The sequence below is a fragment of the Fimbriimonadia bacterium genome (assembly GCA_039961735.1).
Taxonomy (GTDB): Bacteria; Armatimonadota; Fimbriimonadia; order Fimbriimonadales; family JABRVX01; genus JABRVX01.
The window spans coordinates 1-115,343 of sequence record JABRVX010000003.1 but is presented as its reverse complement, the minus strand read 5'-3'; the positions used below and the strand labels follow the sequence as shown (position 1 = coordinate 115,343).

98 protein-coding genes, 1 tRNA gene and 1 pseudogene (1 of these 100 running past the window's edge) are annotated in these 115,343 nt (G+C 61.9%); 59 read left to right on the top strand and 41 right to left on the bottom strand.

The window, feature by feature from the left end; translation table 11 throughout:
- On the bottom strand, positions 1 to 84 hold the 5' portion of the coding sequence (locus HRF45_01240) for a D-lyxose/D-mannose family sugar isomerase (GenBank protein ID MEP0765154.1). Its footprint begins 447 nt before the window's first position; only the first 84 of its 531 coding nucleotides appear in the window; it begins with the start codon at positions 82 to 84; the stop codon falls past the left edge of the window.
- A 58-nt stretch (positions 85 to 142) separates the two neighbouring features.
- Between HRF45_01240 and folK the strand changes: the two genes are divergently transcribed.
- The 11 genes from folK to HRF45_01185 all read left to right on the top strand — a co-directional run bounded on the left by folK (position 143) and on the right by HRF45_01185 (position 14,305).
- Positions 143 to 733, top strand: coding sequence for a 2-amino-4-hydroxy-6-hydroxymethyldihydropteridine diphosphokinase (folK, locus tag HRF45_01235; protein MEP0765153.1), 591 nt, complete (start codon positions 143 to 145; stop codon positions 731 to 733).
- A 24-nt stretch (positions 734 to 757) separates the two neighbouring features.
- Complete coding sequence (locus tag HRF45_01230; GenBank protein MEP0765152.1) at positions 758 to 1,930, top strand: type II secretion system F family protein; 1,173 nt, start codon at positions 758 to 760, stop codon at positions 1,928 to 1,930.
- Positions 1,930 to 3,045 carry a J domain-containing protein gene (locus HRF45_01225; protein MEP0765151.1) on the top strand — a complete coding sequence of 372 codons (1,116 nt, stop codon included), beginning with the start codon at positions 1,930 to 1,932 and terminating at the stop codon, positions 3,043 to 3,045. The genes HRF45_01230 and HRF45_01225 overlap by 1 nt, the downstream gene beginning before the upstream one ends.
- A 79-nt stretch (positions 3,046 to 3,124) precedes the next feature.
- Positions 3,125 to 4,390, top strand: coding sequence for a type II/IV secretion system protein (locus HRF45_01220; protein MEP0765150.1), 1,266 nt, complete (start codon positions 3,125 to 3,127; stop codon positions 4,388 to 4,390).
- A gap of 125 nt (positions 4,391 to 4,515) precedes the next feature.
- On the top strand, positions 4,516 to 5,151 hold the full coding sequence (locus HRF45_01215) for a corrinoid protein (GenBank protein ID MEP0765149.1): 636 nt from the start codon (positions 4,516 to 4,518) through the stop codon (positions 5,149 to 5,151).
- A gap of 4 nt (positions 5,152 to 5,155) precedes the next feature.
- Positions 5,156 to 6,556: a methanol--corrinoid methyltransferase gene (locus tag HRF45_01210; GenBank protein MEP0765148.1), complete on the top strand. Its 1,401-nt coding sequence runs from the start codon at positions 5,156 to 5,158 to the stop codon at positions 6,554 to 6,556.
- Positions 6,553 to 7,623 (top strand): hypothetical protein, encoded by a 1,071-nt coding sequence (locus HRF45_01205; GenBank protein ID MEP0765147.1) that lies wholly within the window; start codon positions 6,553 to 6,555, stop codon positions 7,621 to 7,623. The genes HRF45_01210 and HRF45_01205 overlap by 4 nt, the downstream gene beginning before the upstream one ends.
- A gap of 560 nt (positions 7,624 to 8,183) precedes the next feature.
- Positions 8,184 to 9,857: a S8 family serine peptidase gene (locus HRF45_01200; GenBank protein ID MEP0765146.1), complete on the top strand. Its 1,674-nt coding sequence runs from the start codon at positions 8,184 to 8,186 to the stop codon at positions 9,855 to 9,857.
- A 19-nt stretch (positions 9,858 to 9,876) separates the two neighbouring features.
- Entirely contained in the window at positions 9,877 to 11,511 is a 1,635-nt protein-coding gene (locus HRF45_01195) for a S8 family serine peptidase (GenBank protein ID MEP0765145.1), read from the top strand.
- 212 nt (positions 11,512 to 11,723) lie between these two features.
- Positions 11,724 to 13,028, top strand: coding sequence for a replication-associated recombination protein A (locus tag HRF45_01190; protein MEP0765144.1), 1,305 nt, complete (start codon positions 11,724 to 11,726; stop codon positions 13,026 to 13,028).
- A gap of 416 nt (positions 13,029 to 13,444) precedes the next feature.
- Positions 13,445 to 14,305, top strand: a complete 861-nt coding sequence (locus tag HRF45_01185) for a hypothetical protein (protein MEP0765143.1) — start codon at positions 13,445 to 13,447, stop codon at positions 14,303 to 14,305.
- 103 nt (positions 14,306 to 14,408) lie between these two features.
- On the opposite strand, the gene HRF45_01180 is transcribed toward HRF45_01185, so the two are convergent.
- Complete coding sequence (locus HRF45_01180; protein MEP0765142.1) at positions 14,409 to 15,851, bottom strand: hypothetical protein; 1,443 nt, start codon at positions 15,849 to 15,851, stop codon at positions 14,409 to 14,411.
- A gap of 119 nt (positions 15,852 to 15,970) precedes the next feature.
- Here HRF45_01180 and HRF45_01175 point away from each other — a divergent pair, with 119 nt between their 5' ends.
- The 6 genes from HRF45_01175 to HRF45_01150 all read left to right on the top strand — a co-directional run bounded on the left by HRF45_01175 (position 15,971) and on the right by HRF45_01150 (position 26,339).
- Entirely contained in the window at positions 15,971 to 16,789 is an 819-nt protein-coding gene (locus HRF45_01175) for a fructose-bisphosphate aldolase (GenBank protein MEP0765141.1), read from the top strand.
- Positions 16,786 to 17,757 carry a carbohydrate kinase family protein gene (locus HRF45_01170; GenBank protein MEP0765140.1) on the top strand — a complete coding sequence of 324 codons (972 nt, stop codon included), beginning with the start codon at positions 16,786 to 16,788 and terminating at the stop codon, positions 17,755 to 17,757. The genes HRF45_01175 and HRF45_01170 overlap by 4 nt, the downstream gene beginning before the upstream one ends.
- Before the next feature lie 12 nt (positions 17,758 to 17,769).
- Positions 17,770 to 20,175: a hypothetical protein gene (locus HRF45_01165; GenBank protein MEP0765139.1), complete on the top strand. Its 2,406-nt coding sequence runs from the start codon at positions 17,770 to 17,772 to the stop codon at positions 20,173 to 20,175.
- 89 nt (positions 20,176 to 20,264) lie between these two features.
- Entirely contained in the window at positions 20,265 to 22,064 is a 1,800-nt protein-coding gene (locus tag HRF45_01160; GenBank protein MEP0765138.1) for a carboxypeptidase regulatory-like domain-containing protein, read from the top strand.
- Between the two features lie 310 nt (positions 22,065 to 22,374).
- Complete coding sequence (locus tag HRF45_01155) at positions 22,375 to 24,237, top strand: hypothetical protein (protein ID MEP0765137.1); 1,863 nt, start codon at positions 22,375 to 22,377, stop codon at positions 24,235 to 24,237.
- A 221-nt stretch (positions 24,238 to 24,458) separates the two neighbouring features.
- Positions 24,459 to 26,339, top strand: a complete 1,881-nt coding sequence (locus HRF45_01150) for a hypothetical protein (protein MEP0765136.1) — start codon at positions 24,459 to 24,461, stop codon at positions 26,337 to 26,339.
- Between the two features lie 102 nt (positions 26,340 to 26,441).
- Here HRF45_01150 and HRF45_01145 read toward each other — a convergent pair whose 3' ends face one another.
- The 3 genes from HRF45_01145 to HRF45_01135 form a co-directional block, all read right to left on the bottom strand.
- Entirely contained in the window at positions 26,442 to 27,791 is a 1,350-nt protein-coding gene (locus HRF45_01145) for an NAD(P)/FAD-dependent oxidoreductase (GenBank protein ID MEP0765135.1), read from the bottom strand.
- Positions 27,788 to 28,561, bottom strand: a complete 774-nt coding sequence (locus HRF45_01140) for a glycosyltransferase family 2 protein (protein MEP0765134.1) — start codon at positions 28,559 to 28,561, stop codon at positions 27,788 to 27,790. Before HRF45_01140 ends, HRF45_01145 begins: the two co-directional genes overlap by 4 nt.
- 86 nt (positions 28,562 to 28,647) lie before the next feature.
- Positions 28,648 to 29,400, bottom strand: coding sequence for a hypothetical protein (locus HRF45_01135; GenBank protein MEP0765133.1), 753 nt, complete (start codon positions 29,398 to 29,400; stop codon positions 28,648 to 28,650).
- Between the two features lie 452 nt (positions 29,401 to 29,852).
- Between HRF45_01135 and HRF45_01130 the strand changes: the two genes are divergently transcribed.
- From HRF45_01130 to HRF45_01120, 3 genes are all read left to right on the top strand, one after another.
- Positions 29,853 to 31,277: a hypothetical protein gene (locus tag HRF45_01130; GenBank protein ID MEP0765132.1), complete on the top strand. Its 1,425-nt coding sequence runs from the start codon at positions 29,853 to 29,855 to the stop codon at positions 31,275 to 31,277.
- Positions 31,278 to 31,547: 270 nt separating this feature from the next.
- A complete protein-coding gene (locus HRF45_01125; protein MEP0765131.1) occupies positions 31,548 to 33,005 on the top strand; it encodes a hypothetical protein in 1,458 nt (485 codons plus the stop codon).
- 103 nt (positions 33,006 to 33,108) lie between these two features.
- Positions 33,109 to 34,221: a redoxin family protein gene (locus HRF45_01120; protein ID MEP0765130.1), complete on the top strand. Its 1,113-nt coding sequence runs from the start codon at positions 33,109 to 33,111 to the stop codon at positions 34,219 to 34,221.
- Here HRF45_01120 and HRF45_01115 read toward each other — a convergent pair.
- From HRF45_01115 to HRF45_01105, 3 genes are all read right to left on the bottom strand, one after another.
- Entirely contained in the window at positions 34,218 to 35,087 is an 870-nt protein-coding gene (locus tag HRF45_01115) for a pseudouridine-5'-phosphate glycosidase (protein MEP0765129.1), read from the bottom strand. The two genes, HRF45_01120 and HRF45_01115, sit on opposite strands and share 4 nt — an antisense overlap.
- 7 nt (positions 35,088 to 35,094) lie before the next feature.
- Positions 35,095 to 35,967: a nucleoside hydrolase gene (locus HRF45_01110; GenBank protein ID MEP0765128.1), complete on the bottom strand. Its 873-nt coding sequence runs from the start codon at positions 35,965 to 35,967 to the stop codon at positions 35,095 to 35,097.
- Between the two features lie 96 nt (positions 35,968 to 36,063).
- On the bottom strand, positions 36,064 to 39,531 hold the full coding sequence (locus HRF45_01105; protein MEP0765127.1) for a HEAT repeat domain-containing protein: 3,468 nt from the start codon (positions 39,529 to 39,531) through the stop codon (positions 36,064 to 36,066).
- A gap of 176 nt (positions 39,532 to 39,707) precedes the next feature.
- Between HRF45_01105 and HRF45_01100 the strand changes: the two genes are divergently transcribed.
- On the top strand, positions 39,708 to 40,859 hold the full coding sequence (locus HRF45_01100) for a hypothetical protein (GenBank protein MEP0765126.1): 1,152 nt from the start codon (positions 39,708 to 39,710) through the stop codon (positions 40,857 to 40,859).
- A 384-nt stretch (positions 40,860 to 41,243) separates the two neighbouring features.
- Positions 41,244 to 41,822, top strand: coding sequence for a hypothetical protein (locus HRF45_01095; GenBank protein MEP0765125.1), 579 nt, complete (start codon positions 41,244 to 41,246; stop codon positions 41,820 to 41,822).
- Here the strand turns inward: HRF45_01095 and HRF45_01090 are convergent.
- The 10 genes from HRF45_01090 to HRF45_01045 form a co-directional block, all read right to left on the bottom strand.
- Positions 41,819 to 42,622 carry an ABC transporter substrate-binding protein gene (locus HRF45_01090; protein MEP0765124.1) on the bottom strand — a complete coding sequence of 268 codons (804 nt, stop codon included), beginning with the start codon at positions 42,620 to 42,622 and terminating at the stop codon, positions 41,819 to 41,821. The two genes, HRF45_01095 and HRF45_01090, sit on opposite strands and share 4 nt — an antisense overlap.
- The gene (locus HRF45_01085; protein MEP0765123.1) at positions 42,619 to 43,344 is read right to left on the bottom strand and encodes an rRNA pseudouridine synthase; all 726 of its coding nucleotides are present in this window, start codon (positions 43,342 to 43,344) and stop codon (positions 42,619 to 42,621) included. The genes HRF45_01090 and HRF45_01085 overlap by 4 nt, the downstream gene beginning before the upstream one ends.
- Positions 43,337 to 44,488 carry a D-alanyl-D-alanine carboxypeptidase gene (locus tag HRF45_01080; GenBank protein MEP0765122.1) on the bottom strand — a complete coding sequence of 384 codons (1,152 nt, stop codon included), beginning with the start codon at positions 44,486 to 44,488 and terminating at the stop codon, positions 43,337 to 43,339. The genes HRF45_01085 and HRF45_01080 overlap by 8 nt, the downstream gene beginning before the upstream one ends.
- Complete coding sequence (gene scpB, locus HRF45_01075) at positions 44,485 to 45,087, bottom strand: SMC-Scp complex subunit ScpB (protein ID MEP0765121.1); 603 nt, start codon at positions 45,085 to 45,087, stop codon at positions 44,485 to 44,487. The genes HRF45_01080 and scpB overlap by 4 nt, the downstream gene beginning before the upstream one ends.
- A complete protein-coding gene (locus tag HRF45_01070) occupies positions 44,985 to 45,632 on the bottom strand; it encodes a hypothetical protein (GenBank protein ID MEP0765120.1) in 648 nt (215 codons plus the stop codon). The genes scpB and HRF45_01070 overlap by 103 nt, the downstream gene beginning before the upstream one ends.
- A gap of 129 nt (positions 45,633 to 45,761) precedes the next feature.
- Positions 45,762 to 45,837, bottom strand: a tRNA-Cys gene (locus HRF45_01065).
- Between the two features lie 46 nt (positions 45,838 to 45,883).
- Entirely contained in the window at positions 45,884 to 46,276 is a 393-nt protein-coding gene (locus tag HRF45_01060) for a hypothetical protein (GenBank protein ID MEP0765119.1), read from the bottom strand.
- A gap of 290 nt (positions 46,277 to 46,566) precedes the next feature.
- Positions 46,567 to 47,826, bottom strand: a complete 1,260-nt coding sequence (locus HRF45_01055; GenBank protein MEP0765118.1) for an ABC transporter permease — start codon at positions 47,824 to 47,826, stop codon at positions 46,567 to 46,569.
- 2 nt (positions 47,827 to 47,828) lie between these two features.
- Positions 47,829 to 49,022, bottom strand: a complete 1,194-nt coding sequence (locus tag HRF45_01050; GenBank protein MEP0765117.1) for an ABC transporter permease — start codon at positions 49,020 to 49,022, stop codon at positions 47,829 to 47,831.
- Complete coding sequence (locus HRF45_01045; protein MEP0765116.1) at positions 49,019 to 49,771, bottom strand: ATP-binding cassette domain-containing protein; 753 nt, start codon at positions 49,769 to 49,771, stop codon at positions 49,019 to 49,021. Before HRF45_01045 ends, HRF45_01050 begins: the two co-directional genes overlap by 4 nt.
- Positions 49,772 to 50,016: 245 nt before the next feature.
- Here HRF45_01045 and HRF45_01040 point away from each other — a divergent pair, with 245 nt between their 5' ends.
- Positions 50,017 to 50,304 (top strand): hypothetical protein, encoded by a 288-nt coding sequence (locus HRF45_01040; protein MEP0765115.1) that lies wholly within the window; start codon positions 50,017 to 50,019, stop codon positions 50,302 to 50,304.
- A 1-nt stretch (position 50,305) separates the two neighbouring features.
- Here the strand turns inward: HRF45_01040 and HRF45_01035 are convergent, their stop codons facing one another.
- A complete protein-coding gene (locus HRF45_01035) occupies positions 50,306 to 50,707 on the bottom strand; it encodes a DUF2752 domain-containing protein (protein MEP0765114.1) in 402 nt (133 codons plus the stop codon).
- 109 nt (positions 50,708 to 50,816) lie between these two features.
- Here HRF45_01035 and HRF45_01030 point away from each other — a divergent pair, with 109 nt between their 5' ends.
- From HRF45_01030 to HRF45_00990, 9 genes are all read left to right on the top strand, one after another.
- Positions 50,817 to 52,580 (top strand): M61 family metallopeptidase, encoded by a 1,764-nt coding sequence (locus HRF45_01030; GenBank protein ID MEP0765113.1) that lies wholly within the window; start codon positions 50,817 to 50,819, stop codon positions 52,578 to 52,580.
- Between the two features lie 148 nt (positions 52,581 to 52,728).
- The gene (locus HRF45_01025) at positions 52,729 to 52,944 is read left to right on the top strand and encodes a hypothetical protein (protein ID MEP0765112.1); all 216 of its coding nucleotides are present in this window, start codon (positions 52,729 to 52,731) and stop codon (positions 52,942 to 52,944) included.
- Between the two features lie 283 nt (positions 52,945 to 53,227).
- Complete coding sequence (locus HRF45_01020) at positions 53,228 to 54,421, top strand: 4Fe-4S dicluster domain-containing protein (GenBank protein ID MEP0765111.1); 1,194 nt, start codon at positions 53,228 to 53,230, stop codon at positions 54,419 to 54,421.
- A gap of 8 nt (positions 54,422 to 54,429) precedes the next feature.
- A complete protein-coding gene (locus HRF45_01015; protein MEP0765110.1) occupies positions 54,430 to 54,891 on the top strand; it encodes a cyclic nucleotide-binding domain-containing protein in 462 nt (153 codons plus the stop codon).
- A gap of 10 nt (positions 54,892 to 54,901) precedes the next feature.
- Entirely contained in the window at positions 54,902 to 55,747 is an 846-nt protein-coding gene (locus HRF45_01010; GenBank protein ID MEP0765109.1) for an FAD/NAD(P)-binding protein, read from the top strand.
- Positions 55,744 to 56,523, top strand: a complete 780-nt coding sequence (locus HRF45_01005; GenBank protein MEP0765108.1) for an oxidoreductase — start codon at positions 55,744 to 55,746, stop codon at positions 56,521 to 56,523. Before HRF45_01010 ends, HRF45_01005 begins: the two co-directional genes overlap by 4 nt.
- Positions 56,513 to 57,802, top strand: a complete 1,290-nt coding sequence (locus HRF45_01000) for a Ni/Fe hydrogenase subunit alpha (protein ID MEP0765107.1) — start codon at positions 56,513 to 56,515, stop codon at positions 57,800 to 57,802. Before HRF45_01005 ends, HRF45_01000 begins: the two co-directional genes overlap by 11 nt.
- Positions 57,803 to 57,814: 12 nt before the next feature.
- Positions 57,815 to 58,168 carry a DsrE family protein gene (locus HRF45_00995; GenBank protein ID MEP0765106.1) on the top strand — a complete coding sequence of 118 codons (354 nt, stop codon included), beginning with the start codon at positions 57,815 to 57,817 and terminating at the stop codon, positions 58,166 to 58,168.
- Between the two features lie 35 nt (positions 58,169 to 58,203).
- Positions 58,204 to 58,644: a hydrogenase maturation protease gene (locus HRF45_00990; protein ID MEP0765105.1), complete on the top strand. Its 441-nt coding sequence runs from the start codon at positions 58,204 to 58,206 to the stop codon at positions 58,642 to 58,644.
- A gap of 175 nt (positions 58,645 to 58,819) precedes the next feature.
- Here HRF45_00990 and HRF45_00985 read toward each other — a convergent pair whose 3' ends face one another.
- Positions 58,820 to 60,502, bottom strand: a complete 1,683-nt coding sequence (locus HRF45_00985) for an AAA family ATPase (GenBank protein ID MEP0765104.1) — start codon at positions 60,500 to 60,502, stop codon at positions 58,820 to 58,822.
- A 72-nt stretch (positions 60,503 to 60,574) separates the two neighbouring features.
- Here HRF45_00985 and HRF45_00980 point away from each other — a divergent pair, with 72 nt between their 5' ends.
- From HRF45_00980 to HRF45_00970, 3 genes are all read left to right on the top strand, one after another.
- A complete protein-coding gene (locus tag HRF45_00980; protein MEP0765103.1) occupies positions 60,575 to 61,282 on the top strand; it encodes a RibD family protein in 708 nt (235 codons plus the stop codon).
- 25 nt (positions 61,283 to 61,307) lie between these two features.
- Entirely contained in the window at positions 61,308 to 61,811 is a 504-nt protein-coding gene (locus HRF45_00975; GenBank protein ID MEP0765102.1) for a hypothetical protein, read from the top strand.
- Between the two features lie 382 nt (positions 61,812 to 62,193).
- A complete protein-coding gene (locus tag HRF45_00970; protein ID MEP0765101.1) occupies positions 62,194 to 64,053 on the top strand; it encodes a multicopper oxidase domain-containing protein in 1,860 nt (619 codons plus the stop codon).
- A 702-nt stretch (positions 64,054 to 64,755) separates the two neighbouring features.
- Here HRF45_00970 and HRF45_00965 read toward each other — a convergent pair.
- From HRF45_00965 to HRF45_00945, 5 genes are all read right to left on the bottom strand, one after another.
- Positions 64,756 to 65,733 carry an alpha-ketoacid dehydrogenase subunit beta gene (locus HRF45_00965; GenBank protein MEP0765100.1) on the bottom strand — a complete coding sequence of 326 codons (978 nt, stop codon included), beginning with the start codon at positions 65,731 to 65,733 and terminating at the stop codon, positions 64,756 to 64,758.
- Entirely contained in the window at positions 65,733 to 66,749 is a 1,017-nt protein-coding gene (gene pdhA, locus HRF45_00960; protein ID MEP0765099.1) for a pyruvate dehydrogenase (acetyl-transferring) E1 component subunit alpha, read from the bottom strand. Before pdhA ends, HRF45_00965 begins: the two co-directional genes overlap by 1 nt.
- A gap of 9 nt (positions 66,750 to 66,758) precedes the next feature.
- A complete protein-coding gene (gene mfd, locus HRF45_00955) occupies positions 66,759 to 70,253 on the bottom strand; it encodes a transcription-repair coupling factor (protein ID MEP0765098.1) in 3,495 nt (1,164 codons plus the stop codon).
- A 139-nt stretch (positions 70,254 to 70,392) separates the two neighbouring features.
- A complete protein-coding gene (locus HRF45_00950) occupies positions 70,393 to 71,217 on the bottom strand; it encodes a hypothetical protein (GenBank protein ID MEP0765097.1) in 825 nt (274 codons plus the stop codon).
- Positions 71,214 to 72,155, bottom strand: coding sequence for a hypothetical protein (locus HRF45_00945; GenBank protein MEP0765096.1), 942 nt, complete (start codon positions 72,153 to 72,155; stop codon positions 71,214 to 71,216). Before HRF45_00945 ends, HRF45_00950 begins: the two co-directional genes overlap by 4 nt.
- A 208-nt stretch (positions 72,156 to 72,363) precedes the next feature.
- On the opposite strand from HRF45_00945, the pseudogene rpoZ reads away from it, so the two are divergent.
- Both rpoZ and dnaJ read left to right on the top strand, forming a co-directional pair.
- Positions 72,364 to 72,537, top strand: a pseudogene (gene rpoZ / locus HRF45_00940) (DNA-directed RNA polymerase subunit omega).
- 382 nt (positions 72,538 to 72,919) lie between these two features.
- Positions 72,920 to 74,047, top strand: coding sequence for a molecular chaperone DnaJ (dnaJ, locus tag HRF45_00935; protein MEP0765095.1), 1,128 nt, complete (start codon positions 72,920 to 72,922; stop codon positions 74,045 to 74,047).
- A gap of 45 nt (positions 74,048 to 74,092) precedes the next feature.
- On the opposite strand, the gene HRF45_00930 is transcribed toward dnaJ, so the two are convergent.
- Positions 74,093 to 74,338: a hypothetical protein gene (locus HRF45_00930; GenBank protein MEP0765094.1), complete on the bottom strand. Its 246-nt coding sequence runs from the start codon at positions 74,336 to 74,338 to the stop codon at positions 74,093 to 74,095.
- A 144-nt stretch (positions 74,339 to 74,482) separates the two neighbouring features.
- Here HRF45_00930 and prmA point away from each other — a divergent pair, with 144 nt between their 5' ends.
- The 3 genes from prmA to HRF45_00915 are packed head-to-tail and all read left to right on the top strand — an operon-like array spanning position 74,483 to position 77,618.
- Positions 74,483 to 75,106 carry a 50S ribosomal protein L11 methyltransferase gene (gene prmA, locus HRF45_00925; protein ID MEP0765093.1) on the top strand — a complete coding sequence of 208 codons (624 nt, stop codon included), beginning with the start codon at positions 74,483 to 74,485 and terminating at the stop codon, positions 75,104 to 75,106.
- Positions 75,079 to 75,837: a 16S rRNA (uracil(1498)-N(3))-methyltransferase gene (locus HRF45_00920; GenBank protein MEP0765092.1), complete on the top strand. Its 759-nt coding sequence runs from the start codon at positions 75,079 to 75,081 to the stop codon at positions 75,835 to 75,837. Before prmA ends, HRF45_00920 begins: the two co-directional genes overlap by 28 nt.
- Before the next feature lie 50 nt (positions 75,838 to 75,887).
- Positions 75,888 to 77,618: a carbohydrate ABC transporter permease gene (locus HRF45_00915; GenBank protein ID MEP0765091.1), complete on the top strand. Its 1,731-nt coding sequence runs from the start codon at positions 75,888 to 75,890 to the stop codon at positions 77,616 to 77,618.
- Positions 77,619 to 77,626: 8 nt separating this feature from the next.
- Here HRF45_00915 and HRF45_00910 read toward each other — a convergent pair whose 3' ends face one another.
- From HRF45_00910 to HRF45_00880, 7 genes are all read right to left on the bottom strand, one after another.
- Positions 77,627 to 78,202 carry a carbonic anhydrase gene (locus HRF45_00910; protein ID MEP0765090.1) on the bottom strand — a complete coding sequence of 192 codons (576 nt, stop codon included), beginning with the start codon at positions 78,200 to 78,202 and terminating at the stop codon, positions 77,627 to 77,629.
- A 3-nt stretch (positions 78,203 to 78,205) separates the two neighbouring features.
- Positions 78,206 to 78,616, bottom strand: coding sequence for a ribonuclease HI family protein (locus HRF45_00905; GenBank protein MEP0765089.1), 411 nt, complete (start codon positions 78,614 to 78,616; stop codon positions 78,206 to 78,208).
- Complete coding sequence (locus tag HRF45_00900; protein MEP0765088.1) at positions 78,613 to 79,323, bottom strand: hypothetical protein; 711 nt, start codon at positions 79,321 to 79,323, stop codon at positions 78,613 to 78,615. Before HRF45_00900 ends, HRF45_00905 begins: the two co-directional genes overlap by 4 nt.
- Positions 79,324 to 79,347: 24 nt before the next feature.
- Positions 79,348 to 80,043: a ribonuclease III gene (gene rnc / locus HRF45_00895; protein ID MEP0765087.1), complete on the bottom strand. Its 696-nt coding sequence runs from the start codon at positions 80,041 to 80,043 to the stop codon at positions 79,348 to 79,350.
- Positions 80,040 to 81,149 carry a pyridoxal phosphate-dependent aminotransferase gene (locus HRF45_00890; GenBank protein MEP0765086.1) on the bottom strand — a complete coding sequence of 370 codons (1,110 nt, stop codon included), beginning with the start codon at positions 81,147 to 81,149 and terminating at the stop codon, positions 80,040 to 80,042. Before HRF45_00890 ends, rnc begins: the two co-directional genes overlap by 4 nt.
- 116 nt (positions 81,150 to 81,265) lie before the next feature.
- On the bottom strand, positions 81,266 to 81,679 hold the full coding sequence (locus HRF45_00885) for a YjbQ family protein (protein MEP0765085.1): 414 nt from the start codon (positions 81,677 to 81,679) through the stop codon (positions 81,266 to 81,268).
- Complete coding sequence (locus HRF45_00880) at positions 81,676 to 82,524, bottom strand: pantoate--beta-alanine ligase (GenBank protein MEP0765084.1); 849 nt, start codon at positions 82,522 to 82,524, stop codon at positions 81,676 to 81,678. The genes HRF45_00885 and HRF45_00880 overlap by 4 nt, the downstream gene beginning before the upstream one ends.
- A 63-nt stretch (positions 82,525 to 82,587) precedes the next feature.
- On the opposite strand from HRF45_00880, the gene folB reads away from it, so the two are divergent.
- From folB to HRF45_00860, 4 genes are all read left to right on the top strand, one after another.
- Positions 82,588 to 82,980, top strand: a complete 393-nt coding sequence (gene folB / locus HRF45_00875; GenBank protein MEP0765083.1) for a dihydroneopterin aldolase — start codon at positions 82,588 to 82,590, stop codon at positions 82,978 to 82,980.
- Positions 82,981 to 82,982: 2 nt separating this feature from the next.
- Entirely contained in the window at positions 82,983 to 83,504 is a 522-nt protein-coding gene (locus HRF45_00870; GenBank protein MEP0765082.1) for an NUDIX hydrolase, read from the top strand.
- A gap of 147 nt (positions 83,505 to 83,651) precedes the next feature.
- On the top strand, positions 83,652 to 85,112 hold the full coding sequence (locus HRF45_00865; GenBank protein MEP0765081.1) for a hypothetical protein: 1,461 nt from the start codon (positions 83,652 to 83,654) through the stop codon (positions 85,110 to 85,112).
- On the top strand, positions 85,113 to 86,402 hold the full coding sequence (locus HRF45_00860; GenBank protein ID MEP0765080.1) for a S41 family peptidase: 1,290 nt from the start codon (positions 85,113 to 85,115) through the stop codon (positions 86,400 to 86,402).
- A 6-nt stretch (positions 86,403 to 86,408) separates the two neighbouring features.
- Here HRF45_00860 and HRF45_00855 read toward each other — a convergent pair whose 3' ends face one another.
- Positions 86,409 to 87,506 carry a rhomboid family intramembrane serine protease gene (locus tag HRF45_00855; protein MEP0765079.1) on the bottom strand — a complete coding sequence of 366 codons (1,098 nt, stop codon included), beginning with the start codon at positions 87,504 to 87,506 and terminating at the stop codon, positions 86,409 to 86,411.
- 6 nt (positions 87,507 to 87,512) lie between these two features.
- Positions 87,513 to 88,259, bottom strand: a complete 747-nt coding sequence (locus HRF45_00850) for a YebC/PmpR family DNA-binding transcriptional regulator (protein ID MEP0765078.1) — start codon at positions 88,257 to 88,259, stop codon at positions 87,513 to 87,515.
- A gap of 243 nt (positions 88,260 to 88,502) precedes the next feature.
- Here HRF45_00850 and HRF45_00845 point away from each other — a divergent pair, with 243 nt between their 5' ends.
- The 7 genes from HRF45_00845 (at position 88,503) to HRF45_00815 (ending at position 95,521) form a co-directional block, all read left to right on the top strand.
- Positions 88,503 to 88,934, top strand: coding sequence for an STAS domain-containing protein (locus HRF45_00845; protein ID MEP0765077.1), 432 nt, complete (start codon positions 88,503 to 88,505; stop codon positions 88,932 to 88,934).
- A gap of 249 nt (positions 88,935 to 89,183) precedes the next feature.
- Complete coding sequence (locus HRF45_00840) at positions 89,184 to 90,401, top strand: vitamin K epoxide reductase family protein (GenBank protein ID MEP0765076.1); 1,218 nt, start codon at positions 89,184 to 89,186, stop codon at positions 90,399 to 90,401.
- Positions 90,402 to 90,416: 15 nt separating this feature from the next.
- Positions 90,417 to 91,700: an O-acetylhomoserine aminocarboxypropyltransferase/cysteine synthase gene (locus HRF45_00835; GenBank protein MEP0765075.1), complete on the top strand. Its 1,284-nt coding sequence runs from the start codon at positions 90,417 to 90,419 to the stop codon at positions 91,698 to 91,700.
- 22 nt (positions 91,701 to 91,722) lie between these two features.
- A complete protein-coding gene (gene mnmA, locus HRF45_00830; GenBank protein MEP0765074.1) occupies positions 91,723 to 92,823 on the top strand; it encodes a tRNA 2-thiouridine(34) synthase MnmA in 1,101 nt (366 codons plus the stop codon).
- A gap of 142 nt (positions 92,824 to 92,965) precedes the next feature.
- A complete protein-coding gene (locus HRF45_00825) occupies positions 92,966 to 93,214 on the top strand; it encodes a YtxH domain-containing protein (GenBank protein MEP0765073.1) in 249 nt (82 codons plus the stop codon).
- A 16-nt stretch (positions 93,215 to 93,230) separates the two neighbouring features.
- The gene (locus tag HRF45_00820; GenBank protein ID MEP0765072.1) at positions 93,231 to 94,412 is read left to right on the top strand and encodes an AI-2E family transporter; all 1,182 of its coding nucleotides are present in this window, start codon (positions 93,231 to 93,233) and stop codon (positions 94,410 to 94,412) included.
- Positions 94,413 to 94,588: 176 nt separating this feature from the next.
- A complete protein-coding gene (locus HRF45_00815) occupies positions 94,589 to 95,521 on the top strand; it encodes a hypothetical protein (protein ID MEP0765071.1) in 933 nt (310 codons plus the stop codon).
- A gap of 142 nt (positions 95,522 to 95,663) precedes the next feature.
- Here HRF45_00815 and HRF45_00810 read toward each other — a convergent pair whose 3' ends face one another.
- Positions 95,664 to 96,272 carry a PilZ domain-containing protein gene (locus HRF45_00810; protein MEP0765070.1) on the bottom strand — a complete coding sequence of 203 codons (609 nt, stop codon included), beginning with the start codon at positions 96,270 to 96,272 and terminating at the stop codon, positions 95,664 to 95,666.
- A gap of 218 nt (positions 96,273 to 96,490) precedes the next feature.
- On the opposite strand from HRF45_00810, the gene HRF45_00805 reads away from it, so the two are divergent.
- Complete coding sequence (locus tag HRF45_00805; GenBank protein MEP0765069.1) at positions 96,491 to 97,132, top strand: threonylcarbamoyl-AMP synthase; 642 nt, start codon at positions 96,491 to 96,493, stop codon at positions 97,130 to 97,132.
- Positions 97,108 to 97,914 (top strand): tetratricopeptide repeat protein, encoded by an 807-nt coding sequence (locus tag HRF45_00800; protein ID MEP0765068.1) that lies wholly within the window; start codon positions 97,108 to 97,110, stop codon positions 97,912 to 97,914. Before HRF45_00805 ends, HRF45_00800 begins: the two co-directional genes overlap by 25 nt.
- Positions 97,915 to 97,919: 5 nt before the next feature.
- Here the strand turns inward: HRF45_00800 and HRF45_00795 are convergent, their stop codons facing one another.
- Positions 97,920 to 100,574 (bottom strand): hypothetical protein, encoded by a 2,655-nt coding sequence (locus tag HRF45_00795; GenBank protein ID MEP0765067.1) that lies wholly within the window; start codon positions 100,572 to 100,574, stop codon positions 97,920 to 97,922.
- Between the two features lie 86 nt (positions 100,575 to 100,660).
- Here HRF45_00795 and HRF45_00790 point away from each other — a divergent pair, with 86 nt between their 5' ends.
- Entirely contained in the window at positions 100,661 to 101,740 is a 1,080-nt protein-coding gene (locus tag HRF45_00790; protein MEP0765066.1) for a hypothetical protein, read from the top strand.
- Here HRF45_00790 and HRF45_00785 read toward each other — a convergent pair.
- The gene (locus HRF45_00785; protein MEP0765065.1) at positions 101,734 to 102,528 is read right to left on the bottom strand and encodes an NTP transferase domain-containing protein; all 795 of its coding nucleotides are present in this window, start codon (positions 102,526 to 102,528) and stop codon (positions 101,734 to 101,736) included. The genes HRF45_00790 and HRF45_00785 overlap by 7 nt on opposite strands.
- Positions 102,492 to 103,649: an amidohydrolase gene (locus HRF45_00780; GenBank protein ID MEP0765064.1), complete on the bottom strand. Its 1,158-nt coding sequence runs from the start codon at positions 103,647 to 103,649 to the stop codon at positions 102,492 to 102,494. Before HRF45_00780 ends, HRF45_00785 begins: the two co-directional genes overlap by 37 nt.
- A gap of 112 nt (positions 103,650 to 103,761) precedes the next feature.
- Between HRF45_00780 and hemW the strand changes: the two genes are divergently transcribed.
- Positions 103,762 to 104,889: a radical SAM family heme chaperone HemW gene (gene hemW / locus HRF45_00775; protein MEP0765063.1), complete on the top strand. Its 1,128-nt coding sequence runs from the start codon at positions 103,762 to 103,764 to the stop codon at positions 104,887 to 104,889.
- A gap of 428 nt (positions 104,890 to 105,317) precedes the next feature.
- Here hemW and HRF45_00770 read toward each other — a convergent pair whose 3' ends face one another.
- Both HRF45_00770 and HRF45_00765 read right to left on the bottom strand, forming a co-directional pair.
- Positions 105,318 to 105,767 carry a hypothetical protein gene (locus HRF45_00770; protein ID MEP0765062.1) on the bottom strand — a complete coding sequence of 150 codons (450 nt, stop codon included), beginning with the start codon at positions 105,765 to 105,767 and terminating at the stop codon, positions 105,318 to 105,320.
- Entirely contained in the window at positions 105,755 to 106,147 is a 393-nt protein-coding gene (locus HRF45_00765; GenBank protein MEP0765061.1) for a hypothetical protein, read from the bottom strand. The genes HRF45_00770 and HRF45_00765 overlap by 13 nt, the downstream gene beginning before the upstream one ends.
- 245 nt (positions 106,148 to 106,392) lie before the next feature.
- Between HRF45_00765 and HRF45_00760 the strand changes: the two genes are divergently transcribed.
- The 4 genes from HRF45_00760 to HRF45_00745 form a co-directional block, all read left to right on the top strand.
- Positions 106,393 to 108,228 carry a hypothetical protein gene (locus HRF45_00760; protein MEP0765060.1) on the top strand — a complete coding sequence of 612 codons (1,836 nt, stop codon included), beginning with the start codon at positions 106,393 to 106,395 and terminating at the stop codon, positions 108,226 to 108,228.
- Between the two features lie 339 nt (positions 108,229 to 108,567).
- On the top strand, positions 108,568 to 110,679 hold the full coding sequence (locus tag HRF45_00755) for a hypothetical protein (protein ID MEP0765059.1): 2,112 nt from the start codon (positions 108,568 to 108,570) through the stop codon (positions 110,677 to 110,679).
- 746 nt (positions 110,680 to 111,425) lie between these two features.
- On the top strand, positions 111,426 to 113,360 hold the full coding sequence (locus HRF45_00750; protein MEP0765058.1) for a hypothetical protein: 1,935 nt from the start codon (positions 111,426 to 111,428) through the stop codon (positions 113,358 to 113,360).
- Between the two features lie 566 nt (positions 113,361 to 113,926).
- Positions 113,927 to 115,343: hypothetical protein (locus tag HRF45_00745; protein MEP0765057.1), on the top strand; the 1,417-nt coding region annotated here is incomplete at its 3' end.

The window sequence follows — 115,343 nt, the reverse complement described above, 5'->3', positions numbered from 1 at the left end:
CTCCTCTTCGGTCACGGCGATCCCGGCCCCACGGAGTTTGTCCACGGTCAGGCGGGCATATTTGGCTCTCTCTTCGGCTGTCATAGACGCTCCCTTCGGTCACGGCCACGAGCATCCTGGGCCCCTGGAGTAGAATCCGCCCGTGGCCAGGGTGTTTTTCAGTCTCGGCTCGAACCTCGGGGACAGCCCAGCGCATCTAAGATACGCGATTGAGCGGATTGCCCGCGAGATCGGTCCTATCTTGCACGTGTCGTCGTTGTACCGCACTGCCCCACAGGGTGTCAGCCACCAGCCTGACTATCTGAATGCCGTGGTGGGCTGTGACACTTCACTCGGACCCGAGGAGGTGCTGGGGCGCTGTCTGGCCATAGAAGCCGCTCGGGGCCGCATTCGAGAGTTCATGCCTCCGTCGCTTGCGGTGGAGGCTGACGCGTGCGTGGGGACTGGGACCAGCGATGCCTCCACCGCAAGCGGTGGAGGCATCGCTCCCCGCACCCTGGACATTGACCTTCTCCTGTACGACGACCTGCAGATCGAGACGGACTCGCTATGCATCCCCCACCCGCGGATGGAACAGCGTTCGTTCGTACTGACCCCGCTGGCCGAGATCGAGCCGAACCTAATCCTCCCGTCTGGCGCTTCCGTGTGCGAGCTCCTTGCCCGTGATGAGATTCGTGCGCAGCGCGTGGAGCGACTGGGCGAACTCGCGGCATCCTTCCATCCGACTTATTGATAGGGGGTCATCGAAATGCCCGCGATGAAATTCCGCTATACGGCGCGCGATGCGATGGGACACGAGGTCTCCGGGCTCGTGACCGCCGATACCTCGGCGGCGGTGCAGCAGCAGCTTCGGTCACGCGGATACGATCCGCTCGCCGTCGAGCCGGTCGGCCACGTGCCCGGGCAGGCGGCTCTGCGCGCGGTTCGGGGCGGAATCAGCCCGTACGCGCTGGCTCCCTTCTACTCCCAACTTGCCATGATGTTGAAGGCGGGCATGGCGATGCCGAGCGCACTCGAGAGCCTCTCGCGGCAGACCGCGAACCCACGCTTACGTGCAGCCATCATTCGGCTCTCGCAGGAGACCGATGCGGGTTCGTCACTGAGGGAAGCCATGCAGCGATGCGCACCGACATTCTCGCCACTAGAGGTGGCGATTGTTGGGGCAGGTGAGAAGGGAGGCTTCCTGGACAACGCATTGCGCCATCTCTCGGACTACCTCGAAAGCGATATCGAGATTCGACGACTGCTTCGGGTGCAGCTTGCTTATCCCGTTCTTCTGTTAGTGTTCGCTATCGTCTTGCCATTCGGGGTCAACGCCTTCATTCGGGGGGTGGTAGGTAGTTCTGGCATGACGATCAAGGCGCCGCTTAGTGATGCGGGCGTACTGCTCACGGTAGCCGCTGCTGTTATCGTGGTCACGGTGTTGTTTCGGCTGGCAATGCGCTCCGAACGCTTCCGCCTTTGGTGGGACGCGTTTCGTCTCAACTTCCCAGTAGTAGGCAAGACGGCACGCATCGCTGCCATGGGACGATTCGGACGCGCACTGGGTGCACTCCATGCATCCGGCGTGCCGTTGGGAGACGCGCTTCGACTAGCCGGCGACAGCTCGGGCAGCGTGGTCATTGCGTCGAAGGCACATGACGCTGCACCCCGAATCGAGGCTGGCGCCCCCATCGCGCAGACGCTCGCTGACACGCAGGTTTTCTCTCCAATGCTGATCGACATGCTCCGGACGGGAGAGCAGACCGGTGAGTTGAATGCCATGATGACCAGTGTCGCGCAGGCCTGCGAGGCAGAGTCGAAGGTACGAGCCAAGCAGTCGGCTATGGGGTTCTCCGTCCTCGTGTATGTCGGGATCATGATCTACATCGCATACATGATCTTGTCGTTCTATGCCGGATATGCGACTGGATTGCTCAAGGAGTTCTAGTGCCGGCGATTGACCACTACCGCATCTTGGGTTTGGATCGGCATGCGACGCAGGAAGAGATCAAGGCCCGGTACCGGCAGTTAGTTCGGGAGCTGCACCCAGACGTGAGCTGCTCTCCGGAGACCACCGCCCGCTTTGTTCAGGTCACCGAGAGCTATCGAGTTCTGTCCGACCCTGTACGCAGGTCTAACTTCGATGCGATTCTGGACATCGAGAGTAGGCGATCGGGCAATAAAGCTGGTACGGCCCCGAGTTCCGGTGAGCGGCGACAGGCATCGAGCGAACAAGCCCCGAAGGCAGGGCCTTCGCCGACTAGTGCGTCGAGAGAGGTCAGAGAGCGACTGGACGCTGCGCACATCCACTTTGCTACCGGGCGCCTGCGCCTTGCCGAGCAGGAAGCCAAGACGCTTATCGGACGCTACCCCCGCCTTGCGCCGGCTTATGCACTATTGGGGGACGTGTACCGAACACAGCAGAAGTGGGACGTCGCGGCACGGATGTACTCCTTGGCCATCCAGTACGCCCCGCACGATCGCAGTTTCGAGCGACGCTATCAGCAGGTGCTGGACAAGCTCGAGGAGATTCGCCTCGCCAAGCAGGGGCCTCTCGCGAGGAGCATCCGCAACCGCAACGTCGCACTAGGTGTGTCCCTCATCGTGCAACCTGTGCTGATGGGTTTCGTATGCGTGTCCAACGACGCACCGCTCGCACTGCTTCCGATGATCCTACACTGGACCCCCAGTCTGCTCCTCATGATGTTCGTGAGCGGGGCGATCACAGGAGTGCTGCTGTCTGCGTCCGAACAGTTGGATCGGTGGGAGTCGCTCGGCTCGCTCGGCGGAAGGTTCTCGCGTGCGGGCGTGTATGGCGTAGTGGCCGCCATCCAGTTCTGGGTGGCACTAGTTGCGTACGGCGTGTCGGCCCTGCTGCAGGAAGCCGGCTCGCCGAGCCTCACACGCCTGTTCGGATGGACCACTATTCTCACCGCTTGTTTCGCCGTGGCATTTTCACTACCCCAACCCCACGGCTGGGCCGAGGTTGCGATCTGGGGCGGCAACGTGCTCTTCCTCGGAGCCCTCGCAGGCTGGCGCGTGATGGACGCGTTCAAGGGGTAGGGCGCATGGCTCAGGCAACACGGAGACGCAAGCGACACGTCGAACGTAGCGACAGCAGCGGGCGAATGGGAGGACAGAGATGACAACGAACCAGGGCGGATGGCAGTCGAAGCGCAGGTTTCGCCTCATTTTGAGAGACACCGGGATGATGCGCGAGATGGGCGGCGACGAGCTCTCCGAAGCCGTTCTGATGGTGGACAACCTGTTCATCCGCGCACTGGAGCAGAACGCTTCCGACATCCACCTCCAACCGGAGAGGCAGCAGCTCAAGGTGCGTTACCGCATAGACGGCGTGCTACACGACTTCGGGCAGTTTCCGCCCGAGATCGCTCAGAACATCGTCGCACGCATCAAGCTGGCCGCCAACATGCAGATTGATGAGCGCCGTGAACCGCAGGACGGGCGTATCGACATGGAGTTCGAAGAGCGACGGCTCAGTTCTCGTGTCTCCTGCCTTCCCTCCCTGAACGGCGAGAAGGTGGTGATGCGCATCCTCGACCCAGGAGCGATGAAGGTGGACCTGGACAAGCTGGGGATGAACGCAGACGTTCGCGAGAAGTGGGAACGCGCGATCTCCCAACCGTACGGCCTGATCTGCGTGACAGGACCGACCGGTTCGGGCAAGACATCCACCCTCTACGCCTCGCTGATCAAGCTGAACCGCCCGGAGACCAACATCGTCACGGTAGAGGATCCCATCGAGTACGAGTTCGAGAGCCGGGTGTGCCAGGTGCAGGTCACCGAGAAGATGCCCTTTGCTAGGGTCATCCGCACCTTCCTGAGGCAGGACCCTGACATCATGATGGTCGGCGAGATGCGAGACACCGAGTCGCTCGCCATCGGCATCCACGCGGCGCTCACCGGCCATCTCGTGCTTACCACCATTCACACCAACAACGCAGTAGAGACTGTGCAGCGCATGTTCGACATGGGTGCAGAGCCCTACCTCGTCGCGAGTACGACCGTAGCAATCATGGCGCAGCGTCTCGTCCGTCTCAACTGCCCGAAGTGCCGCGAGCCTTTCGTGCCGCCCGAGAACGAGTTGATCGCGCTCGGCCTCGGGCCCGAGCGGATCGGGAACGCTCAGTTCTTCCGAGGCAAGGGCTGCGAGGCATGCCGTAAAACGGGCTACAAGGGTCGCATCGGCGTCTTCGAATTGGTCACTGCAACGCCAGAGTTTCGCACCGCCATCGCACGAGGAGGGGCCTCACCCGACCTTCTGCATGCGGCTCGGCAGCAGGGCATGCGAACCATGATGGAGGACGGCCTGCAGAAGATCCTGCAGGGCTGGACGACGCCTGCGGAGGTTCTTCGGGCCGTATACACGGGTGTGGCCGATGCGTAGGTCGGCCTTCCGGCCCACGTTGGGAAGGTGCCCCGGCGGTTTGGTAGAATAGGCCGTTCCAATCCGAGGCCCATCGGCGCGACGATGGCCGAACTTGGGACCTCAACCCGGAGATGAATGCGCAAATGGTCGAACTGGGCCCCTTGTACACCGCAGTGCTCGAAGGTAAGGCGAACACGGCGAGAAGCATCGTCGAAGAAGCCCTTGCGGAAGGTATCGACCCCAACACATTGCTCACCCAATACATGATCCCCGCGATGGACGAGGTCGGCAAGCGCTATGAGGCGAACGAGTACTTCGTACCCGAGCTGCTGATCTCCGCCCGCGCGATGAAGGCTGCGATGGAGCTGATCCGGCCCGCTCTGGTGGCCGGCGGCAGCAGCTTTTCCGGCAGGGTCGTGATCGGGACCGTGAAGGGCGACCTGCACGATATCGGCAAGAACCTCGTTGCGGCGATGCTGGAAGGCGGCGGGTTCGAAGTGGTGGACCTCGGCGTGGACGTGAGTCCCGAGAAGTTCGTGCAGGCAGCACAGGACAACGACGCTCAGATAGTGGCAATGTCGGCCCTATTGACAACCACCATGCCGGGGATGAAGGCAACGGTGGATGCCATCAAGGAAGCCGGCCTGCATGGCAAGGTAAAGGTGATGATAGGCGGCGCACCCGTGACGCAAGCGTACGCCGACGAGATCGGCGCTCACGGGTTCAGCGACAACGCCAGCGGTGCAGTACGCGTCGCGCGCTCGCTGACGGCCGCCTAACGCCATGCCACCAGAAGCCACCTGGAAAGACGGCACGCTTGCCATCGCCTCGCTGAACGACTTCATCTTCGGGCGCGCCCCCAAGCCCGTCACCTGCGGTCGAGGCGTCGAGATCGGAACCGGGACGGTCATCCCCGAAGTCAACTTCACGCTGCCCCCGATTGACATCGGCGAGGCGACCTGGCCGGAAATCCGTGACCAGTATTCGGACATGATCCGCCGCGTCTGCGAGCGTGCCGTCGCGCTCGAAGCCCCTGCCCTGCTCGTCGAGTTCGAGACACTACCACCCATGACCATGCGGCCTGCCTGGGGTGCAGATGTCACTCGCATTCTGGCCGACACCCTCCAGGAGTATCACGACAGGCACGGCCAGAAGAACGCGCTCCGACTGACACCGAACGACAATCGGGACATGGAACGACCGACCCGCATGAAGACCAGTCAGTATTGGGAAGGCATGATGGGTCTCTTCAGCCAGGCTGCCGGCGCTGGAGCCGATCTGCTAGCCATCGAATCTACTGGCGGCAAGGAGATCTCCGACGAAGCGCTCATGACGGGCGACCTGCGGGCGCTGGTATTCGCGCTAGGGGTGTTGGCGTGTAGGGACATGGAGTTCCTGTGGGACCGCATCGTAGGCGTGTGCAAGGAAAACGGTGTCATCCCCTCGGGCGACACGGCGTGTGGATTCGCGAACACTGCGATGGCTCTGGCGGAGCAGAAGATGATCCCGCGAGTGTTTGCTGCCGTGGCGCGTGTCGCGGCGGTGCCGAGAAGTCTTGTCGCCTACGAGCGCGGCGCGGTGGGCCCGAGCAAGGACTGCGCATACGAGGGCCCCTACATGAAGGCAATCGCCGGGGTGCCGATCTCCATGGAGGGTCGAAGTGCCGCATGTGCGCACCTTAGCACCATGGGCAACATCGCGCAAGCCGTGTGCGACTGCTGGTCTAACGAGAGCGTGCAGAACGTGCGGCTGCTGAGCGACTACGCGCCGACGGTCTCGGTGGAGCAGCTCATCTACGACTGCAGACTGCTGAACTCCGCCTCCAAGCGCTCGCACGAGGACGCCGTACGACTGCGGGATTGGCTCTCCGACTCGGATTCCGCCCTGGATCCGCAGGCCTACGTGCTACGGCCGGATGTCGTACTCCGTATCTCGCAGCACATCGTCAAGGAGCCGACGCACTTTCTGCAGACTCGGCGGGCAGCATTGGTCGCGCTGGAGGAGATACGGAACGCCTGGTCGGCGGGACATCTTCGCATAACCGAGACCGAAGCACGCTGGCTCGACCGGATGTCGAGAGAGGCAGAGGTCATCCCGGAGGACGAGGACGCCTTCATCCGGGAGATGCTCGGCGAGATGAGCCACGTGAACTATGTGCCCGAGGAGTACGGCCTCACGCCGTGAGCGAGTCGCGGCTCTGGAAGGACGATTGGCCGAAGGCGCGGCAGGCTCTCACGGATTGGTGGGCGGGCAAGGGCCTGGCCGTGCACATCACCGCACCCAAGGACGAGCCGTGGGAGGACGTGCATCCACCGTCTGACGCGCCAGAGCAGGACCTATGGCTGGATCCAGACCTTAGACTGCAGCGGGAGCTGTATCGAATGTCCCGGACCTTCTTCGGCGGCGTGGCCTTCCCGCTGTTCGATGGGGACGTCGGGGGGCCGGGCAGTCTCGGGCTGTTTCTGGGCGCGGAGGGACACGTGGCGGAGAACACGGTCTGGTATGAGCCATGCATCGCCGACCCCGAGAGTCACCCGCCCTTGCGCTTCGACCCTGACAACCGATGGTGGAAGCTGCATCTCGAGGTGCTGGACAAAGCAGCTGAGCACGCAGATGGTAGGTACCTTTTAGGCTTCCCTGATCTGATCGAGAACATAGACACGCTCGCACAGCTACGGGGTGCAGACAACACACTGATGGACCTGCTCGAGCGGCCTGAGTGGGTGAAGGAGCGTCTGACGGAAATCAACGTAGCCTACTTCGAAGCCTACGACCGACTGTTGGAGCGGGTGCGAGACCCGTGGGGTGGGAGTGCCTTCACCGCGTTCCAACTCTGGGGCCCCGGCAAGACCGTGAAAGTGCAGTGCGACTTCTCTTGCATGATCAGCCCGGCGATGTTCCGTGAGTTCGTGGTGCCTGCGCTGGACGAGCAGTGCCGCAAGATGGACTTCGTGCTGTATCATCTGGACGGGACCCAGGCGCTGCCTCATCTCGATGCGCTGCTCGCCATAAAGTCCATTCACGCAATCGAGTGGACACCCCAGGCGGGATTGCCGCGTGGCGGAGACCCACAGTGGTACGATCTCTACCGGCGTATTCGGGATGCAGGCAAGTGCGTGCAGGCCGTGGAGGTGGCTCCAGAGGACCTGCTGCCGCTCGTGGATGCGATAGGCCCCGAGGGGCTGTTCACGATCACACGGGCGGAGAACGAAGGGCAGGCGCGGGAGTTACTCAGCCGGCTGGGGTGGTAGCGGATTCCCCATGCCTCCACTGCTCCAGCGGTGGGGTGCGAAGGGATCAGCAGGCCTAACTGCCACCTTAGCGGTATCAGCAGTCATGCTTCGACGGGCTCAGCATGACGCGTGTTATTGAGACACTTCCTTTTGAACGGGCGCTACGACGACGATTGAACCGGTGCGCAATCCGAGAAAGCCCGTCGGTCGGAGGGTCGGAACTGCCAACGCAATCGTCCAAGACAGCCACCAGCACCGGCCACTAGAACGTGTCTCCCGCAACCTTCTGCAGGTGAGTTACCGCCTCGCGTCCGAGGTGGAAACCGGGCGGCGGTTTCTGCGCGATGACGTCTGCTTTGTCGCAGTCCGCAGCCAAAGCGTCGAGGCATCTGGCTCGGTCTGCCTGGGCGCTACGGCCAGGTGGAATACCGGGCTTGGGGAACGCAGCGCACGGAACGGAACTTCGGAGCCGCTTACCCAGTTCAATATAGTTATATTGGCTCAGGATTTGCGGCAGAACTCATGCACGGACCAGCTTGCCTGAGCCCATTGTGATTCTTGCCGAGAGGAAAGGTGCCATGAATTCGACCAGGATTGCCCTAGCGGCGCTGCGTCGCGGCGCCGCCACGACCGCCGCTGTGGCACTGCTCTGCCTCGCGCATGCCCAGTTCAACGCGCGAGCGCAGACACCAACGTTCGAGTACGTCCCTGGAGAGATGCTGATCAAGTTCCGGCAGGGCACTACACCAGAACGTATGCAGTGCCTTGCTGGGCGGCTCGGCGGCTCTCTGCTTCCTTCCATCCCGGACCTCGGCATCTACAAGATCAAGCTGGCTCCGACCGCCAATGTGGTCGGCCTTTCCTCGTGGCTCCGCTTCGACCCGAGTGTGGAGTTCGCCGAGCCGAACGGTATCGTTCGGATCGCTTGGCCAGACGATGAGTTCTACGGTCTTCAGTGGGGCCTGCCCAAGGTCGGGTGGCCTGCAGCGATGGACACCTACCAGGGTAAGTCCTCGGTCATCATTGCCATCTGCGACACCGGCATCGCCCTCAGCCATCCCGACCTGCAGTCTAAGATCATCAACTCCGGCTGGGACTTCGTGAACAACGACGCCGTCGCCGAAGACGACCACAAGCATGGGACACACGTGGCAGGCATTGCGGCTGCAGCAACGAACAACGCTACCGGAATCGCCGGCATGAACCCCACCGCCATGCTACTACCGGTGAAGATCCTGAATGCCAGCGGCAATGGCACGTGGGAGAACGTTGCGAACGGCATCAACTACTCCGTGAACAACGGCGCCCACGTGATCAACATGAGCCTAGCGGGCACCGCCGTCCCGCCAGCAAGCGTGCTCACCGCCGTTCAGTATGCCGTGGCAAGCGGCGTACTCGTCGTGGTGGCAGCGGGCAACAACAACTCCTACTTCCCGACCTACCCTGCATCGTTCGTCGAGTGCATCGCCGTGGCGTCCTCGACATCGGGGGACTTTCGCGCGGGATCATCTAACTTCAACCAGGGTGACTACCAGTGGGTGGATGTCGCGGCACCCGGAACTAGCATCTACTCGTGCTTCCTGGGCGGGACCTATGGATATGACAGCGGGACGTCTATGGCCACACCACATGTCTCCGCGGAGGCAGCACTGCTCTACTCTGTGTTGACGGAGCCCAGAACAGATACTCCACGCAGCCCGGAGGCCGCATCGCTGGTACGACAACTCATCGAGTCCAATTGCCACAACGTTGGCTCGTGGGTCACGTATGGGCGCATCAAACTCGATGCGGCACTGAATGCCGCTCTTAACCTGCCTGCAGCTATCTCGGGCACACTAACACTACAGGGACACGTCGCACCGCAGACCGTGCCAATCACGATCCAACTCTTCGAGCCCGGCACCTCGAACCTGGTGGCATCCAAGCCGATTGCCCTGGACGAGGACGGCTCGTACTCCGCCACCTTCACGGTTCCGGGCACGTACGACGTGCGGTTCTCGGCGTCGAGCAAGTTCCTCGCTCGACGCGTTCCGAACGTGGGCTTGTCTCGCGTTGCCGCGGCGTCTACGGTAGATGCCACGCTCTTGAACGGCGACGCGGATGGCACTGGCGCCGTGGATATCGCCGATCTGAACATCATCCTGCTGCAGTTCGCGGGCGCAGGCAGTGGCGATCTGAATGGCGACGGGGTAGTGGACCTGCTCGACCTCTCGATTGCGCTCGTCAACTTCACTAAGACATCCGACCCGTAGTGGAGTAGCATTGCCGGGGATGATGCTGCTTGTGCGATTGGCGCTTCCGACCTACGCAGCCGCCTTCGCGACTGCTGCGCTCGCATCCCAGATGCCGATGCCACCATCCGGCGAGTGGGAGCCGGGCGCCGTGCTCGTTCGATTCTCTGCCGTGCAGCCTGCCGTCATCGCCGAGGTCGAGCGGCACGTCGGAGTCACCCACGAAAGAACTCTCAGCGATGGGCGGTTCGCGCTCTTTAAAGCACCTACGGATGCTGACGTGGAACTCCTGGTCAGGGCAGCGAAGTCACTCCCGTTCGTGCAGGACGCTCAACCTAATTATATCTATCGAGCGCTCTGGCAACCCAACGACCCGAGTTATCCGTTCCAGTGGGGTCTCCCTGCCATCCGCTGGGAACAGGCGATGGACCTCTACCGTGGCAGAACCGACGTGCGCGTAGCCATCGTGGACACGGGGGTGCGATCGGATCATCCGGACCTGTGGCTCAACGTCGGCCCAGGCTGGAACACCATCGAGAACAACACCAACATCGCCGACGACAACGGGCACGGCACCATGGTTGCAGGCATCGTCGGGGCCATGACCGACAATGGGATTGGCATTGCAGGCACCGCACCTAACGTAAGGTTGATACCTCTGAAGGCCCTCGACCAATTCGCGCAAGGTACGACTGCAGACGTGCGCGAAGCGATCCAGTGGGCCACCACCAACGGCTGTCACGTCATCAACCTGAGCCTCGGTGGGCCGGTACACGACCCCGCGGTGGAGGAAACTTGTCTCGCTGCATGGGATGCCGGAGCAGTACTCGTAGGGGCTGCTGGCAACAGCGCAGCCACCTGGCCTGTCTACCCCGCAGCGTATGAAGTAGTGATTGACGTAGGAGCTACCTCGCCGGGTGATTTGCGCTGGCCATGGTCGCAGTACAACTGGGGACCGGACCAATACGTAGATGTTGCGGCTCCGGGAGATGACATCCTATCTACCCTGTCGGATGGCGCCTACGGCATCGACTCGGGGACTTCCTATGCAGCACCCTTCGCTTCCGGACTGGCCGCGCTGCTGTACGGGGCCCGGGCCCGCGACTTGCCCGACGTGCCCCGCACGAAGGCGCATGCCCTAGCAGTGCGCAACTACATCGAGCAGAACGCGGACGCCATCGGCGAGTGGGTGCGCTTCGGTCGGATCAACGCCTTTCGGGCTCTTCTGCGCGCCACACGGGCCACTGTTCGCGGCAGCCTGTTCCTGCCTGGCCACCTCGACCCCCGCACCATCTTGGTGATCGCTTCTCTGATGAACGGCACACAACACATCGAGAGCCAGGCATTCAACCCAGGCGAGGGTGGCGCGTTCGACCTGATGTTCCAGTCCAGCGGGCAGTACGATATCCGCTTTCAGACGCCGGGGAAGCCCTTCCTCGCCCGCAGGCTCGTCGGGCAGAACGTGGAGGTGGGCGAGGCGCTCGATGGTCTGAGCGTGAGTCTGCCGGGCGGGGACGCCAACCGGGACGCCATCGTGGACCTCGCAGACCTCACGCTCCTGCTGGTCAACTTCGACAAAGCCTTCGCCTCCCTCGACCTGGACGGCTCGGGCCGGGTGGACATCGGAGACTTGACGATGGTCCTCGTGAACTTTGCTAAGACCGCCGATCCGTAGCTGGTACACTGTAGATAGAGAACCACCCTGCGACACGCGTGCTTGCCCAAGGTGTTCGGAGCCGATAGCGTGTTCTAGGGCGTCGGACTCGTGTCGTTCTAAGGAGCGTACCTCGTTCCGGCGGCGGCTCGGCTGCGCCCACCCTGTGTTCGGGGTTCCAGAACATCGCCGGCACACGGTGATTGCGGGGTGGTTCGCGGAAGAAGGTGTGCATGACCCTCTTCGAAGAGCCCTCCGAAATCGGGCTCGACCAGCCGCTAGCGGCCCGCATGCGGCCGCGCACTCTGGAGGAGTACGTCGGCCAGGTTCATATTCTCGCGCCCGGAGCGCCGCTGCACCGACTTATCCGCGAGGGCAAGTTGGGTTCGGTGATCCTTTGGGGGCCGGCGGGCTGCGGCAAGACCACGCTCGCGTGCATCATCGCGGCACACTCCAACGCTCACTTCGAGCCGCACAGCGCGGTGTCGGTGGGGATTGCCGATATCCGCAAGCTGGCACAGGCGGCCCGCAACCGCAAGGCGAGCACAGGCAAGCGAACGGTGCTGTTCTTGGACGAGGTGCACCACTTCACCCGGACACAACAGGACGCGCTCCTGGGCTACGTGGAGGACGGCACGCTGGAGATGGTTGCCGCAACCACCGAGAACCCATCGTTCGCACTCGCATCCCCACTGCTGTCGCGGTGCCGAGTGCTGATTCTGAAGCCGCTGACCGATGACGAGGTGCGCGTCATCGTCGAGCGAGCGCTCGCCGACACGGAGCGCGGGATAGGGCGTGAGTGCGAACCAGATGCTCTGGCGCACGTGGTGCGATTGGCAGGTGGTGATGCACGAATCGCGCTCAATCTCCTAGAGGCCGCCGCAAACCTCGCCCCTACCGAAGGTTCCATCAATCTCGCACATGTGGAGGCGGCGCAGCAGGCACCCGCACCGAAGTACGACCGCGCTGGCGATGCGCACTATGACACCATCTCCGCATTCATCAAATCGGTGAGAGGCTCCGACCCAGACGCCGCGCTGCACTACCTGGCGCGGATGATCGAAGCGGGTGAAGACCCTCGCTTTATCGCACGCAGGCTCGTGATCCTGGCCAGCGAGGACATCGGGAATGCCGACCCGATGGCGTTGGTGCTTGCTATGGCGGCGTTTCACGTCGTGGAGCGAATCGGTTGGCCAGAAGCCCAGCTCTCGCTCGCACAGGCCGTCACCTATCTGGCCTGTGCACCGAAGTCGAACGCGGCCATGGTGGCGATCACGCGCGCGACAGCCGACGTGCGCAAGCGGCAGCCGCCTCCGGTGCCGAAGCATCTACGGTCTAGCGGGGCCTCCTTCGCGCCGAAACTCGAGGGGGGCGAGGGGTACGTGTATCCTCACGACTTCCCCGGCCACTACGTGGAGCAGCAGTACCTGCCCGAGGGAGACTGGGAACTTCCCTACTACGAGCCGAGCGATCAGGGCATCGAACCCAAGCTGCGCGCGCGGATGGAGGAACGGCGACGTGGAAAGGCGGATGGCTAGGTGGTTGTCTCAGCCGCGGTCACACCCAATCGTCATGCCGAGTCTGTCGAACCATGCGACCGATGATGGCATGGTAACACCCGAAGACGCAGGCGTCGCGTCCAGCGATCGCATGCTTCGACGGGCTCGGCATGACGGGTCAGACAGCCCTTACCTTCTTCTCGCCCCACCACCGGGTCGAGAGATGGGGTGGTGACCGAGGTACTGTGTACCTGCCTCCATCCGAGGAAGGATGGAGGCATGAGCGGAAGGCGTCCACTGAAAGGGCGGTGGAGGCACGGGAAGAGGAGAACAGGAGGGGGACAGCAGTGAGAGTCTTGACCACTGTTGGGCTGGCAGTTGTAGCTTCGCTGGGCACGCACGCACCGGTGCAAGAGAGGCAGGAGCCTTCGAGACTCGCATCCACCGTCACCGTCATGCACCCACCGATCAACGAGATGAGTGGCATCGTCAAGAGCCGGACCTACGAAGACGTGTATTGGGTGCACAATGACAGTGGAGACGAGGCACGCATCTTCGCCGTTCGTGCCGATGGATCGGTGGTTATGCCTAGCTGGGTCGGGGACAGGTACTACGCGAACCAACCCATGGATGGCAAGGAGCCGTATCCAGGGATCAAACTAGATGCGGCACACAACCTCGATTGGGAGGATATCGCCATCGAGGGCGACACTCTATACATCGGGGACATGGGTAACAACGGCAACGCGCGACGCGATCTCGGAGTGTACGTGCTGAAGGAGCCCAACCCGGCCGCAACGTCGAGGACCAGGGTTCTGAAGTGGCTGCCGGTCGCGTATCCCGATCAAGACGCGTTCCCCGGCGATAGGTGGCACTTCGACTGCGAAGCTCTCTTCGTACACGAGGGCAAGCTGCACTTCCTAACCAAACATCGCGCGGGTGCGTCCGGCGACCTGCCGGAGAACGGCACGAAGCTGTACCGTCTCGACACGGAGCACACGGATCGAGTGAATGTGCTGACGCTGCTGGACTCCAAGCAAGACCTGGGTGGGTGGGTGACGGCTGCCGATATCTCCCCGGACGGAAAGCTGCTAGCTGTGTTGACGCACTTTCCCATCTCCTCGGTGTGGCTCTTCGACGTTCCGGCTCAGGATAACAAGCTGCTATCCGGCAAGGCCAGGCGCTTCGTTTTCTCGGGTGGCAAGCAGTGCGAAGGCGTTTGCTTCGTAGACGACCGCACGCTGCTGGTGACCAACGAACAGCGCGAGATCTTCCGCCTCAGCGTAGATCGCTTCTCCCCTGCAGAGGCGAGGTAGTGATAGGTGTAGGTCGTAATTGTCACACCATAGAATCGCGCCTTCTGCTTGCTCACCCACACACGAAACGGTCGAGCGCTCCTTCCGGATGGCAGGGGCGCACCTACGGCTCCACGTACTCGACCTCCAGGAACTTGCACAGCAGCCGCAGATCTTCGCGGATGTCCCCGAACGCGACGGCGAGGTGATGCGGAAATCCACCTTCCAGGATCAGCCGATGCAGCTCGCGATACTTCGGGAAGCGAACGTCCGCAGCCACGTACTTCATCCCACGGTCCGTCTCCGGTCCGCTCTCGCCGGTGAACGCCAGCATTCGAAATCGGCGGTCCACGTCCTGCATCATGCAGATTCCGGTCTTCGGCCCGTACTCGTACTGCCCGATGTGCACGGGGCCCATGTGCCGTCCTCCCTGCCGCAGCACGGGATGCGCTGTAACCACCTCGCACTGGCAGCCCGCTGCCATGTGACCCATTAGCCCGACGCCGCAGTGCCCGAGCTGCACGATGTCCGATCCACCAGTGTAGTTCACCCAGTCCAGGCAGACAGCCGGCTGTCCTGTTAGCAGAGTGCCTAACAACTGCACCACTGCTGCCGGCCAGTCGGCTTCGCACGCAGCGGCCCGCACATCGGCGTTCCCTAACAGCAGACTGATGCATAGGCACAGGCTTACTCCGATGTGTGGTTCGTTCACCTCGGGCCAGCAGCGCAGAGCGAGCGACGTGTGACCATTGGCACGCGCCATGCAGCGGAGGGCATGGTACATCCGGCAGCCCCTCTCCAGCATCTGGTCGTCCACGCTCACTTCCCTGCCCTCGCGCACCGACTGCATGGTTGCTCTTACGTCGTCGTCGGTGAAGCTCTCGTCGGCCAGGTACCCACTGGTCTTGCCTGTCGTGAAGCACTCGCGGACCGCGCTAAGGTCCACCGTGTCCACCCTGGTCCCGAACTTCGCGGCATACGCGAGCTGGTCTCCCGTCGCCGAGTGGAAACCACCGGGCGCGTCGCCATAGCGCCCAATGAACTCGTGTCGCATCGCCTTGATCGTGGCGGCCACCCGCAACAGCCTTTCGAACTCATCGCGGAATGACCGGGCATCCGATGGTCCAGGGATAGCAGCGATCGGCCGCCCCAGACGATGCGCCGCGAAGTTGTTCATGATCGCGCCGCACCAAGCGTTGGTCGCCCACTCGTCCCCCTTGGGCTCCGGATCGGCGATCACGGCCAGAGGTAGACGGGACAGATGGGGATTAGTGGCCAGCGCGAGGAAAACCTGTCCATTGGGAAAGGCGACGTTCGCGATGGCAACCACGTCCACGCACGCCTGTGCGAACTCCTCCGCCGCGGCTACCGCTTCGTGTGGCCGCTCGATCCGCCCCACCACGACCGAGCCCGCGTCCACCTTACCGCTCGCCACCAGTTCGTCGAAGTAGGCCCGGATGCCGGCTTCCGAGCGCTCCTTCGCTTCCGGGTTGAACACGTCAATCGAGGTTATCAGCAGTCCGAGCCTCGGACCGGGTCGCGGGCCGTTCGCAGAAGTCGCCATCATGTCACCTCGGCGGGATGTCGTGCCGTAGGGCCGATTGTACCGGCGCGCGCGTGACGTGCAGGCGAAGACGCCTCGCCCTCGAATCCCGTGGCAGGCAGGTCGCAGGAGACGAACCCCACATGAGTGCGAAGCAGATAAGGATGCGCAGGTTGTTCCCGAAGGGTCGGTGCGTGATCCTCCCCATGGACCACCCGTTGTTCTTCGGCCCGATGGAGGGCGTGGAGGACCCGGTAGTTCTGGTGCGGGACACCGCCGAGACCCCCGCGGACGGGCTGCTGCTCACTCTCGCGACACTGCGGAGGGTTTCAGGAGTCATCGGGCAATTGGGGGTCATTGCCCGGCTAGACGGTACGGCGACGCGATTGGGTTCGCATCTCACTCGGTTCCAGCGCTTCTCGAGTGTGGAGGCCGCGCTGGCCGGGGGCGCCGACGCGTGCGTCCTGAACGTGTACGTGGGGGTGGAGAATGAGGACGATCTGCTCCGAAAGCTCGGGGAGACAGCGGAGGAGTGCGAGCGCTGGGGCCTGCCGCTGTTCGCCGAGATGATCCCTGCCGCAGCCTTGGCGGGGCACTTCGGGCCTGCCGACACGCCGCCAAGCGAGGCAGAGCTGACCGAACAGGTTGCGCTGGCCGCCCGAGTTGGTGCCGAGCACGGTGCCGACGCCATCAAAACCGTGTACACGGGCTCCGCCGAGAGCTTCCGTCAGGTGACCGCCACCGCCACGGTTCCCGTGGTGATCGCGGGCGGCCCGTGCGCGGATACGCCCGTCGGCCTGCTCGAGATGACAGAGGCGGGGCTGGAGGCTGGAGCCAAGGGCGTGATCTACGGTCGGAACGTGTGGCAGCGACCAAACCGCAAGGAAATCCTCCGTGCCCTCTGCGCAGTGGTGCACGAAGGCACCCATGCAGAGGATGCCGCGAAGAGGTACGCACTGTGAACGAGCGCATCCTGTGCGTTGGCCTGCTGGTTGCCGACGTGGTGGTGCGCCCCGCAGATTCGATGCCCATGCCTGGGACTTCGATCCTCGTCGAGGACCTGGCGTTGGTTGCCGGTGGCTGCGCGGCAAACTGCGCGTCGGTGCTAGCCAAACTCGGGATGTCGGTGGCAGTGGCGGGACAAATCGGTACGGATCGTCTCGGAGACTCCGTGCTGGCAGACCTAAAGGCCGTAGGTGTGGATGTGAGCACGGTAAGACGGACGGAGAAGTACCTAACTTCGGCTGTAATCGGGCTGATAGAATCCTCCGGCGAAAGGTCATTCTTGTGCCGCCCGGGAGCCAACGAACAGCTAACGGATGACGTGATCCCCGATTCGCTGTTCGACGGCGTGCGCATCGTGCACATCGGCGGTGCGATGAAGCTAGTGAACCTGGACATAGCATCCGTGCTACGGCGTGCTAGCGAGGCCGGGTGCATCACCACGCTAGACACCGACTGGGACGCACGAGGTGTTTGGATCGAGCACCTGAGACCCGCGCTCCCGCACGTTCGCGTTCTGATGACGAACGAGATGGAAGGACGTATGTTGACCGGCGAGGAGGATACCCAGGCGATTGGACGGTCACTGTTAGCTTTCGGCCCACAGGTGGTGGTGGTGAAACAGGGAGCTGGAGGCTCGACGGCGGTGACAGCGCAGGGTTCGCTTCACGTCGCGGCATTCCGGGTGCCTGTGATTGACACGACTTGTGCGGGAGACTCTTTCGCGGCGGGCTTTCTGTACGGACTGGCCCACGAGTGGCCACTGCGTGCGAACTTGGCCTTTGCCAACGCAGTGGGCGCGCTGTGCACCACTCGACTGAGCCACCACGGCGTAACGTCACTCTCGGCGGTTATGCAGTTGTTGGAGGACCAGCTCGGCGAGGGTAGCTTCGAGCAGTTGCTGACGAATCAGCGCAGCACAGACTGAGGGAGGTTCGGCATGATATTCCTTTGCGCTCTGAGCGTAGCAACGTCTCTAATCGCAGAGCCTATCCAGATCATGATACCGTCGGGTTGCGAGCCGGCGGCCTTTGCCGCAGGTGAGTTGCGTGATGCCTTGGCCGAGCGTCGCACAGAGGTCAACGTGCACACGTGGGCCGATGGCGACAAGAAGATGATAGCGGTTGTCGCACGCCGCTACCCACTTCCCGCGATGGCCGTGTCTGAGATGAATGCCGAGGATTATGTCTTCGAGCCCTACTCGGCAGGAGTCGTCTGCAAGGGGGGCGGCGAGATCGGCCTCATGTACGCCCTGCTCGATCTGGCGGAGCGAGTGCGCATGAAGGGCATCGCAGGCGCCTTCCCTAACAAGGCTGAAACACACACACCGGCCATAGAGGTGCGCGCCGTCAACCCGTTCCTCTCCATCCCACGCGCGGACGCGGAAGGCAAGCGCGATTGGGAGCACTGGTGGTTCACCGACGAGGAGTTCTGGCGCGGATATCTCGACCTGTTGGCGCGCGCACGCATCAACCTGTTGGATCTGCACGGCATGTACGACCTGCAGACCACGCGCTTCCCAAACATGTGGCCATACTTCGTGGTGAGCAAAAAGTACCCGGACGTGGGCATGGAGCCGGCTCAGGCCGAGAAGAACATGCAGATGCTGGCCAAAGTGTGCACCATGGCGAAGCAACGTGGCATCCGGGTCGGGATCATGAACTACACCGGCGGTTGGAACTGGCCGGGCTGCCGCCAAGCGCCAGAACGCTCCGTGGACGACTTCATCTCCTATACCAAAGAGGGGCTGAAGCAGATCATCGAGCGCTGCCCGGACCTTGCGATGATAGGGTTCCGCATCGGCGAGTCGGGCTATGGCGAGGACTTCTATGCCAAGAGCTACGTGGCCGCACTCGAGGAAATGGGCAGGCCGCTACCGCTCTACACACGTACGTGGGGAGCAAAGAAAGAGAAGCTGATGGAGCTGGGGGCGATGTATCCCGACAAGTTCCTGATCGAGATCAAATACAACGGGGAGCAGATGGGTCCGCCATGGCACCTGGCAGGCGGGCGTATGGCAGGATGGCGAGACTACTCGTATCAGGACTACCTGTTCTATCCGCGTCAGTACAAAGTGATCTGGCAGATCCGCGCGAACGGTACGAACCGAGTGTTTCAATGGGCGGACTACGAGCATATACGGGCGTGTGTCAAGACGACGAACTTGGCCGGCTCGGTAGGTTTCACGGTGGAGCCTTTCTGCACCTACTACCCGATGGACGATTTCCTGCACCCCGAGCCGATGTTCCGTTGGGAGTACGAGCGGAACCCGCTGTGGTATCTGATGTGGGGTCGCCTGGGTTACGATCCAGGGACTACAGAAGACCTGTTCCGCATGGAGGCCAAGCGGCAGTGGGGCGGCAAACACGGGGACGCGGCGTACCGACTGCTGCAGAGCATGAGTCGCATCCTACCCACCATCAAGACGCAGTTCTCACTGGGCCCGGACCACAGGGATCACGCTCCGGAGCTGGAGTGGGGCGGGTCCATTCGTCAGTGGGCGCGCGCCCTCCCGTTCGACACGTACTTCGCGATGGGATGCGCTGAGTACGCGCGCGAGGTGACCACAGGCAACTTCACGGGTCGCCGCACTCCGGTGCAGGCTGCGGAGATGCTGGAGCGCATGGCAGCGGAGACTGAAGGTAGGCAACGAGCGATTCCGTCCGGAGCGAGCAAATCGCTGGACGACCTCAAGACCGATGCGAGGATGCTCGTGCTGCTCGCGCGCTACTATGCCACGCGGCTCCGCGCAGCTACCGAGTACGCGCTGGCCGAGGTCACTTCCGACCGGAAGCGCGTCGAGGCGGCGCGGGAGCTGACAGCAAAATCGAAAGCTGCCTGGGTTGCTCTAGCCGAGGAGGGGGACAGGCACTTCCGCCCGATCATAGACCGCCTTCGTATGCACACGGAGACCTATCAGTGGTCGCAGTCCGTGAAGCTGTTCGATCAGGACGAGAAGGACTTCGTGGCGATGCCGGTGTCGGACAAGCCACCGGGCGTGCAGAACAGGCCGATGGGGGATGGTGCAAACATCCGTGTTTCGGTCGAGGTCACTGCCGTGGACAGGTTGCGCGGAGAGCAGACGGTGGAGGTGGCGGCCCGGATCAGCGGCCTTGGGCGGGACGAGCGCATCATGGCCGTGCGCTTGCTGTCCAAGCCATTTCGGTCGGAGGCCGATTGGACGCGCGACGCGATGCAGCTTTCGGGCGATGCCTGGCGCGCGTCTCTCCACGTCGCCCCCCAAGGGGTGTTGTATGGGGTCGAAGTGATCACCAACCGGAGCATGTTCTTTGCTCGGATTGACGGCGCCTACCCCTACGGAGCGATCGACCCCTGGGCGCCATAGGAGGGCAGCAAACTCGCCGGATCACGTTATAATGCACAGGGTCGCCGCGAGTGGCGGTGGCCTCGATTTGGAAAGGAGTCCGCATCGCCATGACAGCTCGCATCATCTGGCTTGGCATCTGCATCGTATCGGTCTGCGCCACCGCAGTTGCGCAGTGGACCGCCCTGCCCCCGGACCCCTGCATCTGGCCCTACGCCGATAGCATCTCGCAACCTGCGAACAGCCAGCAGATCAGCCTCAGCCGCTCTTTCTCGGTGTTCGCCAACGGCAAGTTCTACGTGTTCGGCGGCCGCTCGGGGTTCGACTACGAAGAGGGCCTCATCGTCTGGCCCAACTCGAACCGGCACTCTCATGCGAGTGTTCTCGACCCCGTCTCCGGCACGTGGGAAGGTGGTGGGGTGCAGTCGCAGCTCGCCTACACCGGTGAAGTCGTGCGTCTGGATGCGAGCAGCTTCCTGGTGCAGGGCGATGTCACCGACGACCTCGCAGTGGACGACCAGATTCGTGTCGAGTCGGGCGATGGCATAGTGCCGGGCGAGGTGAAGTCGTTCGTAGGGAGAGTAGCTAGCCTCTCGTTCGACGGCATGGCGACGACCGTAACCCTCTCTCGAGGCACGGTGCCACCTACATGGAGCCCGAAACCCGGCGACAAAGTGTTTATTGTGACGGTCGTGGGCCCGACGCCCATCAACAACGGTAACGAGCTGGACGTGGCACGCGCGGGAGAGGGTTATCAGGCAGGCAACCACACGATGGTCGCGGCGCACGATAGGGATGGCGACGGCGAGAAGGAGATTTACCTTTTCTCCGGCTACCCGCACTGGACCCCCAACAACGTGGACGTGTACGACCCAGCCACCAACTCCTGGTCTAGAGCGAGCGGTAACCTTCCAGGGTCGGTCAACGAACAGCGTGCTGCCGGAGCGCAGGTGGGCGATTTGTTCTGCTGGATGGGGCGGGACGAAGGCGGCCAGGTACAGGTGTACGACCTGCTCTCCGACACATGGACACTCGACCTCGTGCCGGGCCTAACGCTCGACTTCCTGTGCACCGGCCAGGGCTTCCCCGAGATAGGTCCGAGCGGCGCAGTTTACTACTTCGGAGGCGACTCCTCTTCGAAGAAAACGGTGCGCTACGATGTGTTGCAGGGGAGCTTCGCGACCCTCGCGCCTCCACCGATTACTGCTAACCAGGGTGCGTCCGTACGCTACGGCGATTATGTGATACTGTTTGGCGGACGATCCGGCAGTGGCGCGTCTACCGCAGTAGATGCCATCCAGGTATACGACACGACCCGCGACACGTGGTTCGTGTCGCCGTACCGGTTGCCCTACCGTGCGAGCGGCGTTGCTGCAGGCATTTCGCCAGAGGGAATCGTCTACGTAACCGGCGGACTCGATCACAATGTCTTATGGCGGAACGATGCCTATTCCATCCAGGCTTCATCACTCCTCACGAGTGGGATTTCCGGCGTGCTCGACCTCGAGTTCCACCTGGACCCTTCGGGCGTGCCGGCCGCAGTTCAGGTTTTCGCTCCGGGGGGTACGGAGCCCATAGCTGCCGCGTCTGTGGAGCTCAGCGCTACCGGAGGATTCGTCGCCCCGCTAGGGATCTCGCCCGGCGTCTATGATCTGCGCTTTCTCGCCCAGAACTTCCTGGCCAAGCGCTTGAGCAGCGTGACCCTGTCGCGCGGAGACAACGCAGTCGGCACCATCGCATTGTTGAACGGCGACGGAAGCGGCAACAACCAGGTGGATCTGGCCGATCTCAACATCGTCCTCATCAACTTCGCGAAGTCAGGAATCGGCGACTACGACGGCGACGGGCACGTCGGCCTTGCCGATCTCAACATCGTTCTCGTCAACTTCAGTAAGCAGGGTGACAACTAGTGAGCGGTTCGTTCTGAGGTCGTGCGCGACAGAGCACCATCTCTGCGGCTTCCCACTCTGCTTTGGACTCCTACAAGCCGCTGTGCCGGTAAACCGCTTAAGTCCTTTGGTCCTAATCATCGTTCGTATTCGGTCATCAACGCGGGTTAATAGCGTGAGTGGCTGCGGCCCTTTAGAATTGTTAACTTTCATTCTCCGGCGGTTTTCAGGGAAGAAAGTCAAATGTTTAGTATAACTAAACGATAAACTTGCTGTATAATGGGTATGCAGCCTTCCGGCTTCAAACTAGAAAAGGAGCACCTATCTGAGGATGATACGACGCAGTATCGCATCCATCGTTCTCTCCCTCGGTCTGGTGGGCCTCGCAGCCGCCCAGTGGACGGCGATCCCGAATGATCCGTCCGTTTGGCCATACGGGGACAGCATCTTCACACCCACCAATTCGCAGGTGCTGAACGTTTACCGCACCTTCACCGTTTTCGCGAACGGCAAGTTCAACATCCTGGGCGGTCGCTCGGGCACGGACTACACGGAGGACGGTTGGCGGGACACGCCTAAGAACTGGGCAACCACCAACCGCCATTCCAAGATGAGCCTGTACGACCCGGTCACCAACACTTGGGAGACCGCAAGCACGCAGTCGCAGTTAGTAGCCACTTCCGACACCGGCCAGCTCGACGAAGATACCATGCTGACGCTCAGCGACCTTACCGGCGTCATCTTTCCGGGCGACTGGATCAAGGTGATCGCTGCAGACGATTCGGCCGCTTGCTACGGCGAAGTCGAATCCGTCACCTTCGCGGACGGTATCGGAGAGGTCAAGTTCGTGCGACGTGGCGCCAATGGCGTCTGCTACTGGTGGCTCGGTGGCTCTGGTGATCGCTTCTTCAAGGTCACGGTCTCCGGGCTCAACGGACTGATCCAGTGGCCTGCGAGAGGCAGCATGCCGCCCTTCGAGTCTCACGGCTACCAGTCCTACACCAACATGTGCGCAGCTTGGGACACCGACGCGGACGGCATCCAGGAGATCTTTATCTTCGGCGGCTATCCGCACTGGGTACCGCACAGCGTTGACGTATACAACTACGCGACCAACGACTGGCGCGATGCTGGCGACAACGACTACTTGAGCGCATTCCCCGGCATCGATGCTCCGGCTCCCGGCGGCGTCCAGAGCGGTAACAAGTTCTACTGGATCACGCAGCAGAGCGGTGCAACGCCGACCTGGTTCAAGCTGTTCACCTACGACCTGTCCACCGAGACCTGGTCCGACATGGACATCCTGAACCCCGGTGACGCTACCGCCGGTATGCCGCTGATGAAGCACTGCGAAGTGGTCGGCGACAAGCTCTACGTGTTCTGGGGCTGGGACGGCGCGAGCCCGCCCGCGTGGCTTCACACCACGCTGGTGGTTGACCTCAACGACGGCACTTGGGTCAAGAAGACCCCGCCGCCCGTGACCGCCAACCAGGGCGCAATCGTAAAGTACGGACAGTACATTATCCTGCTGGCCGGCCGCACGGGGGGTGGCGCAGGTTCTGCTACGGACGCGATCCAGATCTACGACACCGTGAACGACACCTGGACCGTTTCGTCCATCAAGACTCCCTACAAGGCGAGCACGGCCTCGGCGGCCATCGCTCCGGACGGAACGATCTACTTCGCGAACGGTCTCAATGAGTCCGTCGTCTGGGTCAACGATGCGTACAAGATCCATGTGTCGCAGCTCATCCCGACCACCGTCACGGTAACGGGTAAGCTCGGTCTCGAGTTCCATGTCAACGTTGGCAGCGTGACCGGCACCCTGCAGGTCTACGGCGCTGGCGGTGGCGGGCTACTCGAGACGAAGTCGCTCACTCTGGACGGGTCGGGCAACTTCAGCGTGGACTTGGGCGTCGCTCCCGGAACCTACGACCTGCGCTTCGGCGCGCCGAACTACCTGTGGAAGAGGCTGAGCAACGTCAGCCTCTCTGGTGGCACCAACAACGTTGGCACCGTCAACCTGATCTGCGGTGACGGCAACGCTAACAACCAGATCGAGCTTGGCGACCTCAACCAGGTACTCATCAACTTCGGTGGCACTGGTTCGGGCGACTACGACGGCAGTGGTTCGGTGGGTCTCGCCGACCTGAATATCGTTCTCGTGAACTTCGGCAAAGCCGGCGACAGCTAGTCGCTGACGTTTGTCACTAAGTTAGCTCACGGTCCAGCGCCCGTTGGGCGCTGGACCGACGCTTTGCGACACTTCCGTACCAGGGTCTTTCGACCCTTCGACCTCTTAACCAGCAGATTTCCGCAACTTTGCTCTGTTCAACGGATGCTTCGTGAACGAAGGTGCGATATAATGACTGCAAAGCCAACAGGCCTCCATTTAGAAAGGAGCATCGAACTTCGATGGTACGACGAGGGATTTCAACCCTGCTCGTCGCATCGGCCCTTTGTGGCGCCGCTGTGGCGCAGTGGACTCAGATCGCCGACGACCCCTGCGTCTGGTCCTACGGCGACTCTATCGGCAACTATGCGGTGCCGACCATGGGCTCGGCCAGCACGTTTGCCAACGGTAAGTTCTGGGTAATTGGCGGGTACGGCATGTTTGACCTGAGCTGGGGCGTAGGTTCGGACCGCGTTCAGCTTAAGGAAGGTACCCGCGCATGGGACTGGAACCGGCAGTCCAAGGTCAGCGCATACACAGGCGCTGCTTGGGAGACTGCGGGCACTCAGGACCTGCTCGTCAACACTGGGGACGTCGTATACAACGACGCTCTGTCCGTCTACATGCTCGGCGACCTGAGCACCACCATATTTCCCGGCGACTTCGTGAAGATCGTTTCGGGCCGCGGCATTCAGGCCGGCGAGAACAACTCGTTCGGTCTGGTCGTGAACCAGGTCGTGTACGATGCCGGAGTAACCTATCTGGTATTCGAGGGAACGTGCTGCAGTTGGATGCACGTGCCGGACACCTGGATCAACGACCCAGACGACAAGATCTACATCACCACGTCGCTCGGGCACACCGGCATGAACAACTGGGATACGGAACCCGGCGGCGTTGCCGATGGCTACAACGCGGGCGCCTACCCGCCGCTACTGTCGAACGGTAACTTCAGCTACGCCCAGACCAACTGCGGCGCATACGACAAGGACAACGACGGGACGAAGGAGATCTATGTCTTCGGCGGCTATCCGAACTGGAAGCCAGGAGACGTGGACATCTACAACCCCGCGACCGGCGAGTGGTCGAGTGGCGCTTCCGTAACCTACGGTGGCGAGGCACGAGGCGCCGGTGGTCAGGTCGGCGATAAGTTCGTCTGGAACACCCTAGACAACAACATGGAAGTCTACGACTTCGCCACGGACACTTGGACCGAGGACCCGATCGGTGCCGGTTACACCGTGAACCGTCGCGCCAACATAGTGGGAATCGGCGGTACTGCCTACATCCTTAGCGGGCCGAACCGGCTCGATGCCTATGTGCCGCTATCCGGCGTGGTCACCCCGAAGGCGGCTCCTCCGGTAACCGGATGGCGAGCCTCCGCGATCAGCTACCTCGACCGCTATCTGATTGCCTTTGGCGGCACGATGGCTGAAAACGACTTCGCAACGCTCGTAGACGACATCCAGATCTACGATACGACGACTGATACCTGGACTGTCTCTAGCGTAAAGATGCCGTATAAGGGTGCCAACGTGGCTGTCGGCCTGGACCCCGTTAGCGGTACCGTGTACCTAACTGGTGGTGTCGTGGGCTATAACCCCGACGCCGATCCGCCTAACAACGCGAGTCATCCGGCTAACACCAAGGAAGCCTACAAGATCCACATATCCCAGCTCATCCCGACCACCGTCTCGGTCAGCGGCAAGCTCGGGCTCGAGTTCCATGTCAACGTCGGTAGCGTGACGGGTACCCTGGAGGTGTACGCTGTCGGCGGCGGTACCGTGCTGGAGACCAAGTCCCTCACTCTGGACGGGTCGGGCAACTTCACCACCACGTTGACCCTCGGCCCCGGCAACTACGACCTGCGCTTCGGTGCGCCGAACTACCTGTGGAAGAGGCTCGGCAATGTGGTGCTGTCCGGCGGATCGAACAACGTCGGCACCGTCAACCTGATCTGCGGTGACGGCAATGCCAACAACCAGATCGAGCTTGGCGACCTGAACCAGGTACTCATCAACTTCGGCGGCACCGGCTCGGGCGACTACGACGGCAGCGGCTCGGTGGGTCTCGCCGACCTCAACATCGTTCTCGTGAACTTCGGCAAGACGGGCGACAACTAGTCACCGTCTTCGAGACCTGTTACTAGAGTAATGTAACCTCCGAATGGAGAGGCCCCGGCGTCCAACTTCGGGGCCTCTTCCCTTAGGTCTCTCGGGTCGGGCTCAAGCCACCTCGATAGCTTCACCCACACGCTGAGTTGCTTGTGCCCGCAGCATCTGCTCGGCGCACTCCAAGCCGTGCTTCAGGGCGTAGTTGGTACCCCTGTCCTCCGGATACACCTGGGCCATGTTGCACAGCCACAGTCCTTCTACCTCGGTCCGCCTCGGAGGGATACGACCGCCGTAGTCGGTCAGCACCACGGGTTGAGCGTAGCGGGCTCGCCACAGGCTCGTGCGTAGCAGCCAGCCTTCCCGAATGGACGGGAACATACGCGTCAGGTGTTCCACGTACCTCTCGGTAACCGCCTGCTCGGAGGCCAGGTAGTCCGGGTGTTCCGCCGGGAGGTACTTGGACAGGTACACGATGTGCCTGCCTGCATACTTATCAGGAGGTTCGAAGTTGGTGTGCTCGATGACGCCCACGAACGGGGCTTCGGTGTCCGTCACATTCAGCCAATAAGCTTCGGACAGGCTGCGGTCAAGCTCTAGGACAAGGCACTGCGCAGCGAGGTACGGGATGCCGTCGAGCAGGGCGGATAGTCGCTCGGGGACCTGGGGCAACAAGGCCAAGGCCTGCTCGGGTGCGAGCGTTAGCACCACGGCATCTGCACTCAGTTCTCTGCTGTCGGCCAAGCGCACTCCCTCGGCTCTGCCGCTCTTCACCAGGACCTGAGTCACCGGCGCGTCGAGACGCACTTCCCCGCCCCGCGCCACGACATGCTCGGCCATGGCTTCGGCGAGGCGTCCGAAGCCGCCCCGGAGGTACAGTAGCTCCTCCTGCCGCTTACGGCCTCGTGAGCCACCTCTCAACCGCAGCTTTCCCCATATCCACACGGCGGCGATGTCGTCGGCGTACGCGCCGAACTTCCCACGCAGCAGGGGTTCCCACACCACTCGGTACACTCGCTCTCCGCCAAGGCGAATCAGCCACTCGCGAGCGGTGATGTGCTCTAGCTCTCGCCAGTCTTCAGCGGCCCGCGCCCTAAGGACCAGGCGCGCGAGACGCAGGCGATCGACGAGTGGCAGGGGGCTGAAGCGAAGCAGGTCGAGAGGCGTAGACAGCCGGTGCACACGGCCGCTGTACCACGAGCCAGTGAACGTGGGTTTACGAACCAGGTTCTCACCTAGGCCCAGGCGGTGGACCATCTCCAGTGCCACGGTGTCGGACGTAAACCAGTGGTGGTAGAACTTTTCGAGGCGCACCTCGCCGACGGGGAAGGTGCCTGCGAGCCCGCCGAGTTCGAGGTCCGCCTCGCACAACGTTACTTCGACGCCTCGCTCGGCCAAGCCGTACGCAACGCCCAGGCCAGAGAAACCACCCCCCACCACGATGACGTGCTCAGGCTTGCTCAAGCCACCTTCTCCGCACCGATGTCTGCCGGTTCGACTGCAGCACGAGCCTCGAACGACCGTATCTTTCCATGGAGCGCACGGACCTCACGGAACATTTTTAGGATGACTCCTAGGTTGGCGCCCGATTGCTTGCCTGCGGTCCGCGGATAGTGGTGGACGCCGAGTTCGACGATACGGCACCCCATTCGCAGAGCCTTGACCAGGAGCTCCGCGCTTATCAGCGCCCCCTCGGACTCCAACCTCGCTGCATCGAGCACCGAGCGACGGATCAGCTTGTACGCACAGTCTATGTCGCGCACACGAAGGCCGAACAGGGAACGGACGAATCTCTTATACAACCACGCGTTCAGCAAGCGGTGCGGCGGGTCGCTGCGTCGAAGACGATAGCCGATGACGAGGTCGGCTTGCGAGGAGGCGGCCACGAACTGGGGTAGTTCGTCGAGCCGAAACTGCCGGTCACCGTCGGTGAAGAACACCCACTCACCAGTTGCTGCTGCGAAGCCGGCCTTCAGTGCCCCACCGTACCCGCGGTTGGGCCAGTTGCGCACTACGCGAACGCCCGCGTAATCGTGAGCCAGTTCGCCTGCCAGATCACCCGTGCCGTCGGTGGAGCCGTCGTCCACCACGATAATCTCATGTCGCTCGGCCAGTCGCGGCGCGACATGTGAGGCCTCTGCAACCAGGGGTTCGATGTTGTCCACCTCGTTGTGCGCTGGGAACACGATGCTGAGCGACGACAGGCGAAGTGCGGGCGTGACTTCCGTACGCATGGACCGATCCTTTCCCTTCGATGTTCTCCAAAGGGATCATCGGACCGGAGGTGGGCAAATCGGAGGCCTTGTCTTAGCTTTTTGGGCTAGGAAGCTGAAGTGGCTTGCGCAGGTTGGGATTGTGCGCCGCCGCGGGCGGCCGTTCGCACCTCCGAGAGCCACTGCACATAGCTCCAGTGCTCCGGGATGAACACGCGGACGGTTCGTAGCGAGCGTCTGTGTCGCCGCACGGCGTCCAACACGATGCGTGCCACGAACCCACCGTCGTGCCTATCACGTGAATAGGCGAACGCGGGAGAAACGTCCATGAAGATCAGTTCGCGTGCACCGAGGCCTTCGGCGGTCGAGAACGCCGCGTCCAGCGCAGTCGCGGCGAGGCTCGGCGTGACTCGGTTTTCAATGTCGTACATGCGGTAGGCGATCACGTGCTTAGCCTTCAGCTTCCCTCCCGTGACCGCACGGGCCTCACCCTGCTGGAACGGCCCCGAAGCGTGGAGCTGCTCTTGGACGACGTCACCGCCTTGGTCTCTAACAATCTTGGTCATGCAGCGCCCGAGCCAGGCGTCGGCTGCCACGGGTACCAGTAAGGCATCGCCGGGGATCTTCTTGAGATAGGTGCCAGGGCTATTAAAAAGCTCGATTTTGACCCCGTCGAGACTAGCTACCCACGACACCCTGAGGCGCAGGTAACGCCACCAGAAGCCTACGGCGGCCAGGATAACCACCAGTGGCAGGACCAGCACCAGGAATAGGAGCATGACCGCGGAGCTCGGGTCCCCCGATGCCCCCAGCGCGGCAAGCGGCGTCTGTTCGGGCTGCCATTGGAGTACGTTAGGCATCTTCGGTGTGACCCTGGGCGCTGACGCCTCCACCGCAACCGGCGAAGGCGTAGTGTTCGGTCTGACGGCGCATTGACAGTCCCCTCTCTTTGCGCATTATGGTGCGGGAATGGGTAACTGGTCAAATCTCCCCCGATGACGTGCGGGCTTTCGGCCCTGCAGGCAAACACCCGCAGCCATGCGGGTGCCCATTCCACCTCGCCCGTGGAATGCCCTGTACGAATAGCCCGGCATTAGGCCGACGAGCTTGCGCGATGGGGGAAGCCTCCAACGCAACGGGTAGAGGCATGATCCCTCAGGGGCTCGGGCGCGGACATAGGACGTCGAGCGCTGCAGTGCCCGTAAGAGCCCTGAGTGGGCTCGCGTGAACCGCAAAGCTCGACGGTTGGGCACAAAGAAACCTATCACGGAGGAGACCATTGGGTTTCAGGATCAATACGAATACCTCTGCCATGAACGCACTGCGCAACTTGGGCCTCGCAGAGACCGAGTTTGCGAAGAGTGTCACAAGACTCTCGACCGGCCTGCGCATCTCCAATGCGGCGGACGACCCCGCGGGATTGATCATCTCGGAGAACCTGCGTGCCCAGATTGGCAGCATTGACCAGGCTGTACGAAACGCTCAGGACGCGACCAGCTTTGCCAAGACCGCTGAAGGAGCGTTGGACGAGGTCAGCCGACTGCTGCGCGACGCTCGCGCCCTAGCGGTCGCAGCTTCCAACACCGGTGTTCTGGACTCAGCAGCCCTGCAGGCTAACCAGAACCAGATCATGTCTATCCTGGCGAGTATCGACCGAATCTCGTCTACCACCCAGTTCGGCGGGAAGAAACTTCTCGACGGTTCATCGGGCATCAGCGCGAACGTGACGGACACCGGGACGCTGGCCGGAATCAGCCTCGGCGGCACGTTCAATGGAAACTCCATTCAGTCCGATGGCGTCGTGTCGGTCGCGTTGGTGACCAGCGCCACACGTGCTTCGACAACGCTCGACATCACGTACGGCGCACTGACGAGCGTGGTGGCTGCAGGCACGTTCGTGTTGAACGGCGTGTCCATCAGTTCGAACGGGACCGAGACGCTCCAGGAGATCATCAACAAGATCAACCTGAAGAGCGGGGTGACTGGTGTAACGGCGGAAGCGTCGTTTGCCACCTCGACGCAGATCTTCGTAAAGCTGAACCAGACCAACTACGGCAGCAACTACAGTATCACGCTGTACGATAAGTCAGATCTGATCGCATCTGCCGATTCAGTGACGGCCACGGCACGCGACGCGGTGGTGAGCGTGACCGTGACGACTTCGGCGGGAGCCGAGACGGTAGCGTTCACCGGCGGGCGGAACTCTGGTGACAGCGGGTTGCGGCTAACAGACCGCTATGGCAACGCGATGCTCCTTACCGAGCAAGGCAATGCATCGCTATCAACGACGGCCGCGGTGGTTGCACAGATCTCGGCTGGCAGCGCGCAGTTCCAGATCGGCGCGAACGCGAACAACACGACGGCACTGTCGCTGGCCAACGTCAACACGTCTCAGCTCGGAACGACGGTGGTGTCCGGCAAGAACCTGAGCACTATCGACGTGACGACCTCGGCAGGGGCAACGGAGGCGTTGTCCATCATCGATGCCGCCATCGAGAAGGTATCCTCGCTACGCTCGGACATCGGCTCGTTCCAGCGCAACGTGTTGGAATCCTCGATTCGGTCCCTGGGTGTCGCCAAGGAGAACCTGTCGGCGACGGAGTCGCAGATCCGCGACCTGGACGTGGCCCAGGAGATCACCAACTTTACTAAGCTGCAGATTCTCCAGCAGTCCGGCCTATCGGTGCTGGCGCAGGCCAACGCTGCGCCGCAGACGGTGTTGCTGCTGCTTCGGTAGGTCCAGTCACGGCAGTCGGCAACTCGGCGCCTCGGCTCGGTCGGGCCGGGGCGCCCTCTTGTTTTTGAAGAACTGACGATCCCGGCATCTTTGCATGGTAGCAGCTTTGACAGCCGTGGAAAGAACCTGCCAGCAAACAGCCGTGGCCCCCCAGAAGGAGCCAGAGCGCCGAAGGGCCTGAGGGTGTATCGGCGCAATCCCGAAGGGCGTGCAGCCGCCCGGAGGAGGCCCGCGAAGGAGCGAGGGGCACGGCATCATGGAGGATAAGCAGTGGGGTTCCGAATCAACACCAATACATCGGCGCTCAATGCGTTGCGCAACCTGAACATGATCGAGAGTGAGTTCTCGAAGAGTGTGACGCGTCTGTCCACGGGCCTCCGCATCTCTACGGCGGCCGACGACCCAGCAGGACTGATCATCTCGGAGAGCCTCCGCGCGCAGATCGGAGGCATCGACCAGGCGATTCGCAACGCCCAGGACGCCACGAACTTCGCAAAGACGGCGGAAGGGGCGCTAGACGAGGTGAATCGGCTGCTGCGCGACGCCCGCTCCCTCGCCGTGGCTTCGGCTAACACCGGTGTGCTGGACCAAGCAGCGCTACAGGCCAACCAAAATCAGATCAACTCTATCATCGCTACGATTGACCGCATCGCCTCGACGACACAGTTCGGTGGTAAGCGGCTGCTGGACGGCTCGTCGGGCATCTCGTCGAGCGTGACGGACACCTCGATACTGGCGGCCATCAACATCGGCGGCACGTTCAACGGCAACTCGGTACAGTCGGACGGGCTGGTGTCGGTGGCCATCGTGACCAGCGCGACGCGAGCCTCCACCACGCTGGACGTGACCTACGGCGCGCTGTCCAGCATCGTGTCGGCGGGCACGTTCGTCATCAATGGCGTGTCCATCACCTCCAGCGGGACGGAGACCCTGCAGGAGATCATCACCAAGATCAACCTGCAGAGCAAGAGCACGGGCGTTACTGCCGAGGCCTCGTTCGCATCGGCTACCCAGGTGTTCGTGCGCCTCAGCCAAACCAACTACGGCAGCCGCTACGGCATTACCTTGTACGACAAGACGGACATGATCGCGAGCGCCGATTCGGTGACAGTGACTGCCCGGGACGCGCAGGTCAGCGTATCGGTAACTACTGCCTCGGGTGTCGAGACGGTGCTTTTTACAGGCGGCCGCAACGCCGGGGACACTGGACTGCGCCTTACCGACCGCTACGGTAACGTACTGCTGCTCACCGAACAGGGCAACAGCTCCCTGGGAACAACCGCGGTCGCCGTGGCGCAGATCACCGCCGGCATGGCGCAGTTCCAAATTGGCGCCAACGCCAACAACACCACTGCCCTTTCGCTTATGAACATCGCGACCGCCAATCTTGGCGACACGGTGTTCAGTGGAAAGAACTTAAGTACTGTAGACGTGACTACCTCGGCAGGTGCGACGGAGGCGCTCGCTATCGTGGACGCCGCCATCGAAGAGGTGTCGTCGCTTCGAGCGTCGATCGGCTCGTTCACCCGCAACGTACTGGAGTCCAACATCCGGTCACTAGGCGTTGCCAGGGAGAACCTATCGGCGACCGAGTCGCAGATTCGCGACCTCGATTTAGCCAACGAGATCACCAGCTTCACCAAGCTGCAAATCCTCCAGCAGTCCGGCCTATCGGTGCTAGCGCAGGCCAACGCTGCTCCTCAATCGGTCCTCGCGCTGCTCCGATAGGCCCGGACGTTCGGGTCGGCACTAGGGAACGCGCCCCGGAGCACTAGCTCCGGGGCGCCCATTCATAGGCAACCCTTACCGGCGGGAACTCGTTTGAAGCTGCATGTATATCTGCTCCGCTCGCGTGCTCGGGTTCCTGCCTCTCCTCGCCGTGTTGTGTATGCTTCCGACCGGGTGCGGTAGAGCCGAAGGAGACAGCAAACTGGCATCCATTAGCTACCCCGTTGTGAACGCGCCAGAGTTCGTCGGAGGTACGGACGACTGGCTGAACAGTAAGCCCCTGAGCATCAAGGACCTTCGCGGCAAGGTCGTGCTGGTGGACTTCTGGGAGTACACCTGCGTGAACTGCATTCGCACCTTTCCCTACCTGACCGAATGGTATCGCAGATATGCTGACAAGGGGCTCGTCATAGTCGGGATACACACTCCCGAGTTCGAGTTCGCGAAGTCGAAGGAGAGGGTTTCGGCTGCCGCGCAGCGGTTTGGTCTCGCCTTCCCGATACTCCTCGACAACGAGTACGAGAACTGGTCCGCCTACGCCAACCGCTATTGGCCACGCAAGTACCTGATTGACAAGAATGGCAAGATCGTGTACGACCACATCGGGGAGGGTGGCTACGGGACGACAGAGAAACGCATCCAGGCGCTGTTGCGCGACGCGGGCTATTCGGGCGAACTGCCTCCGATTATGGAGTCGGTCCGTGAGACTGATAGGCCGGGCGCGGTGTGCTACCCGACTACCCCCGAGCTCTACGCGGGCAGCCGCGGGTACCAGAGCGGCCACTTCGGGCAGGATGCGTTCTACCGTCAAGGGCAGGTGGTGGTGTTTTCAAAGGAACAGCCGCGCGACGCTGGGCGCATATACCTGTCGGGCAAGTGGTACTGCGGGCCCGAGAGCGTTCGGGCGGAAGGGATGCCTGCTGCAATCGAGCTGAGCTATAAGGCGACCGAGGTGAATGCAGTGCTGAAGTCTGGTGGGGCACAGCCGATTCGATTGCTCGTCACGCAAGACGGCAAACCACTGAACAAGGCCAGTGCGGGGCAAGATGCGCGCTTCGACGAGCAGAGCAACTGCTACGTGGAAGTGGCCGAAGGGCGGATGTACAGCCTCGTCGTGAACCCGAAGCACGGAGAGCACGTGCTCACCCTCACGCCACAGGCGGCGGGAGTGGAGTTATACTCGTTCACCTTTAGTAGCTCGTGCGTCGAGCCCTAGCGGGCCAAGGCGCAGGCGACCTGAGCGGCCAGCCGAGCATTGGCGACGAGGAGCGCCGCGTTCGTTCGCAGGTTTTCGCCGTGCAGGGCGAGCGTGACGGCTTCCAACAGCCGCGGTGTTACCTCTCTGCCCTCCACTCCTTCTCGTGCGCAGGCGTCCTCTGCCTGATCCACCGCACGTTGCACCACATGCCAGGGCAAAGCAGCGTCCTGGGGCGGCGGCTGGCAGAGCAGCACCGCGCTGCGCACGGCCAGATCCATCTGCTCACGGAAGACCGAGGCCGCAGCTTCCGGGGAGTCCACCCTTCCCGTGGCAGCGTAGCCGCTATTAGCACAGTAGAACGCCGGAATCCTGTCAGTGCGGTACCCGACCACCGGCACACCGCTCGCCTCCAGGCGCTCTAGTGTCGTCGGGACGTCCAGCACCGCCTTCGGCCCGCTGCACACCACGACCATGGGGATGGAAGCCAATGCCATGAGGTCGGTGGACACGTCCTGCCCGCCACGATGCACGCCCCCGATTCCACCAGTTGCCATCACTTTGATTCCGACGCGGTGGGCAAGATGCATCGTGGCCGAGACGGTCGTGCCCCCGCACGCCCCGGCGTGACACGCGACGGACAGGTTCTGCAGGTTTACCTTCTGCGGTTCGTCCTGCTCCCTTAGCCGCAGCAACTCGTCGTTCGTCAGCCCAACCTTCGCCTTACCGTCCAGCAGGCCCACAACCGCCGCTACCGCGTGCTCCTGCTCGATAGCGGCGACCTGTTGCAGTACCGTTTCTATGCCGAGCGGCTTCGGCAGTCCATGGGTGAGCACCGCGGTCTCCAGTGCGACCACCGGACGCCTTGCGGCAACCGCGTCGCGCACGCACTCGCTAACGGTCGCGCTCACGCTTCGCCCATGCCTTCAGAGCGTTCTCGAAGTCGTGCAGCACCGGCTCCACACGCACGCGAGTGAACACCACCACGTCCTTGCCACGCTTGCGCTCTACGAGCCGGAAGTCTTCCGTGATCTCCGGAGCAGGTTTGGTCTCCGTGATTCCCAGCCCCGGCCGGACGTACACCCCTGCCAGGCTGAGGTCCCATAGCGAGGCAGGCGATCGGCCCATGGTCGCAGCCACTTCTTTCAGCAACTTGCCGGGCGTGCCATAGTCCGCGAAGCGCTCGCGGACCTCGGTGCCGGTCAGCTTGATGGCATCAGCCACGCCTACCGCGGGCATCCAATAGAGCGTCACCGGCGATTCGAACAGCATCTGTGCCGCCCTCACGTCGTTCGCCAGGTTGAAGTCGCCGCGTCCGCCCTTCGGCAGCGGTCCTCCGCCAACCCAATACACCTGTGCCTTCGCTGCGGCGCCCTCTTTCAGAGCTTGGGCCACATCCGTGGCGGCCGAGAAGCAGAGCACGTCCAGTCGGCCCTGCTTGGCGAGCGTGGCGATCTGGAGTGCCCCCTCCGAGGCAGGTTGATCCGGCTTTTCGGCGAGCGACACCTCCGCACCTTGCCACACGGGCACCTGTGAACCGAGGTCGGCGAGCAGCTTGGTGACCGCTTCCTTCGCCAACTTCGCAGTGCCGGGCGCACCGTAGTGCGAGGCCACGATGCCTTTGACCTCGACCGATGGCGAGGCCAGCAAGTACACGATGGCCAATTGGTCGTCCACCCAGTTGCCGCAGTCGGTGACGACCACGACCGGCTTGGCTGACCAGGCCGATACCGCCACACACATCAGGGCCATCCAAAGCGACTTCATCTCACCCTCCCGAGGAGTGGATTGGCACTGCGCGAGTCTCTCGCGCTTCCTTCCATTGCAAGCACGCGATGCGCCGGCTCATCAGTTCCCTAGCCCCTACTCGCCCTGCAGCCGACGAAGCGCACGGCGAGCCGCTTCACGAACCTCCGGGTTGGCATCCTCCGCGAGCGGACGCACTCTCTCGGCCCACTCCTTTCGACCGATCTGCCCCACTCGGGACACCACCAGCTCGCGGATGTCCGGGTTGGGGTGTTTCAGCAACGAAATGCCGACTTCCACCATGGCGGGCTTGTTGGAGAGCAAGAGCGCCGCGCCTGCTTCAGCCCGCACCAGATCCGAGGTCTCGTGCTGCACTGCATCGGCCAGGCGGACGTCCAGCCCCACGAGCGATGGGTCGGATACGGCACGTGCCGCCGCCGCGCGCACGTTCGGGTCTGGGTCGTTCAAGAAGCCGAGTAGGAACACGTGGCCGCCCTGACCACCCATCTTGCCGAGCGCGCGACAGGCTGCCACCCGGCCGGCGATGTCAGACGAGTTCATGAGCGAGCCGATTCCTGCCAGCGCCTTCGTGTCGTTTTTTTCGGCAAGCAGCTCGGCAATGACCCCGCGCGTGTAGCCTGACAATGCCTTCGCAACACCCTCTCGCAGGGCCACCTTCGCCCTCTCCGTGTCCTGGAACGCGAGTGCGCGCGCGGCATACTCGGCCACCCGCGCGTCCGTATCCATGATCTCCTGAATCAGCGCAGGCTCGACTTCGGGATGCCTAACACGCGTGAAGACGGCGGCGGCGTTCAGCCGCACCGTCGCGTTGACGTCGGATAGCAGCTTTGCCGCAGTCTGGATATCCGAGAGCGGGGAATCGGCTTTGATGCGCGCGCAGGCGGCAGCGCGCAGGAGCGCATCTGCGGACTCGAAACTCGGCGCCGCTTCGAGCAGCGGGGCCTCCTCGCCAACCTCAGCCTGCTGCAAGATGCGAAAGTCGTCCACGTAGTAGGTGATGCGATCGGACGAGAACCACTGGTTGCTACAGAACTTCCGCGGGTCGCCGAATCCGATGTCCGTCACGATGTGCGGTCCGGGACTACCGATGGCCTTCTCGAGCGCGCCGCCCAGATCGTACACCACCCGCTGCCACGTACCATCGGCGACGAAGCGTGCCCGAGGCAACTCCATACTCTCGCCCCACTGCTCGCGGTGGCGGCCGGTGAGCATCACGGCGTAGCGTTTTTGGTCCGCAAGGGTCACGATCAGCCCGCACGACTCGCGGCTCGTGGTCTTCAGATACAACTCCACGAAGCGGTAGACGCTCGCATCGTAGCCGGGCCCGGCAGGGTCGGGTTGTGCGTTGGGCAGGTATTTGCCGAAGGCATTCACCCGCCCCCAGTGGGTCCCACCCTGGTCCGTGATGGACAGGACGTTACCGCCACGCTCTGCATCGGTTACGGCCTCGACTGTCCAGCCCGCAAGATCGTGTCTAAGGGTGCCCCAGCCCCCGAGGTCCGTCTCGAAATCGTCATGCTGCAGCACTGGCTGTCGGAAGACTTCGAGAGCCACCTCCGCCGGGAACACCCTGCCGCCGACCTCCACCATGGCACGCACCGTGGTGGGTCCCTCGGGAGCTCCCGTCACGTCGAAGGCATACTCCACTGTGGTTAGTGCATTCACCTGCAATCTCACGATCGAAGGCGTATCCCCGATGGGTCGCCAACCTGTCGGGAGGTCCCACTGCACCCGTGCATCTCCGGCCTCCTTGCTCCGCAGCTCCAGCTTTAGTCTGTGCTCTCTGCCGGACACCCTGGATGTCCCGACGGGTAGAAGGCGTACGTGCAAGGCGTCGAGTACATGCACGGTGATGGGACGCGAGACGACCTCGCCCGTGGCGCGAGCCGCCCTCGCCTCGTACACCGCAGCGGACACGTTGGCTGGCGGCGTGAAGCGGAACCCCGACGCCGTTCGCTCCATGGGTCGGTCCGTGCCCCACTCGTACAGTGCCCACGGCGACAGGCCGGGAACGTCGCACTCGATGCGGGGTGCGATCTCCTGGCCCGCTGCAGCTGCCCCGGAGAACTGCACGTCCACCGGCACTCCGGCCGTGCCGACTCGGAGCAGGCCGGTCTCCGCGAGGGTGTCGCGGTCCATCGCGGTGTCCAGCACTACCATCATCTTGGCATCCACCGTCAGGTATCCGAGTACGTTCGCTGGCGGCTGAGTGCCAACGGGGTGGTCGGCCAGCGCCGCCACAACCATGTCTATCAGGTCCCAGCGCACGAACAGCATCTGCCGAACCTGATCACCGGCACGATAGCGGAACGTTGCCATGCCCTCGCGCAAGAAGTTGAGCTGGTTATCCAGGATAGAGTTCTCGGGGTCCGGCTCTTGGCGCACGACTGAGAGGATGCTCCCCGTCTCCGAGGGCACGAAGCACACGTCGGTTTGGGTGTGCTTAATCTCGATGCCCGACACACCTAGACGCTTCGCAATGGTGTCAGGTGTTAGATAGGGCAGCTTTGCCCAAGGGTCATCGCGGACGTCGCCCCAAGAGACAGGTACCGGTTCGTCCGTAGTATATGTCTGCTTGGCCACCGCCACGTAGTCCGGCTCGCGACGGTTGCTCATCTTCAGCCACATACCCGGGCGCACGGAGTAGCGGAACAGATCTCGCATCCACGAGTACCACCCCGTGTGGCCTGCTTGGTCCACCGCGTACCCGTTTTGTTCGGCAGAATGCAGGTGTGGTAGCCAGCTATACTCCGGTCCGCCGTATCCCCAAAGCCCGTAGGTACCCTCGATCTGGTGGTACCACTCGTGTAGCATAGCTTCCGTGTGGCCTATGCGTGGCCCCAACTCGCGTCCATGCGAGAGCAGTACGTAGGCCTGCGTGGCCCCGTTCGTCCGGCCGGCCGTGCCTCCGAACGAGAAGGCCGTGGAAGGGCCCGGGTACCAAAAGAACAGGATGCAGTCGAAGTCCCCGCGGTTGATGAGGCCTCGGTAGTACACCTCGCCCGCAACCCGCGGGTCGAACGACCACGACTCGTTGCCGCGATACTGCCCCCTTACCGGCTGGTCCTCGATGTTGAAGTCTATCTCGACCTTCAGGTTTCCGCCTGAGAACACCTCGACGAGTGTCTTCCATCGGGCGAAGGTTTCACGGCACAGGTCGAGGTCTTCGGGATCCATCTTCACCCACTGACGGTGGAGCACCCCGTCGGCGTCTTCGTACAGGAGGTCTAGGGTGGTGAAGACGGTGCATTTGGCGCGCCACACGTTCGGTGTTCCCGTGCGGATGTGCTCCATCGCCGTCTCGTACTCCTTGGCAAACTCATCCCATCCGCCGCGACCCAGATAGGCGCGCCCCAGATTGCCCCATTGGTTGATCTCGTACGTCCAGCCCCCGTGCCCGAAGCGCGGGCCCTGTGCGTTCACCGGGACCACGGCGTCCGCCGGGAAACGGATGGGTACGTCGGCTTCGCCGAGGCGCATCGTGCCAAAGGTTTTCCATTCCACGTCCGCCCACGAGAACGTGCAGATGCCGAGGACCACCCCGAGAACCGGGAACATCAACATATAAAGCAACCTCCTGTTGCCTGCCGGATTCGGCCTCGACCTAGCCGTCCCTGCGCCCGGAACTCCGCCGGAGACCTTAGCCGTACTGCAGATAGAACCTTAGGGTCAATTGATGCCTCGTGCCGCGTCGGTCGACCCTAGGCCGTCGTGGCATGTCAGAACGCAGGAGGATAGACATGAGCGTTTCAGCAGCTCGCCTGCTTGTGCCCGCGGGAATCCTTGCGGCCTCGCTAGGGCTGGTGTTCGCGATTTCGCAGCAGGATGCATCGAAAACCGATAGTGGGAAGTCCGGAGTGCAAATTGCCAAGACGGTAAAAGCGGTAGTGCAGGCCCCTGCAGCCCTTGACCGCAAGCTTGGCACGACACTGTCGCTGGACAATGCCGACCTCAAAACCGCCATTGAGATTCTGACGGGCCTCGATGCGTGCCGGGACTTGGACATCGTGGTCGCGGATCCGGGCGAGGCCGGACGGCGCGTGACGCTGCGCATCGGGCCGGAGAAGACCGTGCGCGAAGCGCTCGAGATCCTGGCGTCCGCCTACAACCGTCAGTTCGCCGTGGAGAAAGGCGTTGTTCATTTGAAGCGGCGAGGCCTGCTGATCCAGACCCCACAGGCCGGCACCCTGTTCGATCTTGCCCCCAAATTCCGGACGGACGACTCGGGACGGGTCCAATTCGATCTCCCGAAATCGGACAGTATTGCGGAGGCACTACGCGAAACCGCCAAAGCGCTTCGCGAGTCGGCCAAGGAACGAGACGGTGACGGCGGGGACTGGGCAAAGCTAGGTGATGAACTACGCAAAAGCGCCGAACAGCTCGAGAAACTCGCCAAGGAACTGGAGAGACGAGGCGATGTTCCGGGCTTCGAGTTCAAAGAGGCTCCGCGTCTCTTTACGCCGGACCGTGTGCGCGAGTTCGAATGGCGGAAGGACCTCACCCCCGAGAAACGCAAGCAGATGGAGGAGTGGCTCCGCGAACGCGGCTACCTGGACCGAGAGTTGAAGCTGGAGATACCTCGCATTCGTGAGAGGGTCGGCGAGGTGCCCGCGCTGAAGGAACTGTTCAAGGACATGCCCGACCTCCGCGAGATGCTGAAGGACGTGCCCTCCTTCCGAGACTCGTTCGAGTTTCGAGGCGGAGACGTTCGGCAGTTGATGGACAGCATCACGCCAAAGCAGTGGGCACTCCACGAAAAGCAGGGGTATCTCAAGCTGAGCGACCTGACACCTAAGCAGCGGAACATGGTTGGCATTCGCGGCGGGCCCGGCAGCCAGATCACGATGTCTTTCATGTTGGACGGAAAGAAGCTAACGATCAAGAGCGACTAGAACTCGGTAGGGGAGGCCGAACCGCCGCCCCTACCGGACCACGGTTTGGGGGAGTGCGGGCTCCGAAATGGGGTGCCGGGCATGCCGCGGTCCCGACAATGTGCGAGAGGGCCTTTCGACTGGGAATCTGCGGCACCGATAGGGCGAACAGTGAGCAAAGGGTAGGTACAGCGGACTTCCAACCGTCAAGATGTTGGAGACTGCGTGGAGGTGAAGGCCACATTTTGTGTTATGACCAGATGCGCAATCCTGGAGTCGGGGGTACAATAGGAACTGGAGGATTGGTCCTTCATTTGTCCGCGCCGACAGGAAGTCGCCGGGCGGTCGAGCGGCGGGAACCGGATGAGTTTGGATATCGTCGTCTGGGCATGAAGGACTCTTCGGATGCAATCTGATACGCAAGCATGGTCTCAGGCCGACGCGGAAGGCAGAGCCCTCTACGAGAAGGCGGACTACCAGGGCGCCATCACTCGTTGGCTTGACGCTCTCGTCAGCCTGGAGGAGTCAGGTGCCAACGCTCGGTCGCGAGCCGAAGCCCTCTACAACATCGGTATCTGCCATGGCCACATAGGCGACTGGGAAGCGTTGATTCGCTATCTCGAGCGTGGGCTCGAGGAGCACTTCACCCTTCTGCCCCCTACCCTACAAGCCGACCACGAGTTTCGTGCTCGCTGCCTGTGTCGCCTCGGGGAGGCCTATCGCTTGCTCGAGGCATACGATTTCTCGGCAGACTGCCTCTCCGCCGCCGTGGAGATCGCAACCCGATCGAACAACGAGGTGCTCGCCGCGGAGTACCTCATCGCATGGGGGCAAACCGCAGAGGCTGCCGGGGACCTGATCACTGCGCTGAACATCCTGAACCGGGCGAGAGAGATCGCTCGTCGTCACGCGGTACTGGCAGACCTCGAGGCTAGAGCCGACGAAGCCATCCAGCAGATGCTACTCGCTGCATCCGAGCTCTAGCGGCTCGCCAGTTTCGACAGAACTTCCGACATCACACGAATCGCTTCTGCCAACCGTGGTCCAGGGCGTGTGGCCAGCGATGCATCCACATGATACACGGACCTGTTGGCTACAGCCTTGCAAGACTGCCACAGTGGGTCCTCCAGGAATTCCTTGGGGTCTCCGGTAGTGAAAATGACGTCGGGGTCGGAGAAGAGCACCGACTCGCGGCTGGCGGGATAGAACTTCGCCTGATGATCGGCAGTGACCTCGCCGCCTGCCCGGCGCACGCAATCCGCGGTAAGCGAATCGGAGCCCGCCACGTACAGACCATCTTTCCCCAAAGTGAACACTACCTTCGGTGGCGAAGCGAGCCTTTGCCCTGCGGACTCCAGCTCACGCGCAACCTCCGCGCCCTTCTCCGAGGCACCGAGAAGCCGTCCTACGGTGCGGATCATCTCAGCCGTAGCTGCGACGGACGTCGGTGTAAAGCGTTCCACCCGCACTCCGAGCGACTCCAACCGCGATACCTCGTCAGGGTTGTTCACCGTCATGTCCGCGAGCACCAGCGATGGGCCCGCAGCGACCACGGCCTCCACATTCAAGCGGTAGTCGGTTACTCGCGGGATACGTTCGACCTCCGGGGGATAGTCGCACGCAGTCGTGATGCCTACGAGACGGTCGCCTCTGCCGACGGCGAACACCACCTCGGTCAGAGCGGGTGAGAGCGTCACCACTCCTTCCGTCTTCCCCGAGCGCTGACGCTCCGCACATCCGGCGAGCAATAGCACCATGACAACGAGGCAAAAAAGGGATCTCATCGGCTCACGATCTTTTGCAGTCGTTCTACTTCCGCCTTGGAGAGCATCCGGCAAGCCCCCTTGGGTAGCCGGTAGGCCGAGAGCGGCCCAAATCGGGTACGCACGAGCTCTTCGACTGGGTGCCCCACTGCCTCCAACATACGTCGCACTTGTCGCTTCCGGCCCTCCTTGAGGACTAGCTCTAGCGTGCAGCGGCCCGACTTCCGGTCCTGGCCAAGCACTCTGACCTCGGCCGGTGCCGTCATCCCGTCCTCCAGTCGCACTCCTTTGCGAAGGCGTTCGAGTGCGGCATCGGAGGGCGTACTGCCCACGACGGCTCGGTAAGTCTTGCGCACACCGTGGCTGGGATGCATCAATCGGTTCGCCAGCGCGCCGTCGTTCGTAAATAGCAGCACCCCGGCGGTATCTTTGTCCAGCCTACCGACGGGAAAGACACGTGCGGGCAACTCTGGAAGTAGCTGCATCACCGAGCGACTTGCGTGGGGGTCCTTTACGGTCGTAACGTAGCCTGGTGGCTTGTTCATCAGTACGTACAGCAGTCTCGGACGATGTATCGGCTTTCCATCTACCTCGATGACGTCTGAGGAGAGGTCGGCCTTCGTTCCTAGCTCTGTGACTACTTTGCCGTTCACGCTGACTCGCCCTTCGAGGATCAGCACCTCGCAGGCGCGTCGCGAGCCGAATCCTGCAGCAGCCAACAGCTTCTGGAGACGCTCAGCCACCTGGGTTCCAGCGCAGCAGGCGCCACGCGGCCACCGCGAACACCCCGAAGAGCAACGTCCACGCAGACCATCCGGAGATGGAAGACTGCATCGACACGCCCACCCGTTCGGCAGCAATCAGCGGTACCGCGTCCACCACCTGTCCGGCATGAACGACCTGTAGTTCTCCCAACTTCTGCCCAGGTGCTACGGGAGCCCGAACCTCGTTGAGGTTCACCTTGATCTCGGGCTTGGACGGCGATGAACGCGGGACAAGCGCGTAGGCCTCGCGCGCGGTGAGTGCCGCAACCGTCGGTGCAGTACCTCCGCGCACGAGCGCCCTACCGGAGACGTGACGACTGGGCAGAACCTCGGTCCGGTCGTACGACGCAAAGCACCGGTCTATCAGTGCCAGGGTGTCGGCCCGCCAATCGGGGCTGTCGAGAACCACCGTGATAACGCGAAAGCCCCCCTGCTCCGCGCTGCCCACGAAGCAGTGCCCCGACTTGGCCGTGTAGCCGGTCTTGATTCCGTCGACCTTCGAGCCCGGGCCGAGAAGGCGGTTGCGGTTGATCATCCACAAGTCCTCGCCGTTCACGCTACGGTCGACTCGGTGCTTGCGCGTCGCGACCACGTGTCGGAAGAAAGGCGAGCGCATCGCCTCCCGGGCGATTAGTGCGAGGTCTCGGGCCGTGCTGTAGTGGCGGTCGTCGTGCAGGCCGTGCGGGTTCACGAAGTTGGTGTTGACTGCACCAAGGCGTCGCGCGCGCTGGTTCATCTTGGCGCAGAAAGCTTCTTCCGAACCTGAGACGTGAAGGGCAGCAAGCTGGCAGCCGTCGTTGGCCGACCGCAGGAGAATGCAGTAAAGAAGATCTCGGACAGAGATGCGTTCGCCGGGCTGAAGGTTCATCGAGCTCTCGCCGACGAAAGTGAAGTCCGGTGGAGCCGTCACGATGGAGTCGAGGTCGCACGACTCCAGCACGAGCAGCGCCGTCATGATCTTTGTCGTACTCGCCGGGTATCGCCGAACGTCGGCTGCTTTCTCGAAGAGGACCGCTCCGCTTGCAGCGTCGATTGCGATGTAGGACGCCGCTTGGATTTCCGCGCCCTTCTGCCCGTGGCAGAGAGCACAGGCGCACAACAGCAGGACGACGGCGAGCCTCACGTCTCCGCTTCGATGGGCGGCAGATGCTCGAGCGACACCAGGTTGAACTGGTGGAGGAACTGGTCGGTGGTACCGTAGGTGTACGGCCTTCCGACGGTGTCCTTTCGCCCTGTCGCTTCCACGAGTCCCATCTCCATCAGGATCTTGACCGAGTGATCGCTATTGACGCCGCGGACCGCCTCCAGTTCTGCAAGCGTGATGGGTTGACGGTAGGCGATCACGGCCAACGTCTCGAGCGCTGCTCGCGACAACTTGCGCTTACGAGGGTTCAGGTAGGCCGCCACCGTGTCGGCGAATTCTGGCTTAGTGGCTAGCTGGAAGCCCCCCGCGATCTCGACCAGGTGCAGCCCACTCGTACCGTCGAGCCTCTTTCGCAATGCGTCGAGCGCGGCCTGCACCTCGGACTGCGGCGCACCACACAGGTCAGCGAGTGCCTTCAGAGGAACAGGCTCACCCGCGACGAAGAGCACGCACTCCACCGTCGCAGTCAGCTTGGCTAGGCCGTCTTCTCGGGGCTCAGGAGAAAGATCCTCTCGTCCCGAACCGTTACTCGACAGAAGCCCAGTCTCACGCTCTCCAAAACCGCCAGAAAGTGCCATACAACGTCCATTCGTGTGTAGTCTTCAGGAAGTAGCCTCTCGAACTCGACCGGTGATTCCGCAGTCACTGCCGCCAGTACGCGCTGGGTCAGTTCGGCCATCGAGAAGCGTGGCCGCGCTGGGAGTCCTTCCGGTTCTTCCGCCGCGCGCTCCAGCAGCCGCTTCAGCGCCCTCGCCAGGTCTTCGGTCTTCACGCTGGAGAGGTCCAGTGGCAGCTCGTAGGTTCCGTCCGCCGCAACTTGCTGCCGGAAGAAAAGCAGGTCCCGCATCTCCTTCGCTGCTGCCAACGCTTCGATGGCGGGAGCGAAGATGGAGGCGGTAGGCTCGATGCCGATTTCAGACTCGAGTTCGTCCGGCTCTGCATCCTCAGGGATCATGCCCCACGCCTTGCGCTCGACCAAGTACGCAAGGCCGAACATGCCTGCAGAAGCCCTGTCAATCTCGCTGCAGCCGGTCTCCTCGAGGTAGCGCACGTACTCGAGGCAGATGGGAGCGAGCGGAATGCCTGCAAGCTGGATTCGGCACTCCCGGACCAGTTGGATCAAACGCTCTAGTGGACCCTCGAACTCCTCCGAGCGGACCGTGACGGGTGGAGCGGTCCCGGGTCCGAGATAGCCTACCGAGGGTGCATCCTTGCTGCGTGCGGGTGCTGGTATCGCCGGCCTCCAATGCACTGGAGGCGCCGAGCGGAATCGAACCGCTGAATGAGGGTTTTGCAGACCCTTCCCTTAGCCACTTGGGTACGGCGCCCCGTCTGAGCCAATTATACCTAGAAGGCCGGCGAGGCGAGGTCGGATCACTTCGCGTCTCGGGTGGTGTGCTTGACCTCTGTCACGGTCAGATCGTCGTTCAGGCGGTATACGTAGATGTGGTACTTCGAGCCGCTTAAGTTGGGTTGCCGCTCTGCGTTCTTCCGGAGGTCGCAGAAACACGACCTGCTGCTCGTGAACAGCGGATCGTGCATCGAGCTTCGTACCACCACGAGCACGCCGTCAGCCTGCTTCGGCTTGGCTTCCGACCAACCTGACTGGCGCATCACCTGCCTGGCAACGTCTCGGGTGGCGGTCGAAGGCGCGATGACGGTCATTCGGCTGCCGCGCATCACTTGGGCATCGAGCGATGTTGCGACCAACACAAGGACGAGTGCGAGCGCGATAGCGCCCGCTACCATTCTGCGGTTGTAATGCATGGCTTGCCTCCCTGTTAGGATGGACGCCGTCGTCCGCGCCGGCGTCAGGCAGAGTGTGCCGACAAGTCCGTGTACGGTGCGGTTCACTATGCGGCGGGGCAGTGCACTGGATTCCCGCTCTCGCGGGAATGAAACTTACTATGCGAAGGCTGATACCATTTGTCATTCCCGCGGAGCCGGGAATCCAGTTGCGTAGCGCAGACGTCCTAGGCAGCTACCGAGCAAGCGCCTGCACAACGTCGGCCCCAGCGTAGGCCGCCCGAGCGACCGGGGCATGGCGCCCACTCCACCTACATCCGCAGCAGAACCGACTCGCGCCGAAAAATGCGCTCGGCCACCGCCACACCAACGACGGCATACACCGAGCACGACCCCAGAGCAAGCGCTACGAACTCGAGCGGCGTGCCGCCCTCGATCTGCATCCGCACCAGTGCCGTGCAGTTGTACACCGGAACCAGCGCCGCCACAAGACCGTCCGGCAACTCCCCGAACCCTCCGAAGATGCTGTACATCGCAGGAAGCATCACGGCTAGGCTGAGGGGCATAAGGTAGGTCTGCGCCTCGCGCTGATTGCGTGCGTAGCTCGAGACGATCAGCAACATCGCAGAGAAGAACACTCCCAACGGCACCATCACACCCAGGGAAAGGAACACGGGTGACCAGGAGAAACTGGACCCTATCACCGGGCGCAGTGGGGGAATGCCGCTGTTGGACGCAAGCACCACACCTGCAAGCGCACTCACTCCTGCCATGATGCACGCCGTCAGCACGGCCAGGAACTTGCCCCACACTAGGTCGCCGCGCCCGACCGGACTTACGAGAGCCGTCTCGAGCGTTCCGCGCTCCTTTTCTCCGGCCACGGCGTCGAAGGCCGTGGGCACCCCCCCGAAGAAGGTGGCGAGGACGAGAAGGTACGGCAGAAACAGCGCGAGGACCGAAGGCTCCGCTGGAGCGCTTGTCGGCGCCGCTTCTAGGCTCTCCAACCCAATGGCGACTGCGCGAGCCGCCTCCGGGCTCACCCCGTGCGCTTGGAGCCTACGCCCGACTACCAAGCTGTCCACCGACCCGAGCGCGTTCATGATCACCCGAGAAGCCCGCACAGAGTTCGGCGAGCCGGACTTGGTGATAACGGTCGCCTGCGCAGTACGCTCCAGGTACAGGTCTTCGTCCGGGTTACCGCTCAGTACCAACACGACGTCGCATTGCCCGGCTGCCATCGCGCACTCCGCTTCCGGTCTCTCAGTGAAACGGTAGTAGGTGAGCTGCGCCGTGGAATCAGCGGCAACCTGCTCTCGCACCAGATCGAGGAACACCGGCGCACTCGGGCCGACCAAGCCGACGCGAACACGCTCCGGACCACCGACCTTGGCATGCCGTGGAGGCTGGGTACCAGTCTGGCTCGCCTCCTGGATGTCGGAGGCCAAGAGGGCGAAACCCGCGAACGCCACGATGACCGCGGCAAACGGGCTAACCAGCGATGTCAGAATCACTCGCTTGTCGCGCAGCGCCTCGCGCATTTCCTTGCGATACACCTTCAGCGCGTTGGGCATGCTCACACCCGGAACAACACCGATTCCCGACGGAACATCAGTACGACCGCCAGGAACGCGGCGCCTGCGAGCACGCACGAGGTCAACATCGTGAGAGCGAACATCGTCCAGTTCAACTCGCCCATCAGGATTTGGCGGATGACCATCGCGGAGTTGAGCACGGGCACGAAGCCTATCCAGAGCTTCGAGGCGAGGTCCGTGAAGCCGATGAACTGGCTGGCAATCGCGGGGACCATCACGACGAAGCTGATGGCCGAGGTGTATGTGTTCGCCTCGCGCTGGTTTCTTGAAAAGGCGGACACCGCGGTGAGCACCGCCGCGAACATCACGACCAGCGGCAGCATCGTCAGGAGCGAGGTCAACGTGCCACCCAGCGACACGTGGATGCCCCCCTTGAGCAGAGGCTTCGACAGTTCGAACCCCGGCAGTACGACGATGAGCAACCCCACGAGCCCCGAGATGGAACTGGCGAGGCATACCAATGCCATTGAGAGGAGCTTGCCCAGCGCGATCTGCACACGGCCCGCAGGCGAGACCAGTAGCGTCTCCAGCGTGCCGCGCTCCTTTTCGCCGGCTACCGAGTCTGCGGCGAGGCTCATTCCACCGAAGAACGCGAACACCACCAGGAGATAGGGTAGCAGCGTGGACACGATGTCACCGCCGAACTCCTTGGCTTCGGTGGTAGCCACCGTCTCTACTCGAATGGGTTCCAGGTCTTGCTCTCGAAGTCGCTTATTCGCAAGCACCTCTGCACGGCGCTTAGCGTTCAGCGTCTGGGCTGCGGCCTCCAGCCTGGCCAGAGCAAGCTGCGCGGGCAGGCTCTTCTTGTCTAGGTAGGCCTTTACCTCCACGGGCTTGCCGCCGCCGATCGCACTCGCAACGTCCCCCTCGAACGCCACAAGCATCCGCACATCCTTCTCGCGGACCAACACCAAACCTTCCTCCAGGGTCGGCACGCTCCGCGTTCGGAAGGCTTGCTTGGCGACGTCCATCTCCAGAAGGGGTTTGCCGAGGGAGGCGTTGAGCACCGCGATCTCGGACTCGCCCGGCTTGTCCAGAAACCCATGCAGGGCGCCAAGGAACAGCGAGATCACCACCACCAAGCCCACCGGCAGCAGGATCGCACCGACCAGCACGCGGCGGTCGCGTACGAACTCGTGCAGTTCCTTGGCCAGCAGCAGAAGGGTGGTTCTCACGCGAGGTCCTCTTCGTCGCGAATGCCGATGAGGGCGAGGAACACCTTCTCCATCTGAGTCTCGCCTGTGGTTGCGCGCAGTTGCTCTAGCGGGCCGCAGGCGGTGATGCGGCCCTCGTGGATGACCGCGATGCGGTCGCACAAGCGCTCGGCCTCGCTCATGATGTGCGTGGAGAAGATGACGGTCTTGCCCTGCGCGCGGCACTCCTCGATGAAGCGAATGATGGTGCGGGAGGTGACCACGTCCAAGCCGACGGTGGGCTCGTCGAAGAAGATGACAGGCGGGTCGTGCACGATGGTGCGGGCGATGGAAACACGCTGCTTCTGACCCGTGGACAGCTTGTCGCACAGACGGTCCGCGAAGTCGGCGATGCCCAGGCGGTGGATGACGCTGTTTGTGCGCTCCTCTAGGTTGCGTCCCTGCAGGCCGTAGAGGCCGGCGATGTAGCGGATCATCTCGCGGGGAGTGAGGCGGCCGTAGAGCGCGGTTGTGGTGGAGAGAAAGCCGATGCTCTGGCGGACCTGTTGGGCTTGGCTGCGAATGTCGTAGCCGGCGACCGTGGCACTACCTGCCGTCGGTTCGATGATGGTGGCGAGGATGCGGAGGAGGGTGGTCTTCCCCGCCCCGTTTACACCCAGAACGCCGAATATCTCGCCGGGATGGCACTCGAACGATGCATCTTCGAGAGCGTGCACATCGCCCCTCCTTTTGTCGAAGAAGGTCTTGACGAGGCCCTCGGCGCGCACCATTTCGTGCGTAGTGTACCAGGCAGTGGGGCTGGTCCGTTTCTGCGATCCTCGGCGCCGTTCGCGTAATCAATCCCGATGCCTCCGCTGCTGGAGCGGTTCCTACTTCGGCATTGCTGCTGCACTCTGATGCCAAAGCATGGGGGGCGGGAGTCTTTGCCAGGGGGAAAGACTGGGGCCAACGGCACGGGGATTGCAGCGACCCGGTCGGGATGAAAGCCTTCACGAGACCACTTCCGGAGACCTTGGTGTTGCTGGCCATCGGCCTTGCAGACATGGTGGTCACCATCCTGCTTGTCGGCTCCGGGCTGTGTCGCGAGCTAAACCCTCTGATGGCTCCGCTGCTTAATCACCACTGGGCAACGTTTGCGGGGGTCAAGGTGCTCACGCTGCTGGGTGCAGCCGTGGGCTGCGAATGGTACCGGCGGCGCGACGAGGAGTTCGTCCGAAAATGGGTGCGTGTGGGGATCGTGAGCTACCTCGTTCTCTGGGCAGCCTGGTTCGCCACCGGATGGGACCCGTTCGCCGCCGCATAGGCTAGAGGAAGAGCCGCACCGCCCCCACCACCATTACCCCACCCGCTACGATGACGAACGACTTCACCGCCCATTCATCCCGGATGACCACCCGTCGCCCCGTTGCCACCGAATAGAGGCTGACGAGGCCGCAGCCCAAGGCGTACAGAAAGGCCATCGGCCCAGCCGGATGCGCCCGAAACGCGGCGCTGACGTTTCCTCTCGCCATGTTGCTGAACGCGGTCGTCAGCCCGCACGATGGGCAAGGCTTGTGGTAAACGACCAAAAACCCGCAGGGCGGCATGCCAAGCTGAGTGTGCGTCCCAGTCCCGGTTGGCGAGGGCGTCAGGAGCGCCGCGACGAGCACCATGCCCCCGCAGAGAACCAGCAGGGCCACCTCGGCCACCAGGCGCTTGCGGGGCATGGGAACCGTTCGAACGAGAGGCCGTTGACGGGACGACTCGACCGCGTTCACGTTCGTAGTGTAGCATGAGGTGCAACCACTCCCACCGTGGAACACCTTAGGAGTCTCAATGATCCCGCTTCGCCGGACCGTCGTCTCGATCGCTCTCGCTCTGCTCACGCTCTGCGCCACGCTCGCGGGGCAGCAGCCGGCCATCACGTACGTCGTGACGCCGGACTTGGGTGCAAAGAGCTATCACGTTTCGATGAGCGTTCGCGACGTGCACAACTCGCCTTTGGATGTGCGCATCCCGGCGTGGTGCCCCGGCTGGTATGTGCTGACCGAGTACCACAAGAACATCCGGCGCGTTTCGGCCAAGACGACCTCGGGCGTGAGGCTGGAGGTGGCCGAAGCAGGCGACAGGGTTTGGAGGATCGAGAACCGAGGTGCGGCGGGAGTGGTAGTGGAGTACCAGGTGCGGGGGAACGATGCCGGTTTCGGCTTCTTCGGCTCCCACCTCAGCGAGCGCAACGGTTTCATCAACCCCGCCTCGCTGTGCATGTACCCCACGGGGCGTACCCAGGAGCCGGTCGCTATTCGATTCGACCTGCCCAGTGGCTGGAATATTGCGACTGCCCTAGACCCCGGTGGCCGCGAGAGCGAGTTCGTGGCGCAGGACTACGACGAGCTGGTGGACAGTCCGTTCGAACTGGGCTACTTCAAGCGTGTGGACTTCCAGGCGGCGGGGGTGCCGATGTTCGCGACGTTCACGTATCGCGGCGAGATGCGGCCCAACGCCGACAAGATCGTCTCCGACCTGAAGCTGATTGCCGAGACCCAGATCGCGATGTTCGGTGGGGCGCCCATGAAGCGGTACTTCTGGAACATCCATTTGGATACTGGGAGCTTCGGCGGAGGGCTGGAACACCGCGCCTCCACCACGCTCAACGTGCAGAACAACGCCGACTTGGACTTGCGGTGGCTTGCTTCGCACGAGTTTTTCCACCTGTGGAACGTAAAGCGGATTCGGCCCAAGCTTCTCGGCCCGTTCGACTACACGGGGCCGCAGCGGACGGGCAACCTATGGTTCGCCGAGGGGGTGACCAGCTACTACGGCGATCTGACTCTCTACCGATCCGGCATGATTGACCGCGATCAGTGGCTGCGGACCATCACGAACCAAATAGAGACACTGCAGGGCAGCAGCGATAGGCTGAAATACACCGCCGAGGAGGCTAGCCGTCGGGCTTGGGAGGGCGGAAGCCAGGGCTACGGCAACCTGAGCTACTACAACAAGGGCTTTCTGATGGGTCTGCTGCTCGATTTGTCCATCCGCACTCGGACCGGCGGCGAGAAATCGCTGGACGACGTGATGCGGCACATGATGAAGAAGCACAATCCTCCCAAACCCGGTTATGACGAAGACGGCATCCTTGTCGCAATCAACGAAGTGACGGGGCTCGACTTCACCCCCCTCTATACGCGCCTGGCGCGCACGACGGAGGAACTGCCCTATGGCGAGGTGTTCACGGCCGCGGGGTTGCAATATGGAAGTGGCGAGCAAGGCGAATCGGGGCTGACGCTGGTGCTGGCCAACGCTCAGGCCTACCCGCGGGTGCAGGAGGTGAGCCCGAACTCGATGGCAGAGGTGATGGGGCTTCAGCCGGGGGACTTCATCGTCTCGGTGAACGGCACCGACGCACGCGGGCGTGTGGACCCGTTGGCAGGCATCGCTGCAGGTACGGACGTGGCCATCTCGGCGCTGCGTCGGAGCGAGAAGCTGTCGCTGGCCGGCACAATGGGCTCGCGGACCTACTCCGGCGCTTCCCTATCGCTCGCACCCAACCCAACGCCGCTGCAACAGCGTGTCCTCGACGGCTGGCTGAAGCGGTAGGTTCATCGAACCCGATCTTGTACCCAAAAAACGCACAGGTGCAGGAAGGAATCTGGCAGGAGGGTGCGGAAGGAACGGAAGGTCAAATTCATCCTGACCCGGGCTCCACGGATCGGGGCCGTCCCTGACCGCCGGAAGAGCCAAATTGGTGGAGAGTGAGGATACAATGCAGTTCTACAATGTGAAGACACGACAGCCCGTCGAGGTGGCCGAGAAGGACATCAAGAAGCAGAAGATGGAACGCAAGACCTCCAAGGGCAAGCAGGTCCGCTATGCCGTAACTGCGACGGTGGACGGGACCAAGCTGTTCAAGTTCATCAACGAGGAGACGTTCAAGTCGCTCAAGGTCCCCGAGGTCAAGTAGAGCGGGCTTGTGCGCTGGTCGGGGCCTCACGGAGGCCCGCGGCCAAAGTCACAACACCGATGTGAACGGCAGATTGCGCCGGTCGGAGGCTGCCGACCCGGTCTAGGGGACGGTCCGACGTGTGGGTGGACTTACGTTTTTGTGCCCGCATTAGGTACCGGGTCGGACGCCCCGTCCGGTTTGCGTATTATTGCGCAAATACGGTAACTTATCACCGGGCGATCCCGGAGCCGACCGAAACCACCGGTTATTGCGACGGTTCAGGAGTCCGCCCGGGAGTGTCATGAGCAAAGACGCGAGCCGTACATCTCAACCAGAGAGCAGTACCCCATCGCAAGAGTCCGTACACCGGCACGCTCATGATGCCGTGGTGCTGCCGCGCTCGGCCTTCCACACGCTGCTTGACGCACTGGAGAGACGTGACTATCGGATTCTAGGGCCGGTACTGCGCGAAGGAACCATCACCATCGATCGCATTACCGGCGAAAACGACCTCCCCATCGGCTGGACGGACGTTCATGCACCAGGCAGCTACCGCATCGAGAAGCGAAGCGATCAGCGTTTGTTCGGCTACGTGGTCGGACAGCACTCGTGGAAGCGCTTCCTGAACCCGCCGGTGACGACCTTGATGCGGGTTCGCAGGGAGAACGGCCGGATCGCCATCACCTCTGAGCCGCTGCCGACTGAGAAGTATGCGTTCCTCGGCGTCCGCTCGTGCGACGTCGCTGGCATCCGCATCATGGATCGCGTGATGCTGGAAGGGCCCTATGCAGACGAGCGCTACCGGGCGCGCCGTAGGAATGCCCTGATCATAGCGGTGAACTGCAGTGAGGCGAAAGGTTGCTGCTTCTGCGTGTCCATGGACACGGGGCCCAAGGCAGCGAGCGGCTTCGATCTGGCCCTGACCGAAGTTCTCGATGGTGATGAGCACTATTTCGTGCTCGAAGCCGGGAGCGACTCGGGGCACGAGATTCTTGCCGAGTTGTCCACTCGGCCGGTGAAAGAGGCCGAGCGTAAGGCCGCCGATGCGGAGGTTGCCAGGGCCGCTTACCAGATGGGTCGTGCGCTGAACACGCGTGGACTTGCCGAGAAGCTTGCGGGGAGCCACGAGCATCCCCGCTGGGCGCAGGTTGCCAAGCGATGCCTCTCGTGCGGCAACTGCACGATGGTGTGCCCAACCTGCTTCTGCATGACGATCGAAGATCACAGCGATTTGACGAACGAGAATGCGGAGCGCAGACGTCTGTGGGACTCGTGCTTCAGCCAGGAGTTCTCGTATATTCATGGAGGGCACGTGCGCGATTCCGTTGCATCCCGCTATCGGCAGTGGCTGATGCACAAGCTCTCGACATGGCAAGATCAGTTCGGTTCATTCGGGTGCGTGGGATGCGGGCGATGCATCGTGTGGTGCCCGGTCGGCATTGACATCACAGAGGAGGCCGCGGCGATCGTCGGAGGCGTTGATCGCCCGGGATAGGGAGCAAGATGGAGACGCTGGAGAGGATTCTTAGGGAGCACAAGTTCTTTCGCGATTTGGAACCGCAGCACATCGAGCTGCTGGTCGGGTGCGCCTCGAACGTCCGGTTCAGTGAGGGGGAGTTCATTTGCCGTGAGGGCGACGAGGCGACGCAGTTCTTCCTGATTCGTGCAGGTAGCGTCGCGCTGGAGATCAACACGCATGATCGCGGGCCCCTCGTCGTGCAGACGCTCGGCGAAGGCGATATCCTAGGTTGGTCTTGGCTTATTTGGCCCTACAAGTGGCATTTCGACGCACGGTGTTTGGACTTGGTGCGAGCTATTGCACTCGATGCGACGTGCCTTCGCACGAAGTGCGAAGCAGATCACCATCTGGGCTACGAGATCCTCAAACGCTTCGGGCATGTGGTGGTGGAGCGATTGGAGGCGACTCGACTGCAGCTCCTCGACGTGTACAGGGTGACGCCGTGAGGTCTTTGGTATGGCGCTAGCCGCAGTCGCCCCTGACGTTCTCCTGCCCCGTCCGTTCGCCATCACCCGATACGTCAGGGACACACACGACACTTTCACCATCGAGTTGGAGCCCGCGGATGGCGGCGGCCCGATCACCTTCGAGCCGGGGCAGTTCAACATGCTGTATGCCATGGGAGTGGGCGAGGTACCCATCTCTATCAGTGGTGACCCGGCGAAGCCCGAGAAGTTGGTGCACACCATACGCGCTGTCGGACCTGTCACCAAGGCGATGCAAGCGATGGGCAAGGGTGACATGATCGGTGTGCGTGGCCCCTATGGCAGCGCGTGGCCCATGGAGACAGCTAGGGGTAACGACCTGCTAGTAATTGCAGGAGGGATCGGTCTTGCCCCTCTTCGTCCCGCCATCTATTGGGGACTTGCGCATCGCCAGGAACTTGGGCGTCTAGTGATCCTTTACGGTACCCGGACGCCGCACGACATGTTGTTTCGCAAAGAGCTCGAAAAGTGGAGGGGCCGCCTGGATGTATCGGTGCGTGTCACCGTTGACCGAGCGGAGCCAGGATGGAAGGGCAACGTGGGTGTGGTGACTACGCTAATTCCACGGGCAGGTTTCGACCCGGTAGACGTAGTCGCGCTCGTGTGCGGGCCGGAAGTCATGATGCGCTTCTGTGCTCGCGAACTGGTGAACCACGGCGTCTCTCCCGACCGTATCTTCCTATCACAGGAGCGAAACATGAAGTGCGGGGTCGGCCTGTGTGGGAGATGTCAGTACGGTCCCACTTTCGTGTGCAAGGACGGGCCTGTGTTCTCGTATGAGCGCGTGAGTCCGCTACTCGGAAAGCGTGAGCTATGAGTGACGGTAAGAAACCAAAACTGGCGGTGTGGAAGTTCGCGTCCTGCGACGGGTGTCAGCTGTCGCTATTGGACTGCGAGGACGAGCTGCTCGCGGTCGCCGAGGCGGTGCAGATATGCTACTTCCCGGAGGCTACCGACACGTTCGTGAAAGGACCGTACGACGTGTCGCTGGTGGAGGGCTCGATTACTACTCCGCACGATGCCGAGCGGATACACGGGATACGGCGATCCTCCAAGACGCTGATTACGATAGGAGCGTGTGCGACTGCTGGTGGTATTCAGGCACTCCGTAATTTCCGCGACGTGAAGGACTTCACGCGGATCGTCTACGCTTCGCCGGAGTACATAGACACGCTCGGAAAGTCCACACCGATTGCGGACCACGTGAAGGTGGACTTCGAGCTCCGCGGATGCCCGATCAACAAGAGCCAACTCATCGAGGTCATCGCCGCGTTCCTGGCGGGGCGCAAGCCGAATGTGCCCGCATACAGCGTGTGCATGGAGTGCAAGCGTCGCGGGACTGTCTGCGTGATGGTCGCGCACGGCACTGCCTGTCTCGGGCCCGTCACGCAGGCGGGTTGCGGGGCGATCTGTCCCGCGTACGACCGCGGCTGCTACGGTTGCTTCGGGCCCAAGGAGACGCCTAACACCAGTTCCCTTGCCCACTGGTTCGGGGAACACGGCAAGCATAACCGCGAGCTGGTACGCATGTTCCGAAGCTACAACGCCTATGCGGAGCCCTTCCGTGCGGAGAGCGAGGCCCATGAGCAATAGACGGATCAAGGTGGACTACATGACGCGCGTCGAGGGGGAGGGCGCGCTGACTGTTCGAATCAAGAACGGCCAGGTACAGGACGTCAAGTTCCGCATCTTCGAGCCGCCTCGCTTCTTCGAAGCGTTCCTTCGCGGACGGGATCATCGGGAAGCGCCGGACATCACGGCGCGCATCTGTGGCATCTGTCCCATCGCTTACCAGATGAGCGCAGTTCACGCGATGGAGGATGCCTTTGGTGTAGAGGTCGGAGGGCAGCTTCGAGCCCTGCGACGACTGATCTACTGCGGTGAGTGGATCGAAAGCCATGTCCTGCACATCTTCATGTTGCACGCCCCGGACTTCCTCGGCTATCCCGACGTGATTGCCGTCTCCAAGGATCACCCCGAGCTCGTGCAGAAGGCGCTGCAACTCAAGAAGGCTGGCAACGAGATCGTGGCGCTTCTCGGTGGCAGGGAGATTCATCCGGTGAATGTGAGAGTGGGTGGGTTCTATCGCACCCCCTCTCGCCGAGAACTGGACGAACTGGCAGAGAAGCTGAAACCTGCCAGAGACATTGCGCTGGATGCTGTCAGCTGGACTGCTTCCCTTCCCTTCCCGGATGTCGAGCGTGATTACGAGTTCGTCGCCCTCAGCCACCCGGACGAGTACCCGTTCTGCGAGGGCCGATTGGTCTCGAACAAGGGGCTGAACATCGCGATACGCGAATACGACGCACACTTTGCCGAGCAGCATGTCGCCCATTCGAATGCGCTTCAGTCCAGGAACAAGGACGGTGGGGCGTACAAGGTCGGACCGCTTGCCCGCTACAACCTCAACTTCGACAAGCTGCGACCCATCGCCCGACAGGCGGCGTTGGAGGCCGGGCTGAAGAAGGACTGCCGCAATCCCTTTATGAGTATCGCGGTCCGGGCCGTAGAGACGCTCCACGCGTGCGACGAGGCACTGGCAATCATAGAGCAGTACGAGCCACCGGAAGCGCCGTGCGTGGAATATGAAGTGAGTGCTGCGACGGGCTATGGCTGCACGGAAGCACCCCGTGGTATCTGCTACCACCGATACAGCGTGGACAACGAAGGTCTTATAGTGGACGCACAGATCGTACCGCCCACCTCTCAGAACCAGCCTACGATCGAGGCGGACCTCGAACATGTTGTGCGTCAGTTTATGAATCTGCCCGATGACGAGCTGACCAAACGCTGTGAGATGACAGTCCGCAACTACGATCCATGCATTTCGTGTGCAACGCACTTCTTGAAGCTGAACATCATCCGAGATTAGGAGTAGCATGCTTTGAAGGTGTTGTTCGTTATCAACGATAGCCCCTACGGCAACGAGAAGGCGTTCAACGCCTTCAGGCTGCATTCCGCACTCCGCACTGCAGATCCGACTGCGGAGCTGAGAGTGTTCCTGCTATCCGACGGAGTGTACTGCGCGATACCCCAGCATCAGCGGCCAGAGGGAAGCTATGACATCGAGGCCATGCTCACCGATGCAATTGCCGGTGGGACTAAGGTGCTCGCCTGTGCGACGTGTCTCGATCATCGTGGGCTGTGGGGCCACAAGCTGATCGCCGGCGTCGAACATGCGACTATGAAGGAGCTATCCGAGTGGACGCTGACATCGGACCGGGTGGTGACCTTCTGAGCGCTCGCGCGCTCATTGTGGGCATCGGCAACGACATGCGGGGGGATGACGCAGCAGGCTTGCTCGTGGTTCGGCGCCTTCGCGAGTTGGGCGTGGATGCCGATCTCCGTGAGTGCGACGGCGACGGGGCTGAGATGATGGAGCTTTGGCGCGATGCGGAAGAGGTTGTCCTGATAGACTCGGTCCACTCCGGATCACCTCCTGGTACCATCCATCGGTTCGACGCATGTGAGCAGCCCATTCCCGCTGCCTTTCGCCACAACCCCTCCACCCACCTATTCAGCGTTGCAGAGGCGATAGAGCTGGCCCGATCTCTACTAAGACTACCACCGCGCCTGACCGTGTATGGCATAGAGGGGGCGCAGTTCGGCGTGGGGGCAGATGCGTCTCCCAGGGTTGCCGCAGCCGTAGACACCGTGGCAGCCGAGATCGCCCTATTCGTAGCGCAGGGTGGCGAGAACCGACCATCACGGTAATGCTGAGGTAACAGCATACCACGCCACCCCAACCCCGTCATGCTTCGACAGGCTCAGCATGACGGGTCTTGTCACTTAGCCCCGAGACGAAGTGCAGTGCTCATATCGAGACAGACGCCGAATGGCGAGACCAAACGAGCAAGGTCATGATAGCCGCCCAGTAACCCGGGTCCCGTCAGACGATCTGGCCCTGGAGCGCGTCGTAGTCGTCCTCGCGGACCGGCTTCAGGCCCGCAACGTCCTCTGCCTCATAGTCCAGCAGCTTCAGCCAGTCCTCTTGCGTATCCGTCTTTGGGAAGATCTCGTTCTCGCGGAACTCGGTGCGGATGGCGGTTGTCAGGTCTTCCACGGACACACCCCCATCCTGCTCCCCCTGCTCGATAGCGCGACGGATGGCATAGTCTTTCGCTCGATCCACCGACGACTTGAGAAGCGCACCACTCACCAAGTCCGACCAGTGCAGAACGTCGCGGCTACCGTTGCGCAGGAACACGGTGAGGAACTGCGTCTCGGTGGTGCGGCGCCACAGGTACTCGGCCGCCCGATGGATGGCGCACTCTCGGGCAGCATCGGAGTCCCCGTCGAACTCCGCGCGAAGCGCGGGGTCGAGCGGCACGCCGGAGTGAAGGTAGATACGTAGGATGTCCTCGGTCGCGAGTCGGTCCGGACGACCTATTTTCACCTTGCGGTCGATTCGCTCGGGCCGCAGCACCGCCGGGTCTATGTAGTCGGGTCGGTTGGAAGTGAGCATCACCACCACGTTCTGCAGCTCTACCAACCCATCCATCTCCGCACAGAACTGCGGTACGACGGTGTTGGAGATGTTCAGCCATCGGCCCGAACTGCGTGTGCGCAGGATCGACTCGCACTCGTCAATAAAGATGAACACCAGCTTCCCATCGCTCGCCTTCTCGCGTGCGGTGGTGAAGATCTCGCGCACCATGCGTTCGGTCTCGCCCAGCCACATGTTCAGGATGCGCGGGCCGCTAATGAACATGAAGTACTCCTCCACCTTCTCTCCGCGGACTTTGGAGTACTCCTGTGTCAGGTTGTAAGCGGTCGCCTTCCCTATCAGCGTCTTCCCGCAGCCGGGCGGGCCATAAAGCAGGATGCCTTTGATTGGCTTCTTGTCGAACCTCCGGTACACCTCGGGGTGGAGCAGCGGGTATTCGATCGTGTCCTTGATTAGGCGGATTGCTTCTTCTTGGCCTCCCACCTTGCTCCACGGAAGCTCGGGGACATCCTCCAAGTAGTAGTCACGCACTTCGTTACGCCCATAGTGCTCCACCGCGAGGCGGAAGGTCGGGTCCATTCGCACCTCATCGCCTGGCTCGATCTTGGCGTCCATAATGGGCGCACCGCGCCGCACTATGCGTCCACCCGAGCCCTGCACGTCGGTGGCTACACGAAGGCGACCCTCGTCGTACACATCGGTAACCTTGACAATCTGCCCACCCGAATGCACGCCGAGGTCTTCCAACACGGTGTACGCCTCGTTCACACGTACCTGCGTGCCGGGCTGAAGGTTTGCCAAGTCTGCCTTCGGATCGAGATTGGCCACGAACTCGGTGTCACCGAGCGCGATCAGTGCGTAATCGTCCTTCTTGCCCAAATACACGCAGACCCGATTGGCGGGCGAGGTCAGTTTCTCGTACGCTTCCTCGAACTCGGCCAGCGCCTGCTGCATCTTCTCGCGGTCTTCGGCGTCCATCTGGAGCCGCACCTGAAGGCTCCGGAGGTAGTTCAGCAGTCGCGGGTTGTCGCGCGGCACCATGCGGATTAGCTCCTCCAGGATGGCCAGAGCGTTGCTCCCCCGTTGCTCTTCGTCTCTTGTGCCGTCGAAAACGCTGTCGCTCATGTTCTCCCTAGTCCCGTCCACTCGGGATGACTTGATTAATAGTGTACGTCGTCCGGTACGTTGACCATCGAGATGAGAGCCCTTCTTCCGCCCAATGAACGCGAAACCGAGCCCTACCTGTCCTTAACGTTCCCAGACCCGCCGGATGCGCGCCCCCATACCGTGATCAACATGGTTTGCACGCTTGACGGCCGTATCGTCAACGTTCAGAACGCCAAAGGCCTCGGTTCTGCGACAGACAAGCGCCTGATGGAGAGGATAAGGACCCAGGTGGACGCCGTGCTGATTGGGGCGGGGACTCTGCGGGCCGACCCGAGGATGGGGTATCCGCTGGGGCTTACGCGGGCCGTTCTATCTCAGAGTGGGCAGCTGCCGAAGGACCTCAGCTTCTTCGAGGAGGCACCGGAGAGGGCGATTCTGTACCTGGCCAGCGGCGATGTCCCTGCTCTGCCCTCCGGCGCCGAGGTCGTGCGGGTGGCCGACGCCACGGATGCTGTCCGGCACCTGAGACGTGCGAGAGGGGTTCGGACGTTGCTCGTGGAGGGTGGATCCATCTTGAACGGGCACCTGATTCGGGCTGGTTACGTGGACGAATTGTTCCTTACGCTCGCTCCGAAGCTGCGCGGCGGCGACGGGCCGACCGTCATTACCGCGCCTGCATTCCCGTCAGACGCCCTGCCCCGTCTGAGGCTTCTCTCGGTGTTCGAGGAGGAGGGCGAGCTGTTCCTGCGGTATGCGTTTCGACACGGGACGCAACCCGGCGCCGGGCCGATGACGTAAGAGCGGTAGCGAGGAGGCGAAGCGAGTGGAGGAACCCGTAGTCTATTCACCGCCCGCGTGCATCCAGTGGTTCGAGGTCGGTGCGGGCGGAATCAAGCAGGACGCGAGGGCCAAGGCTAAGGCAGCGAAGGTCGGGCTGCAGGAAAAGGACCTGGGCACGGCGCTGAAGGAGGGTCTCTCGGCGGCGATGCGCGCGGGTCGGGCAGCGATGGCGAACCTGGCGGGAAAGCGCAGCGAGGCCACCGAGGTCCGGCTGTACGAAGACCACTTCGAGCTGGTCTCGCTGCTGAAGACGGTCTCCATCCCCTACAAGGAGGTGCGCTCCATCGCGCCTTCGCCGGGTGGCAAGCACCGGTATACGCTCACCCTGCGCTCGGGCGAGCACACTCTGTCGCCAGTGGCCTACTTAGTCTCCGGCAGCGCACGCGTGCCGGTCGGCTGGCAAAGGAACGGGATGGAGGTTCCGTACCTGCTGCTGATCGAAGAGCTTGCAGCCCGGTGTGGGGTGGAGGTCACCGGGCTGGGCTGACGCAGCCCAGCCCGCCCCGGGTGGCTTGCGGGTAGCTCCGGGGCTCGTCACGTCGCTCGCATGTTGGCACAGATCCCACTCCGTGATACAATTCTTAGAGCAGACATGCTAAACAGTGCTGCGCGCATCCGCAGGCGAGGCTGCGGCAATGCGTTCCCGGTGCGAAGTGCACCCAGGAGCGGGTCCCGAGCAGGTCATACTGTGCCGCGTAGTCCCACAACGCTGGTTCACGCAGCAACAGAAAGGGAGATGACCGGTGACAAGTTCTTTTTGGCGACTGCTCGCCGGCGCGGTCATAGCCGGCCCGTTGGCGACACCCGCTGACATCCTCGATCCGAATCTTATTCCCAAGTATGGCCAGTCACTCGTGATTCCGCCCGCAATGCCCAAAACCACCAAAGCGTTGCAGAAGGGGTCGCCGAGCGTAGACTACTATGAGATTGCGGTGAGGCAGTTCGAGCAACAGATATTGCCTTCACCCTACCCGGCCACGACCGTCTGGGGCTACGGTTCCGTCAACCACCCTGGTTCTTTCAACTACCCATCGTTCACCATCGAGGCAAGGGTAAACCGGCCTGTGCGAGTGAAGTGGATCAACGATCTAGTGGACGCGAACGGGGACTTCCTTCCTCACCTGCTGCCGATCGATCAGACATTGCACTGGGCCAACCCCCCAGGTGGCCTCATGGGTCGTGACATGCACGGGTACGATCCGACGCCCTATACGGGCCCCGTTCCAATCGTGACGCACGTGCACGGAGCCCACGTCGGACCGGAGAGCGATGGCTATCCCGAGGCGTGGTATCTCCCCAACGCGCGGAACATTCCACCAGGCTATGCCACCGTCGGCACTCACTTCGGTCAGTTCGACCAGTCGAACACCGATCCTGGGACCGCTGTGTTCCAGTATCCGAACGACCAGCCTGCCGCGACCCTGTGGTATCACGACCACACACTAGGTATGACCCGGGCCAACGTCTATGCCGGACCGGCAGGCTTCTACATCCTGCGTGGCGGGCCGACCGACGTTCAAGGTAACCGGCTTCCGGGTCCAGCCCCCGCCTGGGGTGACAGACCGGGCACGCGGTACTACGAGATTCCGATCGCCATTCAAGACCGCACATTCAATGAGGACGGCTCGCTCTTCTACCCTGCCAACCGCGCATACTTCGAGGGCTTGCTACCCAGTCAGTTGCAGATTCCGTTCATCCCGGACTACGGCTGCACGGGTCCCAGCGATGTCTCACCCATCTGGAACCCCGAGTTCTTCGGGAATACCATGGTTGTGAACGGGCGCACGTGGCCTACACTGGACGTCGAGCCCAGAAGGTACCGCTTCCGGCTTCTCAACGGCTGCAACTCGCGATTCCTGATTCTGAAGCTGGTGGCCGGCAATCCGACGGTCCGCCCTGCCTCGGCTGCATTGCCGTTCTGGCAGATCGGAGCTGAAGGCGGCTTCCTCCCTGCGCCCGTGCAACGGGATGCGCTTCTGATGGGTCCTGCCGAGCGTGCCGATGTGATAGTGGACTTCACCGGGCTACCCGAAGGTACCGACCTGTATCTGATCAACGAAGGACCGGACGAGCCGTTTTCGGGAGGAGTTCCGGGACAGGACTTCGACTACGCAGACCCGTTTACCACGGGCCAAGTGCTGAAGTTTGCAGTGGGGTCACTCGTGAGCAGAGACCTCAGCACTCCACCTGCACAGCTCAAGCTGCCCAAGCAGAAAAGACTGGGTACGGAGGTGCGCTCGCGGCGGTTGGCCCTCGGCGAAGTGGACTCCGCGACGGTGATGGTGAGCGAGGACAACGACGGCAACATCGTGTTGGACTGCGGGGACGGCGAGCCCTTCGGACCGACGGCTGCGCTACTGGGTACGCTTAACCCCGACGGCTCCCCGAACCTGCTGCGCTGGATGGATCCGATCACCGAGAACCCTGGCGTCGGAGACACAGAGATCTGGGAGATCCATAACTTCACCATGGACGCGCATCCGATTCACCTCCACTTGGTCATGTTCGAGGTCGTGGATCGCACGCCGATGGGTGACGTGATCGGGAGCGCAATGACCCGGGGGCCCGAGTTATGGGAGACCGGCTTCAAGGACACAGTGATTGCGTATCCTGGCGAAATCACCCGCGTGAAGGCGCGCTTCGACATCCCAGGCCTGTACGTGTGGCACTGCCACATCGTGGAGCACGAAGACAACGAGATGATGCGACCCTATCGAGTGGGTCCGTAGAAGACTCGGGAACCGGCCATCTACCGAGGGCCCTGAAAGCGGCCCTCGGTAGATTACGGACACCCACGAGTTGCTCGTAAGCCTGGCGGGCATCCCTAGGAGTACTTAGGGGTCGCGCTGAGCGTGCCGTAGCGCCGTCCGGCAGCGCACGCGTGCCGGTCGGCTGGCAAAGGAACGGGATGGAGGTTCCGTACCTGCTGCTGATCGAAGAGCTTGCAGCTCGGTGCGGGGTGGATGTGGGGACTGAATAGGCATCGAGCCTGCGAGGCCGTTCACTGCGGACCGATCCAGGTGGGATGTGAGGGTCTGTCATAGATGGGGCCTTCGGTCGTGGTGGGGCTTGGATGAGAGTGGCCAGGTCGTCTCGCCATTCCCTCGTGATAGCGGCGATGGAGATTGCGCCTCTCACCTGTGCCTCATACGCGAGCGAACGAGTGTTACCCTGATGCCGAGCTTGGGCTGCGAGCGCGGGTTATCGTCATGCTGAGCCTGTCGAAGCATGACGATGCCCGACTATCCAGAGTGGAGATACCACCATGCGGACCACGAGCGCATGCTTCGACGGGCTCAGCATGACGGGTGCTTCGACGGGCTCAGCATGACGGGTGCTTCGACGGGCTCAGCATGACGCCACAACAGATGACACGGTGTTAGGGCGGGACGAGCACGAACAGCATGACAGTGCTCGGTACAGAGCAGTACCTACCCCACCAGTTCCCGACAGCGGGAGGCGATGCGGGAAGCGTTGGGCACCACCTCGAGCTCCAGGTTCGCGGCGTAGGGCATCGGCACGTTGAGGCCTCCCACGCGCATCACGGGGGCGTCCAAGTCGTCGAAGCAGGACTCCCCGATCCGCGCAGCAATCTCAGCTCCGAAAGCGCCAGACCTCCATGCCTCATACGCAACCAGCGCTCTGTGTGTCTTCCTGACCGATGCGAAGATGGTGTTCGTGTCGAGTGGTAGCAGGCTGCGCACGTCCACGACCTCTGCGGAAATGCCGTCCTTCTCCAACATCTCCGCGGCTTTGAGAGATTCCACCCGCATCCGCGACCAGGTGATGATGCTCAGGTCCGTACCCTGGCGCACCACCTCCGCCTCACCGAATGGTGTCATGAACTCGGAGTCTTCCGGCACCTCGCCCTTCGCTGCGTACAGGCCAGGCGCCTCGATCAAGATGACGGGGTTCTCATCGCGTACCGCAGTCTTCAGCATTCCCTTCGCATCCGCCGGAGTGGACGGGCACACCACCTTCAGGCCTGGCACATGTGCATAGATGCCTTCCAGCGACTGGGAGTGCTGGGCGGAGAGCTGACGCCCCGCGCCCCCGGGCCCACGCACTACCATCGGTACTTTCGCCTGACCACCCGTCATGTAATGGATCTTGGCCGCATGGTTGATGATCTGATCCATGGCGAGGATGGAGAAGGACATCGTCATCATCTCGACGACCGGCCGCAATCCTGCCATCGCCGCGCCGATTGCGATGCCCACGATACCGGGCTCGGAGATGGGAGTGTCCCAGACTCGTGCTTCCCGAAACTGCTCGAACAACCCCGCAGTTACCCGAAACGTGCCTTGGTAGCGACCGATGTCTTCGCCCATGATGAACACATTGTCATCGCGTTCGATCTCCTCGATCAGAGCTGTTCGAAGGGCGTCACGATAGGTCATCGTTGCCATCAGTGCCCCACCTCCGGCATCATGTCGGTGTAAACGTGCTGGTACACCTCTTCGATAGGTGGTTCGGGGGATGTATCCGCGAACGCATACGCCTCCTCCACCACCCTTTGTATCTCGATGTCCCACAATTCCATGTCGGCTTCGGTAGCTATCTCCTCCCGGATCAATCGGTCACCATGGATACGAAGTGGGTCACGGTTGCGCCACTCGGCGACCTCTTCATCCGTGCGGTAGAGATTCTGGCTCACATCGGCGGCGCCGTGTCCCACGAAACGGTAGTTCATCACTTCGACGCAGTACGGACGGGAGGTCTCGCGCACCTGCGCGATGATACGATCGGCATCACGGCGTACCTGTACCACGTCCATGCCATCCAGTCTCTCGTGACCCATTGCGAAGGGAGCGGCCCGCTTGTGCAGTTCTGTGTCTGCAGCATGGTATTCCAAGCGCGTTCCCATGGCAAACTGATTGTTTTCGATGATGAACACGATGGGCAGGTCCCATAGCGAAGCCATGTTCATCACCTCGGGCACGACTCCGGCATTCACGGCGCCGTCGCCCATGAAGCAGAGCACCACCTGGCCCGTGTTATGGTACTTGGCTGCGAACGCCAGCCCGACCCCCAACGGCACGTGTCCGCCTACGATCCCCCATCCCCCATAGAAGCCCCGCGGGATGTCGTAGAGATGCATGGACCCGCCCTTTCCACGCGCACAGCCGGTCACCCGCCCTAACAGCTCCGCCATCACCACTTTGGGGTCGGTACCCATCTGCAGCGCAAAGCCGTGCACTCGGTACGCACCTATCACCGAGTCCCCGGGATGCAGCGCCGAAAGCCAGCCGACACCTGTTGCTTCCTGCCCGATGTACAGGTGAAGGTATCCGCCGATCTTGCCTGCACGATAGGCGAACTCGCACTTTTCCTCGAAGCGACGGATCAGCAGCATGTCCTTATAAAACTGCTTCAGTTGTTCGGCATCCGCCACTGCGGGCCTATTCCTTGCCGGTGTACTCACGTGCACCTCCTAAGCGGGCGATGCCGCCCTCCGCGCCACTTCCGGCGCCTTCTCGATCGCTCCGAGTATCTTCCGGATGGAACCGAGGATGTCCGACCTCGGATGCCACCTCACTCCCTCTGGCTTGAACGTAGCCGTACCGACAGCCTGCGTCAGCAGCGTACATACTTTGGGGCTCAGCTTCGCGCCAGGACCCAGCACGAGGTCGGCGACCCCTTCGCGCATCTCGAGTTTGGCTACGCCCACACGATACGCGCGCATCCTCAGGCGCATAACCTCGGCCGCGGCCTCCACGTCGGCGGGGAGGGGACCGTATCGGTCTTTCAGCTCCGATAGTACCTCGGCAAGGTCTTCCTCGGTCCTAGAACTGGTCAGTCGGCGGTAGAAGAACAGGCGTTGTGCCTGGTCGGTAACGTAGCTGGCGGGAATCTGCGCGGTGATGGGCAGGTCGAAGGTGGGGAGCGTCGCAAACGCTTCCTCTAACGGCACGCCGCGAAGGTCGTTCACCGCTTCGCGAATCATTTCCACGAACAGGTCATATCCGACGCTCACCACGAACCCGTGCTGCTTGGAGCCGAGCAGCTCCCCGGCGCCGCGAATCTGTAGGTCCCGAAAGGCGAGCGAGTAGCCCGATCCCAAATCGGAGAACTCCTCCAGCGCCTTGAGGCGTTGCAGCGCAGTCTCCGTCAGCACCTTCTCCTTGCGATAGAGCAGGTATGCGTATGCCTGGCGGTCTGAGCGACCGACGCGGCCGCGCAATTGATAGAGCTGGGCGAGGCCCAGTCGGTCAGCCCCGTCCACGATGATCGTGTTGCACCGTGGTACGTCCAAGCCGTTCTCGATGATCGTGGTGCACACGAGCACGTCGAACTCTCCGCGATAGAATGCGAGCATAACTGCTTCTAGCTCGCGCTCATCCATCTGACCGTGGCCGACAGCTATCCTCGCAGAGGGGACCATGCGTGCTATGTGATCCGCGATGTGATGGATGTGCTGGACGCGGTTGTACACATAATACACCTGTCCATTCCTCGCCAACTCACGCAGAATCGCCTCTCGCACTACGCTATCATGATACGCCCTGAGGCAGGTCCGGATCGGCAGTCTTCCGGGCGGCGGGTCTGTGATGACTGACATCGAGCGAATGTCCATCATGGCCATGCTGAGCGTACGCGGGATTGGCGTAGCAGTAAGTGTCAGCACATCCACTTGTGCTCGCAACTTCTTGATCTGCTCCTTCTGCATCACCCCGAAGCGCTGCTCTTCGTCTACGATAAGCAATCCGAGGTTGTGAAACACGACGTCCTTAGATAGCAGTCGGTGCGTGCCGATCACTACGTCCAGCTCGCCCGTTTTCAGCTTGGCCAGTATCTCCTTCTGCTGCTTCGGGGACTTGAAGCGCGAGATGAAGTCCAGGCACACGGGATAGGGGGCGAGTCGTTCACGAAAGGTTTCGTAGTGCTGTGTGGCCAGGATGGTCGTCGGGCAGAGCACACCTACCTGTCTGCCCTCCTGTGCCACCTTGAAGGCTGCCCTAACAGCCACCTCGGTCTTGCCGAAGCCGACGTCACCGCATACCAATCGGTCCATCGGGTGGGGCTGTTCCAGGTCTCTCTTCACCTCGTTGATCGCCCTCAGCTGCGTCCTCGTCTCCACCCACGGAAACGTCGCTTCCATCTCCGCCTGCCACGGGCTGTCCGGCGGAAAAGGGTCTTTGGTCACCTTAGCGCGTGCGGCGTAGATCTTGAGCAGATCTTCGGCCATCTCACGAGCGCCCTGCTTGGCGGACTTGACGGTGCGTTGCCACTCTCCGCTGTGCAGCCGGTTAACCTTCGGAGGCTCATCGGTGGGAGCCAGGTACTTCTGGATGCGGTCGAGTTGATCCACCGGCACGAACAGCTTGTCCGGCGGCGCATACTCGATGTGCAGGAACTCCTTTTCCACCCCTTCGAATCGCCGCGTCACCAAGCCACGGTAGATCCCGATTCCAAAGTAGATGTGTACGACGTAATCGCCGGGCTTGAGATCGAGCACCGTGGCAATCGGCGCCCCCTCGCGATACCTCTTCTGCGGGAGTCGTAGCCGGCCCACGCCGAACAGCTCTGCGTCCGTCAACACCGCAAATCGTTCCGATGGAATCGCGAACCCGCCCGCAGGGTTCCCCGATGCGAGATGGAATCCCCCTAGTCTGATCTCCCCTTCCAGCCAGGGTACGTCAATCCCAGTGAGAGTCTGGCGAGCGCGAGTGGGTTGGTCCGTGCCTACTACGACGGTGAAGCCAGACCCCAACCAGTTGCGGATCGTGTCCACCAACGACTGCGGGTTCGTTCGGTAGGGTGCCATGCTCGCGACACCCGCCGAGCGAACGACGGTATCGTGCAGCCAGTCGGCCGTCGAATCCCCCAGCGACATCGAGATAAGACGCTTCACTTCACCTAATCGCGCGGGAGGGGCGAGGAACCAGTCGGCCTCTGCGCTCAGCATCTCGCCGCGTCCCATGCGGGTCTCCAGTGCCTGCTGCATCTCCTGGTGGGCTCGTTCGACGTGCACGCTTATCTCCAAGGGTTCGTCCACGATGAGAAGGCCATCGTCACCGAGGTAGTCCAGCGCACACGTCGTAGCGTCGTTGACGAGCGGGCGGTAGAGGGTCTCCCGGTCGAAGCAGAGGCCAGACTGAAGTGCAGCGATGTCGGCCTGAATCGCCTCCTCCAGCGTTTCCCTGGCCTCTCCGGTCAAGGTGCTTGCCTCGCGCTCGAGGCGGGCGGCAAGGTGCCTGGCCACTTCAGCACCACGGTCTCCGACGAGGGTCTCCCGTGCGGGGGGGATAGCAACCTCCTCGACCTCGCGTACGGACCGCTGCGATTGCGGGTCGAACTCCCTCATACTCTCGATCTCGTCACCAAAGAACTCCAGGCGAACGGGAAGGCCCCGGCCCATGGGGTAGATGTCTACGATGCCGCCGCGTCGCGAGAAGCCGCTCGGCATGCGAACGGGTTCCTGGGCCTCGTATCCCTTTCGTACGAGCCGCCGCAAAAGGAGCTCGAGGTCGCATTCTTGCCCGACCTTGAGCAACATGGTCTCCTTGATCATCCGAGCCGGAGGCAGGGTGTATTCCAGTGCGGCGGTAGGGGATGCGATCACGATGACACCACCGCCGGAAGCCAGGCGAAGCAGCGATCCGACCCGCTCCGAGAGGGCGTTTAGCTCTGGAGAGGTGTCCTCGAATAGGGTGGAAGAGCCGTTCGGGAGTTGGAGTAAGCATCGCTCTGGCACGCCGTACAGTGCTAAGCGAGCTTGCCATTGCAGGGCACTTTCGTACGTGGACGTGACGATGAGAGCGCGAAAGGCGTCCTGCTCTAGGCGCGGTCGAGCCATCGCCGCAACGAAGGGCGCCCGCGCCTCGACCGCAAGGTCACGCCACTCGGCCCGCCCTTCGGCGTCGTCCCAGAACGAGGACAGCCCCCCCAGCCTACGAAGCTGGAGAGCCCAATCGCTTATATGCATGTGGTGTGCGATTGTACCTATGGGTATGCAACACCCAAGATGCATCCCAGGCGTTTGGGACCCCGACCAGCCGGATGCAGTTGGACACTTACCTTAACGAGCGTAGACCATCTACTGCACCACTAGTTTCGGCAAGTCCTCAGGGAAGCCGGAGATTGGACGACGTTACGACTCTGACGAAGCCGCTCGCTCCCGCCATTGCAATCTCGGCGGTCACCGTAGCGGACTCCTCGTTGAAAGATACTCGCGACCCGTCTCGGGTGAGTTTCGTGAACCCGTGCACTTGGAGTCTGCCGACTGCACGTTCGGCGGCGTGCTCGTAACTGAAGTCCGCGTTGCCAGAGTAGCGCAGCACTCGACCTAGTTCCTTGGGTGTTTCGATGGTGTAGTGGATGGTGACTGGGATCACGTGTTCTTCAGGCACGACCCGCCCGAGCAGTCTACCGACGGGGAACGAGAGTTGGGCGTCCCATCGATCGAACGGCTGCAGCCTGCGGTCAGGCAAAGCGACGCCGAGGTAGGCTACCGAGGCCGGTGCGCCGGGACCCTTGCCAGGTTCCGAATGGCGGGCCTCGGCGATTCCAGTCGGTGCAACCCGCAGTGTGGCTACCTGACCGGCGATCCGTCGTGCCAAGGCGTCGTCGCCATTGGCCAACTTCACATCTTCCAGCCGGACCTCGAGCCTCGCTCGAAAACCCTCGATGTCTGCAACTGTGTGAACCTGCATAGCCGTGAAGGAGATATGCATCTCGACGGGCGAGGGGGCTATCTCGCCTGTCAGGCTGTACTTGGTATCGTGGGTCAACGAGTAGCGTAGTACCTCACCATCTTGGAAGGTAAGCCTCGGCTGACTTGACACTGGACCATTGTCCGGAAGCGCGGCCGAGTTGTCGTTCGGCCCGCGAACCGATCCGCATCCGGCCACAAGAAGGGCGAGAAGCAGCAGGCCGGGGCGCGAGATCACGGCTTTCGTATCGTCGTCTGCTCGGCTGTTCGCACAAAAGTGTGAAGGATGCCGCCTTGGAGCTTGCTTACCTGCACGTCTATCTTGCTCTCTGCGCTCTGAATGATGCCCGTCTTGACCTCGACCCAGGCATCCTCGCTTAGCTTGACCGTGCCTGTGTAACGAATGGTCTTGTCATCAGGCGAGTCGTCGGCGACGGCCGAATCCACTGCCATTCGGACTTTGGCGTGGTACGAGCCGTTGCGCTCTGCAATCTCCAGCAGTCGGAACTTGGCGGTCACCGGGATGATGGGCGCCCCTGCGTCCACGATTTTCGCTAGGTTCAGCTTGCACGAGTGTTCCCAAGTGGCGCCGACTCCAACGGGTTCCTCAGGAAATACCAGTCCATTCAGTCCAACCTCGAACGGGACCTCGCCCCCTTCGCCGAGATACAGCCGCCCCAGTTTATCGAATCGGTAAGACTGGACCTGCGAGCGCAGCCGCTCCTCGAGCAGGCGTGCGTGGTCGGCATCGGCCTGCCCTCCTCTCTCGACGGTGACTTTGGGAGACTGGAGCCGAGTCTCCACCGAAAACACACCTGCCTTGTCAGCGTGCTTTGCCGTCTGCACCGCCACAGCGGTACTAGTCATCTGTAGTTTCGACGCATCGCTTGCCCCGACACTTTCTGACACGTACATGCGCGAGGCCAAGTCGTAGCGGATCGGCTTGTCGGTAGGAAGCTCGACTCGGAGACGAACGACCTGGCCCGTCTGGGCACTCTCTGGGTTCTGGCCCTTCGGGATTTCGTGCGACTGGGGCGTCCCTGCATGTTCGACTTCGGGCGTAGTCGGGGGGCTCGGTGATGAGCTGCGGCAGCTGGGCACGAGCAAACAGGCGGCGACCGTCACGATGAGTGTCAGTCGGCTGTTCAGCCAGAGCAGCGCTGAGGATAGCTTCATGATCCACGATTATGGCACCGGTCGGGCCTAGTGCCGGAAAGGAGCGGACCTGGGAAAACTGACCGTTGCGCAGGTTCACGGAACGCGGGTAGACTTTTTCGCTTGCGGGGGGAGCGTGCTTTCCCGTGAGGTGCGCGCCGCCCGTCACTTGCCGCAATCTGAAGCATACGCGCACGCGAGGTCCGCGAACTAGGAGGTTCAGTAGTTCATGTTCCAATCCACATCAGACTTGGTGGAACGAATCGGAAGCAGCTACGTGTTGGCGCTGATGGCCGCCAAGCGCGCGAAGCAGCTGAAGGAAGGCGCTCCACCCTTGGTGGACTCGGACTCGAATCACAGCCTCACGATCGCTCTTGCGGAGATAGCCCAAAACAAGGTTAGGCCGATCCTGGAGGTCAAGACCGAGGAAGTGGAGCAAGAACCGACACCGGAGGAGACACTGCTGGCTCTCGAGGCTACGGTGGCGCTCCCTGCTCTCGACATCGAGGAAGAGACACTGGCCGCGACTGCGGATATCCGCTCTCTATTGGAGGAGGACGAGGAAACCGAGGAGGCCGTCAGTGACGAAGAAGCTGCCGACATGTCGGTGCTGCTCAACGACGAGGAGGCGGTTGATAGCGAAGACGAAGACGAGGAACCTCTGATCGAAATCGATCCCGACGACCTGCCGGGAGACGTGGTGATCGAGGATGACGCCGACAGCAGCGACGAGGAAACGCCGCTCGACGCAACCGAAGAGCCACTCGACTAGCTTCTCCTGCAGAATGCCCACTCGCGACTACTACGAGGTTCTCGGGGTCCCACGCGACGCCTCGCGCTCTGCCATTCAGAGTGCCTACCGGCGGCTTGCCAGAGAGCACCATCCCGACGTGAACTCGGGTGACCGAGAAGCCGAAGAGCGCTTCAAGGAGATCAACGAGGCGTATCGGGTGCTGTCCGACGACGAGCAGCGAGCTCGGTACGACCGCTTCGGCATCGCGGGCGACGACATGGGCGGGATGACGGTGGAGGACCCGTTCACCGGCCTGGGCGACATCTTCGAGATGTTTTTCGGTGGCGGTGGCCGGGCACGAGGTCGCCGATCCAGTGCTCAGGCGGGCGAACCCGTCGAGATAGACCTGCAGATCACGCTCAAGGAGGCCCTCACGGGCGTCCGTAAGGACCTCTCGTTCTCCAGGCTAACCACGTGCGACACCTGCAACGGGTCCGGGGCGCGGCCCGGCAGCTCGCCGGTCGGCTGCCCGCACTGTGGCGGGCTCGGCCAGGTGAATGAGCAGCGTAGGACCTTGTTCGGCACAACGGTTATCAGCACACCCTGCTACGCCTGCAGAGGCGAAGGCATGGTGATTCAGGACCCGTGCCCGACGTGTCGTGGTGCCGGACGCATAAAGAAAACGGTCAAGCAGAGTGTCGAGATTCCTCGCGGTGTCGAGAACGGGGCCACGCTTCAGGTGTCTGGCGGAGGGCACGATGGTATCAAGGGCGGCCCGCCGGGAGACATGTTCATCAACGTCTCGGTGGCGGCAGACAAACGGCTCCAGCGTCGCGGCACCGAGCTGTACACCGTTCTAGAGACCTCGTTCGCCCAACTAGCCCTCGGCGACACCGTGACTGTCGAGGGAGTAGATGGCCCTGTCGAAGTGGAGATCATGCCCGGCTCCCAGCCGGGATCAGAGATCACCGTTCGAGGCAAAGGCATGCCTGCGCTGGGGCAGGAGGGGCGCGGGGATCTACATGTCGGTTTACGGCTGACGGTTCCCACGGACCTCACGGAGCGCCAAAAAGAGCTTCTGGTGGAGTTCGAGCGCGAATCCGGTCGCCAGCCCTCAAGGCGCAAGAAGGGGAAAAGCTTCCTGGACCAGTTCAAAGACACGTTGCGCGGCGAAGGGTAGATGAGCCCTGCCCGCTGGCGCGAGCTGTCGGTAGCCCTGCCGATGTCAGCCACTCCAGACATGGTCGAGGCCCTCTTCTCGATGTTCGATCAGGTCGGTGCCCCAGGCTCCGTTCTGTACGATGACCCGCCCCGGGTAGCCGCGTACCTGCCGGATGACGACCGCGCCGACGAGGCAGCGGCCCAGGCTGAAAGGCATCTGATGACTCTTCGTCACGCTGAGCACGAGCGACACCCTGTTCACCACCATAGTCATGCCGAGTCTCCTCGTCATGCCCAGCCACCTCGTCATGCTCAGCCGTCTCCGCATCCTGAGGCACTTCGTCATGCCCAGCCGTCTCCGCATGCCCAGCCACCTCGTCATGCTCAGCCGTCTCGCTATGCCCAGCCACCTCGTCATGCTGAGCCTGTCGAAGCATGGCTCCTCTCGTCGCGCGTGATCGAGGAGACGGACTGGTCCGAGGCGTGGAAAGCATTCTTCCGACCCAGGCGGATCGGACGGCGGCTCGTGGTGTGTCCATCCTGGGAGCAAGCCGAGGCGGGACCAGACGACATCGTTCTCGACCTCGATCCTGGGCAGGCTTTCGGTACGGGAGAGCATCCAACCACGCAGATGTGCCTCGAGCTGCTAGAGCAGCACATACGACCTGGCGACAAGGTACTGGACATCGGCGTGGGATCGGGCATTCTCTCGATCGCGGCCCTCAAGCTCGGTGCCGACCGCGCCGTATGTTGCGACGTGGACCCGGTCAGCGTGGCAGCCGCCCGGGAAAACTTGCAGCGGAACGGGTGTGGCGACAAGGCCGATGTGGTGCTCGCGGAGGGTATACGCTGGTGTCGTGCAATGTTCGACCTCGTCGTGTCCAACATCGTCTCGGCTACTCTAGTGCGCCTCGCAGGCGATGTGGCAGCGCGCTCGAGGCCGGGGGGAGCGTGGATTCTCTCGGGAGTCTCCCGTGACAACGAGAACGGTGTACTAGCGGCCTGCGGAGAGGCCGGATTCGCGCCTGTAGAGCGCCGGGAGGAGGGGGAGTGGGTGGCACTGCTCGTGAGGCGATAAGGGCACTTCCCCGCTTTCATGTGCTGCCCGAGCAGATCACGGGAGGGCGCGTGAACCTGGACGGGGACCAGGCGCATAAGGCGAGTCGCGTCCTTAGGTTGCGGGTAGGGGACCCTCTGGCGGCGATGGACGGGTCGGGAGACTGCTTCGTGTGCCGCGTGGTGTGGGTCGAGCGAGGCAACCTCTCGGCGGAGGTGTTAGAGCGCCATTCGCTGGATACCGAGCCTGCGATTCGCATTCACGTTTGCCAGGCCATTGCCAAGGGCGATAAGTTGGAGGCCGTCGTTCGCTCCTGCACAGAGGTGGGCGCGTCCGGGTTCACGCTATTCGGGGCCGAGCGATGCGTCGCGCGGTGGCCCGAGGCGCGGGTCGCAAGCCGGTTGGAAAGGCTACGGGTCATCGCGCGCGATTCGGCCGAGGTGAGCCTTCGCGCGTGCGTCCCTGCGGTGGGGTGGGCGAGCGGCCTAGCGACCGCACCACCTGCCGGCATGCCGACCGTGTTTTTGTACGAAGGGGCCGATTGCCCTTTTCTCGCGGAGGTCGTCCCGGGCGGCAACGAAATCGCCCTCGTCATCGGGCCCGAAGGGGGTTTCACGAATGCCGAGGTTTCGCTCGCGCGCTCGTGCGGATGGCTCGTCGCTTCGCTCGGCCCACGCGTGCTGCGCACCGAGCATGCTGCCTTTGCTGCAATCTGTGGGCTATCGGCGTTGCGCTTCTCGGCAGGGGGCTAGCTTTCTTCGTCGAAGTCGCATTCCGTTCGGGTGGGCAAAGGATCGCCGATATGCCAATCGTTCCTAGGGTCGGTCGTGGGTCGTGGAGGGTTCGGCTCGTTTTCGTCGGGCTATATTCGGTGCTGAGTATCGGTGCCCTTTCCATGGTCTATCCGTTTTTGGTTATGGTGGGCAAAGGGATGACGAGCGCGGTGGACCAGCACGAGCAGGCCGTATTGCCAAAGTATCTGACCGATGCGGAGCGTGTATTCGTAAAGTTTGTGGAGGATAAGTATGCCGACAGTGCGGAGGAGGCCGGCTACGCCCACGGGGTCACGATTTTTAAGGTGGGGGAGCTGGGGGTGCCCGTTTCTCCGCCCGCGCCCGATTTGGTGCGACGGTGGCGGGAGTTCGTCGCCGCGCTGCCGCCGGAGGACTACAACATCGGCTATCGCATCACACAGCAGCGGCTCATCAGTTTATTGAACGAGAAGTATCAGGAGTACTGTCGCGTCAAGTTCGGGGGCGACCTCGAACGCCTCAATCGTGAGTACGCAGAGGAGAACACGGTTCTTCAGACCATCGAGCCGCCCTTCGAGAAACTGCAGCGGCGCGACTTTCAGCACCGAAACGACAGGAAAACCAAGGATTGGCTCGAGTTCAAACAAACGCTGCCCACCCACTTTCGCATCCCGATTTGCGGAGATCGCGTGTGGCAAGAGATGCTAAACGGCGAGTACAAGAGCAGTGTCGAGAAGCTCAACGCAGCATGGGGCACGAACTACGCATCGATCCAACAGATTCCGTTCGGCGACCACCCTCCCTCGTCGCCAGTCGCAGCAAAGCTCTGGGAACGGTGCCTTCGGGAGCGGCTTCCCTATCGGTATGTGTTGATGGCAGGCCCGGACGGCGTCTTCCGACGCTGCGATCAGGGTCTGGACCTAACCGACCCACTGCAACGTGACGAGTTGGAGAGGCGCATCAAGCAGGCACCGCTCGCGGCCCTGCGCCCCGACACGTTGGAGCATCGCTTCGCCGCGCAAGTGGGGACGAAGCTCGACATGCCCGTGGGGAACCTGATTGCGCACAACGAGTGGGACTATGTACAGAGTCATCTCGGCGCACTGCGATGGGACTTCGCCACGCGCAACTACCGCTATGTGTTGAACTACATCCTTTTGCACGGGCGAGCGGTATGGGTCACACTTTTCTTCTGCATCGCCGTAGTGGTCACACATCTGATCGTGAACCCCCTGTGCGCCTATGCGCTGTCACGCTTTCCCATGCGTGCCACTGGGCGCATCCTGCTCTTTCTGCTCGCTACGATGGCATTCCCTGCCGAGGTCGCGATGATCCCCAACTTCCTACTCCTAAAGTCGTTGGGAATGCTGAACACCTACTGGGCGCTGGTGTTGCCAGGCATGGCCAGCGGCTTTGCAATCTTCCTGCTAAAGGGCTTCTTCGACAGTCTTCCCCGCGAGTTGTACGAAGCGGGCACGATCGACGGAGCGGGGGAATTGACGCTGTTTCGTCGGGTTACGATGCCCCTTAGCAAGCCGATCTTCGCAGTGATAGCACTGCAGAGTTTTCTGGCTGCCTATGGCGCATTCATGTATGCGTTTCTGGTGTGTCAGGACCAGCGCATGTGGACAGTTATGGTATGGCTCTACCAACTACAGGTGCGCGCACCGAAGTTCCTCACGATGGCGGCCCTGACGCTCGCGGCAATCCCTACACTGGTCGTGTTCATGTTCGCTCAGAACGTGATCATGCGAGGCATCATCCTGCCCAGCGAGAAGTGAGCCACACACTACTCCAAAATGGCCACGCGGCCGCTCTCGAGGTCGTACATGGCACCCAGCAGTTTCGCCCCGCCGGAGCGAACGGCGTCCCGCAGCGCCATGCTCTGCATCTGGAGGGTCTCGATGGTGGCCCGGACGTTTTGCTCCGCAACTGCCGTGATGCGGTTCGGAGCATCTGCCGGTATGCGATATACGGCAGGCTGAATTCGGAGTAGGATGCTTCCAATCGCCCCGGTCGCGGCCAGGCCCTCTACCGCCAAAGTCACCGCGCCACAGTGTGTGTGACCCAGCACCACGAACAGGTTGACACCCACAGACTGTAGTGCGAACTCGAAGCCCGCAAGTGCCTCGGGGCTCGAGGTGTTGCCCGGGCTCCGAACGACGAACAACCGACCCAGTGGTTGGTCGAATAGCACCTCGGGTGTCACGCGGGAGTCCGAGCAGCAGAGAATGCAGGCGATGGGATGCTGCGCATGTGCCAGTTCCATCCGATCGGTAGAGGAGTACACGTAACCGTGAGACCGACCCGTGTAGAAGCACTCGTTGCCTGCCAGCAGCTCGGCGAGGGCCACATCGGGTTTCATACCTCAACAATGAAAAGCCGCGTTGGCGAGTGCGTCCGCCTTCGTGTTTTTGGTTCGGTGCACGTGTTCGGGCAATACGGCGTCGAATTGGGCAGCGAGCAGTTTGGCCTGGGCGTATAGCTTTTGCAGGCGGGGCGAGCGGACTCGGTATCGGCCTATCCACTGTCGGTGCAGCAGTTGGGAGTCGGTGTGCCAGCGTATTCTTCGCAGGCCGAGTCTTTTCGCCTCCTTTAGGCCCCGGATCAGGGCGGCATATTCTGCTTCGTTATTGGTGGCGATGCCTATGCGTTCCGAGATTTTTGCCAGAGCGTTTCCTTTTGCGTTTTGGAGGAGCACTCCGATGGAGGCGGGTCCGGGATTGCCTTTGCTAGCGCCGTCGGTGAAGAGTGTGGCTTGGAATCTTTCCGCATTCATTCTATGCACAAGAGGCGTGCACATGCATCGCAGGTTGCGAGTTGGGAGCCATCGCGCAGGGCCTCGATGGTGCTGACGGGGAGGGTCATTCCGCAGGCTTCGCAGGTGCCATCGTATACCTTTGCGATACCCACGCCGTTATGTTTTTTACGTGATCGTTCGTACCGTTGGAGCAGGTCGGGGTGCACTACTGCTGCGGCTTCGTCTCGTTTTCGTTGCAGGGCGTGCAGTGTGCGTTGCAGTTCGTCCTTTTGCCTTTGATACTCGGCGAGTTTTTTCGTGCAGAGAGTTTGTGTGGCGTTCAGTTTTTTCTCGGCTTTTTCCGTTGCTTGTTTTGCGGCTTCTATTTCGTCCCATAGGTTCAGGATGCGTTCGTCGAGGTGTTCCCGTTGCCTTGCCAGGGCTTCTACTTCTTTTCGTGTGGCGTCCAACTCCTTTGGGTTGAGGATAGTGCCAGCGAAGAGTCGTGTTTCGAACTTTTTCTTTTTGTCTTCGACAGATTTCAGTTCGAGTTCTCGGTCAGTGAGTTCGATGTGGAGTTGCTTTTGCCTTTGTTGCGCCCTATGGAAGTCGTCTTGTGCCTGGTCGCGTTCTGCTTGTTCCCGCTCGCCCCGGTCGAGGTGATTCAGTCGGTAGCGGAGTTGTGATATCTGGGTGTCCAGTTCCTGAACGAGGTATACCTGCTTGAGGGCTTCTGGGTTCATCACGCGTGGAGGATTCTACCAGCAGGGTCACTCTTCCGGCGATAGGTTGTGCATTTGGGCCAGGGCTCGAGCTGCGGCAGCCTGTTCGGCTTCCTTCTTGCTGCGGCCGGAGCCTTGCCCGAGCGGCGTTCCGTTCACCAGAACTTCGACTTCGAAGGATGGTTCGTGCGGCAGGCCGTGCTCTGCGGTAACCCGGTAGACGGGTGTGCTTTTCCAGCGTGCCTGTGTTATCTCTTGCAGCTTGGACTTTGCGTCGATAAGTTGCATTTTTCCGGATGCCACTTGCTGCAATGCGAAGTCTAGGGTCTCGAGCACGAAGGCATGCGCCTTTTTGAAGCCTCGGTCGAGGTACACGGCACCGATTACGGCTTCATACGCGTCGGCGAGGATAGAGGTGCGCCGTCGTCCGCCTGCGGCTTCCTCACCGCTTCCCACGATCACCATCTCATCGAGGCCGAGGCGACGGCCTGCTTCTGCCAGCGAGGACTCCTGCACGATCGCGGACTTAGCCTTGGATAGCGCCCCTTGATCCCACTGGGGGAACCGTTGGAACATGTACTCGGAGATCACCACGCCTAGCACGGAGTCACCAAAGAACTCCAGTCGCTCGTTGGATGCGGGCGAATCGTCTCCGACCGAGGATCTGTGCGTTAGTGCCTGACGGAGCAGATCGCGGTTCTTGATAGGGATGCGTTTTTTCACGATAGGGGTGCGTTTTTTCACGGTGACAGCATCGCAAACGCCTTTGTGAGGCGTTTCACTCCGCGCTCGATATCTTGTTTCGAGAGGGCGTAGCTGAGGCGAAGATGACCGGGTGCACCGAAGGCTTCGCCCGGGAGTACGGCACAGCCCGCGTTGTCGAGCAGGTACTCGGCTAGTTCTACGGTGCTGCCGAAGCAGCCTCCGAGCACGCCATGCACAGAAGGAAAGAAAGAGAACGCGCCCTTCGTCCTCTGACAGCTAACACCCGGGCACTCCGTCAACCCACGGTGCAACATCTCTCGCCGGTCAGCATACTCCTCGCGCATGTGCTCCAGATCTTCCTGTGGCATTGCGAACGCTGCCTCCGCCGCACGCATCGAGATGGAGCATGGGTTGCTGGTCATCTGGTCCTGCAACCTGCTCATCGCATCAGCGACTTCCTTCGGGGCTGCTGCATAACCGATGCGCCAGCCGGTCATGGCATAGGTCTTGGAGACACCACCTACCGTTACGGTTCTTTCCCAAACCTGCCTGCTCAGAGAAGCAATACTAACATGCTCCTCTCCCTCGTAAGTGAGACGTTCATAGATCTCGTCAGCGATGATCCAGCAGTCGTATTTGAGAGCTATCGCCGCGATCTCTTTTAGCACCGACCGTGGCCAAACCGCCCCGGTCGGATTGTTAGGTGTGTTGACGATGATTGCTTTCGTGTGATACGACACGCGCTGGCGCAAAGCATTGTAGCTGGGCAGGTAGCCATCCTCCTCATGACAAGGGACTTCGACGGGTATCGCACCGCACAACCGCACTTGCTCTACATAGGTCGGCCAATAAGGACACGGAAGCAGTACCTCGTCCCCCGGGTTGCAGAGTGCCAAAAGCGCGTTGAACATGGCATGCTTTGCCCCGCACGATATCACTACCTCGTGCGGGTCGTATCGCACCTTGTTCTCGCGGAGGAGCTTCTCGGCAATGGCCTTTCTCAGCTCTATCGTGCCAGCCGAGGGCGTGTAGCGTGTGTGGCCGTCGCGAATGGCCTGGATACCCGCTTCCCCGATTGCTTCGGGCGTCGGGAAGTCGGGTTCCCCCACGCCGAAGGCGATGACGTCCGCGCCGTTCCTGCGCATCTCTGCGACGCGCGCGGTCAGCGCGAGCGTGGGAGAAGCATGGATGGCATTGACTCGTTCAGATAGCACAGGGGCGTCTCCAGGAGCGGCAGTATAGCATAGGAAGTCGGGCTCCTCTACTCTCCGATTACCTTCACAACCACTCGTTTGCGTCGTTGCCCATCGAATTCCGCATAGAACACGCGCTCCCACGGCCCGAGGTCCAGTTCGCCGTCTGTGATCGGCAGGACGACTTGGTGACCTAGCAACAGGCGCTTGAGATGTGCATCGCCATTGTCTTCGCCGGTACGATGATGCAGATAGTCTGGGCGAACAGGTGCCAGATCCTCCACCCACCGGTCAATGTCTTGAATGAGCCCACTCTCGTGGTCGTTGACGTAGATCGAAGCCGTGATGTGCATCGCGCTGACCAGCACGAACCCCTCTCGAACGCCGGACTGCTTCACGATCTTCGCCACTTTGTCGGTGATGTGGACGTACTGCCGCCTTCTCGGGGTCTCGAACCAGAGGTACTCGGTATGGGACTTCATGGGGCTAGCACTCCGTTGTCTATCAGTCTTGTAGTACCGATTCGAGCAGCGACACAGAGCCTCACTTCCCCCTCTACCGTTTCCACTCGTTGAAGCGTTACCGGGTCCACGATGTGGACATATTCCACAGTGTGGAAAAGAGGTTCGCTGCGTATCTCTTGCTCTGCCATACGCTCGACCTCCCGCGCCGAGCGCTCGCCATTCCGCACGACTTCGGCCGCCCGCCGAATGGCCCGATAGATCGCTGGCGCCTGTCGCCGTTCTTCGGCAGAGAGATAGGCATTCCGTGAGCTCATGGCCAGGCCGTCGGTTTCACGCACCGTTGGGCACCGCACGATAGCCACGGGAAGGCAGAGATCGGCCGTCATCTGCTCGATGATGCGCAACTGCTGGAAGTCCTTCTCGCCGAAGTAGGCATGGTCCGGCAGGCAGATGCCGAACAGCTTGGCCACGACCGTTGCCACGCCGACGAAGTGCCCGGGACGGAACGGGCCACACAGCCCTTCCGCCAGCCTTCCGGGTAGCACTCGGGTCTCCGAGCCGGGTGGGTACATCACCTCTTGGGAAGGCGCGAAGACCGCCGTCACCCCAACGCCCTCGGCGAGGCGCAGGTCGCTTTCCAGGTCTCTCGGGTAGCGCTCGAAGTCCTCTCCTGGTCCGAACTGGGTGGGGTTGACAAAGATGCTAACCAGAACCGACTCGCACTCCGATGCTGCCTGGCGCATCAGGGCCAGGTGTCCTTCGTGAAAAGCACCCATCGTGGGCACGAGGCCGATGGTATGGCCGAGCTTACGCTTTTCCGCCACCCATACCCTCACGTCGCGAACGGTAGCTAGCACTTCCATCAGCGTGATCTTACGCGATTCCGGGCCAGTGGAGAGCATAGGACCTACAGGTAGAATGACGCGGTGACTGACCACATCCGCATCGAGGGTATCGAGTTTTACGCGCATCACGGCGTCTCGGAGGAAGAACGCAGCGTGGGCCATAGGTATTGGGCCGACTTGAGTGTGTACGGCGACTTTCGAGCTGCCTGTACTTCGGACCGGCTCGAGGACACGATCAGTTATTCCAAGCTAGCCCGAATGGCAGTCGAGATCGGCACCAGCGAGCGCTTCGCACTTCTCGAGAAGCTGGCGGAGACGATGGCGGAGCGGGTTCTGCGGGACGATGAGCGGATCGCGGAGGTCGAAGTCACGGTTGGGAAGCTGCATCCGCCTGCCCGAGCTGTTGTTCACCGGGCAGCGGTGGTGCTGCGGCGCACCCGGTCAGACTTCGGGCTGCCGGAGAGGGGGGTCTAGCGGTGCGCGAGACGCTGATCTCCTCGGAAACCATATTCTCCGGTCGCGTGGTTACGTTGCGGTTGGACACGGTGCGCCTGGCCGACGGTTCGATCGCCACACGCGAGGTGGTCGCACACGAGGGCGCGGTGGCCATCGTTCCGTTCCTGGACCCAGAGACCGTGCTAATGGTCAGGCAGTATCGGCGCGCGGTTGACCAAGTGCTGCTCGAGATACCCGCAGGAACGCGGGAGAAGGGCGAAGACCCTGACGAGTGCGCTAGACGAGAGTTGGTTGAAGAGACCGGATACTCGGCTGGGACGATGACACGGCTGTTCGAACAGTTTCTGGCGCCCGGGTACTCGAGTGAACGGCTCATCGTGTACGAGGCCCGCGACTTGAGGCCGGGAGTGCAGAAGCTGGACAGCGACGAGCGAGTGGAACTGGAGTCTGTGCCGACGCACAGAATGCTGGAGATGATCCGCAAAGGGGAGATTCGCGATGCAAAGACCATCGCGGGGCTCCTGGTATCGCTGTCACAATGAGTGCGGCTACACGCAGTCGGCCGGCACTTCTTAGAGCAGGGGGGGGAGCCGCCGCTGCGAAACGGCCGAATAGCGTATAGGATAACGTTACCGTACGATCATTGTCCTTGCGCCTCTTAGGAGCGCAGAGAGGGAGGCCCTACGACCTTGACCAATCGAAAGATGAGTCTCTGGAGGCTTGCTCCGATCGCCCTGATCCTTGCCAGCTTTGCGGGCGGGCTATATGCGCGGAACCATTTCGGGCCCAGCAAGCCGCTTACCGGAAACGCCGCCGCAGACCGTCGTTACGCGAGCCTCGACGTCACCCCGTCCGTCTCGCCGCTCGACCTCTTCTACGAGGTGTTCCGGCACGTGCGGACACATTACGTGGACCGTATCGAGGACCAAACGCCCCTGAGCCACGGCGTGCTCCGCGGAATGGCAGCATACTTTCCGGACCCGCTAACCAGGTTTGTCACTCCGGAAGAGGCTGAGCGCATGGACCGCGAAGCCTCGGGTCAGTTCGAGGGGATTGGTGCGGTGATCGAGGTCCGGCGCATTCAGGAGCCTGTCACAGACCCTGCCCAGCGCGCCGAGCTGGCAAAGCTAGTGAAGGAGGTCCGGGATCAGGGCGAGACCTCTTCCAACATCGGCTTCACCGAGGACACGATCACGAAAACGAACGTGACTATCGTCGCCCCAATACCCGGAGGGCCCGCGGACCGCGCCGGCCTGCTCGCCGGAGACCGGGTGGACTACATCAACGACCAGTGGGTCATATCCTACATGGCGACGCTCGACCTGCTGCAGAAGCGCACGGCGCTGCGAAACCAGCGAATTCCCCGCAAGGAATACGACGCCGCGGCGGAGGCCTTGGAAGCCAAACTGAAGGCCGCGCTAACGACCGAGAAGGCCATAGGCTTGCTTGCTACGAGCAAAGAGCCGCTTCGGCTTAAGGTGCAGAGACCAGGCAGCGCAGACCCCATAACCGTGACCGTGACCCCTGGGTCGGTCACTACCACTCCCGTCACGTGGGAGGACCTCGGGTCAGGCGCCGGCTACGTTCGCATCTCGGCGTTCAGCGCCGAGGCGCCCGCGCAGTTCCGCTCAGCTCTCAACGCGCTCAAGAGCAAACGGGGAACGCGGATAGTCTTGGACTTGCGTAACTGTGCCTTAGGCTCGCGAGCGGAAATGCTGCAGATGACTGGGATGCTCCTTGGAGGCGCGACGGTGGCGCGTCTGCAGAACAAGCAGGGTTCGGAGGAGCGCACACCTGTGCGAACACCTTCTGGTGAGGCTCTGTGGACCGGGGCCATCGCAGTCGTCACCAACCGTGGAACCGCAGGTCTGGCAGAGGTAATGGCTGCGGCCTTACGCGAGAAGAACAAGGCACCCCTCGTCGGCTCTCGCACGGCAGGGGACACGATGGCTCGTGAACGCATCAGCCTGGAGGACGGCGCATCTCTGGTCATTCCTACCGGCAAGTATTTCACGGCCGGCGGGTTGGACTTCTCGGAAGTCGGCCTGCAGCCGGATGCCGAGGTGCGCGAGGCGGCGAAGATTGGGCCGCCGGCCACCGACCCCGCGGTGCGTAAGGCAATCGATCTGCTGCGAAAGGGGAATGCGTAGGTGAAAGGGATTCGACGCGTGTTGCGAGGTACCGGGGTTCTCCTCGCCGCCGTCTTCGCATTCGTTCTCGGATACGCCTGGCAGAGCTTGTCGGATCCGGATGCGCTCGTCAGCGACCTCTCGCATGTGGCCGACCGGATTGTCGCGCGGAGCGGTCGTTCGCCCGCGGGCATTCCCGTTGTCGAGACCTATAGCGACACGCTGCAGGAGCTTCAGAAGAGTCACTACCAGCCGGTGAACGAGACGCAGATCACCTACAGCGCGATTTCGGGCATGTTGAGTGGGCTGGGCGATCCGTACACGCGCTTCATGACTCCTGAAGCCTGGAGTGCGATGGAGAAGGAGACTGCAGGCGAGTACGTCGGTGTTGGTGCCACTCTGGATCCGTCTCCCCTGGGAGCCATCGTCAAGCGGCCGTTGCCCAACAGCCCGTGCATGGCTGCAGGCATCAAGGCCGGCGACCTGATCATCGCAGTGGACACCAAGCCCGTTGCCGGGATGGATATCGAAGACATCGTCCGCATGATTCGGGGTGAAGAGGGGACACCGGTCACGCTGACCATCGAGCGAAAAACCAACGGAGAGCTGCAGACGAAGGACTATAGGTTGATCCGTGCCCGCGTGGACCTTCCGACCGTCGAGTATCGGATGCTGAACGCGGCCGCGGGACGAGTCGGCTATGTGTCTCTCTCCCACTTCAACGAGAAGGCTTCGGACGCGCTCGCGGCGGCACTATCCGACCTGCGCTCGAAGGGTATGACCGCACTCGTGTTAGACCTCCGCGATGACCCCGGGGGACTTCTGACTCAGGCTGTGTCCGTAGCCGGGCAGTTCCTGAACGGTAAGTCCGTGGTTATCGTGAAGGAGCGCGACAAACCGGAGAAGACCATCTACACCGAGCCGAGCATGTACAAGGCTGCTCCACCGCCGATGGTGGTCTTGGTCAACAAGAACTCGGCCAGTGCATCGGAGATCGTGGCAGGCGCGCTGAAGGACCATCGCGTTGCCACGATCATCGGCGAGAAGACGTTCGGAAAGGGCTTGGTGCAGACGCTGATTGATATGCGCAACGGCTCTGCCGTCGCCATCACCACTGCTAGGTACTACACGCCGAACCACACCGACATCAACGGCAAGACCCTGCCGAGCGGTGAGCGCGTGGGAGGTGGCCTCGTGCCGGACATCGAGATTGAACAGAGCAAGGACTACGTGTTCGGCGAGGATGCGACAGATGCGCAACTCCAGAAGGCGCTGGAGGTTCTCGCGAAACACGGGCGACCGGGCGGCTAGACATCCCTAGGTCGAGAAAGCACGGAGACGGCTGGCCGCAAGGTCGGCCGTCTCCGTTCCAGAATACTCCTCGGTCAATTGCTGGAGCAGAGCCCGGGCGTGATCGGGCTCGGATACCTTGAGCAAGTCGGCGAGCTGCAGCATTGCTGATGCCCTACCCTGCACATTTCTGGCTTCCTCTACAAAGCTAGCGAGTAGGGCGATGCGTGCCTGCAGTGGCACGCCTGGAAGCGAGGCCAAGTGCACTCGCTGATCTGGCTGCAGAACACGGACTCCACCCGCCCCAACGGCCTCGACGAGGTTTTGTATGTTCTCCGGCGTTGGGCAGGTCTGAACAAGGGCTGCCAGTGAGGCGGCTGCCTGCTCCTTGTCACCCAAGGCATTCCACGCTTCAACGGTCAACAGGAGCCTCTCCTGTTCTGCCGGTCCTTGCATCGGCTCGGAAAGCAGGGCCAAGGCGTCTGCGGGCCGCTGCCCTCGGATCAGGGCCGAGGCACGCCGCAGGACGCCGCCAGACGACGGTCCGGTAATCGCTCCGACCGCTCCGCCGACAACGAAGCCCCACAAGTGCGCCCAGTGGGCAGTAGCTGAGGGCGCTCCCTGCCACGTCACCAAGAGGATGGCCACAATCTGCAACGCCAGCCAACCGACAGCTGCCGCCCGCACGAGCCTCGTCACCAGGTCCGGCTCACGGTCTCGTGCCCCCAGAATGAAAGACCAGCCTGCCATCGCCGAGATCGCACCGGATGCCCCGACCATCACCCCAGTGCGCGGCGCGCCCGTGACGACCGCCATCAACAACTCCCCGTAGGCAGCCACGACGGCTCCGACGACCGCGAGGGCGAGCCACACCGTGCGTCGTCCGTAAATCTCGGTATACGTCGCGAATACCCCTAGGAGCAGTAGGTTGAGCAGCAAGTGCCAGGCCCCGCCATGTACGAACAAGTAGGTAAGCGACGTCAGCAGCGCCGGCGAAGAGAGCGAGAAGCCGTAGCGCTCGGCGAGGTCCAGAGTGTCGGCCGTGCGCCCAAGAAGGAAAAAGAGCACGAGCAGTCCAGCCAGCGCGGCAGACAGGTAAGGAATGCGATTGGGTAGAGCTCTCATTGGCCCCTACCCGAGCTTGGCCATGACCTCGTCGGGGATGTCGAAGTTGGCATACACGTTCTGAACGTCGTCTAGGTCCTCCAACGCGTCCATGAAGCGCATGACGGCGGGTGCGTCAGCTTCCGCGACGGCAACGACGTTGATGGGGGTCAGCGTCAGCTCCGATCCCTGGACCTTCACCCCCGCAGCCTCCAAGGCACATTGGACCTTGTGCAGGTCTTCGGGGGCTGTGGTGATCTCATAGATGCCGTCTTCCGTAGAGAGGTCTTCGGCACCGGCCTCCATGGCGAGTTCGACCATGCGGTCTTCAGGTAGGGCTTGTGCGTCTACGGAGATCAGCCCGACGCTCCGAAACTGCCATGTCACCGAGCCGGGCTCGCTCATGTTCCCACCATGTTTGCTGAACACATGCCTCACGTCGGCAACGGTTCGGTTCCGATTCTCCGTCAGGCACATGACGACGACTGCTACACCGGCGGGGCCATAGCCTTCGTAACTTACTTGCTCATAAACGACTCCCTCCATCTCGCCGGTGCCGCGCTGGATGTTGCGCTTGATTGTGTCGGCAGGCATGTTGGCTTCGCGGGCCTTCTCGACGGCTACCCGGAGCGAGGGGTTCATCTCCGGGTCGCCCCCACCATTGCGAGCAGCAACGATGATCTCGCGGGCGATGCGCGTGAAGATCTTGCCCCGTTGGGCGTCCTGCTTCTCCTTCCGTATCCGAATGTTGTGCCACTTGGAATGACCCGCCATGCTTGCTACAGAACCTCCACCGGGGACAGGCTGCGAATGCTCGGTAGCCGGTGCAGCTTGGCGGGAGTGTATCACCCGGCCGTTTTCGCTGTCAAAGAACTCCCCGGCTGTAACGCTGGGGCGGTCCGAATGAGTACTTAAGATTTGAGGGTTGATGTCGGAAAGGGAGAACGTACGGCGGCCATTCTGCCGTCTATATCATTGGACGAACGCTCCGACAACGGCGTCGGAGCAGGGGGAAAGATGATTCATCAGACGTGCACCGTAACGTCCCGAGTGAACGGCCGAACCGCCCTGATCACCGTGGACGGATGTCTTGATCGGACGGCACCCAGCGCCAAGGAAGTCATCAAAGAGGCGGTTCAACCCGATACGCGCATCGCCATTCTCGACCTTAGCCACACCCCACTACTCAACTCAGAGGGTCTCGACTGGCTGGAAGAGGTGCGTTCCCAGCTCGAACCCAAGGGTGTGCGCTTGCGTGTCGTGGCGCCGGCAGGGGGAAAGGTCCAGCGCATACTTCGGCTGATGCAGTACGACAAGGTGGTCTTGCTGCTCCATAGCTTGGCCGATGCTTTTCGGGCGGGCAAGAGGCGGTACTTCCGGCTGCGCCGAGCTAAGAAGGACACAGGGCCGCGGGGCCGCCCGGGCACGACCATCAGCGGCCAGGGCTAGCTTTCGCCGGCGTCACTTCGGCTTGCCAGCGGGTCCGAGGGCCTGGGCAATTCGTCGCCTTGCCGCTCCTGCTTTCCTTCCGAGCGCAGCGAGGAACCCATTGCTACAGTGCCGCCATCCTCGAGTGCCCCCGCCCGGCCCCAGGGGGCACTGTGCGAATTCCGCGGGTGCAGCGTGGCGGACGCGAGCCAGGGTATAGAGACTGCTTCTGCCAGCCCGGCGGCGGGAAGCTCGGAAGGCGTTCAGGGCATGCCAGCCGTAAGGAGACTGGGAGGCAGGGCGGTATACTCGGCCTACTCGCCTATGCACGTTGTTTGGACGAACAGGATTATCTTCTTCCTAGCCGTACTGGCGTTTTTCATCTCCGCGAACCTCTGGCTGTCGCATGCACTGATGAAGGAACTACCCTGCACGGACGCCAAGGGCTGTGCGAGCGTCGCTGCCAGCGAGCTCTCCCGAGTCGGTGGCATCCCGGTTGCCGCGTTCGGCGCGCTGTTCGACCTGTTCGTCATCTGGCTCTGCTGGTGGCGAGCAAACAGACCGGAGAGCACCTGGCAGAAGACCACGCCCATCCTATGGAGCCTGACGTCCGTCGCGTTGGCCGTCTCTACGCTCCTACTGTTCGTCGGTTATCAGAGTCTCCACGTATGGTGCGAGTGGTGCGCGGCACACGCAGCACTTATCCTGCTCATCTGGATGGCCGCCACCGTCGAGTGGCAGATTGCCGTCCGCGGAGTGTCACCGATGCGCATCGCTCGTGAGCCTGCCCGACTCGGCATCGTCTTCGCGCTCGGCATCGTAGCCACGGCAGGCTACGGGTGGTTCGGGGTCTGGAACGGTCCGGTGATGCGCGTGGAGCGTGTGGACAGCCGAGCGGAGATTCTCAGGCCCGATAGCTGGTCACGAGGGCCGGCCGACGCGCCGGTGACCATCGTGGTCTTCTCGGACTTCCAGTGCCCTTCGTGCACAAGGAACGCCGGGCTGCTCAAGGAGCTGCTCGCCAAGTACCCGAACACGCTGCGAGAGGTGTACCGTCACCGCTCGCTCTACCGCCTTCACCCGAACGCGCAGGTGCTGTCGGAAATTGCCGAGTGGGCCGGCGAACACGGCAAGTTCTGGGAGATGCACGACGCGATTTTCGCCAAGCCGGAACTGGGACAACAGGGCAACTTCCTGCCCTACGCACGCGCCGCTGGTCTGGACCCGAACGAGCTAGAGAAGTTTCTCAAGCAGGACCGGTCCGAGAAGGGTTCGGCCAGGGAGCGCGCCTTTCAGCGAACCCTGCGGGACCTAGTGGATGCGGACAAGCTGGACATCCAGACCACCCCCACCTTCTTCATCGTCGTGCGAGGCGCGGATGGGAAGCAGACGATCGACCGCACTTCCGCGGGGGCCGGTCTGCAGCGGTATCTAGAAGAACCACACATCAAGAGATTGTTGGGCCCTGCAAAGATGCAGGATCAATAGCCCAGGGAGGATTCGATGGACGAACCGATGCATTGTCGCATGGAAACCATCGCCGTTCACGGCGGCTGGTCTCCCGATCCCACCACGCATGCCAAGGCAGTCCCCATCTATCAAACCAGCGGCTTCTCCTTCCCCACTCCGGAGGATGCCGAGCGTGTGTTCTCCGGCGAAGCTTTCGGCTTCAGCTACACGCGCATTCAGAACCCGACCATCGAGACATTCGAGAAGCGGATGGCTTTGCTCGAAGGTGGCATCGCCGCGGTGGCCACTGCATCCGGTCAGACGGCCGTCATGTACGCGTGCTGCTCGCTGCTGCGCTGCGGCGACAACATGGTGTCTTCGCACAGTCTGTATGGCGGAGTGCATGCGCTGTTCAACAACCCCCTCCCGCGTATGGGCATCGAGACGCGCTTCGTGGATCCTCTGGACCTAGACGCTTGGGATCGCGCGGTTGACGACCGCACGCGCTGCTTCTACGTCGAGACGATTGGCAATCCGCTGGTGGACGTGCCCGACCTTTCGGCCATCGCCGAGATCGCCCATCGGCATGGTGTGCCGCTCATCGTGGACAACACGATGGTCACGCCATTCCTGTGCCGGCCCTTCGAACACGGCGCCGACATCGTCGTCCACAGCGCCACCAAGTACATCGGGGGACATGGCGTGGCAATCGGTGGCGTTCTTGTAGACAAGGGCGACTTTCCGTGGGATAACGGCCGGTTCAGCGAGTTCACGGAGCCCGATCCTGCACTGCGGAATGCGAGACCGTTCGAGAAGTACGGCAGTATGGCGTACATAAAGCGGTTGCGCACCTACATGCTGCGGGACGTCGGCGGCTGTATGTCACCCTTCAACGCGTGGTTGTTCCTGCTCGGACTGGAGACCATGCACCTGCGCGTACAGCGTGCCTCAGAGAACGCCATGGCTTTGGCCGAGTGGCTCGAGCGTCACCCGAAGGTCGCTTGGGTTCGCTATCCCGGTCTGGCATCCCATCCGACCAACGAGAACGCACGCAGGTACCTGAAAGGTGGGTATGGCGGAATGATGGGCATGGGGCTCGAGGGCGGCTTCGACGCTGGTGTCCGCTTTCTCCGCAGCCTAAGAGTGTTCACGCACGCCGTCAGTCTAGGCGATTCGAAGTCGCTGGCCATTCATCCCGCCAGCACCACGCACTCACCGATAAGCCGTGAGGAGCGCGAGGCCGCCGGTGTCACCGACGACTTCGTAAGACTCAGCATCGGCACCGAGAACGTGGACGACCTGCGGGAGGATTTAGAGCAGGCGCTGGCGCATGCTTAGTGCTTGGGCTTAGGGGGTTCGGATGGCCAGGAAGCTGAAGATTGCCGTGGCCATGAGTGGGGGGGTAGATAGCTCTGCAGTTGCCGCTTTGCTCGTCCAGCACGGTCACCGGGTCATCGGCCTCACCATGCAGATCTGGCAGGAGAGCCAGACCGACTCCCGTCATGCCGGATGCTGCTCTCTCGGGGCGGTGGAGGATGCGCGGCGGGTCGCACACACCCTCGGTATTCCCTACTATGTGCTGAACTTTCGCGACTCGTTTCGGGAGAGCGTGATCCAGCGGTTCATCGAAGAGTACACGCACGGTCGCACACCCAACCCATGCATTGCCTGCAACCGGTACGTGAAGTTCGACCTGTTGTTGGACAAGGCCCGAGAGTTGGGGTGCGATTCCCTCGCTACCGGACACTATGCCCGCGTGCGCCGGCAACCGAGCGGGCGGTTCGCACTGATGCGTGCTCTTTGCAAGGAGAAGGATCAGTCGTATGCGCTGTACGCGGCCTCCCAAGAGCAGCTCGCCCGACTGCGCTTCCCCCTGGGCACGGTGCGCGACAAGACGGCAACGAGGGCACTTGCGCGCTCGGCTGGGCTGGCGGTCGCCGACAAGCAGGAATCGCAAGACATCTGCTTCGTGAGCGAGGCCGGAGGCTATCGCGAGTTCCTGCGCGCGCGAGTTCCCCAGGCGTTCCGTGATGGTCCCATACTCGACCGCGAGGGCAATCGCATCGGCACGCACGACGGGCTGGCGCAATACACCGTCGGGCAGCGCAAGGGCATCGGCATCGCAACGGGCGGCAAGCCCTTGTTCGTACTAGCGTTGGACCCCGCGAGCAATGCGCTGGTCGTTGGCGACAAGCGGGACACGTTCTCGCACGAGGTAACGGTGGAAGACGTTGTGTGGGGTGCCATCGAGGGGATCGCCGAGCCATTAAGGGTATCCGCAAAGATACGGTATAATATGGCGGCTCGGGAGGCAGTGTTGTTGCCTCCGGAGGAGAGTGGTCGTCTCACCGCTCGCTTCGTGGAGCCAGTGTCGGCGGTTACGCCAGGTCAAGCGGCGGTGTTCTACCGCGGTGAGACGGTAGTCGCGGGAGGCACGATAGCCCCTCGTGAGACGCAGTAGGCGCGGCGTTCGAACCAGGGCTCGGGAGGACGTCGGTGCAGGATCCCTTCAATTCGTACCGAGCCCCATGACCCGACAATTGCGATGAGGACGCTTCGCTCACCATGCAGCCGAAGCGTGAACAGCAAGAGGAGGTTGAGTGATGAGTGACGAGAGCGGCGGCGAGGACCGCAACGTTCTGATCTACATGTTGGCCGGCATCGGCCTGGGAGCGCTGATCGGCGCCGCGGCAGGTCTGATGTTCGCGCCGAAGCCCGGCACCGAGACCCGGGAAGACGTCGCGAAGCAGCTCGCTGAGATGAAGCGCAAGCTGAGTGAATGGTACGCCGAGCAGAAGGCAAAGCGTGGTAAGGGGAAGGAAGAGGCCGAGTTGGAGGCCGAAGCCGGTTAGAGTTCCCCTGTAGCGCATGCGAAACTACTGGCGTGTAACGATCTGGGCGGTCCTGTTGTTGGCCGCCCTTTGGTTCCTGTATCAGGTCCGCTCGATCCTGCCACCCTTCATCGCAGCATGGCTGATCGGCATACTGATGGAGCCGACGATCGTCAAGCTGCGGGCCTCGGGTTATTCGCGGCTCAGGGCAGTCGGGCTCGTCTACCTCTTGGTGTTCCTAGTCCTGACTCTGAGCGCACTGCTGCTGGGCCCTCCCGCGGTCCGACAGCTTGGCGAACTCGAGAAGCAGATGCCAAAGTACGTTGCCAGTCTTCAATCCACGCTCTCGGATGCGATTCCGGATGACGCCTGGCTGAAGAAGAACGAGAAGACCCTGCGGGCGGTCGGACTGGAGCCGAGCCGAGAGGCCATCTTCGAGAAGGTCGTCAAGCCGCGTCTGGATGATGCGCAGTCCTATGCCGTGGCACTCGGCCAGTCGTTTCTGAGCAAGCTATCCCAGGTTGCCGGATGGATATTCCAACTTGCCCTCATCCCGATTCTCACGTTCGTGGTGATGATTGACTACGACAACTTGCGAAGACGGGCGATCGGTCTGATCCCGATGTCCATCCGACCCTCCACGCTGGAGCTGCTGGACGATATTGGAGACGTCTTCACCAACTACCTTCGCAGCTTACTACTGTGCGTGTCGCTGTACAGCGTCGTGGCGGCGGGGCTGTTTGCACTTCTCGGTCTGCCGAGCCCGTTGCTTCTCGGATTCGTGACGGGGCTGCTCACGATCGCGCCCTATGTCGGCCCGGCGCTCAACCTGACACTGCTTACCATCGTACTGCTGGCCAATCCCCACGAGGGTCTCTCGCCGTACCTCGCCATCGGTGGCACAGGCGTGCACTTTGCGGGCACGCTGATCCTGTACGTGCTCTTCGATCAGTCCTGGAACTCCCTGGTGGTCCCACGGATTGCCGGAACCGCCGTAGGGCTGAACCTCTTCATGAGCTTCTTCTCGATCGCCTGCGGAGGCGTTCTCTTCGGGCTGGTGGGCGTGATCGTCGCGTTCCCTGTGGCCGGCAGCATCAAGGTGGTGCTGGAGCGCATTCTGAAGCACGTGGTAGAGGACCGCCCGAAGCGCAGAGTCCGCCTGCCGCGGGTGCCCCTGCGCTTTCGCGTTAGGTCTCAGCTAGGCACTGGAACACCGTAACCTTGCCGGGAAACCGACCGGAAGCCAGGGCGATACCAGCGTGGCATTGACAGATCGGTTCCTTGGCAGTATAGTGCCCCAGCCTGACGTACACATGCCCACGGCTGCCAACCGGCAGACCGATGTTTCTGTTTGCCCCTGCCTGGCGGAGATTCGTGCAGTCAGGAGATGCAAACATGAAACGCTTGGTCGTCACTAGCGCCGCGCTTGGGCTGTGTCTGAGTGCAGCGTCGGCCCTCCAGCCGTTCGCTTACGGCAACATCCTCGTGTGTGGCGGCGGCCTGGTGTTCGAGTACACACGGCAAGGCAGCCTAGTTCAGAGTCTGTCGGTCCCGCAAGCACCCGGAGGCGATGGTGGGCCTCGCGGAATAGCCGTTACCTCAAGCGGAGACTTGGTGGTCTTCAACGGAACCTTCCAAGCCGCGATTTCGCACCTCAGGATGAACACAGGAACTTGGAGTCATTATCTGGTGCCGGGGCTCTCCACGGTGAACAACGTGACGATGGGCAAGGTGACGACATTCGGCAACTACGTATTTGCCAGCGACTGCTTCACGTATGGCGGCGGCGAAGCGAACGGGATAGTCCGACTGGACCTGACCGATGGAACATGGACACGGTTCGCGCCACAGGATGATTCCATAGACGTCGTTGCGGGACAGGAGGGGCTGCTGTATGCGTTGTGGGGTTCTGGTAGCCCGAGTGGAACCGAGATCGAGAGCTTCGATCCATGGGCGCTTACGAGCGTCCAGACCTTCTCGCCACCGAATCCCACGTTCACGAACCGGAGTATCGCAGTCGATGCTGCAGGCAACGTCTATGTCTCGCAGTTGTACGGGGGAGTGATGAAACTCTCGCCAACGATGCAGTTACTCGCGAGCTACAACGTGTCGGGCTGGTCCACGGACGTCCGTCTGAGCGACGATGGCTTGGTGATGCTGATGGCGAACGGCGGGACGGTTCTCTTGGACTCGAATCTAAACCACATCCGGACTTTCTCGAACCCGGGGGTTTTCGGCGCCTTCGTACCGGTTCCCGAGCCGGGAGCACTGGCGACCGTGGCAGCGGGATGTACGGTCTTACTCGCGCTTAGGAGGAAACACTCGTAGCCATCCGTGGCCATCTGAACCGACGAGCCCTGCTCGCAGATACGCGTATGCGTCGTGAGGTGGCGGGCCCATGGCATTGCCAAAGCATGCCCTGGCGCGGTCATTGGAGTCAGCATCGAGCCTCGGGCACGCGGTGCGGAGGTTACTCTACGAACTCAACGCCGATGGCACGGCGGAGTTCGCCGTCTTCAGTGACCACCAGCCGGGCGTTGCGCACCACGCCCCGCAGCGCCCGTTCGCACCTACCTACCCGCAAGAGCATCTGCACGATGTCGCCCTCGCTCGCCCCGTGGCTGCAGAAGACGCTGCAGCCGTCGGGGCTCAGGTCGAGCAGCTCGGAGAATGTGGTGATACCGGTCTTCTCTGCCACAACCACCGCCGAACTGCGGACCTGCTCGCGATAGTGGTGGCGGCGGTCGTATTGCGCGTGCTGGTGCCGACAACGCCGCTGCAGGAATGCGGCAAGCAATGCAGGGTCGAAGGGCTTGCGAATCCATAGGCAGGGAGTATCCGGGGGAGCGGCATCCGTCATCATAACGAGCGTGATGTAGGGATCGAGGGCGAGCGAGGCCCCGTTCACTAGGTCTTCGTCGAGGACCAAAGCTTGCACCCTTCCTTCAATGCAAGCCGCGAGCGCAGCTGAAAGGGTACGGACGGGAGTTACTTGAAAGTCGAGCCTCTCCAGCCCTGCTTGCAGCACTTTCTGCAGAGCTATGCTCTTCTCAGCCAATACCAGCCGCACGGATTCCATAGCGCACTCCAATCAGCGCCTGGACACGCGCGGCAGCGCAGGCTCGCAGAGCTAGGCTCTCCTTTCGCCAAACAAACCGTCGCGCCAAGTCCGGCGCGCAAGCAATCGAGATGGCGCCGCTCCCTCTGATTGCGGGGTGCGGTCGCTCCACCAATCTGCAGCAAGCTTCGTGCCAATCGGGTCATGGCCGCGCCGACAATGCGGTATAGAGGCGTGGAATGCGCGTGGCAACGCTCGACGACGACATTACGGAGGTTAGAAACGAGGTCCGGGAGGCGGCAGCCCTTCTGCGTGCCGGTCGTATAGTCGCGTATGTCACCGAGACCGTGTACGGTCTTGCCTGCGACGCGACGAATCCGTCCGCTTGTGAACGTCTGGCCGAGCTGAAAGGCCGTAACGAAAGCCACCCGTTTCCGATTCAGGTATTTCGGCCGGAGTCTCCATGGTGGACGGAGCCGCTGCCAGAAGCTGCGAGGCGGTTGTTCGATGCCTTCTCACCCGGCCCCATTACGGTGGTCGTCCCCGGTGATCCGAGGATTGCACGTCGGGCTCGCGGTGCGGGTGGCAGCGTGGGTGTCAGGGTGCCGAATCATCCGGTGGCGCTGGCGCTCTTGTCGGCATTCGGTGGGCCGGTCGCATGCCCCAGCGCGAACAAGACGGGCTCGCCGCCGGCACTGTGCGCCGAGGAGATCGTTACCACGTTCGGGCCCGCCGTCGAGATGGTGCTTTCGGGTGGACCGTCCCCGCTGGGCACCCCCTCGACGGTCGTGGACGTAACAGGGGACAGCCCGAAGGTTTTGCGAGTCGGTGCCATCTCAGAGGAACAGGTGAGGAAATGCCTACAAGCTACCTTTGGCTAGTCGTGATCCTGCTTGCCAGTATGCTCGGGGGTTGCCGCAGCGCACCTACGAGAGACGACACACCGCTCACCCAGCAACACGACATCGCAGCGCGCGCCGGCAATATGGACAAAGCGAGGGCCCTGGAAGACAGCATCCTGGCGCGCGGGGGCGGCGACCTGGACACCTATCAACGGCTCAGACGGTCCTATGCCTTCGCCGGGCACTTCGAGGACGCGCGACGGGTGATGCAACGGGCGCTTACTGCGATGCCGAACCTCAGCAAAGCGGATCAGGCACAGGTGCATCGGCTGATAGCCGCCGACTCCTTCGCCCAGGGCGATAACGAAGCGGCAATCACCGAGTTCGAGATCGCGTTCGAAATGGCCCCCGAGGACCCCCAGGTGCTGAACGACTTCGCGTTCTTCTTAGTTGACACGGAAAAGGACATACCGCGAGGGCTCGACCTCGCACGCAGATCCGTGGCGGCGAGACCGGATCGTCCCGAGGCACGTGATACCATGGGCTGGGCGCTGTGCAAAGCTGGTAGGTATCGAGAGGCGGTCGAGCAGCTAAAGCAAGCCCTCGAATTGTATCCCGACAACTCCGAAGTGCTGCTACACCTAGGTATTGCGCTGGAAGGCATGGGTGACAAGCCTGCTGCAATCGAGCACTTGGTCCGTTGTCTGGAAACCGCACGGCCGAGTGATGCATCTCGCAAGGAGGCGGCTGCCCGGCTCCTGAAGCTGGATCCGAAAGCGTACAGCAGGGCAACCAGTGTGATGGGGGACGGAATACGGTAGCAATGCTAGGTCGAGAGGCGGAGTGTTAGTGTTTGCCCTCCAGCGAGCGACCAGCGCGAGGAGAGCTTGACTCGCACATCATCCCCTTCACGTGTCATCTTGGCGGCACATGGCGTTTCATCCAGCAACACTTCACCCGCGTGTTTCTGACCAGGCACCTCCAGGACGATCTCCTCTAACGCGAGCTCGCCATCGGCCACCTCGATGGCTGCGTCCAGCCGGTTGGGCTTGAGTGTTTGACGGTACAAGCCGTAGGACCTGCCTGCCGTGAAGAAGCCGCAGAACTCCTCCCGCTGGTAGGTTGGCCGGAAGCGGATTCGCGCTTCGTGCGCGTCGTATACCACACCAGACGTCAGGTCTAGGAGCGACCAGCTACTCATCGGTCGTACATAGTGGTCGCCGCACTCGACCTCGTTCCAGGGATTGCGTTCGTACCCATCGTAGCGATCGCGGGCGGCCTTCACGATTGCGAGGCCCTCGGTCGTCAGTCCTTCGTGTAGCATTAGCGCGGCGACTGCATACTCGATACCGGTCCACACCTCGTCCGAGTAGAGCAGCGGCACCTTCGGTCGCTTCCCAGGTTCGTACGATGCCACGAGCAGACCACGATCGTTCGGCGACGCGAACACTCTCGGCTCCTGAACGAAGCCCTCGAACCCGTCGCGGAAGTTTCGTTCGAAGATGCTTTTGAGTGCACTTCGTACGTGCTCTTGCGGCAACACGTAACCCAGTCCCAAGATGTGTGCCCACCACTGACCCAGTAGTTGATCGGATGCGCAGCCTTCTGCATACTGATACTCTGGGTGTTCCTCGAGGTCCACTACCTGGATATAGTAGGAGCCGTTCCAGCACAACGTATCGTAGCCCTTGGACCCCTTCTCCGAACGGTCTCGATATCGTGCCGCACGCTTGTTCTCCCCCGTCGCCTCTGCCAGCTTGGCAGCCGCCAAGAGGGCAGCCAGATACAGCGAGCCGATGAAGGTGTTAGGTCCATAGATGTGGATGTCGTAGGTATTTGGCTGCTCGCCTTTCAGGACACCGTCCCCGTCGGTGTCGTGCTTTTCCATCACGTAGTCCATCGCGAGGAACACTCGTGGCACGAGCGTCTCCAGTATGCTCTTGTCTCCAGTGGATTGATACACGAGTAGCGTTTTCAGCACGGCTCCGAACAAGCCGTCCAGTGCGGGATTGGGTGGTCCACCGATGGGCATATCCCACAGCCGTGGTAGGTACTCTGGCAGTGGGGTTCGATGAGGCAGGTATCCGGTGGGGTGCTGGTTGACGAGCCAATCCGTGCGACGCATGGAGAGCTCGAGTTCCGGCCATAGCCTCCCAACTGTCAGTACGTAGTTCCACACATGGGTGCAATTCAGTGGGCAGCATCCACCCACCGATCTCATGCTATCGGTGGACGCGCCGCACCCTCCCTCGAAACCGAAGAACTCGCCCTTCTGGGTTCGCAGGCAGATGTTCGTCCGGACGGGAACGATGTTTGCGGTGACAGCGTCGAGCAACCAATAGGGGTGACACGATTGGTACATCGTCTCGACGAACCGCCTAGCGTCCTCACGCATGCGACCGAAGTTCTCACGCACGTGATGCACGACCGCGGCCACCGAGCCGAATCGGTTGTAGTAGTTCCCGAGCCAGAAGCGGCTCTTCTCGTCTCGTACGATGCCTGCAGGCTGACGCCAGTTCACCATGCGGTTCGGGAAGTACCATGCCAGCACGAAGGTGACCTCGTGCACTTCTTGCGGCTGCAGTTCGAACTTCGCCGCGAGTGATCCGTTCCATGTGCGCCAGGGTGCGCTCGGAGAGATGCCGGAAACCGCGGGGAAGGCGCCGTCGGGCTGAAAGTCGTGCCACATCTGTTCGATGTCGTCCCACTGGGGCAGGGCGCTAACATCGTCTGCAAGGGCTGCCAACGCCAGCTCCCCCCAGTGCGGGTGGTCATCTTGTAGGCGCGACGACACCATCTCCAGGGTGTAGCACCCTGCCGTACGGTGCAGTATGTTCTGATTGCCGCCATATCCAGGGTTCTGCACGCCGCTCATCAGGCTTACACCATCCCAACCGACGAAGTTCTGCAGGCCAGCCATGATCGCTGCCGCTACGCGGTCCTTGGTACGGTTCTTCACGCGAAAGGTGAACAGGATGGCGGGGATTCCCGATGCTTCTGCGTCGAACGGCTTGAACGGGCTGAACGCCTCCATGGAAACGTCAACGGGCAGCGCATGGTCCAGGTAAGTGAGGCGGGCGATGGGGTACTCGCCTGCAAACCGGGTCTCTTCCACGCAGGGCAGGCGGCGGAGTCGGCGGACCAGGGTCGGAGGCACATAGTGGTCGCTGACCGCCGGGGCGGGATCGAAGCCATTCTCTGCAAAGGCCGCCGATTGCAGCAGCTTCGCCACCGGTTCCATGCCACGCTGTCGAGCCCACACAGCGAAGAAGGAATCGGGCACGCAAGCGATGTGGTTGACCTGGTTCACTACCTGCCACTGACGCAGACTACCGTCTCCGCAGATAGCGATGCTGCCAGTGCCGATGCCACCAAGCGGCATGGCGACGCAACGCAGGTCTTCTCCCGTGTACTCGCGCGGCACAGTCCGCTCCGTGAGTGTGCGGATCCACGTGGCGAGATTCAGGCGTCCTTTGGGCACGTGGGCCTCCAACAAGAGGGATGAACAGGAGTTCGCCTGCCGACCCAGAAATCCCTGCCGACACCTGTTCGCACCGGGAGATCCTTATGCAACCGAGAGAAGTCGTACAAGCCCTTCTGCGACACGAGATCTCTGAACGCATGGGAGTGTATGAGCACTGGTGGGAAGAGACGCTGCGGGACGCATGGCCCAGCCAGGGCTATCCCGAAGGGGCCGCCCCTGAGGACGTTTTCGACTACGACATCGAGAACTGTGGCGGCTGGTTCAACACCGAGCCCTTTCACGGTACCACGGAGACCTTAGAGGAGACCGACGAGTGGATCCTCCGGAGGGACGGTCGGGGGGCGACGCTGCGCTATTGGAAGGGCAAGTCCGGGACTCCAGAGCACGTCGACTTCGCCGTTACCGACTGGGACACCTGGAAGCGGTACCGAGAGCCGTTGCTTACCTTAGACCCCAGCCGTCTGGGTGACATCGAGGAGGTACGCAAGCGGCTCGCATCGGCACGAGAAAAGGGACGCTTCACGGTGTACGGTCAACTATTCGTGTTCGAGTTGCTTCGCGCCACGATGGGCGACCAGAACTTCCTTCCCGCACTCCTGTTAGAGCCCGACCTGATCCGTGACTTTTGTCAGGTGTATCTGGAACATTACCGGCTGCACTTCGACTACCTGTTCCGCGAGGCGGGCCTTCCGGACGGGATGTTCATCTACGAGGACCTCGGCTTCAGCAACGGTTTGTTCTGCTCACCTGCTACACTCCGTGAGCTGATTCTGCCCTACGAGCGCGAACTGGTTGGGTTCCTCAAGGAGTACGGCCTGCCCGTCATCCTTCACTCGTGCGGGGATGTACGGCAGGCAGTTCCCATCATCATTGAAGCCGGGTACGACTGCCTTCAGCCAATGGAGGCTAAGGCTGGATGTGACGTGGTGGAACTCGCTCGGGAATACGGCGACCGCCTTGCGTTCATGGGCAACATTAACGTGGTCGAGCTGACCACGAACGACAAGACACGCGTCGAAGCCGAGGTACTTACGAAGGTGCGGGCAATGCGAGAGATGCGGGTCCCCTACTTCTTCCACTCGGATCACTCCATCCCGCCGAACATCCGATACGACACGTATCGGTACGCGCTCGACGTCTTCCGGCAGAACTGGACTTACTGAGGAGACCGGAGGCGATCCCAGTTGTCGCGTAAGTATAGGTAGTCCTCTGGTCCGTCCAAGTCGAGCGAAGTGCGGGGCGACGCGTCGAGATCGACCCAGACGTCTTCTCCGACGAGTCGGCGTACAGCTCGTACACCTTCGTCAATCCGCAGACGGCCCAGCCGGAATCGAACGAGCAGTCCGAGCCCACACATCAGTGCCACGCGAAGCTGTGACTTGCGCGACTCGTGCAGCTGCTGAATCAGGTCCGCCAGGCATCTCGCCACTGCAGGCGTGACCATCGTGATGCCACCTGTGGCAAACTGGCCCTCTCGCACCTTGATGTAGGTATAAGGCGCCCCGGGTTGTTCTCGTTCGACGCGTTCCCGCCGTACGAAAGACGCCGCGGCTCCCAACCCGCTTGGAAGGCGAGCCAGGAAACCCTCGATGTCTTCCGACCGCAATAGTGGTAAGTCGGAGGGGATTACGAGCACGGGCTCGGTTACTTCCTCCATGCCGAGTGCGCCGATGCCACGCAGGATGTTTTGCGAAACGTTCGTTCCTTCGGCGACGAAGGTCACCCCGTTGGCAAGCGATTCCATCTCTTCTGGGCCGACCAGAGCTATCTTGTCCACGCCCCGCGAACCCTGAAGGGCCTCGAGAACGTAGTAGAGCGCCTCGCGGCCGCCGAGGCGGATCAGCCCTTTTCGATGCTCACCGGCGACGTCAGCGAGGTCCCGAGAAGCGAACCCACCCGCGACGACGACGGCGTTCACAGCGGAGGGAGTGGGTGAAGTGCGAGCCGGCACAGCACTTCGACACCGACCGGCAGAGCTTCGTCTGCGAAATCGAAGCCAGGGTGGTGACAGAATGGGCGGTCTCCTAGGCCGAGCCAAAGGAAGCAACCGGGTACTACTTCGGCAAAGCGGCCGAAGTCTTCGCCTCCCATCGAAGGTGCATCCACCCAACGCACGCGATCCTCGCCCAGCACCGTCGCTACGTGCCGTGCCAGACCGCCATGGTTGACAGTAACCGTGGTGCCTGGCGTAACCGTAAGCTCCAAGGAGCAGCCCAAGGCTCGGCATATGTTGGATCCGATCTCGGTCATCAGCTGCGGAACGCGCTCACGCATCTCCGCGGACAGGGTGCGGAAAGTGCCGGACAGGCGTGCCTCTGGCGGAATGATGTTGTAGGCGCTTCCCGCCTCTATGCGCGTAACGGTAAGGACTACGGAGGCGACGGCAGGGGTACGGCGCGAGGCGATGGTCTGCCACGCCGTGATCGAGTGCGCGGCGGCGACGATGGGGTCGCTCGTGCCTTCCGGATGTGCCGCATGACCCCCCTTGCCCCGGATTACGGCATCCCATGTGTCTGCCGAGGCCATGAGCGGGCCTTCTCGCAGACCGACGGTGCCCACCGGGATGCCGGGCCAACCATGCAGCCCGAAGATCGCTGCGGGGCGAGGATCGTCCAGCGCTCCGTCATGAATCATGGCGTCGGCTCCGCGCACGATCTCTTCGGCGGGCTGGAAGATGAGAAGCACCGGCCCCGGAAGTCGCTCTCGTAGGTCCGAAAGCACCGATGCCGCTCCAAGCAGCATGGTGGTGTGACCGTCATGACCACACGCATGCATCGCCCCAGCTATCTGTGATGCGTAGGGAAGCCCGGTTTCTTCTTCCATCGGGAGAGCGTCCATGTCTGCGCGCAGTGCGATGGTGGGCCCGCCGCCGTCGGATGGTATGAGGGCCGTGACGCCGCATCCGCCTACGCCAGTCTTGGTCTGTAGGCCGAGCGACTGGAGCCGTTCTGCGACGATGCCCGAAGTCCGCGGTAGGTCGAATGCGATCTCGGGGTGTGCGTGCAGATCGCGCCGGAGATCAATCAAGTCCGGCGTCAGTTTCTGGATTCGGTCGGTTAGGTCGGGTTGCATCTTTTGGAGCCTCCCGTGTCTCGTCGGCGCCGCAGACGAAGACTTCGGATGCGGTGCGGACATAGGATACCGTGAGCAGATCGCGCCGCTTCGCCGCAGGTACAGTCGATTCGTGGGGGAACTGGCCGTTTACGTTCACACGCCTTTCTGTCCGTCGAAGTGTCCGTACTGCGACTTCAACTCGTACGCTCGGCCGGAGGAGGAACACGAGACATTCACCCGCGCCTGCGAACTGGAGATTCGCCGCTCGGAGATGAGAGGGGCGCGGGTCGGGACGGTTTTCTTCGGTGGGGGCACGCCAACGTTTCTCTCGGTGGAGCGGCTGGAGCGGCTGTTTTCTGCATTGACCAGCACGTTCGACATCACGACCGAGGCAGAGATCACGGCAGAAGCGAATCCGGGCACAGTTGACGCCGAGCGCTTTACGGCACTTCGGGCGATGGGTTTCAACCGGATCAGCATCGGCGCGCAGAGCTTCCACGATCACGAGCTTCGTACCTTGGGGCGGGTGCACTCGTCGAGCGAGATATCGCGAGCCGTGTGTGCTGCTCGCCGTGCCGGCTTTGGCAATCTGAGTCTCGATCTGATGTATGCGCTGCCTGGTCAGACGTTGGGCCGCTGGATCGAGAGTGTAAAGGCCGCACTGGCGTTCGAGCCCGAGCACCTGTCACTTTACTGCCTCACCATTGAGCCTGGCACCCGCTTCGCCGCACTGGACCGGCATGGTCTACTCGACCTTCCCGACGAGGACGTGCAGATTGCGATGCAAGAGGAAGCCGAGAGGCTATGTGCGGCTGCTGGCCTAAGGAGATACGAGATCTCCAACTACGCGAAGCCCGGTCGGGAGTGCGAGCACAACCTGTCGTACTGGCGCAACGAGCCCTACGCAGGGTTCGGCCCGGGAGCGGTCTCGTATCTCGATGGCGAAAGGCGCAAGAACTTGCGGAGCCCTGCGCGTTATGCGGCTGCAGTTCTACAGGCTCGGGACCACGTCGAGGAGCGCGAGAAGGTGGGCGAGGACCTGTGGCTCGCGGAGACGCTGATGGTCGGGCTTCGCGTGATAGAGGGCGTACCCTTCGAGCGATTGGAAAGCCGTGTCCCCGATTCGAGAGCGCGGCTCGCTTCAGCTCTTAACGATCTGAAAGAAAAGGGCTGGGTGGAGGTCGACGAGTGCAGTGTGCGCCTCACGCGCGAGGGACTGAAGTTTCACGACTCGGTGACCATGCGTCTGCTGCCGTGAGGTGTGCAGAAAGCGAAAAACCGACCACCTGGGTCGGATGCAAGCCGCGATTGTGGTCTGGTCGCCGGCTTGGCGGGTCGCCACGGAGCGATAGAAGCTCCACTGTCTTTGCAGTACCTACGGTTCCCCCGTCGTTGGGATCCCCTGCACCACTTGTTGGCCTATCGAAGTCGCTCCTCGGAGCTATTCGACATTCTCGCCGAAGCCGGCGACCAAGTTGTTCAGCGTCTCTTCTATCCTTCCGTCACCTCCATATCATTCTAACACGGATTCCGTGATTCGGCATCCCCGCGCCTTGGGGAACCGCTCCGGGGCGCTTCATTGCGCTCCATTAAATATTCGGTTCGATGGGGTCGGAAAGTTCGGGCATCCGCCGGCTGGCATTGCCGGATTTGCGCGAGCTCGGGACGGGGCTGAGGCTGAACCCGCTAGAGAGGCAGTTTTTCGAAGGGGTCGCGGACGAGTCGCGTCACGTCTACCTTCCACTTGCCGTTCACGCGTCGCACGAAGAACTGGATTTCTCTCTCCTGCGGCGGCGTGCGGTCGTGAATACGCACCAGCATCTTCACCAGCGCAGTGTCTCCGGTGATGGAAGCCATGAGCGGCTCCTCTACGTGCGAGATGGGCAACGGCTTTACCTCGGCAAAGATCTCGCGCCATTGCTCCTCCGCAGGCGGGCTGCCTTCTGGAAGCCAGGTGACCGCGGAGAGCCGATTCACGTCACGCACGCGTAGGGCGGTAAGGAACTCGTTGACTGCCGAGACCGGTGAGTTGCCGATAGTGAAGATCAGCAGTACGATCGCGGCTATCATAGCCAGCGCGACAACCCATCCGACCACGGTCGTCCACTTGAGTCGCCTTCGGATCACCGCGCCCATGGGTTCACCTGGATCGTTTTCGGGATATCCACCTTCCAGCCTTCCGGCGTTCTGATCATCACCCAAGACATAACGATTATCTGCCGATAGCGCGGATTATAGATCTCCGTGTTGATCCACACTCTGTACTCGCCTACCTGTCTTTCGGCTCGGATGTTCACATTGCGGGCTCCCCGGTAGCCGTGCATCAAGCGGGTGCGGAAGAGCGAAGTCGGCGGGTACTCGAGCCTTTCCATCGTTGCTCCGTCGCCTTCCATCGCCGCAAGCAAGTAGCGCTGCAGCGTGCCGACGGGGCCATGCCACTGATGAGTGGAAAACACACCCAACACGGTGACGCTCAAAATCACTGCGACGGCAAGAGAGAGTGAAGAACGTGACATCCCGATTTCGTTCGGATGGTACCAGATGGACTGTCCCGAGCCGAGCCGAGGCGCCGCCTTAGGAACACGCCGGGTCGTTTCCGCGTCTGAACAGCCGACGACGATCGGCTGTGGGCGGGCAGGCTCACAGGGAGCACGGCAATCCTATGATAATATAGACGAGGTTCGGCGTGGCCGCCGCCGGTGCTGGGCACGGTCCGCAGTTTTCCGCCCGCTGGGATTGCTCTTTCGGGGTGTTGGGTCTGTTGAAACAATCTCGTCCGGTTCTGCGGCTCATATTAGGGGCCACTCGCGCCACCTCTGCATGCGTTGCCCTCCTCGCCTTCTTCGTTCCGACCTTTGCGGTGATTTACGTTTCGCCTACTGGGAACGACATGGGGGGCGGTAGTTGGGCCACAGCATTCAAGACTATCGGTCAGGCGGTAGCCGTTGCTCCCCAGGGAGCAGAGATCTGGGTGCGGCAAGGCGTGTACCAGGAGAACATCGTGATCCAGACCGCCGGCCTCCGTATCTACGGTGGTTTTCTGGGAGACGAGACGTCGCTCGAGGAGCGGCGAGGCAGCGCCACGGTCATTGATGCAGCGCTATCTGGACGCCCGATGCGGATCAACTTCGTCGCCGACGTACTCCTCGATCGGCTTACGCTGCGCAATGGTAATGCCGTGGGATTCGGTGGCGCCCTGTATGCAGCCTCGGCGAACAACCTCACGCTAACGGACTGCGTTCTCGAAGACTGCACATCCAGCACCAACAACTCCGGCGGTGGCATCTATGCCTCGAACGGATCCATTACGATCACGGACACCATAATACGGAGGTGCGTATCGGCAGATGTCGGTGGTGGGATGAGAGCGATTGGTGCCGATGTCTACCTAACGCGAGTGACCTTCGAAGACAACGTCGCTTCGAAAGGTGGCGGGCTCGCCCTCGAGGGGGGAGTCGGGTACGTGCGGTCATGCGTGTTTCGCCGGAATGTCGCGACCTGTGGTGGACTGGAGGGCGGCGGAGGCGCTTGGCTGCGCACCGTGCAGCAAGTGCAGATCGAAAGGAACTGGTTTACAGAGAATCAGGCTGGTGCAGGGGCAGCACTCGACATCCTAAACCGCACCAATACGAAGATCTACGCAAACCTCATCACCCGAAACACGGCTGGGGTAGCCGCAGTCTTGGTGCGCAATTCCGGAACCTGGCCCCGGCTGGTCAACAACACGTACTCCGACAACGTCTCCACGGTCGGGAACAGCGTGATGTACTTCTACGATCAGGCCTCTGGAACGATCCGCAACGAGAACATCACATTCAATACGGGCCCCGAGGCCGCCGTTGGGAGGGACGCCTCGGTTTCCTACTACTGGTCGTACGGCAACTTCTACATGAACTCTGTGGCGCCATTCTCGCTCCCCCAAGACTTGAATGCTGCCGGACCGACGACGACTCAGGTTGACCCCCGCTACGTCAACAGGCTCTTCCTGGATGTGCCGTGGAGCTACAATCTTCGCCCAGACAGCTTGGTTCGGGACTATGGGTACGTGGAAGTGCAGTTCGACTATTGCGGGGCACCTCGACCCGTGGACTCGAGCGGCTACGGAACGCCGTATCCGGACAAGGGCTGCTTCGAGTATCAGGCCGTAGCCCAATACGTGGCCATGTCGAGCTGGCGTGGTCCACAGGGCAACGGCGACCAGTCGTCGGCTCTGCTGCGAATCCGTGCGCAAGATGGAGACGGTCGGCTAGTTCTGGACGCCTGGGTGCCGCAGTGTGAAGCTGGCTTCTATGTGCTACCCGGAGATGTCTTTGCGCCGCAGAGCGGCCCGTGGACCATCCGAATCTCGGCCAAGGGATATCTGACCAGACAGATCGTGGTCCCTGCGCTTCCGGCGCACGGATCTACCGGGGTGAACGTTACGTTGATCCCCGGCGATGCGAACGACGACAATCGGGTGGACCTTCAGGACCTCAACCTGATCATGAGCACGTTCGGTGCGATCGGGCCTACGCCGGGAGACATCAACGGCGATCGGTCGGTAGACGTGCCGGACATGAGCACGGTGCTCGCGAATTTCGGTGCGCTGGGTGACTAAAGTAACCTATCGCACGGTCGCACTCGCAACCTCGTATCAATACTGGCACGCAGAGGGCGCATTTCACCGTGCCTTTGCGCTCAGGTAAGAAAACCGGACTGTGCTAATTCTACACAAGAAGATTGACGTACGGCAAAACTGCATGTAGAATATAGGGTGGTAGGTTCGGTGCGACTCGGTTGCTCGGACCGCATGCCGTGTGAAACGGTTTTGTGCTTTTCAGCATCCTCGCGGGCCTGCGGCTCGAGAGGGAGAGAGGGGCGCGCCGTGGGTTTCCCGATCTATCGGGACGACGGCAGTTTCGCTATCTCTAATTGTTAGAACGGAAGGAAGAGGGTAATGCAGCCAATACGACTCCTGTGTTGCAGCTTGCTGCTTCTGTCCGCGATTGCGGTGCACTCTCAGGTCATTCGCCCTGGAGAGCCTGGCAATCTAGGACAGGTCGGCAAGCTTGGAGACCTTAACGAGCTGAACATCGATTCGCCTGCGGATGGCCAGAAGGTGACGAGTTCGGTACAGTTCTCCATCAGCCACACTGCCATATCGCCGGGTCTCGCGCTGGACCTCCGGTGCGTGCGCAACGGAACGGGCGAGACCAAGTTCATTAGCGGACCCACGTTCCCGGATGGTGGTATTCCGGGCCTGTGGCCTCCGTGCGCGGACTTCGCGGTGGGCGGGCCGTTTCCGGACGGCACTTACACCTGCACTGCGCGTATTTACGACATGCAGACGAACGCCACGATCTTCAGCGATGTGATCCAGATCGTTCTGGACAAGACCGCGCCAGTTGCGTCAATTTCGCTGAACCCGGACAAGGGTTGCTACAACAACGGCGACACCAACGTTCAGTTCACCGCGAACGCGACGGATGCCAGCGGCTTCAGCTCCTGGAGCCTGACCGGCAACGGTATCGCCAACGAGTCCCATGGCGCAGCTTCGAGCCCGCTGAACGTGAACCGCACGATTGACATGGCCTTGCTCGCGGACGGTATCTATACCATTCAGTTCGAGGTTGCAGATGCCGCCGGCTTTTTGCCGCCCGACGTTTGCAAGAGTGGACCGAACGTGACCGTCCGAACGCTCGAATTCACCGTGGACTCGACCGCGCCGGTCGTCAACGTTCAGAGCCCTGGTAGCTGCCTGCGGGGCACGGTCAACTTCAACTGGAGCGTGAACAATAGCCCGCCAACCACCGCACTGGTGGACACGAAGGTGTACGTGGACGGCGTGCTGAAAGCGACCCTGCTGCCCACCGAGACCACACTCGCTTTCGACACCACCACGCTGGCGGATGGCAACCACACGCTGCGCGTGGAAGTTCGTGACGAGTGCGGCAACGTCGGCTTCAGCCAGTCGGCCTTCTCCACCGACAATACGGACCCGGTGATCACGGTGGTCACTCCGGTAATCACCGACCCGGGCCAGTGCAAGCTGGTGAAGGGGCCGACGGTTGCCATCTCGTTCACGATTAGTGAGGCGAGCAACTGGACCATCACCGTGGACGGCGGGACCACGGGCCTCAACCCGACCAACGGCTCGGGCACCAGCGGCTCCGTTCAGTGGACGCCTGGCGACTTCGCTTGCCACGACTTCCTGATCACGGCCACCGACACCTGTGGCAATCAGACCCAGACCCGGTTCCGCCTGCAGCAGGAAGAGGAGCCGCCCGGCGATTGCGAATGCGTCATTCTGCCGAACCTGATCTGGCGCGGCAACCTGACGACGACCGACCCGTTCGACAACGAGACCAAGCGGACGTTCCGACCCGAGGTCATCAACCTCGACGGCTTCACGATCCGTGACATTCTCAACTGCCACGGGGTGACGTTCGATGAGAACCTGATCATTCAGGCGGTAGACGTGCGCAAGGTGACTCCGCTCTACAAGTGCGGTGCCTTCGTGTTCGGCCCGGGTTCGGACCTAAACACCAACTGGTACACGCTGGCCTTTGCGACGAGCGCGAACATTGACGACTCGGTCGTGTACACCGCGTACCGCAAGTACTTGGGCAACCGCTCGCTGCTGTTCTCGCCTCCGGGAACGTGCTACGAGCTGTCGGTGACCTACGTCATCCGCGACCCGAACACTGGCCGAACCGGCCCGCCGATCACCAAGGTCCTCTGCTGGTGCGTGGAGATGCCCGATAAGGACGTCATTCGCGCCAACATCGAGTACTTCTCGACGGTGGCTGCGGGTCGCACCCAGAAGCCGAAGATCCCGCCGCACGTGGCCCAGGCACTCAACGATGCCCTGGACATTCCGAACGACCTGGACGCTCTGATTGCCTTCGAGCAGGTCATCGGGATGTACGCGGTTGACTTCCGGACCTTCATCGGGGCGGACGGCAAGCGTGACGTTCGGTGGTTGCACCATTACCTGATTGACAGTGACGAGGAGCCGATCGGCTGTCTGCTCATCGAGCAGGCCAACTCGCTGCTGTGGCACCCGTAGTCTAGTCGGACTAGACGAAGCACGCTGCCCACCGGGCTTCTGCTCGGTGGGCAGTTCTGTTTGTGATATTTTGTAATTGTAACAATAAGTACCACTAATCTGACGGTCACCCTGCAAACTTGCCGGTTTGCAGGATCGCTACTTCACCTACCGGCAAGAAACCAGGTAGAATTATTAATGAACTGCGGGGCCGGACCGCCCAGCGGCATTGTTGTAGTGTGGCCTAGACGCCCGTAGGAAGCAGGCTAGACCATCTTGAGTTTTTTGGTAAAGGAAAGGACCGCGCAGCCACTTGCTTTGGCAGCCCAGCGTGCTGGCCGCACGCTGGGTAAGCCCCACCTTTTCTTGACCCACTCCACAACCCTTTCCACCATCTTGGCCTCTCGGTCCCGCACAGCAGACTCCTTGCCTACCCCCCGGGCTTCGTCGGCACCCTCGTGCGCTGCCTCACCCTCCTCCCATCGAAGCGAAGCGGAAGGGAGAGTGTTGAGGTGGGAGACCTGCAGACCAGGCTCCAACCGCCGGACCGGCCCCGCCCGACCGGCTCGCCTCACCCCGCCCGCCATGCCGAACGGCTCTTCAGGGCTACCCGGTAGCACTACTAGTTTTCACAGACGCCCACCGACGAATGCCTGCCTGTTCCGGCACCTCCACCGGTTAGGGCGGCTGCAAGGAGGCGGAACAGCACCCCCATACGGCCGCATCCGCGGGCAAGTGTGCCCGGCGGCCCTTTCCGGGGTGAAAAGGTGAACCGATTCGGCATCCGCTTCCTGGTTGGCACTCTCGTCCTCACGCTATCGCATCTCGCCGCCTTGGCCGGGGTCGTGATCCACGTCTCCCCGGACGGCGACGACGCCAACGACGGCTCTTCTTGGGCCACTGCCAAACGCACCATCGGCGCTGCCATCTCCGCCGCTCCGTCCGACCCCTCCTCTCCCACCCGCATCTTCATCGTAGGCAAGGTCGTCGAGCGCAACGATCAGGGTGATGAGACCGTCGTCTTCGATGGGGTCTATAAGGAATGGCTGACCATCAACGCCAAGCACAAGCTGGAGCTCTACGGCGGCTTTGCCGGTACAGAAGACACATCCGACTTCAACCCCCCCGACAACGACAACCGATCCGGTGGGGAGACGGTGATCGATGGTCGGGAACTCGGCCACTGCTTAGTAGTGAGGCGATGCGAGGGGATGCGCCTTGACCGTCTTTCCCTCAAGAACGGAAGGGCTTTCAGCCGCGGAGGCGGGATGCTTGCCGAGGAATGTTCAGACCTCCAGATGACCTCTGTTACGGTCACTGACTGCCGACCTTACTACGGCCAGAGTGGTGGTGGAATTGCACTCCTGTCGTGCACATCATCTCTCGATAGAGTCAGCGTACTTAGGTCGCATTCGCTTGTGTACGGAGGCGGGCTCTACGTGTCTGGGGGAAGCCTCACGGCCTCCCGCTTGTACCTGTCAGACAACTCGGCTCGTTACGGGGGTGGCCTGTGCGTGTCTGCCAACGCAGACCTCGACGAGTGCCGGATCGAGCGCAACGCTGCCACGGGCTGGCCAGACTCGAAAGGGGGCGGCATTCTCATTGACGGCGGCGTGAACGTGAAGATCACCCGAGCATTCATCAATCGTAACGTGGCCGTCCGTGGCTCGGCGCTTGCGGTATCTGACGGAGCGAGAACATCGGCATCGAACCTGATAGTCACGAACAACGAGGGCGAATATGCAACCATCTTGGCTGATGGAGACCTAACGAGCATAGACGCTTGGCACTTTACCATCGCAGATAACCGAACAGCCGAAGACCCCCTGATCATGACTGGAGTGGGTGTGTCCAGGTTTTGGCTTCGTAACTCGCTGTTGGCTCACAATGATGCCCCGAGTATGTTCGGGAAGTCCGACAACTGCATATGGTATCTCGCGTGGCTACATAGCTGGGAGAATACTGGCGTCTTGTTTCATAATGACGACCTTGCGGCGCAGTTCACGAGTGAGATTTGTCAACAATGGAACGGCTTCCTGAACCGCAGGCTCACAGACGACCCTCTAGCCTATCAAATCCTACCGGGCTCAAGCGCGATCGATTGGTGTGCTCTCGGTGAGCCTTCCGAGTTCTACTTGGCCTCGGACCGAAGTAAGGGTATAATGCCTCGACCTGCCGCCGGTCACCCTTGGCCAGATGCTGGTGCCTTCGAATACCAAAGACACGATCAGCATGTTATTCTCGTTGGATGGCGCGGTGACGGCCCCGAGCCTGGGGACCAATCTAGCTGCCTGCTGCGCATTCAGGTCTGGAACGAGGAGGGCGAGCTCGCCTACGACGACATGGTTCCCCAGAGCCCTGACGGGTACTACGTGACTCGCGGCGGCTGGCAGTGGGAGCCGGACCGATCGTACTCGATAAGGATATCTGCGAAAAACTACTGCGGGGTCGTTCTATCCAATATTACATTCCCGGCGTACAACTCCACTGGCATCAATCCATATCACCAGCAGTTGGATCGCTACGGCGTGCTGCTGTATGGAGGCGATCTGAATGACGACGGGTGTATAAATGCGGTCGACCTCGCGTTGCTCTTGGCCTCCAATGACTGGGGTGCGCCCAGCGCACTCGATGTCGATGGGGACGGATTCCTGACCGTCTTCGACCTGAACGCTGTTCTCACGAACTTCAACCGAGATTAGCTCCAAGCGCGCTCTTAGAGCGCGCGAGTCGTCCACCCTGGGCATATGCGCGCCCTTTCCCCCGTGATGCGCGGCAAAGAACCGCGCATCACGGGCGCTGCGCTATTGACGGAACTCGTGGCCGAAGCTTGTACCAAACGCATTGGGCCCGAGGGTGCAGGTTAGGTTCCCAACAAGATTTGTCAACGCTGGCAGGAATTGCATTCGTGTGATATAATCACGGTAGAGCTGCTGGACAGTAGTTTTCCGAGTACCGATTGATTGCGGTCTTTTTGGTAAGGAGAGTGGATGTGATGGTTTTTGGCAGAGCACTGCTAATCTTGTCCGCTATAGCAATGTGGGCTGGGGGAGCGAGTCCTGTCTCGAGTCAGACCGTTTCGCCTCCAGAGGATCCCCTTCTAAATCCCCCGCCTGTGTCGCAAGGCCCACTTTTCACGAACGGGCTGGACAACCTCCGGCTAGGGAGAACCAACCCTCCCGCGACACTGGTGTGCCCCCATGATCCGCCCAGGGTCTCTAGCCAGTTTGAAGTGCAGGTTGACTACGAATGCACACCGGGCGTCGGTGTGTTCATCGTACTTGTAGACCGTCGGGCGCTGTCAAGTGACTGGGCCCCCACGATTCCCAATATCAAGGCACTCAAGAATGTGCCCGCGGGTCGCAAGCTGGAACTCGCTGGCGACTACTTCCCATTTGGCGGCCAGGGTACGGCCGTGAAGTGCGTGGACTTTGCTGTTGCGGGGTCTGATTACGAGGATGGGCGATGGCTCGCCGTAGCGTTCCTGTTCAAGGCCCCAAATTGGCCTCTGCCGCCTGGCGAGGAACCCTACGATTTCGTGGACCGTCTGTTACCTCCGCCTCCCCCACCCGTTGTGCAAACCCTGGACTTCGTGTTGGACCGACAGGGCCCTGACGTGGTTACAGCCGTTGAGTTCGACACCTACACTCCCAACGATACCCCGCCTCGCGTCTGGGCCCAAGCACAGGATCTGCTTAACGGAGACCCGCCTGGATCCGGGTTGACCGAGGTTCGGGTAACGGTCAAGAATCCTCTAGACCAGATTGTATCGCAGTGGGTGGTTCCCATACAACCGTGCACGACTGATCAACTCGCGACATGGACGGAGTGGCAAGGTGCATGGCCACCAGAACCGTTGGTTCCTGGGCAGTATGAGGTCACTGTCACTGCGTCGGATGGGGCTGGTTTTGTGCGGGCGTTTTGCTACACCGGCCCGAACACGAACTCAGCAAGCGATACCTTTGTACTGATCATCCCCCCCACCGTACGTTGTGAGCCGCCACCGAGCTGCAGCTGTAACCCGCTGACCGTCCGCTTCTGCGTTAGTGACGCCGACGCGGATTTTACCAAAACGTACAGCTATACGGTATGGCTCGATCTGAACGAGAACTGTCGGTTCGACCCCGGTGAGACAGTTATCCGGTCTGGAACATTCGGTGGCCTAGTACCCGGACAAGAGGTCTGCATCGAGTTCGAGTACACGTTCCTGGGAAGGACCCAGGTCGGGGTCGAGGTGACTGACCCAGACGGTTTGCGAGGGTCTGCTTGCTGCATCTACGATCCTGACGTTACGCCTCCGGACCTTCGCAACGGTTCTCCCGAGGGCGATTGTGTGTGCAGTCCGGTGGAGAACCTCCGCTTCGAGCTAAAGGACAACTGTCCCGAAGTTACTTGGGTGCTGAAGCTTGACGGGGTCGAGAAGTGCAGGAATACTGAATTCCTGGTTCCAGACGAGTGGACACCGATCACGTGCCCCGGACCGTTCGACCTGGCCGGGGGCCTGCACACGGTCGAAGTCGTGGCGACGGACAAGTGTGGCAACAGCAAGACCTACACATGGACCTTCGACGTGGATAAGACTCCACCGACGTTCCGCAATCCTTCCCCAACTGGCGACTGTGTGTGCAGTCCGGTTGACAAGCTGGAAGTGGAGACATCGGACAATTGCGAAGGCGTAGGACGGT

Excerpts from the sequence above, each read along its gene's own strand:
- HRF45_01230 (MEP0765152.1), top strand. The coding sequence starts at position 758 with ATGAAATTCCGCTATACGGCGCGCGATGCGATGGGACACGAGGTCTCC.
- HRF45_01220 (MEP0765150.1), top strand. The coding sequence starts at position 3,125 with ATGACAACGAACCAGGGCGGATGGCAGTCGAAGCGCAGGTTTCGCCTC.
- HRF45_01215 (MEP0765149.1), top strand. The coding sequence starts at position 4,516 with ATGGTCGAACTGGGCCCCTTGTACACCGCAGTGCTCGAAGGTAAGGCG.
- HRF45_01210 (MEP0765148.1), top strand. The coding sequence starts at position 5,156 with ATGCCACCAGAAGCCACCTGGAAAGACGGCACGCTTGCCATCGCCTCG.
- HRF45_01200 (MEP0765146.1), top strand. The coding sequence starts at position 8,184 with ATGAATTCGACCAGGATTGCCCTAGCGGCGCTGCGTCGCGGCGCCGCC.
- HRF45_01195 (MEP0765145.1), top strand. The coding sequence starts at position 9,877 with ATGATGCTGCTTGTGCGATTGGCGCTTCCGACCTACGCAGCCGCCTTC.
- HRF45_01190 (MEP0765144.1), top strand. The coding sequence starts at position 11,724 with ATGACCCTCTTCGAAGAGCCCTCCGAAATCGGGCTCGACCAGCCGCTA.
- HRF45_01185 (MEP0765143.1), top strand. The coding sequence starts at position 13,445 with ATGCACCCACCGATCAACGAGATGAGTGGCATCGTCAAGAGCCGGACC.
- HRF45_01180 (MEP0765142.1), bottom strand. The coding sequence starts at position 15,851 with ATGATGGCGACTTCTGCGAACGGCCCGCGACCCGGTCCGAGGCTCGGA.
- HRF45_01175 (MEP0765141.1), top strand. The coding sequence starts at position 15,971 with ATGAGTGCGAAGCAGATAAGGATGCGCAGGTTGTTCCCGAAGGGTCGG.
- HRF45_01165 (MEP0765139.1), top strand. The coding sequence starts at position 17,770 with ATGATATTCCTTTGCGCTCTGAGCGTAGCAACGTCTCTAATCGCAGAG.
- HRF45_01160 (MEP0765138.1), top strand. The coding sequence starts at position 20,265 with ATGACAGCTCGCATCATCTGGCTTGGCATCTGCATCGTATCGGTCTGC.
- HRF45_01155 (MEP0765137.1), top strand. The coding sequence starts at position 22,375 with ATGATACGACGCAGTATCGCATCCATCGTTCTCTCCCTCGGTCTGGTG.
- HRF45_01150 (MEP0765136.1), top strand. The coding sequence starts at position 24,459 with ATGGTACGACGAGGGATTTCAACCCTGCTCGTCGCATCGGCCCTTTGT.
- HRF45_01140 (MEP0765134.1), bottom strand. The coding sequence starts at position 28,561 with ATGCGTACGGAAGTCACGCCCGCACTTCGCCTGTCGTCGCTCAGCATC.
- HRF45_01135 (MEP0765133.1), bottom strand. The coding sequence starts at position 29,400 with ATGCCTAACGTACTCCAATGGCAGCCCGAACAGACGCCGCTTGCCGCG.
- HRF45_01130 (MEP0765132.1), top strand. The coding sequence starts at position 29,853 with ATGAACGCACTGCGCAACTTGGGCCTCGCAGAGACCGAGTTTGCGAAG.
- HRF45_01120 (MEP0765130.1), top strand. The coding sequence starts at position 33,109 with ATGTATATCTGCTCCGCTCGCGTGCTCGGGTTCCTGCCTCTCCTCGCC.
- HRF45_01110 (MEP0765128.1), bottom strand. The coding sequence starts at position 35,967 with ATGAAGTCGCTTTGGATGGCCCTGATGTGTGTGGCGGTATCGGCCTGG.
- HRF45_01105 (MEP0765127.1), bottom strand. The coding sequence starts at position 39,531 with ATGTTGATGTTCCCGGTTCTCGGGGTGGTCCTCGGCATCTGCACGTTC.
- HRF45_01100 (MEP0765126.1), top strand. The coding sequence starts at position 39,708 with ATGAGCGTTTCAGCAGCTCGCCTGCTTGTGCCCGCGGGAATCCTTGCG.
- HRF45_01095 (MEP0765125.1), top strand. The coding sequence starts at position 41,244 with ATGCAATCTGATACGCAAGCATGGTCTCAGGCCGACGCGGAAGGCAGA.
- HRF45_01090 (MEP0765124.1), bottom strand. The coding sequence starts at position 42,622 with ATGAGATCCCTTTTTTGCCTCGTTGTCATGGTGCTATTGCTCGCCGGA.
- scpB (MEP0765121.1), bottom strand. The coding sequence starts at position 45,087 with ATGGCACTTTCTGGCGGTTTTGGAGAGCGTGAGACTGGGCTTCTGTCG.
- HRF45_01060 (MEP0765119.1), bottom strand. The coding sequence starts at position 46,276 with ATGCATTACAACCGCAGAATGGTAGCGGGCGCTATCGCGCTCGCACTC.
- HRF45_01055 (MEP0765118.1), bottom strand. The coding sequence starts at position 47,826 with ATGCCCAACGCGCTGAAGGTGTATCGCAAGGAAATGCGCGAGGCGCTG.
- HRF45_01045 (MEP0765116.1), bottom strand. The coding sequence starts at position 49,771 with ATGGTGCGCGCCGAGGGCCTCGTCAAGACCTTCTTCGACAAAAGGAGG.
- HRF45_01035 (MEP0765114.1), bottom strand. The coding sequence starts at position 50,707 with ATGCCCCGCAAGCGCCTGGTGGCCGAGGTGGCCCTGCTGGTTCTCTGC.
- HRF45_01030 (MEP0765113.1), top strand. The coding sequence starts at position 50,817 with ATGATCCCGCTTCGCCGGACCGTCGTCTCGATCGCTCTCGCTCTGCTC.
- HRF45_01020 (MEP0765111.1), top strand. The coding sequence starts at position 53,228 with ATGAGCAAAGACGCGAGCCGTACATCTCAACCAGAGAGCAGTACCCCA.
- HRF45_01015 (MEP0765110.1), top strand. The coding sequence starts at position 54,430 with ATGGAGACGCTGGAGAGGATTCTTAGGGAGCACAAGTTCTTTCGCGAT.
- HRF45_01010 (MEP0765109.1), top strand. The coding sequence starts at position 54,902 with ATGGCGCTAGCCGCAGTCGCCCCTGACGTTCTCCTGCCCCGTCCGTTC.
- HRF45_01005 (MEP0765108.1), top strand. The coding sequence starts at position 55,744 with ATGAGTGACGGTAAGAAACCAAAACTGGCGGTGTGGAAGTTCGCGTCC.
- HRF45_01000 (MEP0765107.1), top strand. The coding sequence starts at position 56,513 with ATGAGCAATAGACGGATCAAGGTGGACTACATGACGCGCGTCGAGGGG.
- HRF45_00990 (MEP0765105.1), top strand. The coding sequence starts at position 58,204 with ATGCGGGGGGATGACGCAGCAGGCTTGCTCGTGGTTCGGCGCCTTCGC.
- HRF45_00985 (MEP0765104.1), bottom strand. The coding sequence starts at position 60,502 with ATGAGCGACAGCGTTTTCGACGGCACAAGAGACGAAGAGCAACGGGGG.
- HRF45_00980 (MEP0765103.1), top strand. The coding sequence starts at position 60,575 with ATGAGAGCCCTTCTTCCGCCCAATGAACGCGAAACCGAGCCCTACCTG.
- HRF45_00970 (MEP0765101.1), top strand. The coding sequence starts at position 62,194 with ATGCCCAAAACCACCAAAGCGTTGCAGAAGGGGTCGCCGAGCGTAGAC.
- HRF45_00965 (MEP0765100.1), bottom strand. The coding sequence starts at position 65,733 with ATGGCAACGATGACCTATCGTGACGCCCTTCGAACAGCTCTGATCGAG.
- mfd (MEP0765098.1), bottom strand. The coding sequence starts at position 70,253 with ATGCATATAAGCGATTGGGCTCTCCAGCTTCGTAGGCTGGGGGGGCTG.
- HRF45_00945 (MEP0765096.1), bottom strand. The coding sequence starts at position 72,155 with ATGAAGCTATCCTCAGCGCTGCTCTGGCTGAACAGCCGACTGACACTC.
- dnaJ (MEP0765095.1), top strand. The coding sequence starts at position 72,920 with ATGCCCACTCGCGACTACTACGAGGTTCTCGGGGTCCCACGCGACGCC.
- HRF45_00930 (MEP0765094.1), bottom strand. The coding sequence starts at position 74,338 with ATGACGAGGTGGCTGGGCATGACGAGGAGACTCGGCATGACTATGGTG.
- HRF45_00915 (MEP0765091.1), top strand. The coding sequence starts at position 75,888 with ATGCCAATCGTTCCTAGGGTCGGTCGTGGGTCGTGGAGGGTTCGGCTC.
- HRF45_00910 (MEP0765090.1), bottom strand. The coding sequence starts at position 78,202 with ATGAAACCCGATGTGGCCCTCGCCGAGCTGCTGGCAGGCAACGAGTGC.
- HRF45_00905 (MEP0765089.1), bottom strand. The coding sequence starts at position 78,616 with ATGAATGCGGAAAGATTCCAAGCCACACTCTTCACCGACGGCGCTAGC.
- HRF45_00890 (MEP0765086.1), bottom strand. The coding sequence starts at position 81,149 with ATGCGCAGGAACGGCGCGGACGTCATCGCCTTCGGCGTGGGGGAACCC.
- HRF45_00885 (MEP0765085.1), bottom strand. The coding sequence starts at position 81,679 with ATGAAGTCCCATACCGAGTACCTCTGGTTCGAGACCCCGAGAAGGCGG.
- HRF45_00880 (MEP0765084.1), bottom strand. The coding sequence starts at position 82,524 with ATGGAAGTGCTAGCTACCGTTCGCGACGTGAGGGTATGGGTGGCGGAA.
- HRF45_00855 (MEP0765079.1), bottom strand. The coding sequence starts at position 87,506 with ATGAGAGCTCTACCCAATCGCATTCCTTACCTGTCTGCCGCGCTGGCT.
- HRF45_00850 (MEP0765078.1), bottom strand. The coding sequence starts at position 88,259 with ATGGCGGGTCATTCCAAGTGGCACAACATTCGGATACGGAAGGAGAAG.
- HRF45_00845 (MEP0765077.1), top strand. The coding sequence starts at position 88,503 with ATGATTCATCAGACGTGCACCGTAACGTCCCGAGTGAACGGCCGAACC.
- HRF45_00840 (MEP0765076.1), top strand. The coding sequence starts at position 89,184 with ATGCCAGCCGTAAGGAGACTGGGAGGCAGGGCGGTATACTCGGCCTAC.
- HRF45_00835 (MEP0765075.1), top strand. The coding sequence starts at position 90,417 with ATGGACGAACCGATGCATTGTCGCATGGAAACCATCGCCGTTCACGGC.
- mnmA (MEP0765074.1), top strand. The coding sequence starts at position 91,723 with ATGGCCAGGAAGCTGAAGATTGCCGTGGCCATGAGTGGGGGGGTAGAT.
- HRF45_00825 (MEP0765073.1), top strand. The coding sequence starts at position 92,966 with ATGAGTGACGAGAGCGGCGGCGAGGACCGCAACGTTCTGATCTACATG.
- HRF45_00820 (MEP0765072.1), top strand. The coding sequence starts at position 93,231 with ATGCGAAACTACTGGCGTGTAACGATCTGGGCGGTCCTGTTGTTGGCC.
- HRF45_00815 (MEP0765071.1), top strand. The coding sequence starts at position 94,589 with ATGAAACGCTTGGTCGTCACTAGCGCCGCGCTTGGGCTGTGTCTGAGT.
- HRF45_00810 (MEP0765070.1), bottom strand. The coding sequence starts at position 96,272 with ATGGAATCCGTGCGGCTGGTATTGGCTGAGAAGAGCATAGCTCTGCAG.
- HRF45_00805 (MEP0765069.1), top strand. The coding sequence starts at position 96,491 with ATGCGCGTGGCAACGCTCGACGACGACATTACGGAGGTTAGAAACGAG.
- HRF45_00800 (MEP0765068.1), top strand. The coding sequence starts at position 97,108 with ATGCCTACAAGCTACCTTTGGCTAGTCGTGATCCTGCTTGCCAGTATG.
- HRF45_00790 (MEP0765066.1), top strand. The coding sequence starts at position 100,661 with ATGCAACCGAGAGAAGTCGTACAAGCCCTTCTGCGACACGAGATCTCT.
- HRF45_00780 (MEP0765064.1), bottom strand. The coding sequence starts at position 103,649 with ATGCAACCCGACCTAACCGACCGAATCCAGAAACTGACGCCGGACTTG.
- HRF45_00770 (MEP0765062.1), bottom strand. The coding sequence starts at position 105,767 with ATGGGCGCGGTGATCCGAAGGCGACTCAAGTGGACGACCGTGGTCGGA.
- HRF45_00765 (MEP0765061.1), bottom strand. The coding sequence starts at position 106,147 with ATGTCACGTTCTTCACTCTCTCTTGCCGTCGCAGTGATTTTGAGCGTC.
- HRF45_00755 (MEP0765059.1), top strand. The coding sequence starts at position 108,568 with ATGCAGCCAATACGACTCCTGTGTTGCAGCTTGCTGCTTCTGTCCGCG.